We start from the raw sequence: 115,343 nt of genomic DNA, 5'->3' as shown, positions 1-115,343 counted from the left end.
AATGCCTTGATTATCGGTTTAATCTGGTCGGGATGGATGCTCCACATCCTGGTATAACCGCACTCCATAATGGCGCGCGTTGCGTCACCCGCGACAATAGCAGTGTCTTTGATTTCTGTGGTTACATTGTGTGACGCCACTTTTCCGAACCGGTGGCAGGCGGCGGCGATTTCCAGCTTCGCACGCATCACTAACGGATGGGTAAATTGTCCGGGAGAGCGCATCGCAGTTGAGGGAATCGCGCCGTAATGTGCCGAGACGAAATCCATGATGCCGAACGACAGGCAGGCAACTTGGGAAAGGGCGGCGATCTGATGCGCTTGCGCCAAAGCGTCGTGGGTTTCAATCAATACGTGAACCGGTACAGGCTCTGACCGGTAGCTGGCGAAATGCTGATTGATGCTATCGATCGCTTGCCTGACTTGCCCGGCATCGCTCACTTTGGGTAAAACCAGGTAAGCCAGTTTATCTGCCGCGATGGGAGCGATGAGTGCAATATCTTGTTCAAAATAAGGGCTGTCCACATCATGCACGCGCACGCCGATACGTTGAAATTGGTTTTGTTCTGACGCGATCAAAGCGGCGACTAGTCTGGCGTGTGCAGCTTCGTTGCCTGCCGCCGCGCCATCTTCACAATCGAATGTGATGTCAAATACCGGGCCGAGATCGTTTTGTAGGCTGATGGATTTATGCATCAATTTTTCAGATCCAGCATAGTGGTCGCATACCGGTAATAAAACCGGTTGTTGCTGATCCTGAAATAAGACTTGGGAAGGATGCATTGTCACGCTGTAAGAAAATAATTAGCTGGTTTGATGTAGTAGGTTCATCAAACCAGCTCCTGATGATTTAGCCAACCAGGTGTTTGACGCCGTCACGCTCTTCTTGCAATTCTTTGAGCGTTAGATTGATGCGTTCACGGGAGAATTCATCAATTTCCAAGCCTTGAACAATTTTGTATTCACCATTTTCAGTAGTCACAGGGAAGCCGAACATCGTGCCTTCCGGAATGCCGTAGGAACCGTCGGATGCGATGCCCATCGTGGTCCATTTGCCGTTGGTGCCGAGCACCCAGTCACGTACGTGGTCGATCGCTGCATTCGCTGCGGATGCAGCGGAAGACAGGCCGCGCGCTTCGATAATTGCCGCGCCGCGTTTGCCAACCGTTGGCAGGAATACGTCTTTGTTCCAGACTTGATCGTTGATCAGGTCTTTAACGGAGGCGCCGTCGGCTGTTGCGAAGCGATAGTCAGCGTACATGGTTGGCGAGTGGTTACCCCATACGCAGAGTTTTTCAATCGCTGCAACTGGCTTGCCGATTTTGGCCGCGACTTGCGACAGGGCGCGGTTGTGATCCAGACGCAGCATCGCTGTGAAGTTTTTCGCAGGCAGTCCCGGTGCGGATTTCATGGCGATATAAGCGTTGGTGTTAGCCGGATTGCCGACGACCAGTACTTTGACGTTGCGGGAGGCAACTGCATCCAGGGCTTTACCTTGTACCGTGAAGATCTGTGCATTGGCTTCCAGCAGGTCTTTGCGTTCCATGCCTGGGCCGCGTGGACGCGCGCCAACCAGCAAAGCGACATCGATATCTTTGAATGCTGTCATTGGATCGCTGTGCGCAGTCATGCCGGCCAGCAAGGGGAATGCGCAATCGTCGATTTCCATCATGACGCCTTTGAGCGCCTTTTGCGCTTTTTCGTCAGGAATTTCCAGCAATTGCAGAATCACCGGCTGGTCTTTGCCCAGCATGTCGCCATTGGCGATACGGAATAAAAGGGAATAGCCGATTTGGCCAGCAGCGCCTGTAACAGCAACGCGCATAGGGGATTTTGCCATGATGCATCTCCGAGGTGGTGTAAAAACAATGTTCAAATCCAGCTTTTGCAAGCCATCCATTTGATGGGCTTGCCAAGCAGGTCAACACATAATGATACCGTTGAAAACCCGGTGAGTCAGCCAAATTCAGGCAGATCTCTGTTTTTTTGAGTAGGGCTGAACTGGCCAGATCCACGCATTTGACGGTCATTGAGGTTTTGGACTTTACTTTGATTGCGTTAGAACTATAGTGCTTGTTAGTTGTCTTTCAGATGCTGTAATCTCGCCTTGCCTGGTTCCGATGTTGCAAAAATCTTTTCAGTCAGTCTGTAAAAATACTTGCAGCCGGTTTGCTTAAATCTCGATCTAGCTCTTTCGTACGGGAGTTTAGGTGGACTCGTGTCAGGTGTCAATGAATATCTTATGTCTTATATAAGACATATTAATTGCTAGTTTGTTCTGGACTTACCAAGCCTTTTTGTGGTGAAATCGCAGTCTATGAATTCTAACGTGCCAACCTCCAATACCCAGAATAGCAGCGCGACCTCCAGTGCGGCGGGGGGCGCTAATTCTGCGTCTGGCGCATCGCCTACTTTTAGTCCGCTTTATCAGCAAATCAAAGCGCTGATTACTCAAAGCCTGCAATCTGGCGAGTGGAAGCCCGGCGAATTAATTCCTAGCGAAATCGAACTGGCCAGCCGCTTTAAGGTGAGTCAGGGTACGGTCCGCAAGGCGATTGATGAGTTGTCTGCAGAAAATCTGGTGGTGCGCAGGCAAGGGAAGGGGACTTTTGTTGCGACTCACCATGAGGCGCGTGCCCAGTTTCGTTTTTTACGCCTAGTGCCGGACGAGGGTAAACCGCATTACCCAGAAAATAAAATCGTTGAAGTAAAGCGACTGCGTGCGCCTGCGGATGTGGCGAGAGCGCTCGATATTAAATCGGGCGATTCGGTCGTGTTTATACGCAGGGTGCAATATTTTTCCGGCATTCCGACTATTTTGGATGACTTGTGGCTGCCCGGAATTATTTTTAAGGGACTTACAGCTGAGCGCTTGAATGAATACAAAGGACCGATGTACGGCTTGTTTGAGACAGAATTCGGTACCCACATGATACGGGCCTCGGAAGAAATTCGCGCCGTTTGTGCGGACGAAGTCGTCGCCGAATTGCTGTTGGTGCAGGTTGGTGCGCCGTTATTGAAGGTGGAGCGCGTTTCTTACACTTATGGCGATAAGCCGGTTGAATTGCGTCGCGGCTTGTATCTGACTAGCCAGCATCATTATAAAAACGAGTTGAGTTAAATTAAATTGTTCGGGCGCGTGGTCATGTTGACACATTGCATGTCGCTATGTAGCGCCGGAAATCACAGTAAGATAGAACTATTTTGTAAACAGGCGTCTTTTTTGTTGGTGCGACGCACCAAAATAGGCGAAAATTACAAAGTTCATGTACAGACTAGTTAATGGGGAGATTATTTATGTCTGAAGTAGTAAAAGCCAAACCTCGTTTTGGGGTCATGCGGCTGATTGATGCGACCGGATATCGGCTGCCGCTTGCCGGTTTCGTGTCGATTCTGCACCGTGCCAGTGGCATGTTGATGTTCTTGCTGATGCCGTTCATTTTGTACTTGCTCGATCAGAGCCTGACATCAGAACTATCATTCGCCGTGCTGAAAAATTTCACTTCAGGCGTTTTTGTGAAACTCATCATTTTGGCGCTTTCCTGGGCTTATCTGCATCATTTTTGTGCGGGTATCCGTCATCTGTTTATGGATCTGCATATCGGCTTAAATAAAGATTCTGCCCGCAAATCGGCGGTAGGTGTCTTTGTCATTAGCTTGCCTTTGACCGCATTGGTTGCCCTGAAATTATTTGGAGTGTTTTAAATGGCAAACGACAATATTGGCCCCAACCGACTGGTAGTCGGTGCGCATTATGGTCTGCGCGACTGGCTGGCGCAGCGCGTTACAGCGATAGTGATGGCTGTATACACTGTTATTTTGTTGGTCTTGTTTTTGACGGGCAATGATTTTAGCTATGAAGCCTGGGCGGGAATCTTTGCTCGCCAATGGTTCAAGCTGGCGACTTTTACCGTATTTGTCGCTTTGTTTTATCACGCCTGGGTCGGTATGCGTGATATCTGGATGGATTATGTAACGCACAATGTCGCTCTGCGCCTTGTGTTTCAAGTTGCCACTATCCTGTGGCTAGTTGCTTGTGTCGGATATACGGCACAGATTTTGTGGAGAGTGTAACCGTGGCAGCAATTAAACCCGCAATTCCATCCCGTCGCTTCGATGCGGTGATCGTTGGCGCAGGTGGCTCCGGCATGCGTGCTTCTCTGCAATTGGCAGAAGCTGGCCTGAACGTCGCTGTTTTGTCTAAAGTTTTTCCAACGCGTTCGCACACAGTGGCAGCGCAAGGCGGTATCGGTGCATCGCTCGGCAATATGTCTGAGGATAACTGGTACTGGCATATGTTCGACACCGTCAAGGGTTCGGATTATCTCGGCGATCAGGATGCGATTGAATTCATGTGTCGCGAAGCACCGAAAGTAGTCTATGAATTAGAACATTTCGGTATGCCTTTCGACCGCAATGCCGACGGCACTATTTATCAGCGTCCATTCGGCGGTCATACTGCAAATTTCGGCGAAAAGCCGGTGCAGCGCGCTTGTGCGGCCGCCGACCGTACTGGTCACGCGCTTTTGCATACGCTGTATCAGCGCAATGTCCGCGCCCGTACTCATTTCTTTGTCGAATGGATGGCGATTGATCTGATCCGCGATGCTGACGGCGATGTATTGGGTGTAGTAGCGCTGGAAATGGAGACCGGCGAAGTCATGATGCTGGAAGCGAAGCAAACCATTTTCGCCACTGGCGGTGCTGGCCGTATCTGGGCTGCATCCACGAACGCTTTTATCAATACCGGTGACGGTATGGGTATGGCGGCACGAGCAGGTTTGCCACTCGAAGATATGGAATTCTGGCAATTTCACCCGACCGGTGTCGCCGGTGCGGGCGTCTTGATTACTGAGGGTGTGCGCGGTGAGGGCGGTATTCTGGTGAATAGCCAGGGCGAGCGCTTCATGGAACGTTATGCCCCGACACTGAAAGATCTGGCGCCGCGCGACTTCGTTTCCCGCTCCATGGATCAGGAAATCAAGGAAGGGCGCGGTTGCGGTCCAAATAAAGATCACGTGATGCTGGATCTGCGTCATATCGGTGCCGACACGATTCAAAAGCGTTTGCCGTCGATCCTGGAAATTGCGCACAAATTTGCCAACGTCGATGCGACCAAAGAGCCTATCCCGGTTGTGCCGACCATCCATTACCAGATGGGCGGTATCCCGACCAATATTTACGGTCAGGTAATTGCGCCGAAAAACGGTAGCAGCGAAATCGTCAACGGCTTATATGCAATCGGTGAGTGCGCTTGCGTTTCTGTGCATGGCGCAAACCGGCTCGGTACCAATTCATTGTTGGATCTGTTGGTATTCGGTCGCGCCGCAGGTAATCATATCGTTGCCAGCAACTTAAAAGCGCGCAGCAATAAAGACCTGCCGGCAGATGCCGCAGATCTGGCCTTGTCCCGTTTAACCAAGTTGGAAACCAGCACCGGTACTGAGCGCGTGCAGGATGTCGCTAATGCGATCCGTAAAACGATGCAATATCACTGCGGCGTATTCCGTACTGACGAATTGTTGCAAGAAGGCGTCAAAGAAATCATGGAATTGGATGAGCGTCGTAAGCATGTTTCGTTCAAAGACAAATCCAAAGTATTCAACACCGCCCGTGTCGAAGCCTTGGAGTTGGATAATTTGATCGAAACCGCAAAAGCGACTATTACATCAGCCGCTGCCCGTAAAGAATCGCGTGGCGCACACGCGCACCGCGATTACGAAAAACGGGATGACGACAATTGGATGAAACACACTTTGTGGTATTCCGAAGGCAATCGCCTCGACTACAAGCCCGTCAATACCAAGCCGCTGACTGTTGAAACCTTCAAGCCAAAAGCTCGTACATTCTAAAGAGATACCACTATGGCACGTACACTGAAATTTAAAATCTATCGCTACGATCCGGACAAGGATGCCAAGCCTTATATGCAGGACTTGACGGTAGAGCTGCAAGATACCGACAAGATGTTGCTGGATGCGCTGCAACGTATCAAAGCCGACGTCGATGATTCGCTGGCGTTGCGCCGTTCATGCCGTGAAGGCGTGTGCGGTTCCGATGCGATGAACATCAACGGCAAGAACGGCCTGGCCTGCACCACCAACCTCAACGAATTGAGCGAGCCTATCGTATTGCGTCCTTTGCCAGGTTTGCCAGTGATCCGCGACCTGATTGTGGACATGACGCAATTCTTCAAGCAATACAATTCGATCAAGCCGTACCTGATGAACGACTCGATTCCGCCTGAGAAAGAACGTCTGCAAACGCCGGCCGAACGCGAAGAGCTGGATGGTTTGTATGAATGTATCTTGTGCGCTTGTTGCTCAACCTCGTGCCCGTCGTTCTGGTGGAATCCGGATAAATTCGTCGGCCCGGCCGGTTTGTTGCAGGCTTACCGCTTCATCGCCGATTCACGCGATCAGGCGACCGGCGAGCGTCTGGACAATCTGGAAGATCCGTATCGTTTGTTCCGCTGCCATACGATCATGAATTGCGTCGATGTGTGTCCAAAAGGTCTGAATCCAACCCGAGCGATTGGCAAAATCAAAGAATTAATGGTGCGCCGCGCAGTATAAGGAAGAGTGCGGTCGGTTTCGCGTTGCTTAGAAATTGACCGCCCTTATTTCATGCAGTTTTTTGAGTGATGCAGATGGCTCATAAGAATTGCATGAAATATGCAAGTAAGTATTGAAAGTATTTATGTCTGAGTCAAAAGTTGATACCCACCAAAGTGATCCGGTCAAGCGAGCCAGGCTACGGTGGCGCGCCAGACGTGGATTGCTGGAAAACGATCTGATATTGACTCGTTTTCTGGATGCCCATGAAGCGTCATTGACCGATGATGAGGTCGACGCCTTCAGCCGCTTGATGGAGTTGTCTGACAATACTTTGATGGACCTGATTCTGGCGAAAAAACAACCAGAAGCCGAAGTTGACCTGCCACATGTGCACGCCTTATTGGCTCGCTTGCAAATAGCCTGAAACAGAAAACGATTTTTCTCTCGCGTTTTTTTGATTAACGACTCACCTCTACATTGAAGGAAGAGCCATGACTAACTCTGAAACAAAAGCAACACTCTCTTTTTCCGATGGTTCCGCATCGTTGGAAATGCCGATTTACAAAGGCTCAGTTGGTCCCGATGTAATTGACATCCGTAAGTTGTATGGCGCTACAGGCATGTTCACCTATGATCCTGGCTTCATGTCAACTGCCGCCTGTAACTCCTCGATTACCTATATCGACGGCGACAAAGGCGAATTGCTGTATCGCGGTTATCCAATCGAGCAATTGGCAGTAAACGGCGGCGATTTCCTGGAAACCTGCTACTTGCTTTTGAATGGCGAACTGCCAAATGCAGCGCAAAAAACCGAATTCGTTGACACTGTGACCAAGCACACCATGGTGCACGAGCAGATGCAATTCTTCTTCCGCGGTTTCCGTCGCGATGCGCACCCTATGTCGGTGTTGGTCGGCACTGTCGGTGCATTGGCATCGTTCTACCATGATTCACTCGACATCAACGACCCACACCATCGTGAAGTGTCGGCGATTCGCCTGATCGCTAAAATGCCAACGCTGGTCGCAATGGCGTATAAATATTCAATCGGTCAGCCGTTTGTATATCCGCGCAATGATTTGTCCTACAGCGCCAATTTCATGCACATGATGTTCTCGACGCCGTGCGAACCATACAAAGTCAATGAAGTGCTGGTTCGTGCCTTGGATCGCATCCTGATCTTGCATGCCGATCACGAGCAAAACGCATCGACATCGACGGTGCGTCTGGCTGGTTCTTCAGGTGCAAATCCGTTTGCCTGTATCGCCGCCGGTATCGCCTGCCTGTGGGGACCTGCCCATGGCGGTGCTAACGAAGCTGCCTTGAGCATGCTCGAAGAGATCGGTAACGTTGACAATATCCCCGAGTTCATCAAGCAAGTGAAAGACAAGAACTCCGGCGTTAAACTGATGGGCTTCGGTCATCGTGTGTATAAAAACTATGATCCGCGTGCCAAGCTGATGCGTGAAACTTGCTATGAAGTGTTGAATGAACTCGGTCTGCAAGACGATCCATTGTTCAAACTCGCAATGGCACTGGAAAAAATTGCGCTGGAAGATGAATACTTTGTTTCCCGTAAGTTGTATCCGAACGTTGACTTCTACTCGGGTATTGTGCAGCGTGCCTTAGGTATTCCAACTTCTTTGTTCACCGGTATTTTTGCGCTGGCACGTACCGTAGGTTGGATTGCTCAATGGAAGGAAATGATTTCTGATCCAGAACAAAAAATTGGTCGCCCGCGCCAATTGTTCGTGGGTTCGCCAAAACGCGATGTGCCGCCAATTGCAAAACGCGGCTAATTGCGAAAGGTATGAAAAAAGCGAGTCGTGAAGACTCGCTTTTTTTTCATGCAATAAATATGCTATGCTTCGCGTCGAATGTGCAATTTTAGATGTAGTTTTATTTTTAATTCAAAAGAGTTATGTTTTTATAAGTAAAAATGACGATTTTGATTTGGGAATAAAGTAGTTTGAAACCAGTCCTTCCCCACAACTTGATGTGCAATCCGCTAACCGGTCAGGCCGTGTCGCGGAAGGTTAGATTAACCCGCTAATCTCGCGAAACGCGAAGAAAGGTGAGCAAGATGATGCAACAATATAACGCCAACTCGTATTTGTTCGGCGGCAATGCGCCCTACGTAGAAGAACTTTACGAAGCGTACCTCAACAATCCCGGTTCCGTACCTGATAACTGGCGTGCGTATTTCGACGCGATGCAGCATGTGCCTGCAGTCGACGGCTCCAGTAAGCCCGACGTTGCCCATGCTCCGGTAATCGCCTCGTTCGCAGAGCGTGCCAAGCAAGGTCCGATTCGTACCGTCAGCGCGACTGCCGATGCCGAAATGGGTCGCAAGCGTGTCGCTGCTCAGCAATTGATCGCCGCTTATCGCTTTTTGGGTAGTCATTGGGCCAATCTTGACCCCCTGCAGCGCCAGGAACGTCCAAGCATTCCTGAGCTGGAACCAAGTTTTTACGGTTTTACCGATGCCGATATGGACATTCAGTTCAATATCAGCAATACCTATTTCGGACCGGAAACCGCATCCCTGCGTGACCTGCTGAATTCCTTGCGCGATACCTATTGCCGTTCTATCGGCGCAGAATTCATGTACATCAGTGACCCGACGGAAAAACGTTGGCTGCAACAAAAGCTCGAATCCATCCGCTCCACACCTGCATTTTCCGCTGAAAAGAAAAAACATATTCTGGATCGCCTGACCGCCGCTGAAGGTCTGGAGCGCTATCTGCATACCCGGTACGTAGGCCAGAAACGCTTCTCGCTGGAAGGTGGCGAAAGTTTTATCGCCTCGATGGATGAGACGATTCAACGCGCCGGTGAACGCGGTGTGGAAGAAATCGTGATCGGTATGGCGCATCGCGGCCGTCTGAACGTTCTCGTGAATACCCTGGGCAAAATGCCGCAGGATTTGTTTGCTGAATTCGAAGGTAAGCATGGCGATGATTTGCCCGCCGGCGACGTAAAGTACCACCAGGGTTTCTCTTCCGATATTTCTACGCCGGGCGGTCCAGTGCATTTATCCCTGGCATTCAACCCATCGCATCTGGAAATCGTCAATCCGGTGGTTGAAGGTTCGGTCAAGGCGCGCATGGAGCGTCGCGGCGACAAAGACGGTTCCCAGGTTCTGCCTATCCTGGTGCACGGCGATGCCGCGTTTGCAGGGCAGGGCGTGGTCATGGAAACACTGAACCTGGCGCAGACCCGCGGCTACGGCACCGGCGGTACCGTGCATATCGTGATTAACAACCAGATCGGTTTCACGACTTCCGATCCACGCGATTCACGCTCCACACTGTATTGCTCCGACGTTGTAAAAATGATCGAAGCACCGGTATTGCACGTGAATGCCGATGATCCGGAAGCCGTGGTATTGGCAACGCAAATCGCCTTGGATTACCGCATGGAATTCAAGAAGGACGTGGTGGTCGATATCATCTGCTACCGTAAATTGGGTCATAACGAGCAAGACACCCCAGCTTTGACACAACCGCTGATGTACAAAAAGATTGCGCAACATCCAGGCACCCGCAAGATGTACGCGGATAAACTGGCCGCGCAGGGCACGATTGCAGCCGATGGCGGCGATCAGATGGTGAAAGCCTTCCGTGATGCGATGGATGCAGGTAAGCACACGGTTGATCCCGTCATTTCCAACTTCAAAAACAAATATGCGGTTGACTGGATTCCATTCCTGAACCGTAAATGGACCGATGCAGCGGATACCGCAGTCCCGGCTTCAGAATTGAAGCGTCTGGCTGAACGTATCACCACAGTGCCAGAAGGCTTCAAGCCGCATAGCCTGGTTGAAAAAGTGCTGGGTGACCGTGCCGCCATGGGCCGCGGCGAGATGAACCTGGATTGGGGCATGGGCGAACATCTGGCCTATGCGTCTCTGGTCGCTTCCGGTTACGCAATTCGCCTGACGGGACAAGATGCCGGTCGCGGTACTTTCGTGCATCGTCACGCTGTATTGCATGATCAGAATCGTGAACGTTGGGACGCCGGCACTTACATTCCTCTGCAAAACATCTCGGACAAGCAGGCGCCATTTACCGTGATTGACTCCGTTTTGTCGGAAGAGGCGGTACTCGGTTTCGAATACGGTTACTCGACCGCAGAGCCGAATACATTGACCATCTGGGAAGCGCAGTTCGGCGATTTCGCCAATGGCGCGCAAGTCGTGATCGATCAGTTCATCAGCTCTGGCGAAGTGAAGTGGGGGCGTGCCTCCGGTCTGGTCATGATGTTGCCGCACGGTTACGAAGGTCAGGGGCCGGAGCATTCATCGGCACGTCCAGAGCGTTTCCTGCAATTGTGTGCCGACAATAATATGCAAGTGGTGCAGCCAACTACGGCAGCACAGATTTTCCACTTGCTGCGTCGCCAGATGATCCGCCAGTTCCGTAAGCCATTGGTGATCATGACGCCGAAATCCTTACTGCGGAATAAAGATGCCGGCTCGCCTTTGTCCGAGTTGGCCAAAGGCAGTTTCCATACGGTCATCGGTGAAGTCGATGAGAAAATCGATGCGAAAAAGGTCAAGCGCGTAATCGCCTGCTCCGGCAAGGTGTATTACGACCTGGTCAATGCTCGTAAAGAGCGCGGTCAGACTGATACGGCGATTATCCGTGTCGAACAGTTGTATCCGTTCCCACACAAGAGTTTCGCAGCAGAACTCAAAAAATTCCCGAATCTGGCGGAATTGGTTTGGGCGCAGGACGAGCCGCAAAATCAGGGACCTTGGTTCCAGATTCAGCACAATATTTTTGAAAGCCTGGATGAAGGTCAAAAACTGGCTTACGCCGGTCGTCCAGCCAGTGCATCGCCAGCAGTCGGTTACTACGACAAGCACTATGCACAACAAAAAGCGCTGCTGGATACGGCATTTTCCAAACTCAAGGGCTACGTCCTGACCAAATAACAATCAATAGTGAAACGTGATGCAGCAGAAGCTGCTGCACCCGATGACTATCCGAAACGGAGAAAAACATGGCAATTATCGAAGTAAAAGTACCGCAGTTATCTGAATCAGTTGCTGAAGCAACTTTGTTGACCTGGCATAAAAAAGTAGGCGAATCCGTTGCTCGCGATGAAAATCTGATCGACGTTGAAACCGACAAAGTCGTTCTCGAATTACCTTGCCCGGAGGCTGGCGTAATCAGCCAAATCCTCAAGGGTGACGGTAGCACCGTTGTCGCAGGTGAAGTGATTGCCATTCTGGATACCGACGGTTCAGCTAAAGTCAGCCCCTTACAAGTCGCTGCGGCACCCGTCGCTACCACTACGGTTGATCCTGTCGCTGCAGCCATCAATAATCTCGCAGCTAAATCCGCTGCAGGCGTTGCCATGCCAGCGGCAGCGAAGATTCTGGCGGAAAATAACCTGTCTGCCAGCGCCGTAGATGGCACAGGTAAAGATGGTCGTGTGACTAAGGGCGATGCCCTGGCAGCCGTAGCTAAGCCAGCCGCACCGGCAGTCGCACCTCTGGCAGCACCGGTCGCCAGCAAGCCAGCGTTACAACAAGTCGCAGCGCCGGTAATGAATCTCGGCGACCGCCCGGAAGAACGCGTGCCGATGAGCCGTTTGCGCGCACGTATTGCAGAACGTCTGGTGCAGTCGCAATCCACGAATGCCATCTTGACGACTTTTAATGAAGTCAATATGCAACCGGTGATCGACCTGCGCAACAAGTACAAGGACAAATTCGAAAAAGAACACGGCGTCAAGCTCGGCTTCATGTCTTTCTTCGTCAAAGCCGCTGTTGCCGCGCTGAAGAAATACCCGATCATCAATGCTTCCGTTGACGGCAACGACATCGTGTATCACGGTTATTTCGACATCGGTATTGCAGTTGGTTCGCCGCGCGGCCTGGTAGTGCCTATCCTGCGCAACGCCGACCAGATGTCGATCGCCGACATCGAGAAAAAAATTGGCGAATTCGGTGCTAAAGCCAAAGACGGTAAATTGACACTGGAAGACCTGACCGGCGGCACTTTCTCGATCTCCAATGGCGGCACCTTCGGCTCCATGCTGTCGACACCGATCATCAACCCGCCGCAATCAGCGATCCTCGGCGTACACGCGACCAAGGACCGTGCGGTAGTGGAAAATGGCCAGATCGTCATTCGTCCGATGAATTATCTGGCGATGTCCTACGATCACCGCATCATCGACGGCCGCGAAGCGGTATTGGGCCTGGTCGCGATGAAAGAAGCGCTGGAAGACCCGGCTCGCCTGTTATTGGATCTGTAATATGAACCTCGCCGACGAAATCAAACGTCTGCACGAATTGCATCAGTCAGGTGCCTTGACTGATGCTGAATTCGCGCAAGCTAAAGCCAAATTATTGGAAAGCCTGACTACGGCAAACGGCAGCAACCCGTCCGCTAGCGGTGCAGGTTCTTCCAGCAATACTTTGTTGACTGATACGGATAAAGCCTATATCCCCCTGAACCAGTTCCGACGCTCGAAATCGGATCAATGGCTGGGCGGTATTTGCGGCGGTTTAGGTAAGTTTACGGGTCTGGAGTCGTGGATCTGGCGTTTGGTATTCGTCTTGTTCTCTTTTTATTTTGGCTCCGGTCTGGTGGCCTATCTGCTGGCATGGATATTCGTGCCGGAAGAAGAGTAAATTTAAAGAGTAGCAACAGAACAAATTAGGAAATTATTCATGAGTAAACAATTTGATGTCGTCGTTATCGGCGGCGGTCCTGGCGGTTATATCGCGGCAATCCGTGCAGCGCAACTGGGCTTTTCCACTGCATGTATCGATGCCTGGACGAATGAAAAAGGCGGCCCGGCACCTGGCGGAACTTGCACCAATGTCGGTTGTATCCCGTCGAAAGCATTGCTGCAATCATCCGAACATTATGAGCATGCCGGTCATGCGTTTGCCGATCACGGTATCGAGGTCAAAGGCCTTGGGCTGGACGTGGCGAAAATGCTGGGTCGCAAAAATACCATCGTGAAACAAAACAATGACGGTATTTTGTTCCTGTTCAAAAAGAACAAGGTTACCTTCTTCCACGGTCTCGGTTCTTTCGTCAAAGCGGATGCGGCCGGCTACGAAATCAAGGTCGCTGGCAAAACAGAAGAAAGCATCACAGGCAAACACATCGTCATCGCCACCGGCTCGAATGCCCGTGCTTTACCCGGTGCTGCGTTTGATGAAACGACTATTTTGTCCAACGACGGTGCATTGAAGATCGCTGGCGTACCGAAAAAACTCGGCGTCATCGGTGCCGGTGTCATCGGCCTGGAAATGGGCAGCGTCTGGCGTCGTCTCGGTGCGGAAGTCACCGTACTCGAAGCGCTGCCAACTTTCCTCGGTGCAGTCGACGAGCAGATCGCGAAAGAAGCGCACAAGCTCTTCGTCAAACAAGGTTTGGCGATCCATCTTGGCGTGAAAATCGGTGAAATCGTCAACGGCGGCAAAGATGTAACCGTCAATTACGCCGATGACAAAGGCGTTGAACATCAAGCGGTGTTCGATAAATTGATCATCTCGATTGGACGCACACCTAACACCAACGGCTTGAATGCGGAAGGCGTAGGCCTGAAGCTCGATGAACGTGGCTTCATCGCAGTCGATGGCGATTGCAAAACCAATCTGCCAAACGTGTGGGCGGTCGGCGACGTGGTACGCGGCCCTATGCTGGCGCACAAGGCTGAAGAAGAAGGTGTTGCGGTCGCTGAACGTATCGCCGGGCAGCACGGTCACGTGAACTTCAACACGATCCCCTGGGTGATTTATACCTCTCCCGAAATCGCCTGGGTTGGCCGTACCGAGCAGCAATTGAAGGCGGATGGCGTCGCTTACAAGGCGGGCACTTTCCCATTCATGGCCAATGGCCGCGCCCGTGCGCTGGGCGATACTTCCGGTATGGTCAAGTTCCTGGCAGATGCGAAAACAGATGAAATTCTCGGTGTCCACATTGTCGGTCCTATGGCCTCTGAGTTGATTGCCGAAGCGGTGGTTGCGATGGAATTCCGTGCCTCTGCGGAAGATATCGCCCGTATTTGCCATGCGCATCCATCCTTGTCGGAAGCGACTAAAGAAGCGGCGTTGGCGGTGGATAAGCGTTCGTTGAATTTCTAAGTTTTTAATTCATATTCATTTTGCAGTTATTCTGCGATTCATGCGCCGCTGATAGGATTATCCTGTCAGCGGCGCGTTCATATTGGTGATGGCGACGGTAGAGAATGAATGTTTTAGAGTTTTATCAAGATGCACTGAATCGCCGCGGGTTTCAATCGGATGCTGCGCAACAGCGTGCCGTCGATCGTCTGCAGCAAGCCTATGACGAATGGGTGCAGTACAAATCCAAGCGCGCCAATAAACTGACCCGACTGATTACCCGCCCGGATGTGCCGCGGGGCGTGTATATGTGGGGTGGGGTGGGGCGGGGTAAATCGTTTTTGATGGACAGTTTCTATTCCGTGGTGCCGGTAGTGCGTAAGACCCGGCTGCATTTCCATGAATTCATGCGTGCCGTGCACCGTCAGCTCGATGAGCTCAAAGGGGTTGCCGATCCGCTCAATGAAGTCGCGCGCAGGATCGCCAAAAAGCATCGCCTGATCTGCTTCGATGAATTTCATGTATCTGACGTGGCAGATGCCATGCTCTTGTATAACTTGCTTAAAGCTTTGTTCGATAACGGGGTATCGTTCGTGATGACCTCGAATTATCAGCCTGAAACTTTGTATCCGGAAGGTTTGCATCGTGATCGTATGCTACCGACGATCGCTTTGATTAAAGAACGCCTGGATGTTTTGAATGTCGATTCAGGCAACGATTATCGTAAGCGTGTGCTGGAGCAGGTGCAGGCTTACCTGCAGCCGCTGAATGCGGCGACCGATCAGGCATTGCGTACGGCTTTTGCCAAAATCGCCGAGACCATCGACGAAGATGTGCGGGTGAATATCGAGGGGCGCGATATCAAAGCCCTACGCCGCGCCGGCAGTGCGGTCTGGTTCGATTTCAACACCCTGTGTGGCGGTCCGCGTTCGCAAAATGATTACCTGGAAATCGCCAGCCGTTTCCATACCGTCATCCTGTCATCGATTCCGCGGATGTCGGCTGCAATGTCCTCTGAGGCGCGCCGGTTTACCTGGCTGATCGATGTGTTTTACGATAACAAGGTGAAATTGATCATGTCTGCCGAAGTCGCTCCTGAAGAACTGTACACTCAAGGTACTTTGTCGAACGAATTCCACCGGACGGTATCGCGTATCATCGAGATGCAATCCAAAGAATATATGGATGCCGATCAGCGCCATATTACGGATGCGATTGTCTGATGCGATTGCGCAGGAGCATTATCCATTCATGAAGGTGTTAAGTATGCTGCTTAAGTTTTTTTTCAAACGTCTACGTCTATTAAATCAATTTTGTGCAATCGCTTTGACGGGCCTATTGAGTATTAGCGTGCAAGCGCAAACTACGGGTACTTCGCTTCAGGATTTATCCGGTGAGATTGCCAGACTCGACTCGCATTATGCGCCGGGCACCATACAAAGCGTGTTGCTGGCCGAGTCGGCGTTAGATGAGGTGCAGCCCTTGCAAAAACAATTGCAAAGCTGGTTCCTGCTTGCCGAGCATGCGTGTTACGACCGCTTTTTTGTCAATGCTTGCCTCGATAATGCCAAGCTGACGCGGCGTAAATACAAGCTGATTTTGCAAAGAGTGTCGCTTGAGGCGAAAGCATTTTTGCGTAAAGACCATATCGAACATCTGGATAATGAATTGAAGCGTAAAAATCACCCGTAATTTGGTAAAAATGGGGGGAGTATGGTCAATAGGACTTACGCAAAAACCAAAACCTCTCACCACAGAGACACGGAACAAAGGCAAGGGAGAAACTCGAACCATGGCCTTTGATAATCGAATGAACCCGCAAGCTGGGCGTGCCTGTTGGCACGAAATGTCTCTGAAAGCCGCATCCAGCCTGCGGATTCAATGTGGCTTGTTGTAGGCAGCTTGTCGTTTTACGGCAGTTCTATTTAAAAATAGTGCCGATTGCGCAGTGTATGTGGGGCGGTTTAAATATACTTTGCCTAAATATCTATATTGAGCGCAAGCGCTGCAATGCTTCCTGTAATGTCTTTTCCTGTTTCGCAAAGCAAAAACGAACGATCCCTGATTCTTTGCCGTGTTGATAAAACGCCGACACCGGAATCGCCGCCACCCCAACTTCGCTGGTCAGCCAGCGTGCAAAATGCAGTTCAGGCTGATCGGAAATCGCTGAATAATCAACGCACTGGAAATAAGTGCCTTGCGCCGGCAGGAGCTTGAAACGGGAACTTGCCAGTCCGTCGCGGAACAAGTCGCGCTTTTGCTGGTAAAACGCGGACAGCTCACTATAGGGTGTCGGATTCGCTAAAAAATGCGCCAGGCCGACTTGCATCGGTGTGTTCACGGTGAAGACATTGAACTGATGCACCTTGCGAAACTCGCGCATCAAGGCTGCCGAGGCGGCGACATAGCCGACCTTCCAGCCGGTCACATGATAGGTTTTGCCGAAACTCGAGATGATGAAGCTGCGTTCAGCGAGTTCTTCGTGCCGGCATAAAGACTCGTGCCGCACACCGTCAAACACCATGTGTTCATAAACTTCGTCTGAGGCAATCAGGATTTTAGTGTCGCGTACGATACTGGCTAATGCCTGAATATCCGTCTCGTTCATAACGGAGCCGGTCGGATTGTGCGGTGAGTTCAGCATGAGCAGACGGGTTTTGCCTGTGATGCTGGCCGCTACTTTATCCCAGGGAATTTTATAGCCCCCAGCTCCCAGTTCCATTGAAACCAAGACCGGCACACCGCCCGCCAGGCGGATAGACGGTACGTAGCTGTCATACGCTGGCTCAATCACGATGACCTCATCGCCTGGGTGCACGCAAGCCAGCAGGATCGTCAAAATGCCCTGGGTTGCGCCGGCGGTAACCGTGATTTCGCTCTCAGCATCATACGGACGGCCATAGATTGCCTTGATCTTGCGCGCGATCTCTGCACGCAACAGCGGTACACCTGCCATCGGCGGATATTGATTATGTCCACCCAGCATGGCCTTGCTGACGGCCTCGACCAGCGCAGGATCGCAATCAAAATCCGGGAAACCCTGACCGAGATTGACCGCATTTTTTTCTGTCGCCAGGGCCGACATGACAGAAAAAATCGTCGTGCCAACCTCCGGCAATTTAGACGCAGGAACCAATGCTGCTGAAGAAGCCGTAACGGATGAAATCATCAATAGTTATAAATAGTTATAAAAGGATGAATTAATGATGACTTATTTGGTACCAAACAAACGATCACCGGCATCGCCCAAACCAGGCACGATATAGCCATGATCGTTCAGACATTGATCGACCGAAGCCGTCACGATGGGCACGTCCGGATGTGCTGCCTGCATGACTTTGATGCCTTCCGGTGCCGCCAGCAAGCAGACGAGCTTGATGGTGGTTGCGCCACTTTTCTTGATGCGGTCGATTGCCGCCACTGCAGAGTTGCCAGTGGCCAGCATAGGATCGACCACGATCACCAGGCGATCAGCGATGTCTTCCGGTACCTTGAAATAATATTCGACTGGCTGCAGCGTGACTGGATCGCGGTACAGACCGATATGACCGACGCGTGCTGCCGGTAACAGATCCAGCATGCCGTCCAGAATGCCATTGCCAGCGCGCAAGACGGAAATAACGCAGAGTTTCTTACCGCTGATGGTCGGTGCTTCGATAGTTGCCATCGGTGTTTCGATGGTCACGCTTTCCAGCGGCAGGTCGCGTGTGACTTCATATGCCAGCATCTGGCTGATTTCACGCAACAAGCGACGGAAGTTGTCCGTCGTGGTGTCTTTGCTGCGCATCAGGGTGAGTTTGTGTTGCATCAGCGGGTGTCTGATTTCGGTCACGTAGTCTGACAAGATAATTCTCCGTAAATTGGGTGTTCAGTTGATGTTCAAAATGAACCAGCCGCTATTTTACGTCCCCGCGCCTCTTGTGTGAGTGAAGCAGGCAAGTCTTTTTCATATTTTTCTCCCTGATTCGATGAATTGCTAAAAATGGAATTAAGCCTGTTTTCCGGTTCTGCTCTTTCAATTGTTTGCAAATGTTTCAGTGATAATCCATGTTAAGAAGTTCCGGCGAGCCGCCGCACTCAACACAGTCGGCCACCAGGAGCGGTTACCAAATCAGGAGCAGGGTATGGATGCGAATCAAACATTGTTAAACAGATTATCCCTGGGCTTAGTGCCTATGGACGCTGGTCAACGGGATGATTTTCATACTTCTGACGAGGCGCTGGAATCGAACTCCCGCATCGACATCAAAGGCATCCGGGAAGCGATTGCCCGTGTAGAAGCTGAGGCCCGGGCAACAGTTGCTACCGAAACCCGGATACAGGCGGAAGCCCGCGCCCGTGCATTAGCCGAAGCCAGGGCCGAAGCGGAGGCCGAAGCTGCCAATCTTGCGCAACAAAAAGTCCAGTTAGAAGAAGATGCGATGGCGGGCAGTCATGCGCGCCTGATTGCCGAGCGCCAGGCTCGTGCCGCCAGCCAGGCCAGAATCGCCGCTGTCAGTCAGGAGACGCAGGATTTACAAGAGCGCGCCAGACTAGAAACCTTAGCGCGTGAACAGGCCGAAAAACGTTCCAAACTCGAATTGGAAGCCAAGCAAAGAGCCACCGAACAATTGCAAGCCGATACCGAGATCAATGCCAAAGCGAAAACTGCCGCAGAGAGACTCGCCAAAGAAACCCAAAATGCCCGCAACTGGGCTGCCGAACGCTTTGCCGCATCGCAATCCGCAAAAAACGAAGCTGAAGAGCGGGCCCGTGCCGATGCCCGTATCGCAGAGTTAGCCAGAGAACGGGAGCGCCGTGATAAAGACGCGCGTGAAACTACTGAGATGCTGGCAAAAGTCCGCAGCGAAGCGCTCAAAGTCAGCCAGGAGCGGGATCAGGCCGAGGCAATGGCATTGGAATTCGCGATTAATCGCGCCCCGGCCGAAGTCCGTGCGCGTGAAGACGCCTTGGCAAGGGTCGCGGTCGAGCAAGAGCATGAAGCGATCGCCCAGGCCCGTGCCGAATCGGATCGCCGTGCAGCCTCCGCGATACAGCTGCGTATGCAAGCTGAGCTGGAATTGCGCAATGCCTCCGCCAGGCGTGAGCAATCCGAGGTGGTTGCCGCGGCCACGGCGCAAGCACGCCGCGATGCAGAAGAGCGTATCCAGCGCGTGACTGAGCAGCGGATCCAGACCGAAAAAGAACTGCAGTCACAGGCGCTGATGCGTATCGAAGTCGAACAACAGGCCGATGCCGAAACCCGCGCCCGGCTTGAGGCAGAAGCTGAGGCCGCAGAGCAGGCTAAACAGCGCCGTATCGCAGAACAACATGCCGCCAAGGTCGCCCAGCAACGTGCACAAGAAGAGCAGCGCGTCATGATGCTGGTCAAAGAACGTAGCATGGTTGACCAGCAGGCCGAAGAGATCGCCAGAGAACAAGCTAATTCGGAGCAACAAGCCTTAAAAGCATCGACCTACAAAGCCGTTGTGCTGAAGAAAGCGAATATTGCCTCTGCGTTAAAGGCGCGCAATGCGATGGAATTGGCAAAAGCTGAAAAAATGCGCGCAGAAGCCGAAGAAAAAGCGGCGCAGGCTTTACAAGAAAAACTCATTCTCGAACAACAAAAAATTGACGAAGCCAATGCCCGCGCCAAGGCAGAGCAAGCCCATGCGGAAATCCTGCGCATGCAGAAAGAGGCGGAGCAAGTTGCCCGCATCGCACAAGAAACCAGTTGTCAGGCAGAGAAATTGACCTTGGAGAAAACCATGGAGCAAGTCGAATTGCAGCAACAACTGGCCGCGGCCCATCTACAAAAAGAACAAAAAGCGAATGAACTGCTGGCGGTGCAGCAACAACGCACGCAAGACGAAATAAAAGCGCTCGACGTAGTACAGGAGAAGCTGCTGGTCGAGCGCAAACGTGCAAATGCCGTACAAGAGGTATTGAAACTCACCCAAGAAAAGCTCGTGATGGAGCAAGTCGCGCAGATCGAAACCGAGTCACGCCTGCGTGCCGAACAAGAGGCCAAAGTAGTGGCGCAAGCCAAAGAACAATCCGAGCGCCAGCAACGCATGGCGCTCGAGGCGGTGGCGACTGCCGAGAAGCATGCGCTGGAACAAGCGCGCATGCAAACCGAAATGCAGCGCAAGGCGGCAAAAATAGCCTTGGTCAAAACCCGTCAAGTAGTTGAAATCACGCGTCTGGAGCAAGTGCGTTTTGAAGCAGAACGCGATGCTGCCCTGGCTGCGCAAGAAAAACTCGAAGCTGAAAAACAAGCCACGGAAGAAGCGCTCGCGCGTGCCCAGGCCGATCGCGAACACACCGCCTTGCTACAAGCGCGTCACCAACAAGAAGCCGAGGCACGCGAAGCACGCCAGGCACTGATTCAGGCTGAACAGGTGCGTCTGGAAAAAATTACTGAGCATGCCGCATTGCAAAAGCAAACGGCTGCCACCGCACAGTTAAAAGTCAGTGAATTATTGGAACTGCAAAAAACCTTGACGCAACGTGCAGAGTCCGAGCAAAAAGCACTCGATGCGATCCAACAAAAATTACAGGCAGAAAAACAATTATTAGCCGAGATCGATGCCAAGATTCAATTGGAACGCGAGCAGGAAGCGGCACACTTAGCCCGCCTGGAAATCGAAAAGCAAGCCAGACAATCGGCTGAAATTCAATCAAAAGCTGAGCAAGAGGCATTGGTGCAAGCGCAGGCTGCAGCGGCAGCAGAGCAGGAGGCAGCCTTGGCTGCCGAAGCACGCGCACTGACAGCGGCGCAATTGACACGTCTGGAAAAAGAAAAAACTCTGGCGCAACAAAGTGCCTTGGCTGCATTGCAGGATAAACTCGCTTTGGAAGAGAAAAAGGCGCTTGCACTTAAAGAGGAGAATCAATCGCAGCAAGAGCGACTGGCTGCCGAAAAACTGGCATCCGATGCGGCGATAGCCAGAGCCGAAACCGAAAAACAGGCAGCAATTCTTGCCCAGTCCCGTGCTGTAATTGAGCAACAAGCAAATGCCGCAGCAGAAGCGGATCTGCTGGCACAACAAGAGCTGCATCAGCAAGTCAAGACTTATGCAGACACCAAGCACAAGGCGCATCAAGTTACCGTTGAAAAAGCGCACAAGCTAGCCGACCTGGAATTGGCTGCCCGTCTGCGGCTGGAGGCTGAGGAAGCCTTGCTGGCGACAACCGCAGCGAAACTGGCTGCCGAGCAAAATACACTGCAAGAAACCAACGCCAGGTTAACCGCCGAACAAGCGCTAGCGCAATTCGCAGAGGCGCATCAACAGGCTGAAGCTGCGACGAAAAAAGCAGTTGAAGCCGCTTTGCGTAGCAGTGAATTGTTGTATCAGGAAATCGCCGCACAAGCCGATGCGCAAACGCTATTGGCTCAATTAGCAGAAAAAAATTTAGCGGAGCAACAAGCTCTGGCAGGTTTAATCGTCGAGCGTACCGATGCAGAAACCGCTTTGCAGGCATCGATACAAGAACGTCTTGATGTAGAAGCCCGCCTCCTGATTGCAGCTCAGACCCGCAAACAGGCCGAACAAGAACAGCAGGCTCTGGCTCAGGCTCGCTTGCAGGCAGAAGAGGAGTCCGCACTCAGTGTTGAGTCGTTTAATTTGCAGGAAAAACAATGGCTGACGGTCTCTGTCGAAGAATCCCTGGTCAAACGCCAGGCCGCAGCTGCGTTGCAAGAAAAAACACAATTGCTGCTGACATCTGCCGCGGCAGAACGTGAACGTCTCGACACAGAAAGCGAATTGTCGGCACAATTGCAAGCCAAGCTTGATGCAGAGACGACCGCGCAACAACAAGTGCAGGAGCGTTTATTCGCCGAGCAAGAACTTGCCCGGTTAGCTCAACAACGTGCTGAGCAAGAGACGATGGCAAATCACTACGCGCAAGAATTATTGAATGCTGAGCGCGCTTTGTTTGCTGCTTCAACTGAGCATGCCGAGGCGAAACAAACGGCTCTGGCCGCTACCGAAAATAAAGTGCGCGAAGCAACCGAGTTAGCCCATCTGGAAAATGAAAAAGCGGCGTCAGAATTACAACTCGTCAGTTTGCTTCAACAAAAACGTTTAGCCGAACAATTGGCAGCGGAAGAGGCTGCGCAACGCGTTCAGGCAGAGCATGACTATCTCGCTGTATGTCAACGTAAAGCGCAAGTCGAGCAAGATGCACGTGAGGCAGCGCAGGCCAAGTATCTGGCGGAACAAGAAGCGTTACTGCTAGCGCAACAATATGCGCAAACGCAGGCGCAACATGCAGCTTTAGCCCAGGCACATGCCGATGAATTATTGACTCTGCAGCATAATGAGTTGCAAGCCGCCGAATTAGCGCAAAAAAATCTCATCATGACGCAAGAGCAGAATCAATTGCAGGCCGATGCGATCAAAACCAATGCGCTTGCACTTGAAACGATCAATCAAAAAATGACGTTTGAAAAACAATTATTGAGCGAATCGGAACAGCGCGTCCAAATTGAACGAGAGCTTTGCCTGCAAAGCGAGCGTCGCCTGCAAGCAGAACAGGCCGCAATCATCGCCGCACAGGAAAAACTGGCGCTGGAAAACCAGCTCACTCAAGCAGCAGAACAAGTGATGCAGGCCCGTGCGTTAGTTGAACAGGAATTGAGTAAACAAGAGCAATTGCAAGCTGAGCTGCTCGCGGCTGAGCAAGAGCGCCTGCAAGCACAGCAAGCGATTAATCAGTCCCTGGAAAATCAAAAAGCGGTCGATGAAGAATTGCATCAACAAGCCTTGCAACGTATTGCTCAGGAACAAAGAACGCATGAGTTATTGCAAGAAAAATTGATGGCAGAGACGCAAGCGGCAGCAATAGCAGAAGCGGCTCAAACTGCGGCGGAAGAAGCATTGGAACTAGCGCAGCGCCAGTATGAAATATCCTTGATTCAAGTCCAGAACGATCAGATTGCGAAACAAAAAAAGGCCGAAGATTTGCGCTTGCAGTTAGAGCAGGAGCACCTGCAGGCAGCAACAGTTGCCAATGAGTTGATTAACCGCTTGTCTAAAAATCAGGAGCAAAGTGCAGTCTGGCGTCAACGTGCGCAAGAGATGCTGGCACAAGCACCGGTAGTAGTCGAATTGCCTGCCGATTTTAATCATGCTCCAGATGCTGGATTACCAGGATTTCGCCTGCGTACTTCCGTTCTGGCTGGCGTGTTAGCATTTGCCAGTGTGGCAACAGCCGCGGCCTGGGGAACGTTGAGCTTTCAGCAGACTTCGCATGCTGCGGTATTGCAAAATGCCGATGTATCTCGGCCTGTTGCAGCCGCATTGCCAGCACAGGCTGCCGCGCTTAAGTCTGATGCCAACTTACGCATGTCTTATGAATTGAATGCAGTGAGTGGTACGGCAAAAAAATAAGCCGAAGAAGTAACCTAGGGTTTCATCAAACACTCGGGCGTCTGTACCTTACCTCGGATAGCCTGCGCTTAATCCAGCGTAGTGGACAAGATGAATTTGACGACCCAGCGGTCTGAGATACTCGTCATCCCGCGTCCAACCCCGAGATTAATCTCGGATTTTCCAATTTTGGAATCCAAAACTATCAGGGCAAGCTCGTTACGGCGACTGCGCGGCAAAAAATGGGAGAGCGGGCCAGCGTCGACAAAATACTCCATGCTCACCGCATTTGATTTATCTACCTGGTATGACAGCTTGGCCGATGGTTCAAATTTGGCTTTTCTATCCTCGCCGCTCAATGCGGTGGTGACCGCCGGATTCATCGCAAAATGCCAATCGGAAATCCGATAACCGAGAATAGGTCGGAACTCTGCCTGCCAAGTCCGCTTGTCATCTTCCTGTGACGCGTAGCCCAGTTCGGTACGAGCTCCCCAATAAAAACCATCATCGTCATCATGAGGAGCTACATACTGCAGTTCCAGATTGATACCGTTTGAGTACCAATTTCCATTGAGTCGTGTTACTGGGGCCTGGGCACTGATTTCCCATTGCTCTGATAACCCATACGCCAGTTCTCCCAATCCTTGAAAGAGTCGTCCAGAATCAGGAGAAAAATTTGACGATGGTCGTGCCACACTCGATTGAATCTTGAGAGTTTTGCTGCCCGGTGTACTTATATCGTCCGTCAGTACCCGAAAATCATTAGGTGGCGCTGCCAGAGTTAATTCTGAAGATAGACTGAGTCCAACGGATAGAACAAGCATCACCCATGTACGTATGCCAATTCGGTAAAAATGTGAGGGCGGGAGCCGTTTCTGTCGTGTAGTCATCGACATAAGCCGTAGATCAGAATGATTTAAACTATCAGACCGCTGAGCTCTGACCAACACCTCTCTCCGTAAAGAGATCTTGTTGGAGGTAGACGGAATTGCGCAGAAATTTTTGAACATATATTTTTCATTTGACACGCGTTGCACTTCGGACATAAGGAATTTAAGACGAATCCCGGATGCTGCCACGTAAAGCTTGTTAAATCAATACTGACTTGCAACAGAAAGGCGAAGGCGCAAGAGGGATAGTCTCAGGAATAAAACGCGATATCGTCGTCGATACGCAAGGCTTATTGCATACGATTTACGGTGACGATGGCCGAGACGTCACTGATAAAACAGAGGTATTTGAGAGATTCACGTTGCACCAAACATCCTTATTGCAAGTCATATAGGTACTGGTCGATGAGGTAATGCCGGAGAGCCAGTTATCCAAGGCGTCCGCGACATATTGGCCGCTCCCGTAGAAATTGCTAAACCAGATGAGCTCCACACTTTAGTATTCATGCAGCAGTGCTAGCTCTTACAATCTTCTTTCGCCTGACTTTAAAAATCCCGGCGACGTTGGAAGAAACTCAACACTATCAACACTATCAACACGAGCCCCAGTTTGTTAGTTTGGTTTTCTTCGTATTGCTAAGAGAGTAAAAAAATTCTGAATAGATTCTCAGATAGAAGGAAGGGCGATGAGAACGACGAAACCACCATTCGCATGATTGGAAATGCGGAGCCGGCCGCCATGACGTTTAATGATTTTATCGACGATTGCCAATCCCAGGCCCGAGCCATTGGCCTGACTGCGTGAGGTATCCGCTCGGGTGAATGGACGTAGTAAGCGCGAGATGTCCTCGTTTTCTACCCCCACGCCATAGTCTCGCAAGTTGATATACAGGCCTTGTTTTTTCTCTTTATTTTTATAGGCACATTGCAGATCGATTTTGACTATATCCGTACCCGGGGTTTTGCCATAGCGTCGGGCATTTTCAATCAGATTATGAAATAGTCGTTTCAGTTCCACGGCATTGCCGGAGATGCGTACGTCAGCCGTAATGGACGAACGGATTTGTACGTCCGTCAGGCGAGACGATTCTTCCACCACTTGGATAAGTAATTCGGTCAGGTCAATGGTGTCGAGTGCGACGGTATTCAGGGGTTTCGCATAGTCCAGAAATTGACCAATAATATCGTCCATCTGACCCAGATCACTTTGCATGCCATGGCGCGACTCTTCCGACAGGTTTGCCATCTCGACTTCAAGCTGCATGCGGGCAAGCGGCGTCCGCAGATCGTGGGAAATGCCGGCCAGAATGATCGCGCGATCGGATTCAATACGTTCCAAATCCTCAACCATCTGGTTAAAGCTGTTGTTCGTTTCTTTAATTTCCTTTGGCCCTTTTTCCGGCAACGGCTTGGGTATTTTGCCTTTGGCCAGCATGCGTGCAGCATTGCTCAGGCGCGCAAGCGGATCGTTAATCAGTTTTGAAATGATTGCTGCGCCTATTAGCGTCAGGAATAAAGTAGTCGCAGCCCATCCTAACACTTGTATGCCCGTGGTTTGTTCAATCCGTTCTTGATCCAGTCGCAGCCAATATTGGTCTTCATCGATATCGAAGCTGATCCAGAATCCACTGACGTCATTCACGTTTTTGGCAAAACGGGTCGTTTTACCTAATTTACGCTGAATCGCAATGCGTAACTCTTCGAATGCCGGCGTAGGCTCCTGCTCTTCAACATTGTCCGTGTCCTCAAGCAAATACACGCGAATGCCATCATTGCTGGCAAGATCGAATAGCAATTCTCGACGTTTGTCCAACGCAGAGTGGGTCAGGGCGGCACGGGTGATGGTAACGATGGATACGACTTGGGCAGCGATTTGTTGCGTACGCGGAGCGCGTTCCACCATGCGAAAGCTGGCGAACCAGGCCACCATGCTACTCATTACCAGAATTGCCAGGAGGAAAAATGTGCGCCAAAACAGTCCGCTTCCTAACCAGTCAAAACTATTCAGATAAGTACGCATTGAGCGAGGGTGTAATTGAGGTGAGGAAGGTATGAAAAATACAATACGGAGATCTCAGATCCGAAGAACCTGCATAGAACGCGCCAGTTGCAGGCATATCCGGTTTAATTGGGTTTAGCGGGATTGTCCATCCGGGATGAACACGTATCCCAGACCCCAGACGGTTTGAATGTAAAGCGGATTCGATGGATCCGGTTCGATCAATTTGCGCAAGCGTGAAATCTGGACGTCAAGGCTGCGGTCGAATACTTCATATTCGCGACCACGGGCAAGTTCCATCAGTTTCTCGCGTGACAAAGGCTGTCTTGCATGTCGGGCGAATACTTTTAGTACAGAAAATTCACCTGTGGTCAGGCTAATATTTTCCTGGTTTTTTTTCAGTGTACGCGTCGCGAGATCCAGAACGAAATCGCCGAATTCAAATGTTTGAGGGCCTTCCGATGGCGCGCCTGGCAATTCATCCGGCACTTTGCGGCGTAGCACGGCATTGATGCGAGCGACCAATTCACGCGGGCTGAAGGGTTTTGGCAGGTAATCGTCTGCCCCCATTTCCAGGCCGATGATACGATCCACTTCTTCACCCTTGGCGGTCAGCATGATGATTGGCGTCTTATCACCGGCACCGCGTAAACGCCGGCAAATTGCCAAGCCATCCTCGCCAGGCAGCATTAAATCGAGCACCAGCAGGTCATAGCGTTCGCGTATCCATAGCTTATTCATTGCCTGGGCATTTTCAGCGCTGACGACATTGAAACCTTGCTCTGTTAAATAGCGGCGCAATAAATCCCGTAGTCGCACATCGTCATCAACGACTAAAATTTTTGCCTTGCTGCCACTGCTATTGAGGGAATCAGGAGAGGAATTGATATTATTCATGCTCGTATGTTACCGTCAGAAATGGAGTTGATTGGTAAATATTGTTAATGGATTACAAACTGTTACAGACTTTACTGATTTGCTGCGTCGTGTGGATATAACACCGCATAAACTCAAGTCAAGTAATTAATTAGCTGCTCATCGACAAATTTAGGCTTAGAATTTCGCTTGAATCATAACGTAGTAAATGATTTGTCTGGAAGAGACCTTCCGGTTTTTTGCCTTACTCATTTCGACTAACCAAATGAATATATCGTACTTACGCTGTTCTGTGCTTGTGTTGACGCTGATGTCGGCAGGCGTTGCATGCGCGGAACCTGGACGATTTGGTAATTTCTTTGGTTTTCCAAGGGGACAGAATAATGCGCATCAGGCAGAACGTAAAGAGCAAAAAATATTGCAACAAGAGCGGAAAGTGAACTCGCAGCCAGTCCGTGACGGGGGCGAACCAGAGGGCATCGATGCGAAAAAAAATCTTGAGCACGCTGCTGCGGATAAGTCGGAAACGACCCAGAAACGCAGTCGTATGACCTTAGATGAGCGCCGGGCTCTGCGGCGTCAGATTCAGGATGCGGGACATGATATTTATGTCCCTTCCAAGTAAATAGCTGTTCAGATTCGATAAAAAATTTTATCGACGATGCTGCTTCATGATTTTTTGCTGCTCTCTTTGCCAGTCACGTTCTTTTTCCGAATCCCTCTTGTCGTGCTGTTTCTTCCCTTTTGCTAAGCCAATCTGACACTTCACCCGTCCATTGGTGTAATGCATATTCAATGGAACCAGGGTATAGCCCGCGCGTTCCACCTTGCCAATTAGCTTGTTAATTTCTGCCGCATTCAAGAGCAACTTGCGTGTACGTACCGAATCCGGATGGATATGGGTTGAGGCGGTAGGCAGGGCGCCGATATGGGCGCCGAATAAGAAAATTTCACCGTTACGGACAATGACGTAGGCTTCTTTTAATTGAGCGCGGCCTGCGCGTATGGACTTAACTTCCCATCCTTGCAATACAATACCGGCTTCGAATTGTTCTTCGATGAAATAATCATGGAAGGCTTTTTTGTTATCAGCAATACTCATGCAATATAAAAATAAATGACATTCTCTTCTTCACAACAGCAGCGTAAATGCATTGCCGCTGATGTTGGAAATAGAAACAGGTCGGTTAAAATTTCGAATGTTTTTCTAGCAAACGGGTCTTATTGATGGCAGTCGTACACAAAACAGTTTTTATCGCCTATAGCGCAGCGCAAATGTTTGCCTTGGTTGAACGGGTAGAAGATTATCCACAATTTTTACCATGGTGCGGCGAGGTTGATGTAGCGCAGCGCACAGAACAAGACCTGACCGCAACATTATCCATCAATTATCACGGAATTAAGCAGAGATTTACGACAAAAAATACGAATGCTCCACCCCATCTGATGGAGATGAATCTGGTGGACGGCCCATTCAGACAGCTACTTGGTCGATGGAAGTTCACCGAATTGCGTGAAGATGCCTGCAAGATTGAATTTGATTTGAGCTATGAATTTTCCAGTAAATTGCTTGAACACTTGATTGGTCCCGTGTTCAGTAAAATTGCGAATAGCTTCGTCGATTCTTTTTGCGCGCACGCGGAAAAATTATATGGATGATTCCAACAAAATTAAAGTCCAGATATGTTTTGCCACACCGGACGTGGTAACCATGCTGGAGATACATATACCCACTGATATGAATTTGCTGGATGCCATTGAGCAAAGCCAGATTTGTTTAAAACATCGGGAAATCGATCTCAAAACCTGTAAATTCGGGATTTTTGGCAAACTCAAATCGCCGGATACCTTGTTGCGAGACGGCGATAGGGTCGAGATTTATCGGGCCCTCGTCGCCGACCCCATGGAGGCTCGTCGGCGTCGCGCCAGAAAACAAGGTAAATAGCGATCTAACAGCTTATTGACAGCCAGCCATGGTGCGTTTTGCATCAGCTAATTCTTGTGCTCTTTTGCCATCGTCCATGTAACTTCGCTCTCCATCCTTTCCCGTAGTTGCAATACGGACGCCGGATTCCAGCGCTTTTTGGTATGACTTGGCGCGTTCGCAGTTCTTGGCTTTATCCGCATTATTTTGCGCTTCCTCTGCGGCTTTTTTGTCTTTGGCCGCTTGCTCGGCGCGACGCTTCATGAAGTCCTCATTTTTGCTGGCGGTCGTCACAGGCTTTTCCAGTTTGTTCTGGTCGGCATTGCCTGGAGTCGATGCAGCGGGCTTATCTGCCGCTGGCAAGCTGGTTTCCGCAGTTTTATTAGGCGCTTTGATAATCCGGTTCTTGGGGACATTCAAAGGCGGCGGCATGTCGGAGAATTGTTTGTTCCCTTTGTCGTCCAGCCACACATACTGCGCATGTGCCGGAACCGATATGAGCAACGCCATGATTGCGCCCAGAAAAAATGATGTTTGATGTTTGGTCATACTTGGCTTTCAGAAAAAATCAGGAGTAATCTCGGTGATGATTTTCCAGAGTTTTACACGGTACGAGACGTCTCGGCAAGTTTTCTGTATAATTCGGTTTTGCGCCTATAGGAAATACTATGCGTTTACTCCAAAAAGCACTCACTTTTGATGACGTGCTGCTCGTTCCGGCATACTCGAACATCCTCCCAAAAGATACTTCTCTTGCGACCAATCTGACTCGCAAGATCAAGCTGAATATTCCTTTGGTCTCTGCTGCCATGGATACCGTGACTGAGGCCAGATTGGCTATTGCCATGGCTCAGGAAGGTGGTATCGGCATTATTCATAAAAACCTCACTGCGAAAGAGCAGGCGAGAGAAGTTGCCAAAGTGAAGCGTTTTGAGTCTGGCGTATTGCGTGATCCGATTACGATACCGCCGGATATGAAAATACGCGATGTGATTGCCTTATCGCAACAGCATGGTATCAGCGGCTTCCCGGTAGTCGAAGGTAAATCGGTGGTTGGAATTATTACCAATCGTGATTTGCGCTTTGAAGAGGAATTGGATGCAGAAGCGCGCGCCAAGATGACGCCACGCGAAAAACTAGTGTTCGTTAAAGAAGGTGCGGATCTGGCCGACGCCAAGCGCTTGATGAATAAGCATCGCCTTGAGCGCGTGCTGGTTGTTGACGATGCCTTTGAGTTGCGCGGATTAATCACAGTAAAAGATATTCAAAAATCAACAGAACATCCGTTTGCCTCAAAAGACGAACAAGGTAAATTGCGCGTGGGTGCCGCTGTGGGCGTTGGTGCCGATAATGACGAAAGAATTGATTTGCTGGCTAAAGCCGGCGTCGATGTCATCGTCGTCGATACGGCGCATGGTCATTCGAAAGGCGTACTGGATCGCGTTCGCTGGGTAAAAACCAAGTATCCTCACATCGAAGTCATTGGCGGAAATATCGCGACCGCCGCCGCCGCATTGGCGCTGGTTGAGCACGGTGCTGACGCAGTGAAAGTGGGGATCGGTCCCGGTTCTATTTGCACTACCCGTATCGTGGCTGGTGTTGGCGTGCCGCAAATTACGGCGATTGCTAACGTGGCAAATGCCTTAAAGGGCACAGGCGTTCCTTGCATCGCTGACGGCGGCGTGCGTTTCTCCGGTGACGTATCCAAGGCTTTAGCGGCTGGCGCATCGACAGTCATGATGGGCAGTATGTTTGCGGGTACCGAGGAAGCACCCGGCGAAGTTATCTTGTTCCAGGGGCGCAGCTACAAATCCTACCGTGGCATGGGAAGCCTGGGTGCGATGGCGGACGGCTCTGCCGATCGTTATTTCCAGGATGCGTCTAACAACGCAGATAAATTGGTGCCGGAGGGAATTGAGGGACGTGTTGCTTACAAAGGCAGCGTTTTGGCGATCTTGTATCAGTTAGTCGGTGGTGTCCGTTCTTCCATGGGTTATTGCGGTTGTGCGTCGATCGATGATCTGCACACCAAAGCCGAATTCGTGGAAATCACTTCGGCAGGCATGAAGGAGTCCCACGTACATGATGTTCAGATCACCAAGGAAGCACCTAATTATCGTGCTGACTAGTGAAAGTGCGTGATAGCGTGGTTCGGGGTATTTGTGCAGTCAACAGGAGTCCGGTATGGCAAGTCAGCTAGATCGTTCTAATCCTACGACCGCTATTCAATTGAGCTCAGGTACCGGCAATTTGTTTGCTGAGTCCAATGAATCAAGAATTGCCCGGTTTGAACGTCTTGCCATCAAATTATTCGGGGTGTCGAATTGCCTGATTCATTTAGGCGATTTATCAGCCAGATTTGATCCAAGTGAGCGTTCAATGGCGGCAATAGAGGCCATGTTCTGCGCTAGCCTGGTGTTAGCCAAGGATCTGTTTGTTGTCGAAGATACGACCAAGCATCATGAGATCACGACGCACCCTCTAGTGACAGGTGCGCCATATATCCGTTTTTATGTGGCTTATCCAATCGCCGATCAAACTGGTGAAGTGATCGGCAATATTTCACTGATCGATTATCAGGCACACGCATTCGACGATGAATCTCGATTGCTGCTGGCGGACATTGCGATATTGCTGGAACGTGAAATCGCCTCAGGTATTTTGTATCAGGCTCATCAGGAGCTGGTCAGGCAAAATCGCAATTTGAAACGCGAGTCGTTGATTGATCCGATCTTGGGCACCTGGAATAAGGCGGCAATTAGCCGTTCGCTCAAAATCGAAATGGAACGCTGCCATAAATCGGAAAAGCCTTTGGCGTTGATTTTTGCGACCTTGGATCAGATCGCGCAGATTCGCGATCAGCATGGCATTGCATTTAGCGATATGGCGATGATCAGGGTGGTGAGTCGTATCCGCTCATGCGTCAGACCGTTTGATGCCTTGGGTCGTTTTGGCAACGATATTTTCCTGATCGTACTACCCGGCGCTTCGACCTTAGTTGCCACCGCAGTAGCAGAGCGCATCCGCATAGGGGTGATGTCGCATCCCGACCAGATCGAGGATGAGCTCGTGCATCTGACAATGAGCGCAGGGATCGTGTCAACTGATATGTACCCGGACGCCGAACCGGAAATATTAATCAGCCTTGCTGAGAAAGCACTGCTGTCAGCGAAAAACGCTGGTAACAATCACGTCGCGCAAGCAAGTTTCGCCCAGCCCGACATTATTATTTGACTGAAAAATTCATTTCCCATGCATTCAAAAATTCTCATTCTTGATTTCGGTTCCCAAGTAACGCAACTGATCGCACGCCGTGTGCGTGACTCGGGCGTTTTTTCTGAAGTCCATCCTTATGATGTCAGTGACGAATTTATTCGTAACTACGGTGCGGCCGGAATTATTTTGTCAGGCGGTCCAAGCAGTGTAACGGAAGGCGATACGCCACGCGCTCCGATGGCGGTATTTGATGCAGGCGTGCCGGTGTTAGGTATCTGCTACGGCATGCAGACGATGGCAGAGCAGCTTGGCGGCAAGGTGGAAAACGGTCTTGTGCGCGAGTTCGGCTATGCTGAGGTGCGCGCCCGCAGCCACACGGCATTGCTGAAAGGCATCCATGATTTTGTCACGCCAGAAGGTCATGGCATGCTCAAGGTCTGGATGAGCCATGGTGATAAAGTAAATGAAATGCCGGCTGGTTTTAAATTGATGGCATCCACAGATAATTGCCCGATCGCGGCGATGGCAGATGAAGAGCGTCGTTTTTATGCCGTGCAATTTCATCCGGAAGTCACGCATACACTACAAGGCGAAGCGATTATTTCCCGCTTCGTGCATGAAATCTGCGGCTGTAAATCCGACTGGAATATGCCTGATTATATTTCCGAAGCAGTCGAATCTATCCGCCAGCAAGTCGGTACGGATGAAGTGATCCTGGGTCTCTCGGGTGGCGTTGACAGCAGTGTTGCGGCCGCCTTGATTCATCGCGCGATCGGCGATCAATTGACCTGTGTCTTCGTCGATCATGGCCTGCTGCGTCTTGATGAAGGCAAAATGGTCATGGAAATGTTTGCCAATAACCTCGGCGTCAAAGTCATTCATGTCGATGCGAGCGCCCAGTTCATGGGACATCTGGCTGGCGTGACTGACCCGGAAGCCAAGCGCAAAATTATCGGTCGTGAATTCGTCGAAGTGTTTCAGGTCGAATCGGCCAAGCTGAAAAATGCAAAATGGCTGGCGCAGGGTACGATTTATCCCGATGTGATTGAGAGTGCAGGCAAGGGTAAAAAGGGATCGCATACCATCAAGAGCCATCATAACGTCGGCGGATTGCCGGATACCTTAAACCTGAAGCTGTTAGAACCACTGCGTGAATTGTTTAAAGATGAAGTGCGCAAACTGGGTGTCGCACTTGGTTTGCCGCATAGCATGGTGTATCGCCATCCGTTCCCGGGTCCTGGCCTTGGCGTGCGCATCCTGGGTGAAGTGAAAAAAGAGTTTGCCGATTTACTACGCCGTGCCGATGCTATCTTCATCGAAGAACTTCGCAATACGCAAGTCGAAGGATTGTCGGGCGAAAAAGCGATGTCTTGGTACGATGCGACCAGTCAGGCGTTTGCTGTGTTCTTGCCGGTAAAGTCGGTTGGCGTGATGGGCGATGGCCGTACTTACGAATATGTAGTTGCTCTGCGCGCCGTACAAACACAAGATTTCATGACTGCCCACTGGGCACATCTGCCACATGAATTGTTAGGCAAGGTATCCAACCGCATTATCAATGAAGTGCGCGGCATCAACCGTGTGGTTTATGATATTTCCGGTAAGCCGCCAGCGACGATCGAGTGGGAATAAGACAGTAAAAGCGAGCGAGTAATTTTGTGACTTACAGCGTTAAAGAAATTTTCTACACCCTGCAGGGCGAAGGCAATCATGCTGGCCGCCCTGCGGTGTTTTGTCGTTTTGCCGGTTGCAATTTATGGACCGGCAAGGAAGAGGACAGGGCGACCGCAGTTTGCCAGTTTTGCGATACCGATTTTGTCGGTACCGACGGCGAGCGTGGCGGCAAGTTTAGACAAGCGGCAGAGTTAGCAGCCACCATCGATCGTTTGTGGCCGCAAGACTATGCCGCAAGCAAGTATGTGGTGTTTACCGGCGGCGAACCTTTGTTGCAATTGGATGCTGAATTGATTGCTGCCATGCATGCCGTCGATTTTGAAATCGCCATCGAAACCAATGGCACCTTACCGGTGCCGGATGGCATTGACTGGATTTGCGTCAGTCCCAAAATGGGCGCTGAACTGGTTGTCCGCAAAGGGAATGAACTGAAAGTCGTGATTCCGCAATTGGGACAAAATATGCAAGCCTACGCTGCCCTGGATTTCCAGCATTATTTTGTGCAAGCCATGGACGGTCCGCAGCAAGCAAAGAATCTGCAGATCGCCGTTGAATTTTGCAAGCAGCATCCGCATTGGAAGCTCAGTCTGCAAACCCATAAATTTCTACAAATACCGTAATTTTCGTTACCATCGTTTAGGTCTTACATGCTCACCATCACAAGAAAAATGGAATTCGATACCGGTCATCGTATTCCTGATCACAACAGTCAATGCCGTAATTTGCATGGGCATCGCTATACCTTGCTCATTACCCTGACTGGCGATGTGGTGGAAAAAGATGGCGAGTCCGATAACGGCATGATCATGGATTTCGGCGACATCAAGGCGCTGGCAAACCAGTATCTGGTCGATCTTTGGGATCACGCGTTTATCGTGTACGAAAAAGATGCCGCTGTAAGAAATTTTTTGGAAAGTATGCCGAACCACAAAACTGTCGTGATTGACCGCGTACCAACAGTCGAGAATCTGGCCAAGATTGCTTTTGATATGCTCAAAGATGTTTACCATGATCGTTATGGCCGTGCCTTATCTTTGACTAAGGTTACTTTATACGAAACGCCCAATTGCTGGGCTGAGATCGACGGCTAATTGCAGCGCTCAGCTGTAAGCGTCGTTCATCCAGATTTATTTCAATAATTATCCAATGAAGACAGATGCGGATTTCATGCAAATCGCTCTCCAGCAGGCACAGCTTGCCTGGGAGTTGGGTGAGGTGCCGGTTGGCGCTGTCCTGGTCAAAGACTCAGAGGTGATTGCCTGTGGTTACAATCATCCCATCGCTAAGCATGATCCGACGGCGCATGCAGAGATCATGGCACTCCGTGCCGGTGCTGAAATTTTAGGAAATTACCGGTTACCGGGCTGCGAGTTATATGTAACTCTGGAGCCTTGCGTGATGTGTGCGGGCGCGATGATGCACGCGCGCCTGTCCAGAGTCGTCTATGGTGCCAGTGACCCAAAAACCGGCGCGTGCGGATCAGTTTTGAATCTATTCGATCAAGATAAACTCAATCATCACACCGATGTCATCGGTGGCGTCATGTCCGAGGCCTGCAGTCGTTTGCTGAAAGATTTTTTTGTTAGCAGAAGAGCGGCGCAAAAAAATCCGCCTCGGTCGACATCTGATTGTCCAAATGCGGCTAAAGTCGTTTAGCATAGCCAATACCATTGTACTAATTCATTTCACTCAGGACTATGCATGAACACTGATTTGCCAAAGTCAGATTTATCGACACGTGAACCAGGTGTTGCCATCGTTGGTATCAGTGGCTGTGCCATTGACGATATGGCGGTAGAGCGCGGTGTGCAAAACTTGCGTAACTCGGGATTTCATGTTCGCAATTACTATCAGCCGGATCGCAAGTTCCAACGTTTTGGCGCAACGGATGCAGAGCGAGCGGCACAAATCCATGCTGCGGCTGATCAGCCCGATATCGACATCATCATGGCTTTACGCGGTAGCTATGGACTGTCGCGTTTGTTGCCGTATCTTGACTACAAAAAACTGGCGCGTAGTGGCAAGTATTTTGTCGGCTATAGTGATTTTACGGCCTTGCAAATGGCCTTGCTCGCGTTGGAAAATAAATCAAGTATCGCCGGCCCCATGCTTTGTGATGACTTCGCCAGGGAAGACCAGAGTGAGTTGACCTTGATGAGTTTTTTCGACTGTATCAATCATCGTCGGCACGCTATCTGTTTCGATTCTGCGGATGCCGACGATGCTCAGGCCAGCGGTGTTTTATGGGGTGGGAATCTCGCCGTTTTGACGCATCTGGTGGGCACATCGTATTTGCCGAAAATTGATGGCGGTATTTTATTTGTGGAAGACATCGCGGAACATCCATACAGGGTCGAGCGCATGATGTTGCAATTGCATTTCGCCGGCCTTCTGAAAAATCAGAAAGCGATTATTTTCGGTAATTTCTCTGCGTATAAATTAGCTCCTCACGACAATGGTTATAATTTTGATGAAATGATCCGGTATTTACGATCGATCATCCCGGTTCCTGTTATTACGGGGCTGCCATTTGGACACATCAAAGATAAAGTATCTCTAGTGGTCGGCAGTCAGGCGACATTGACTTCACAGCAGGGGAAGATAGAGTTATTGATGGACTATCAACTATAAAGTTTGTTATTGAATGTGTGTGGATACAAATAAAAAAGCCGTGAGTTCAGATGAACTGACGGCTTTTTTTGATTAATTGCAGTGATTAATCTGCTGCGTAGATATCGTTGTCTTTTGTTTCTTTGATGAACAAAGTGCCGATGACAAAGGTCACTAAGGCGATGATGATCGGATACCACAGGCCGTAGTAAATATCACCTTTAAACGCAACCAGGGCAAACGCAGTCGTTGGCAGCAAGCCGCCGAACCAGCCGTTACCAATGTGGTAAGGCAAAGACATCGACGTGTAGCGAATGCGGGTTGGGAACATCTCCACCAGCATCGCTGCAATCGGGCCATATACCATCGTTACATACAGAACCAGGATGGTCAGCAGTAGCAATACCATCGGCTTGTCGATTTGCGTTGGATCTGCTTTTGCTGGATAACCTGCCGCTTTAATCGCATCGGCAAATTCTTTAGCAAATGCTTTGTCTTTCGCCGCCGCTTCTTCCTTAGGCAAGCCAGTTGAGTTATACGATTGAATCAGCTTATCGCCAACTTTAACTGATGCTACTGTGCCAGCCGGAGCAATTTCATTCGAATAGTTGACCGATGCGGCCGCCAGTTTAGCCTTGACGATATCGCAAGAGGAAGTGAATTTCTTGGTGCCGGTTGGGTTGAACTGGAATTGGCAATCTGCCGGATCAGCAGTTACTACCACCGGGGCATTTTTCAATGCATTTTCCAACGCAGGATTTGCATAGTGGGTCAAGGCGTTGAAAATCGGGAAATAGGTCAGTGCGGCGATCAGGCAACCCGCCATGATGATGGGCTTACGACCGATCTTGTCGGACAGGGAGCCAAAGATCAGGAAAAATGGCGTACCAATCACCAATGATGCCGCGATCAGGATATTGGCTGTAGCGCCGTCTACTTTCAAGGTTTGTTGCAGGAAGAACAGGGCATAGAACTGGCCTGTGTACCAGACCACAGCCTGACCTGCTGTCAAACCGACCAAGGCGAGGATAACGATTTTCAGGTTTTTCCATTGACCGAAAGATTCAGTCAAAGGTGCTTTGGAAGTTTTGCCTTCGGCCTTCATTTTGGCAAACGCCGGAGATTCATTCATGGACAAACGGATCCATACTGAGATTGCCAGCAAGAATACCGATACCAGGAAAGGAACGCGCCAGCCCCAGGCCGCAAATTCTTCTTCGCCGATGGCAGTCCGTGTGCCCAGAATCACCATCAGGGACAAGAACAGACCCAGCGTCGCTGTTGTCTGGATCCATGAAGTAAATGCACCGCGTTTACCGTGGGGAGCGTGCTCTGCCACATAAGTAGCCGCGCCGCCGTACTCGCCACCGAGTGCCAGACCTTGCAAAATCCGCAGAGAAATCAGGATCACAGGCGCCGCAATACCTATCGACGCATAGTTTGGCAATAAGCCTACGCAGAAGGTAGAGCCGCCCATGATCAGGATCGTGACCAGGAATGTGTACTTACGTCCAATCATGTCGCCCAGGCGGCCGAATACCAGTGCGCCGAAAGGGCGCACAATGAAGCCAGCGGCAAAAGCCAATAGAGCAAAAATAAATGCCGTATTTGGATCGGTACCTGCGAAGAACTGTTTTGCAATGATGGCTGCGAGTGAGCCATACAGATAAAAGTCGTACCATTCAAATACAGTGCCTAGTGAAGAGGCGAAAATAACTTTACGCTCTTCAGAGGTCATACTGCCTGACGCTGCTTGTGCTGTCGCCATGCTTGTCTCCTATTATGTTTTAAAGTTGTAGGCAAACTTGAGTTCGAACTATCCAAACTTAGTTTTTGCGCAGATTGAGTGTGCAAGCTGAAACTTACGGCATGCTTTCTTGAAACTTACAGAAACTTACGTTCGTTCATTATTTGCCCGAAAACATCAAAAAAATTACTTTATTTTTTTGCGAACGGTCGTACTAAAAATATGCTATTCTGATATTCAGCTATTTCATAAGCCTAGCCAGCCATGTTTTTTATGCGGGTCAGCTTCGCTAGTTATTGTGTATTGCCAAGCTTGTTGTAACCGTCACTTCATTCAAAATTATTAAATTAAACCTGTTAGGAGACTCACATGTCTGATGCTGTCATCGTATCCACCGCACGTACTGGCCTTGCAAAATCCTGGAAGGGCGCTTTCAACATGACGCATGGCGCCACTCTGGGCGGCCATGTATTGAGCGCAGCGATAGCGCGCGCGAAGATTGATGCGGCAGAAGTAGAAGATGTGATCATGGGTTGTGCGACCCCGGAAGGCGCGACAGGCAGCAATATTGCGCGCCAGATCGCCTTACGCGGCGGTTGCCCGGTCACCACGGCCGGCATGACCGTCAATCGTTTTTGTTCTTCCGGTTTGCAGACGATTGCCCTGGCAGCGCAGCGTATCATTGCGGGCGAAGGCGACATCTATGCTGCTGGCGGCGTCGAGTCGATTTCTTGTGTGCAAAACGAAGCGAATACGCACATGATCGTCGATCCATGGCTGAAGCAACATAAGCCGGAAGTCTACTGGCCAATGTTGCAAACCGCAGAAACCGTTGCCAAGCGCTACAACATCGCGCGTGAGCGTCAGGACGAATATGGTGTGCAGAGCCAATTGCGTGCGGCAGCGGCTCAGGCGGCAGGCTTGTTTAATGCAGAAATCGTCCCGATGACTACCGTCATGGGTGTTGCCGATAAAGCGACCGGCATGCTGGTCAGCAAAGAGGTGACGATCTCCGCGGACGAAGGTATTCGTCCGGATACTACCTTGGAAGCCGTCTCTAAGATCCGCTCGGCAGTGCCAGGCGGCGTGATTTCTGCGGGTAATGCGAGTCAGTTTTCGGATGGCGCCTCCGTTGCGATCCTGATGAATAGCAAAGTGGCTGAAGCCAAGGGCTTGCAACCGCTCGGCATCTTCCGCGGCTTCGCCATCGCCGGGTGCGAGCCTGATGAAATGGGTATCGGCCCTGTTTACGCGATTCCGAAATTATTGAAAAAAGCAGGTCTCAAAGTCGAAGACATCGGCCTGTGGGAATTGAACGAAGCGTTTGCCGTGCAAGTATTGTATTGCGCAGACAAACTCGGCATTCCTATGGATAAGCTGAATGTCAACGGCGGTGCGATTGCGGTCGGACATCCTTATGGCGTCTCCGGTGCGCGCCTGACAGGTCATGCCCTGATCGAAGGTAAACGCCGCGGCGCAAAATTTGTGGTCGTCACGATGTGTATCGGCGGCGGTCAAGGCGCTGCCGGCTTGTTTGAAGTGGTGTAAACGACTTACGGCTGGATTCACTGCTGAATGTGAAATTGAGATAAAAATGAGCAAGACGGGAGTCACCTGTCTTGCTTTTTTTAACCGCATGGACGATCAATCGTCCTGCCAACGCCAGACATCTGACTCGCTATGCAATCAAAAATCATCCCTCGCCGTGACCTCGATTTTTTGCTGTATGAATGGCTGAATGTCGAGTCCCTGAATCAGCGCGAACGTTTCGCCGACCACACCCGCGAAACCTTCAACGCTGCGCTTGATACCTGCGAACAAATCGCCACCGAATTATTTGCGCCGCATAACAAAAAGAACGACCAGAATGAGCCGCATTTTGATGGCGAAGTCGTGCATATGATTCCTGAAGTTAAAACGGCACTGAATGCCTTTTGTGAAGCGGGCCTGATGGCTGCCGGTCAAGACTACGAGCTGGGCGGCATGCAGTTGCCATGCGTGGTCGAGAAGGCGGGCTTTGCCTATTTCAAAGGAGCGAATGTCGGCACCTCATCGTACCCATTCCTGACGATAGGTAATGCCAACACGCTGATGAAATGCGGCACGACTGAGCAAATCGAACTGTTCGCCAAACCGATGCTGGAAGGCCGCTTCTTCGGCACCATGTGTTTGTCCGAACCGCAAGCAGGTTCCAGTCTGTCCGACATCGTCACGCGCGCCGAGCCGCAGGCGGATGGCAGCTACCGTTTGACTGGCAACAAGATGTGGATCTCAGCCGGCGAGCATGAACTGTCTGAAAACATCGTGCACCTGGTGCTGGCAAAAGTGCCGGATCAAAACGGCAAGCTGATCCCCGGGGTCAAAGGTATTTCATTGTTCATCGTGCCGAAAAAACTCGTCAATCCTGATGGCTCGCTGGGTGAGCGCAATGACGTTGTGCTGGCTGGATTGAATCACAAAATGGGCTATCGCGGCACCACCAATTGCCTGTTGAATTTCGGTGAAGGCAAGTACAAGCCGCAAGGCAAAGCAGGTGCGATCGGCTATCTGGTCGGCACCTTGCACAAGGGCCTGGCGAATATGTTCCACATGATGAATGAGGCGCGTATCGGTGTCGGTCTTGGCGCAGTCATGCTGGGTTATACCGGTTATCTGCATTCGCTGGATTATGCGCGCAATCGTCCGCAAGGCCGCAATCCGCAAGCCAAAGATCCGGCTACGGCGCAGTTGCCGATTATCCAGCACACCGACGTCAAGCGTATGTTGCTGGCGCAAAAATCCTATGTCGAAGGCGGTCTGGCATTGAACTTGTATTGCGCCCGCCTGGTCGATGAAGAGCGCAGCGCACCTGCAGCGGAGGCAAGGGCGAATGCTTTATTGCTACTCGATATTCTCACGCCGATTGCCAAATCCTGGCCATCTCAATGGTGTCTGGAAGCGAATAACCTGGCGATCCAGATCCACGGCGGCTATGGCTATACGCGTGAATACAATGTCGAACAGTTCTATCGCGACAATCGCCTGAATCCGATTCACGAAGGTACGCATGGCATCCAGGGGCTGGATCTGCTGGGGCGTAAAGTCGTGATGCAGGATGGCGCTGCATTCAAGGCACTCGGTGCCGAGATACAAGCAACGATCAGCCGCGCCGCTGCTGATTCCGCCTTAACGGATTATGCACAGGCTTTGTCGCTGGCATTGCGCCGGATTGCCATGGTCACGCAGCAATTGTATGGCGCCGGTGATTTGAATAAAACATTGGCCAACGCCTCCTTGTACCTGGAAGCCTTTGGTCATACGGTCGTTGCCTGGATCTGGCTGGAACAAGCTTTATTGTCGGTCGGCAAAGAGCAACATCATGATGCGAATTTTTATGCAGGCAAACTGCAAGCCTGTAGATATTTCTTCCAATGGGAACTGCCGAAAGTCCATCAACAATTAGACCTGCTGGCGAGTCTGGATACCACGACGCTGGATATGCAGGACGACTGGTTCTGACATCGTATTGACCTTATACATAAAAATAATCGGAGACAACTATGACTACTACAGCACGCACCTCGCAACAATTATTCGACCTCAAAGGTAAAACTGCATTGATCACTGGCGGCTCGCGCGGTCTCGGTCTGCAAATGGCGGAAGCCCTGGGTGAGCAAGGCGCCAAAATCGTTTTATCCTCACGCAAACAATCGGATCTCGATGAAGCCGTCGCTCATCTGAAAACCCGCGGTATCGATGCCAGCGCCATCGCCGCAGACTTAGGTAAAGACGGCAGCGTCAAACCGCTGGTCGATGAGGCGCTGGCGCGTTTGGGCCATATCGACATCCTGATCAACAATGCGGGGGCGACCTGGGGTTCACCGGCGGAAGATCATCCGGTCGAAGCCTGGGATAAGGTCATGAACCTGAATATCCGCAGCATCTTTTTGCTTTCGCAAGAAGTCGGCAAACGCTCGATGATTCCGCGTAAGCACGGTCGTATCATCAACATCGCGTCTATCGCTGGCCTGTCCGGTAATGCCCCCGGAACCATGCAAACCATTGCCTACAATACCTCCAAAGCGGCAGTCATCAATTTCACCCGCACGCTGGCAGGTGAGTGGGGTGTACACGGCATTACGGTCAACGCGGTAGCGCCGGGTTTCTTCCCCTCCAAAATGACCAAGGGCATACTCGAACATCTGGGCGAAGAAAAACTCGCCAAAGAAGCGCCATTGCAACGCATCGGCGATGACGAGGATCTGAAAGGGGTTGCCCTGTTGTTCGCCTCCGATGCAGGCAAACACATCACTGGTCAGACTCTGGCAGTCGATGGCGGTGTCTCTGCTGTGTAATTAAGCATATCTGGTTGCATTAGCGCATTAGCTGAACGCATAGGCTAATGCCGGCAAAACCAGTTTCACTGATACACGCACTTCCATTGCAGCATAGACATAGACTGCGGGCATATATGAGCTTACCAATTGCACAGCCAAGTCCGGCACTCAATCCGTTTTTACACGATATGGGCGTCGAGTTTTTAGAGATGGAAAATGGCCGCGCCAAGATCGCTCTCGATTTAGTCGAGCGCCACATGAATAGCTGGCAAATCACGCACGGCGGAGTCATGATGACGATGCTGGACGTCGTGATGGCGATGGCAGGGCGCTCATTGAGCGAGGATTTGAAAGGGGTGGTCACGGTCGAGATGAAGACCACTTTTTTGCAGCCGGGAGGTGTGCCCGGCGGCCGTATCGAGGCGCGCGGATTTGCTTTTCATCGATCCACCACGATGTGCTTTTGCGACGGTGAAATCTGGAACGGCGATAAACTCATTGCCAAAGCCATGGGCACCTTCAAGTATTTGCGTCGCCTTAAATCGGGTGAAAATATGAAAAAACTGTACGGTAGTGACTAGGTTTCGTGAATAATTAATCGACTAAAAAGTGTAAGCAAGTCCTGATCAATCCACATAAATGGAAAAAGGAGACAGCATGCCGAAACAGAATCATCAGCGCCAGACGTTTTTTGCAGCACGACTCAAAATCGCTTTGTACATCATCTTGGGTGGACTTATGACTACCGCAATCAGTGCAGCTATTGCACAAACCGTTTTGCCCGACCCTGCAAGTACCGATCCAAAAACACTAGGCTGGATGCAAGGGTTTCCGCCAGCGCCTGACAAAGTCATTCAATCCGGCAACGGCAGCAATTACCAATTTCCGCGCACCCGCTGGTCGTTTTCTCATGGGCGTGAACTGGGTCCGACATCGAATGTCTGGCACGGTAGTTTGCCTGCCTCGGCTTTGCCGCAAGCACCAGCCGACCTGGATGGCATCCGCTTTATCGATGACAAAGGTGCCAACGCGAACTGGGCCGACATGTTGAATCGTACTTATACCGATAGCGTGCTAGTCATGCACAAAGGCAAGGTTGTGTATGAAAAATATTTCGGCATCAGCAAACCGCAATTGCCGCACATCGCTATGTCGGTCACCAAATCCTTTGTCGGCACACTGGCTGCGACGATGGCGGTAGAAGGGACGCTCGATCCCGCTGCCCAGGTGATCACATATCTGCCCGAACTTAAAGACACGGCGTATGGCGATGCGACAGTGCGTCAGGTGATGGATATGACCATCGGCGTCCAGTATTCAGAAAACTATGCGGATCCCAAAGCAGAAGTCTGGGACTATGCACGTTCGGGCGGCTTGCTGCCCGTTGCTCCGGCTTATGAGGGACCAAAGACGTTTTACGATTTTCTGGTGAAGTTAAAAAAAGAAGGCCATCATGACGAAGCCTTCGCTTATAAGACAGTCAATGCCGAAGTGCTGGCCTGGATCGTAAAGCGCGCAAGCGGTAAATCGCTGTCCGACTTATTGTCCGAACGCATCTGGCAAAAACTCGGTGTTGAAAATGACGCGTATTTTGCTGTTGATAGCATAGGCACTGAGCAGGGCGGCGGTGGCCTGAATCTCACCCTGCGCGACATGGCGCGCTTCGGCGAAATGATGCGCCTGGGGGGCAAATTCAACGGACAGCAAATCCTGCCGAAAGCGGCAATCGAGGATATTCGCAAGGGCGGCGATAAAGCCAAATTTGCCAAGGCCGGCTACGCCACAATCCCCGGTTACTCTTATCGGAACATGTGGTGGATAGCGCATAACAGCCATAATACATTTGAAGCGCGCGGCATCCATGGCCAGCGTATTTATATCGACCCGGTGGCTGAAATGGTCATCGTAAAATTTTCTTCCCATCCCATTGCCGCCAATGGCGCGAGTGACCCCATCACTTATCGCGCGTTTCAGGCATTGGCTAATCACTTGATGAAATGAGGTATTTATGAGTAACGTAACAACCGGTAATTTTCAGCGCATTGTCCTGGCTTCCCGTCCCAAGGGTGAAGTCAAAGTCGATAATTTTCGACTGGAAACAGTGCCAGTCCCTGAGCTCAAGGACTGCGAAGTCTTGGTGCGCAATCATTTCCTGTCGCTCGATCCCTATATGCGTATGCGCATGGAAGATGCCAAGAGCTATGCCGCGCCGCAAGCCATTGGCGAGACCATGATCGGTGGTACGGTCGGTGAAATTGTCGCGACTAAAAATCCTAAATTTGCGCTTGGCGATAAAGTCGTCGGCATGCTCGGCTGGGCGGAGATGGGGGTATCGGATGGCGTACTGTTGCGCAAAGTCGATACTACGCATATTCCCTTGTCCGCTTACCTCGGTTCGGTCGGCATGCCGGGTATGACGGCCTGGTACGGCCTGACCCAGATCATGCAAGCCAAAGAAGGCGAAACCATCGTGGTCTCCGCCGCCAGTGGCGCGGTCGGCAGCGTCGTCGGCCAACTCGCTAAATTGCGCGGCTGTCGCGCAGTCGGCATTGCAGGCGGCGCAGAAAAATGTGCCTACGTCGTCAATGAACTAGGCTTTGATGCCTGCATCGATTACAAGGCGGGCAATTTGCAGGCCGAGCTGGCGGCTGCCACGCCGAACGGCATCGATGCCGTATTTGAAAACGTCGGCGGCGAAATTTTTGATGCCTGCCTGGCACGCATGAACGCCTTCGGCCGCATCGCCTTGTGCGGCATGATTGCCGGTTATGACGGCGAGCCGTTGCCGATCAAAAACACGCGTGTCTTACTGACCATGCGTTTGACTATGCGCGGCTTCATTGTGTCCGAACATATGGACTTATGGCCGCAGGGACTTAAGGAGTTGGGTACTTTGGTGGCAACAGGTAAGCTGAAATTCCGTGAATCGGTTGCGCCAAATCTGGCGGCTGCACCGGAGGCTTTCCTCGGTTTGCTAAAGGGAAAAAACTTCGGTAAGCAATTGGTTAAATTAAATTAAGAGCTGAATAGAACCCCTCACCCGCAAGCGGGAGAGGGGGAGTAAAAATAAGGCGCTGCTAAGCTTACCAGGCACACTACTTTTTAATGGTTTTAATAATTATTAAACTTGATCTGAGTTCAACTTGAGCTTGTTCACAAAAGCTCTTTTCATCACACAATGTTTAATAGATCCAGGGACTAAGCATGTCAGAGATTATTTTTCATCATTACCCGGTTTCTCCATTTTCAGAAAAAATCCGCCTGATTTTTGGATTTAAAAACCTGGCATGGAAATCCGTCATGATCCCTGCGATCATGCCCAAGCCTGACGTCACCGCGTTGACGGGTGGCTATCGTCGCACACCTGTCATGCAAATCGGTGCCGATATTTATTGCGATACGGCTCTGATTGCCGACGTGCTGGAGCGCATCGCGCCGACGCCTGGCCTGTATCCGCCGGCGATCGCGGGACTGTCCAAAACATTGGCGCAGTGGGCCGATACGAGCTTATTCTGGACCGCGATTGCCTACACGTTTCAACCTGCTGCGATGACCGGCATCCTCGGGGATATCACGCCGGAGCAAATGAAAGCCTTCGGGGCGGACCGTGCTGCCATGCGGGCAGGGGCGCCGCGCATGTCCTTGCCGGAGGCCACCGGGCAATTACTCGAATATCTGCGCCGTATCGAGAATATGTTGAGTCATGGCTCGACGTTTTTGCTGGGTGCCGATGCCAGTATCGCGGATTTTTCTGTGTATCACGCCTTATGGTTTATCCGTCGCGTGCCTGCTGTGGCTGGGATTCTGGATGCGTATCCTTTGACTCTGGCATGGATGGATCAAGTCGCGGCGTTCGGCCATGGGCGGCCCGACAAGATGCGTAGTGATGAAGCGCTGGCAGTCGCCAATAGCGCAGCGCCAGCGCAAATCAACGCGTCATTCGTCGATACGCATGGCATTGCTTTGGGCGATACGGTCGCCGTGATGCCGACTGACTACGCCCTGGACCCGGTTATTGGCGAACTGGTCTGCGCGAATGAGCATGAGTTTGCGGTCAAGCGTACTGACGAACGTGCCGGAACGGTAGTCGTGCATTTTCCACGCATCGGGTTCCAGATGAAGCGTGTGGACTGAACAAGTTTGTCGATGAATGGATCAATGCAATTCAATCAATAAGCATTTAATACGCAATTAATAAGCAATCAAATAATGAGAGACCAGCATGAAAAATTTTCAAAATAAAGTCGCCGTGATTACCGGCGGCGGTAGCGGCTTTGGCCGGGAATTCGCCCTGATCGGTGCCAGGCTCGGTATGAAATTGGTACTGGCCGATGTACAGCAGGATGCGCTGGATAAAGTCAAAGCCGAAGTCGAGGCGCTCGGCGCGCAAGTCTTGATTCAACGTTGCGATGTGCGTCATGCCGCCGAAGTGCAGGCATTGGCCGACGCTACGATGGCGAAGTTCGGCGCAGTACATCTGGTGTTTAATAATGCCGGCGTCGGTTCGGGCGGCTTGATTTGGGAGAATTCCCAGGCTGACTGGGAATGGGTGTTAGGCGTCAATCTGTGGGGCGTGATTCATGGCGTGCGTATCTTCACGCCGCTGATGCTGGCATGCGCCAAAACCGATCCAGATTACGAAGGTCATATCGTGAATACGGCATCGATGGCGGGGCTGCTGAACGCGCCGACCATGGGCGTGTACAACGTCTCTAAACATGCGGTGGTCTCTTTGTCGGAAACCCTGTACCAAGACCTGAGTCTGGTCGAAGCGCCAATCGGCGCATCCGTGCTGTGTCCGTATTTCGTCCCGACCGGCATCAGCCAATCGCAACGCAATCGTCCTGACGATGTGCAGGCTTCCGCGCCGACAGCGAGCCAGCGCGCCTCGCAAGCGATGTCGGATAAAGCCGTATCCTCAGGCAAAGTCACCGCAGCAGAGGTGGCAGAAAAAACCTTTAAAGCGATCAGCGACGGACAGTTCTACATCTACTCGCATCCAACCGCTTTGGGCAATGTGCAAGAGCGCATGGAAGACATCGTCATGCAACGCAATCCCGGCGATCCTTACAAAGCCGCACCACATATCCGCGACATGCTGCGGTCTAAATTAAAAGCAGAATAGATCTATTACCACATTATATAAATCCATATACTCCTATCTAGTATTTTTTAAAACCACTAATGAATATGTGCGGTAATGGCATTATTTTTATTCATTTGTTGGGAGTATATGGCTCTGCGATCAATATCCGTTATTGGAAAAAATCTGTCCAGCGACATTGATTGCGCTACGAGTAAGTTGCACATAAGCGTCAACGATCATCTCCAACCGAAGCGGGGCCTCATGCATTCACTCATTCAATCGAATCAATTTGCCACGCTCGATAACGGTACGCGCCTGCATTATGCGAGTGCCGGCGATGCAGGTAAACCTTTGCTGTTGTTCGTTCACGGCTTCCCTGAGTTTTGGTATGAGTGGGCGGCGCAGTTAGAAGAATTCGGGCAGGATTATTTTGCCGTTGCACCCGACTTGCGCGGCTTTAATTTATCCGACATGCCGACCGATCTCGCTGCTTACAAGGCCAAACACATCGTCGACGATGTGCGGCTGCTGATCGGGCATTTAGGCTATGAGAAGGCGATTATCGTTGCGCATGACTGGGGTGGTGCGATCTGCTGGAACTTTGCAATTGCTTTGCCGCAGATGCTGGAAAAGCTCATTATCATCAATTCACCGCATCCGTATTTGTTCATGCAGGCACTGAGTAACGATGCCGCGCAAAAATCGGCGAGCGAATACATGAACTGGCTGCGTGCCGAAGGCTCGGAGAACGCGCTGGCCAAAGATAATTTCGCCCTGATTGAAGGCTTTTTCACCGGTATGGGGCAGCCACAGGCAAGCTGGTTCGATGAGGCGACGCGCGCCAGATACCACGAGTGCTGGTCACGCGGCTTGAGCGGTGGCGTCAATTATTATCGCGCCTCACCTTTACACCCGCCCACTGACAGCAATCAGGGACCGTTAAAACTGCAACTCAATCCTGCCGATTTTCACGTGAACGTACCGACCCGCGTGATCTGGGGCGAGAACGATAAAGCACTGCCTAAAACCTTGCTGGACGGCCTGGAGAGTTTCATCCCCGATCTGCAAGTGATGCGTATCCCCGAGGGCAGCCATTGGATCATTCACGAACAACCCGCCCGCATCAATCAACTGATACACGGCTTCCTGGATCATTGATATGGCCCGCCAGGATTTTGCCTTCTTCCATTCCCTGCGGGTACGCTGGGCCGAGGTCGATATGCAGGGCATCGTTTTTAACGGTCATTATCTGACTTACTTCGATGTTGCATTCACCGAATACTGGCGCGCTACCGGTCTGCCGAACGCCTTATTGCAAGCAGCTGAAGGCAAAGAATTATTTGCCCGCAAGGCGACTATCGAATACATGGCACCGGCGCGGTTTGACGATGTGCTGGAGATCGGCGTGCGTTGCGCTGCGATTGGCAACTCATCGATGCGGTTTGTGGTCGAGATTTTTATCGGCGATCAGCATCTGGTTTCGGGTGAATTGTTCTACGTTTATGCCGATACCAGCGTACGTAAAGGCGTTGCCGTTCCGATCCAATGGCGTGCGATAATTTCAGATCTCGAAACCCATAAGCCTGCGCTTTAACACCATCATGACAAGCACTACACAGACACACGGCAAAGCTGCCGATAAGATTACGCTGAAGGTCACACTGGGTTCCTGGGCCGAGCTACAAAAAGACGCCCAAGCGATACGCTACGACGTCTTTGTGATCGAGCAAAATATCCCCGCCGAGCTGGAGTGGGACGAAATGGATGCGCAATGCTTGCATGCCGTTGCCTACGATGCGACCGGAGCGGCGCTAGGCACAGGGCGCTTGCTGCCCGACGGTCATATCGGTCGTATGGCGGTGCGCAAATCGGCACGTGGTCTGGGCGTCGGTGCAGCGATTTTGCAAAGCTTGATGCAGCAGGCCCGTCAGCGCGGCGATCAGGCGGTCAAATTAAACGCCCAGATTTCGGCAGAACCGTTTTATAGCGCGAACGGCTATAGCCGCGATGGCGATGTGTTTGAAGAAGCGGGGATTCCGCATATCAGCATGACGCATCAGTTTTTTTGAGATCAACATGACGGTAAAGTGAATAACGGTAGACCTATTGAACATCCGCAGCAATAAAATGCGACGATTTCAATCATGCCAAGCCGCTCGCCAAATGGATCATGGACGACCCCATTCGCAGTACGCAGGTGAAATAATAGGGTGATTCCTTCTTAATTGATTGAATTGGTTCAGCGTTACAGTGCTGAATTGATGGGATGGTAGAACCGTTTTTTTAATATCCAGATGACCGTTGCCAAACCTACGACCGCAACCATATTAATGACAGCCGTGCCGTGCGTCAGATGGATAACAGCAGCCAGGCTGATGCCGGATCTAAAATTAAATCGCATATCATGTGAGTAATAGCTAACTATTTGTACGCCATAAAAAAGTAATCCGCCTATCAGCCCGACAAGGCGACCGCGCAGAGCAAGTAAGCCGGATAGCAGGCCAAGGATCGATGTATAAGGGGGAGCGATGGAGGCGTTTATTGATTGTTGAGTAATCATCATACTTGCAGATACGAACAAGCCTATACCACCGTCGATCAGCATAAACCAAGCGGAATAGAGTTCAGGCTTACTTATGTTGTTGCAATTGTTGGACATGTGAGATGGATAAATGAGTGACTGAAAAAAATAATTAACCTGTTCGAGAATCAACCTGCCTGAAAACCAATCTTCCCCGTCAACAACTGCCAATACATTACCCAGTCGCCCATGAACGAATACAGCGGTTGCTTAAACGACGCCGGTTTATTTTTCTCAAAACCGAAATGTCCGATCCAGGCAAAGCCATAACCGCAGATCGGTGCGGCTATCAGCCACATTCCAGCGCCTGTGATAAAAAATGACACCAGACAAACCAGAACCAGCGTCGAGCCGATAAAGTGTAATTGGCGGCAGGTCCGATTGCGGTGTTCAGTGAGATAGAAAGGATAAAACTCGGCGAAGCTGGTGTATTTTGCGCTCATCTCTGTCTCCGGTTTTTGATGATTGAGGTTGTTTGGCCGCCATTCGTTTCGATCAAACCACGGCGACTAAAATCCCGGCGATCAAGACAAACGTGCCTGCGATGCGTTCAGTGATCACGCTGTATTTTGGCTGGGTCGCCCAATGGCTGGCCTTGTTCGCCAGCATACCGTAGCCGAGCAAAATAAAAAACTCGGGGATCATCGAGCATGCCGCCAGTATGCTCATCTGCAAGACAATCGGCTGCTGCGGATCGATGAATTGCGGCAGGATCGCGACGAAGCCTAACATGGCTTTCGGGTTCGTCATCTGCAGCATCAATGCACTGATAAAAATCCTTCTGCCACTTTGCGGTTTATTGTCCAAGCTGCTCAGTGTAATCGGCGAAGGCTTGCCAAATATCGCGGACAGGCCGAGATAAACCAGATAGGCGGCGCCGAGATACTTGATTGCCATAAACAGCTTGGGCGACGCCAGAATGATAGAACCTATGCCTGTCGCCGAAATCACGAAAAATAGTGCATTGCCAGTCAGGATGCCGAGCGTGACAAACAGCGACACCCGCCAGCCGCGTGCGATGCCATAAGCGACCACCATCATGACGGCGGGACCGGGTGATAGAGACAGCGCCGCCTCGGTTGCGGTGAAGAGTAGCCAGTTTTCCATTTAATTGTTCACATCTATTATTTTTTTAAGCTTGTTTTTTTAAAGTTCGTTGCTATCAACGTGTCCAAAATTTCTTATTGAAACAGCTCACTATCAGGGTGTTTGCTGCCTCTATATCCGCACTTCCTTGAATACTCTCTTCCGCGGGTGGGAGGGAGTGCTGGTAATCACCAATCACTCGAAATACAAAATTTGATTTCGATCATTTTTAGAAATTAACTGACGCATTCTATTTGCCCAGTCCCTCACCCCAACCCTCTCCCGCTTGCAGGAGAGGGAGTTATCAGTTGCTTGCGGATCATCAGGATTTTGCGAAGTCAAACAGCGCTTGCAATACGGCATCGCCTTGCTCTGCCATCAGCGAATGGCCGCAATTGTCGATTAGCGTCGTCTTACTATGCACGATTGCCGTGCGTAAGGTGCCGGTCGCTTTGGGCGGGGTCATCATGTCGTTTTTGCCGAGTACAAACAGCACCGGGCAAGTGACTGCTTGTGCTGCCTGCTCGCCGTTGGCATAGGCATTGCACGCGGCAAAATCGGTGTAGAACACCTTGGCCGGATTGATTTTGGAGATCCTCTGCATCAGGCGCTGGCTGCCGCCCATGACATAAAATCCCGGGCCGGGACAGGACGGTTTGTGGGCGATCGAGCTGTGCGACCAGATGTTGACCATGTCGATCGCCGTTTGTTCTTCATCGCGTGCGGCATTGAGCAAAGTGTCCGAGACTTTCATCGGATACGCGGTGCCGACCAGTGCCAACTTGCTGACGCGGGCCGGAGCGCGGGCGCTGGTTTCGAGTGCGATCAGCGAACCCATGCTGTGACCGATCAGGCAGGCTTGCTGTACGCCTGCGGTATCCAGCAAGGCGATCAGCCAATCCGCCATGTGTTCGACGCTAGTCAGCGCATCGCCCTTGCTGCGGCCATGCCCAGGTAAATCGACTGCGAGTACGTTGAAGCCATGATGTGCAAAATAGCGGGTCTGCAATATCCAGACCGAGTGATCGTTTTGTGCGCCGTGAATAAAAACCGCGGTCGGCAAGGCCGGATTGAAAATTTTACCGCCGGTGTAGCAATACGCAGAGTGGCCGTTGACGTTGAATAGCATCTCAGGCTCCTTTCTGTGCAGCTTTGAGACCACGGGCCAGGTCGTCGATCAGGTCGTCCACATTTTCCAGGCCAATCGATAAACGCATGGTGCCTTCGGTAATGCCGGATGCGGCCAATTGTTCTGCCGGGACGCGGAAATGGGTGGTTGATGCCGGATGAATCACCAGCGATTTTGCATCGCCGACATTCGCCAGATGCGAGAACAGGTTCAAGGATTCGACAAAGCGCCGACCCGCAGCGCGATTGCCTTTGATGCTGAACGAGAACACCGCGCCGCAACCTTTTGGCAGCAGGGTTTTTGCCAGTTCATAATCGGGATGCGATGCCAGTTCGGGATATGAGACAGACTCGACCGCCGGATGGGCGACCAGGTACTCAACCACTTTGCGCGTATTCGCGACGTGCCTGTCCATGCGCAATCCCAGCGTTTCTATACCTTGCAAAATCGCGAAGGCATTATGCGGGCTCATTACTGCGCCGAAGTCGCGCAGACCTTCGCGTCGCGCCCGCAGCGAGAACGGCGCAATGGTCGATTCTTCCGAAAAAACCATGCCGTGAAAGCCGTCATACGGTTCGCACAATTCGCCGAAACGTCCGGTTTTTTCGTAGGCTGCTTGCCAGTCGAAAGTGCCGCCATCGACCAGCAAGCCGCCGATCGCGGTGCCGTGACCGCACAGGAATTTGGTCGCCGAATGGAATACCAGATCGGCACCATGATCGAACGGGCGTAACAGATACGGCGTCGTAAAAGTCGAATCCAGCATCAGCGGCAGATAATTCTCGTGGGCGATTTCCGCGACGGCCGGGATGTTCAGCACATCGAGTCCCGGATTGCCCAGCGTCTCGGCGAACAGCACTTTGGTATTCGGACGGATGGCGGCTTTCCAGGCATTCAGGTCGCGCGGATCGACAAAAGTCGTGTCGATGCCAAAGCGTTTCATCGTATAAGCCAGCAAATTGTGCGAACCGCCATACAGCGCGCGTGAAGCGACTACGTGCGAACCCGCGCCGGCAATGGTCGCCAGCCCCAGATGCATGGCCGCCTGGCCGCTGGCGACCGCGATGCCCGCGACACCGCCTTCGAGTGCGGCAATCCGCTCTTCCAGCACTGCATTGGTCGGGTTCGAGATGCGTGAATACACATGTCCGGCGCGCTCCATGTTGAACAAGGACGCAGCATGGTCAGAATCTTTAAAGACGAACGAGGATGTCAGATAAATCGGGGTGGCGCGTGCGCCGGTGGCAGGGTCGGGGGCAGCGCCCGCATGCAGGGACAGGGTGTCGAAACCGAGGTATTTGGGACCGCTCATAGTAATGTTATTCTCTTAATTTCAATAGGGTAATGCTACCATTCTTCAGGCTTGCAAATAAGGGGGCAGAGCGCAACGCGTTCAAATAGTTTGCCTGCTCAATGCGGTGATAACCTTAAGGAAAATTTGCCGTCTCGATTCGTGGTAATCCTGTGCCTGCGCTTTGTTTATGCTGCGTATCGAAATTTTCATGCGATTTAGTTCATCGCTTCGCTGGATTTTTTGCAAGGCTTGCGATACATTGAACACATAACATCAAATGTGCCATCAGGAAAGCAACAAAACTGAAAGCCGGGCCGAACAAGCGTGATCAGGCTGGCACCAGAAGAACTTAGGTAGTGATAAAGAGGAGCGCAATATGAAAGTCTCGGAAATTCTTCAAGTAAAAGGCAATATCCTATATACCATTACCCCTGATACCTCGATCATTGATGCCGTCGGCGTGATGGAGGAAAAAGATATCGGTTCTCTGGTGGTGATGGAGTACGGCGACCTGTCCGGCATCCTGACCTTCCGCGAAGTCATCCGCGCGATTCACAATAACAAAGGCTCGCTGGGCACGGGTACGGTACGCAAATACATGGACGATCATCCGCTGACAGTGACGCCAGAGACCGAGGTCAATGAAGTGCGCCGCATGATGCTGGAGAAGCATTCCCGCTATTTGCCGGTGATGGATGCCAAGACCTTGCTGGGTGTGATTTCCTTCTACGACGTCGCCAGAGCGGTGCTGGAAGCCCAGAGCTTCGAGAACAAGATGCTCAAAGCCTATATCCGCGACTGGCCTGTTGAAGAACAGGAAGAATAAAATGTCTGCGCCTATGGCCGTACCAGACTTGATCAAGAAAAAAAAGATCGGTAATCCGATCTGAGACCACGCCTGCAGGCTTATTTCTGCAGGCGTTTTTGTTTTGGGCCTTGGAAAATATGAAAAATGGCCGGACAAGCATGACCCGGGTAATCAAGCAGGCAATCGCACTCACCAATAACACCTGAAAAGGACTTACTTATGCAAATCGCCGTTGTTGGAGCAGGATTGGCAGGACTCACCGTTGCACGTCAATTGCAGTCGCAAGGTCATCACGTCACCGTGTATGAAAAGAGCCGGGGAGTCAGCGGCAGGATGAGCACCCGTGTTACTGAACTGGGTGGTTTTGATCATGGTGCGCAATACTTCACGGCAAATTCGGAGCGTTTCAAGAAAGAGGTCGCCGACTGGCGCAAACTCGGCTGGGTTGCGCCTTGGGACAGCAAGCTGGTCAGCCTCGATCACGGCATCAGCAAAGCCGCCGGCAGCACTGGCAAGCGCTTTGTCCCGGTGCCAGGCATGAGCTCGTTAGGTAAGCAACTGGCGCATGGCCTTGATGTCCGCACTGAACAGCAAGTCGTTGCGATGCAGCAATTTGGAAAGCAATGGCTGCTGTCGGTGAAATCCGATGAAGTTGCGGTCCCGGCATCGGCCGGCCCTTTCGACATTGTGGTGCTGGCGATTCCGCCTGAACAGGCAACGCCGCTATTGGAGGTGGCGCCAGCCATGGCCAAGCAGACTGCGAAGCAAAAACTCGCGCCGTGCTGGACCCTGATGCTGGGCTTTCAGATACCGTTGAACCTGGGTTATGACGGTGCCTGGGTCAATCATTCTCGTTTAGGCTGGATCGCACGCGATACCGCCAAGCCGTCGCATCGCGCCGGTGAACGGTGGATCTGTCATGCCACGCCCGAATGGAGTGTCGAGCATCTTGAGGACGATCCTGAACGCGTCAAAGAAAAACTCTCCAAAGCCTTTCACGAATCAACCGGCTCGCCAATCCAGCCGATCCATGCAGTAGCGCACCGCTGGCGCTATTCGCAAGCGACCAAACCTCAGGCAGAGGATTGTCTGTGGAATGCCAGGCAAGGTATCGGTATCTGCGGCGACTGGTTCGCCGTGGGATTGGAAGGCGGCGGCAGGGTCGAGAACGCGTTCCTAAGTGCCTTAGCTTTGGCCGGGCAAATCGTCAAAGCTGGAAAATAGGAAAATGGAGGAGTATGCTTAAAAAACATGCTTTTCCCGCATTATTTACGACGTAATTTAAAAATAGTGGGTGGAGTATGTTTGCTGCAAATTCGTCATTCCAGCGAAGGCTGGAATGCAGTGGCGTACTGACAAGTACGCTGGCCCCCCCCCGGCCTTTGCACACTGCTGTGCGAAACAAATTCCCTGAAAAAATGCCCGATGAAAAACCCTCTCCCGCTCACGGGAGAGACTAGGGATGAGGGCGATTCAAGTAGTCGTAATGTCTGCCAGCGCTAATTTAGGCATTCAGACATATGAAGGAACACAGCGTTATTGACTGACGCGCTCACCGGTTTGCAAACGCCACAAAGACGCATAGCCGCCATTCAGTCTCAGCAACTGTTCGTGCGTGCCGCTTTCGATGATTTGCCCCGATTCCAGCAGATAGATGCAGTCCGCTTGCCTGACAGTCGACAGGCGATGCGCAATCACGATCGTGGTGCGGTTGCGGCTGACGACATCAAGGCTGCGCTGGATTGCGGCTTCGGTTTCATTATCCACGGCGCTGGTCGCTTCATCGAGAATCAGGATGGGAGGATTCTTTAAAATAGCGCGTGCCAGCGCCAAGCGCTGACGCTGACCGCCTGAGAGCTTTTGTCCGCGTTCGCCGATGCGCGTTGCAAAACCCAGAGGCAATTTTTGGATGAATTCAGTCGCTTCCGCCGCTTGCGCCGCATCGGCAACCGCCTGTTCGGAAATGCCGTTCAGGCCGTAGGCAATATTCTCTGCAATCGTGCCATCGGTTAAAAAACTGTCTTGCGCAACGTAACCAATTGCGCGGCGCAGGTCTTGCAAATTGATGTCATTGACTGCTTGCCCGTCGAGGCTGATGCGACCTGATTGCGCTTCATAAAAACGTAATAGGAGCTTGACCAGAGTCGATTTGCCGGAACCGGTGGAGCCGACGAAGGCCACGGTTTTTCCGGCGGGTATCGTCAAATTAATAGCGTGTAATGTCGCCGCATCGCCATAGGAAAAACCGACGCTGTCAAAACGCAATTCGCCCTTGACTTGCTGCGGTGACAGATGCGTGCCTTCATAGGTGATCTTGATCGGCGTATTCAATAAATTCATCGCCCTGTCAATCGCGGACATCGAGCGTTGATACATGTCGGCCACTTCCGCTAAGCCAGTCAGTGGCCACAACAAACGTTGGGTCAGGAACACCAATACCGAATAGGCACCCACCGCAAGTTCGCCATGCAGGGTCAGCCAGCCGCCATACACCAGGGTCGCAGTAAAACCGGCCAGAATCGCCATGCGTATCACCGGCGTAATGGCCGAGCTGATCGCAATCGCCCGCCCGTTGGCGCCGCGATACGCATCGCTGGCTTGCGCGATGTGGTCGCGCTCAAAATTCTCGGTGGCGAAGGCCTTGATCGTGGCCAGGCCGAGCAGGTTATTATTCAGCCGGGCGCTGACATCGCCGGCGGCTTCGCGTACTTCGGCGTAGCGCGGTGCGAGACGCTTCTGGAACCAGAAGGCACCGATCAGGATAGCCGGTACCGGCAGCAGGGAGATAATTGCCAGGGACGGTTGCAAGGCAAAGAATACTGCGCTGACCATGATGGATGAACACACGACCTGGATGATCTGATTGGCGCCGCCGTTTAAGAAGCGCTCCATCTGGTTGATATCTTCATTCAGGATCGACATCAGGTTGCCGGTCCGTTGATTTTCAAAATACGCCATTTCGAGTTTTTGCACATGGCTGTAGGTATCAAGGCGTAAATCGTGCTGCAGGTTTTGCGCCAGCTTGCGCCATTTCAGCGACAGCAGATACTCAAACCAGGATTCGCCGAACCAGATAAGCACATTCAATACGCCGAGCAACAGCAACTGATGCCAGGTGTCGCTAATGCCAAAGCCGCCCAGGACTTTTTTCGCCAGAAAACTTTTATCGCCATTGACCACGATATCGACGGCAACGCCGATCAATACTTCCGGCAAGACGTCAAAAAACTTATTCAGAATGGAGTACAGCGTCGCCAGTCGAAAATCGCGACGATAAGATTGCGCGTAGTTCAGGAGTTTTTTTAGCGGATGGACAGGGGGCATGTGATCTCGTGCGATGTGGAGTGATATAGAGGTCGATTGATGGCAAATAAAAAGGGACTGTAAATTTTACAGTCCCGATGAGATTTATTTTGAGCGCGATTGCAAATTAATCTTCACGGCGCAAATGCGGAAACAAAATCACATCGCGGATGTTCGGCGAGTCGGTGATCAGCATCATCAGACGATCAATGCCGATGCCGCAACCGCCGGTCGGTGGCAGGCCGTACTCCAGTGCGCGGATGTAATCGGCATCGTAATACATGGCCTCTTCATCGCCGGCATCCTTGGCCGCAACCTGTGCCTGGAAGCGTGCTGCCTGATCTTCTGCGTCGTTCAGCTCGGAGAAGCCGTTGGCGATTTCGCGGCCGGTCATGAACAATTCAAAGCGCTCCGTGATGCCAGGTACGGTATCCGATGCGCGTGCCAGCGGCGAGACTTCGACCGGGTAATCGATGATATAAGTCGGTTCCCACAATTGCGCTTCTGCAGTTTCTTCGAACAACGACAACTGCAGCGCACCCAGACCTGAAATCACGTGCGGTTTTACACCGAATTTCTTCAATTCTGCCTTGAGAAATTCAACGTCATGCAATTGCTCATGTGTGTAATGCGGCGCGTATTTATTGATGGCACCGACGATCGTCAAGCGCTGGAAAGGCTTGCTTAAATCCAGTTCGCGACCCTGGTAGGTCAGGACCGCTGTACCGTGCGCATCTTCTGCGGCTTTGCGGATGACTTGCTCGGTAAAATCCATCAGCCATTTGTAATCAACATAGGCGGCATAGAATTCCATCATCGTGAATTCCGGATTATGGCGCGGTGATACGCCTTCATTACGGAAGTTTCGATTGACTTCGAACACACGATCAAAACCGCCCACGACCAGACGTTTCAGATACAGTTCCGGCGCGATCCGCAGATACATCTGCATGTCCAGCGCGTTGTGATGCGTGATGAAGGGTTTGGCCGCTGCGCCGCCGGGAATCACGTGCAGCATCGGTGTCTCGACTTCCATGAATTCATTGCTGTTCATGAAGTTGCGGATCGAGGTCATCGCCGCGGTACGCGCCTTGAAGGTGCGACGCGTATCTTCGCTCATGATCAGGTCGACATAACGCTGACGGTATTTGGTTTCCTGATTCGCCAGGCCGTGGAATTTATCCGGCAAAGGACGCAGGGATTTGGTCAGCAAACGCAGCGTGGTGACCTTGACGGTCAGCTCATCGGTTTTTGTCTTGAACAAGACGCCTTCGATACCGAGGATGTCGCCCAGATCGTAATGACGGAAGGCTTCCATCTCGGCTTCGCCTGTTTTGTCGGTCGTGATATACAGTTGAATGCGGCCATCGGCCTTGATGCCGGAAGCGTCTTGCAGTGTGGCGAAAGCGGCTTTTTTACCGGCTTCACGTTTCAGCATCATGCGGCCAGCGACGCTGACGGTGATGTTCAATTCTTCGAGTTCTTCACGGGTAGTCGCGCCGTATTGCGCTTGCAATGCCGCTGCCTTATGCTGCGGGCGGAAGTCATTCGGAAAAGCGATGCCCTGTGCGCGAATCGCATCGAGCTTGGCGCGACGCTCGGTGATGATGGAGTTTTCATCTACCACGGGTTCTGCTGGCGCTGCGTTATTTATTTGATCTGACATGAAATTTCTCTCGATGTATTAATTACTTCGGACAATAAGTTCGATTCTTTTGATTCGTTGTTTGCGTAGCCCGGAATTTAAACGCCTTGCTTCAATGAGGCAGCAATAAAATCATCCAGATCGCCATCCAGCACGGCCTTGGTATTGCCCATTTCAAAATTGGTACGCAGATCTTTAATGCGCGATTGATCCAGCACGTACGAGCGAATCTGATGACCCCAGCCGACGTCGGTCTTGGTGTCTTCCAGGTTTTGTTTTTCGCTCATGCGTTTGCGCAATTCGAGTTCAAACAATTTCGCTTTCAGCATTTCCCAGGCTTCGGCGCGGTTGCGATGCTGACTGCGATCGTTCTGACACTGGACCACGATGCCCGATGGGCCATGCGTTAAACGGACTGCGGAATCGGTCTTGTTAATATGCTGACCACCGGCGCCGGAGGCACGATAGGTATCGACGCGGACATCGGCCGGATTGATGTCGATCTCAAAGGATTCATCCACTTCCGGATAGACAAATAAGCTGGAGAACGAGGTATGGCGGCCATTCGCAGAATCAAACGGCGATTTGCGCACCAGCCGGTGCACCCCGGTTTCGGTACGCAGGAAGCCATACGCGTATTCGCCTTCGACCTTGAGTGTCGCGGTTTTGATGCCAGCCACTTCGCCATCGGATTGTTCCAGGATTTCTACCTTGAAGCCTTTGCGTTCGCAATAGCGCAGATACTGACGCAGCAACATGGAGGCCCAGTCTTGCGCTTCCGTACCGCCGGCACCGGCCTGGATGTCGATAAAGCAATTATTGGGATCCATAGGATTGTTGAACATCCGGCGGAACTCCATGCCTTCGACCAGGCCTTTTAAGGTCTGCGCATCGACTTCAATTGCTTCCAGCGTGCTTTCATCGTCCTCTTCACGCGCCATCGCAAAAATTTCATTGGCATCTTTGAGGTCGGTGTCGATCTTGGTCAAGGTGTGGACGATGGCTTCCAGAGATTTTTTCTCTTTGCCTAATTCTTGCGCGCGCTTTGGCTCTTCCCAGACTTTAGGATCTTCGAGCTCCGCGTTGACTTGCTCTAGTTTCTCTGACTTGACATCGAAGTCAAAGATACCTCCGAAGTTCGGCTTCGCGCGTCGTCAGATCGGCAAGCAGGGCGGACAGGCTATTGAGGCGTTCGGCTTCCATATTTCTCTTCTATCGTATTTAAATCAAACCTTAGATTATACCCGAGGCCCGGATAGTTCTGGATTTGGATTTGTAGAAGAAAACAGGACGTTTTCAGGAGAAATGAAGCTGTATTTGGTACGAAAACACAGCTTTTTACAGAGTTTTGCGCAAATCTACCAGACCGACGTGATTTCCGTAGGCTTGCTCTTGCGATGACTTTTAAACCAGGTTGCCAAGTGCTCTTTAAAACAAGCCGGGCAAATGTGGTATTGCGTTTGCCGGGATTCTCCGCCGCTGGGCAGGGATTCTTCTTCATACAATTGCACCGTCGTCGTGATTTTTTCACTTTCCTTGGCACTCCAATTTTCATCCCAGCGCGACTCTGCACCGCAAATATCGCAGGTCAGCTTGTCAAAAACCTCTTCTGTATGTTCGAGTATCAAAACCGTTTTCATATGTTTCATACATGTCTCCGTGTGATAGGCGCTTTGGGGCGCAAATGGGGGTCGCAACTCTAATGATGCATAGAGGGTCTGTTGGCATTCAGATAGGAAAAATATTGATTCTGTAAACGGGAATAGTTGAAACAGTATAGGGATAAGATTTTATTGACGGTCCGGCTATCAAAGTTTATGGTTATTAACTATTCTAGTGTAGTTTCTTCGCCGTAAAAGCAGATTATTTTTTCTTTCTCCTTTAGCTTTTTTATAAAATATCTCATTGCGCCTTGGGGGATTGATTAAGTATGTCGGCCAAAACCATGAAAGCATTTTTTACAGCGGTCTCATGGGCCGCTTGTGGATTTGTTTTGTCTAGCGCGCACGCAGAAATTTATACCTGTAAAGATGCCACAGGGCGCACCTTGACTTCCGATAACCCAATCCCGGAATGTGCGAATCGTGCAATGTATGTACGAAAATCGGTGACGCAAAGCGCGCGAGAATTGCCTCGCCCATTGACACCCGAAGAACGTCGTAAGGCCGATGCCGAGGAAGAAAAACAAAAAAAAGAGGCGCAGCTTGAAGATCAGCGGAAAAAAGATGAGTTATATCTTTTGTCGAACTTTAAGAACGAAAGCGATATTGAGGTAGCACGTCAAAGATCGATAGCTAATTTGAAAGAAAAAATTCGTGCGAATAACGAGCAGCTCAAGGATATCGCCCTGATTCAGGCCGAACTGCGAAGCGAGCAGCAACATGGTGCGAAGAAATCGGTGGAAGAGAATATGAACTTGCAGCGACGCGCCAATCAATTGGCATCGGCCATTTTAAGCGCCCGGGCGAGCAACGATAAATACGAGGCTGAGCAGGTTCATATCAATACGCAGTACGACGATATTTTAAAGCGGTATCGAGAAGTCGTTCAAAAGCGTAAAAAATAAAGCTGCCTTTTGATGTGAGGCAGCTTGCTTCTGACCGGCTTACTTGCGCCCGGCTTTGTTATTCGCCGGTTTGGCTTTGGCCGAACGGAATGCCAGTGCCGGACGGGCGGTATCAATCGGCGCGACGGCGGCTTTACCCGGTGTGTTGCGACCGACCGCATTTTTGCCAAAGGTATTCATTTTCGGCGCTGCCACCCGGCGACCGTTGCTGATGCCCTTGTCGATAAGGGGCACGACCGGTGCGCGGGGAGGAATCAAATGCCGTTCGCTGCTGCCGATCAGGTCGCCACGTCCCATGCGCAGCAAACCTTCCTTGACGATTTCCCAATTCTCCGGTGCCTGATAACGCAGCAGAGCCTTGTGGAATTTACGGATTTTCCCTGAGCGGGCGGTTTCTACTACTTCCGAATTTTCATCGACTTTTTTCAGAGGGTTTTTGCGGGTGTGGTACATGGTAGTCGCCAATGCCATCGGCGTCGGCATGAAGGTCTGTACCTGATCCAGTTTGAAGTCGTTTTTCTTCAGCCACAACGCCAGGTTCACCATGTCTTCATCGGTGGTGCCCGGATGGGCGGCGATGAAATAAGGAATCAGGTATTGTTCTTTGCCCGCTTCCTTCGAGTATTTCTGGAACATCGCCTTGAATTCGTCGTAGGCGCCGATACCCGGTTTCATCATCTTCGACAAGGTATTGGCTTCGGTATGTTCCGGCGCGATTTTCAGCAAGCCGCCGACGTGATGAGTGACCAGTTCTTTCACATATTCCGGCGAGCGCACTGCCAGGTCGTACCGCAAGCCTGAACTGATCAACACTTTCTTGATGCCGGGAACGGCGCGCGCCTTGCGGTACAGGGAAATCAATTTGCTATGGTCGGTGCCGAGATTGCTGCAGATGCCGGGGTAGACGCAGGACAGGCGGCGGCAGGATTCCTCGATTTTTTTATCTTTGCAGGCGAGCCGGTACATATTCGCGGTCGGGCCGCCCATATCGGAAATAGTGCCGGTGAAGCCCTTGGTCTTGTCGCGGATTTCTTCAATCTCGCGCAGGATCGAAGGCTCCGAGCGGCTTTGGATAATCCGTCCTTCATGCTCGGTAATCGAGCAGAAGGTGCAGCCGCCGAAGCAACCGCGCATGATATTGATCGAGAAGCGGATCATTTCCCAGGCCGGGATACGCGCCTTGCCATAGCTGGGATGCGGTGCGCGCGCATAAGCACGGTCAAACACGCCATCCATCTCATCCATTGCCAGCGGCAGTGGCGGCGGGTTCAGCCAGACATCGCGCTCACCGTGAGCTTGTATCAGCGATTTGGCATTGCCGGGATTGGCTTCCAGATGGAACACACGCGATGCATGGGCATACATCACCGGATCTTCCGATACCGATTCATACGAAGGCAAACGAATCGCGGTCTTGTGCAATTTTTCCAGCAACATGGCTTGCCGTTCTTCGCGACTCATGATGCGTATCGCCTGTGCCTGCACCACATCCTTGGGCGCTGACTGCTCGGCAGTTTTGTCGGCGATCTTGCTTTCGCAGGACGAGGCGTTTTCCGGCGCCATGTAATACGGATCCGGATGCGGCTCGACTTTGCCCGGGGTGTCTACCCGGGTCGAGTTGATTTCTGTCCAGTCGCCGGAAGGCAGCCAGCCGCGCGGCACCATGAAAGCGGTACCGCGCAGGTCGCGGATGTCCTTGATGGATTCGCCTGCCGCAAGGCGGTGGGTCAAATCGACCAGGGCGCGTTCAGCATTGCCAAACAAAAGAATGTCCGCTTTGGAATCCGGCAGCACCGAGCGCTTGACTTTGTCCGACCAGTAATCGTAATGCGCAATCCGGCGCAAACTCGCCTCGATACTGCCGATCACCACATTTACGCCGGGGAAGGCTTCGCGCACTCGCTGCGAATACACGACGACGGCACGATCAGGTCGCTTGCTGGAATCGCCGTCAGGCGTGTACGCATCTTCCGAGCGGATCTTGCGATCGGCGGTGTAGCGATTCACCATCGAATCCATGTTGCCGGCAGTGATGCCGAAATACAGATTCGGTTTGCCTAGCGCGCGGAAATCATCGGCAGAATGCCAGTCCGGCTGGCTGATAATGCCGACGCGAAAACCTTGCTGCTCCAATAAACGTCCCACCAGCGCCATGCCGAAGCTGGGATGGTCGATATACGCATCGCCAGTGACTAAAATCACATCGCAACTGTCCCAGCCCAGCGTCTCCATTTCGGCACGTGACATCGGTAAAAAAGGCGCAGCCTTGGCGCCGCCGACATCGGGGCGGTAACGGGGAAAGGAGAAGAGGTTTTTTGGCGCGGTTTTCATGGTCGCGATTGTACCTGAAAATACCACTTTCATGTGCTAACTTATTGATATTACGGAATATTTTAAGTTGACTCAGTGGAGGACTTGGTTTGTTTGTATTTTCCATTGATAGCTTTGGAAAAACTTATCAGGACTTAAGCAAAAACCAACACCAAAACTTCTCACCACGGAGACGCAGACAAAAGGCGAGAGAGGATTGACTCCATGGTATTTTGATATTCAAATGAACCCGCAAACTGGGTGCGCCTGCTGGCGCGAAATGCCTCTGAAAGCCTTATCCAGCCTGCGGTTTGGATGTGCATGGTGCTAAGCAGCTTGCCGTTTTGCGTAAGTCCTACTTATTCAATATGCTCGACCAATAGCTGTACGCGCGTGACGCCGTTGTAGGTATTGGCATCGAGCCTGAACGCGACGTTGATGCGTTCAGGCAAGTTGTCGGTGTGACCAAACCAGATGGCATCGTAACGTTTGCCGTTTTTTTCGAGTTCCATTTTCAGGTGGCGCTCTTTGAGGATGCGTTGTGATATCAATTTAAATTCATCGCAAAAAATCGGCGGTGCAAAGCCCTGGCCCCACACTTGCGCGTCCAGCAGGTCAATGAAATCGGTACTGAAATAGGCGTCCTCCAGCGGCCCATCGGTTTCGACGATGCGCTCGAGTTGATCGGCCTGCAACCAGCTTTGGGCAACTGTCTCAAAGGCGGCTTGAAATGCCTGAAAATTTTCTGCCCGCAACGTCAATCCTGCCGCCATCGCGTGACCGCCAAATTTCATGATCAGATTCGGTGCATGCTTGGAGACCAGATCGAGTGCATCGCGCATATGAAAACCGGGGATAGACCTGCCCGAGCCTTTGATGATGCCGTCATCGCCCGGCGCAAAGGTAATCGTCGGTCGATAAAATTTATCTTTGAGCCGCGAGGCGACGATGCCGATCACGCCCTGATGCCAGCTGGCATCAAATACCGTAATCGTATTGCTGGCAGCAGGTTGAAAATCGTCGAGATGCAGCAAGGCGACATCCTGCATTTCACGTTCTATGTCCTTGCGGTCGGCATTAATGCTATTGAGCTCTTGCGCAATTTGCCAGGCGCGCCCTTCGTCGTCGGTGATCAGGCATTCGATCCCCAGCGACATATCGGACAGGCGCCCGGCCGCATTGATCCTTGGGCCCAGGGCAAATCCAAGATCGAACGGACTGGCCTGTTGCGGCTCGCGTCCGGCAACCCGGAACAGCGCGGCAATGCCTGCATGCATACGGCCTGCGCGCATGCGCTTGATCCCTTGCGCCACCAGAATACGATTATTCGCATCCAGTTTGACCACGTCGGCGACGGTACCTAATGCAACCAAATCTAACAAGGCGTCGAGTTTGGGTTGATTCTGCTGATCAAACACGCCGCGCTGGCGCAATTCTGCGCGGAGTGCCAGCAGGGTGTAAAACATCACGCCGACACCGGCCAGGTTCTTGCTCGGGAATCCGCAACCGGGTTGGTTCGGATTGACGATGACCGCGGCGTCCGGCAAGCTGTCTGCGGGCAGGTGATGATCGGTAACCACGACCGCCATACCCAGCGCATTAGCGGCGGCAACGCCGTCGATACTCGCGATGCCGTTATCGACCGTGACGATGATGTCCGGCGATTTTTCCTGGCGGGTCAGTGCCACGATTTCCGGCGTTAATCCATAACCGTGGATTTGCCTGTCCGGCACGATGTAATCGACTTGCGCCCCCATCATGCGCAGACCGCGCAGTCCGACCGCGCAGGCGGTTGCGCCGTCGCAATCGTAGTCGGCCACGATACACATTTTTTTGCCTGCGGCAATCGCATCGGCCAGGTACGCCGCGGCTTGCTGTACATGCAGCAGATGGTTGGGCGTAATCAGTTGCGGCAGTTCGCTGCGTAATTCGGCTGCGTCCTTGACGCCGCGTGCCGCATACAGCCGTGCCAGCACAGGATGAATGCCGCTCTGGCGCAGCATTTCAGAATCACGGAATGAATAGGGACGGGTGCTGATGCGTGTCATGCGGTCTTTGCTGAGGAATGAGTCGAAAGTGCAAACAAATTGTGCAGCGAATTTTTACGCCAGAATTTTTTTAGCGACCAGGGCGTCAGCGAAAACCGGCATAACAAGCGGGCATCGCTGACGGTCAATGTCAATTGATCGAGCTGTCTATTGCGCAAAGCTTCCAGGGCAGGCGTGAACCAGTCTTGCTCCAGCACCTGCATGTGCGTCAGCCATTCCGCCCAGTCATTATTCAGGGCGGGTTCAAGCAAACGGTCGAGCAGGATGGCCTGCTCTGGAACCGTCGCCAGATCTTTGAAAGTAGGGGGTGCGACAGCAATCGGCGGCAATGTCATTGCCTGTGTGCTGCCGCCTGACAGCCAGATCGAGTTGACGGGTTTCAAACCCTGACTTTCTCTTTGCTGATTGATGGCATGGCTATGCCATTGCATTTGGATTTCATTCTGCAATTTGCGCCAGGCGCGTTCCTGCGATCCCTTGGGCATCCAGATATCGATATTGTGGCCGCACGCGGCGTCCGGCGTGGCGGTGCGCATGTCATGCCAGTCGTCGGCGCGTAAAAACCAATGCTGCGCATCGCCATAAACCAATTTTTTGCCCAATTCAGCACAGATCAGTTCCGCATCCGCAAACAGACTGCGCGATTCAACCTCGGATAATCCCAGGCGACGCTGATCGGTCAATACCAGGTGATCGCGTGCAATATGAATATGCACCGGATGCAGGCTGAACCAGACACCCTGATCCGCTGTCAGACCCAGGGTATGCATTTGGTTATGGGTATCTTGCGGGCTGCTATTCCGGCTGTTTATTGCAACATCTGGCAAATTCAAAAGGTTACCCGCAGCATCTGAGCGGCTTCCCACGGCAAAATGCCCTGCGAGCACCGTTTCATGCGGTAGTTGTCGGGAGAAGTCATCAAATACCTGTGTTTTGCTAAGCGTCGCCTTACCTATCAGGGCGCTATAACTGGGTACCTTCAGTTCGCGCAGCAGATCCTTGGCTAAGGGCGCAGGCGGAATCGCGAAGGGTAAAATAATTTCTAAATGGCTCATGGCATCATTGTATGGCAAGATGCACGCTGTTCTGAATCTCCGTTTGCATTTGTCGGGATTGGATCCCGTTTTTCTCAATTTGTCTGACCAAATAAAAATTAACTAGTGAAAAATACTCCTTTTGAATGGCTGGTCGGTTTGCGCTATACCCGCGCCGGGCGACGCAGTGGACGCAATAGTTTTATTTCTTTTATTTCGATGATCTCGATGGCGGGGATTGCACTCGGCGTCGCGGCCTTGATCGTGGTGCTGTCGGTGATGAATGGATTTCAAAAAGAAGTCCGCGATCGCATGTTGTCGGTGCTGGCGCACATCGAGGTCTACGATGCGACCGGCGCCTTGCCGGACTGGCAGGCTACCGCACAGGAAGTAGTGCAAAACAAGGCGATTAAAGGCAGCGCCCCCTACGTCGACGCGCAGGCCATGATTATTCGCGACGATGTCATGCGCGGCGTGATTTTGCGCGGTATTTTGCCGGAAGAAGAACCCAAGGTGTCCGAGGTCGCGACAAAAATCAAGGTTGGCAGATTGGCGGATCTAAAACCGGGTGCATTCGGCATCGTGCTCGGCGCAGAACTGGCGCGCGCCCTGCATGCCGGTTTGGGCGACAAAGTCAGCCTGGCCGCGCCGGAAGGGCAATTGACCCCGGCTGGTATGGTGCCGCGCCTGAAAGCTTTTACCGTCGTCGGTATTTTTGAGGCCGGGCATTTTGAATACGACTCTGGCATGGCGTTTATCCAGATGAACGATGCGGAGAAATTTTTCAGGTTGTCTGCGCCATCCGGTTTGCGCCTGCGCATCACCGATATGCTGAAAGCGCCGCAAGTCGCCCTGGAGTTGTCCCGCACCCTGAGCGGCAATCTTTTGATACGCGACTGGTCGCAGCAGAATCGCAATTACTTTGCCGCAGTTAAAACTGAAAAAACCATGATGTTCATCATCCTGACCCTGATCATCGCCGTGGCGGCGTTCAATCTGGTATCCACGCTGGTGATGACGGTCACCGACAAGCAGGCCGACATCGCAATTTTACGAACCTTAGGTGCTTCGCCCTGGTCGATCATGAAAATTTTCATGATACAAGGCGCACTGGTTGGCTTGCTCGGTACTGCGATTGGCGTCGGCTCCGGCATTCTTGTTGCGCACAATATCGATATCATCGTGCCCTTTATTGAACAGGTCCTGGGCATACAATTTTTATCCAAAGAAGTGTATGTGATCAGCACCTTGCCGTCGGATCTGCAATGGTCCGATGTCTGGACGATTGGCGGTGTGGCGGTTGTGCTGGCCTTTGTTGCAACGATTTATCCTAGCTGGCGCGGTGCCCGCGTAAAACCGGCGGAGGCATTGCGTTATGAGTGATCTGAATTCTCCGATGATCTTGTCCTGCAGCGATTTGAGTAAAACTTTTACCCAGGGTAGCTATTCGGTCAAAGTGCTGGGTAACGTGAATTTCAGCGTGAATAAAGCGGAAAGGGTGGCGATTGTCGGCGCATCCGGTTCCGGCAAATCGACGCTGCTGCATTTGTTAGGCGGGCTGGATACGCCGACCACCGGGGATGTCACTTTATTGGGACAGAACTTTGCGAGCATGAGTGAGAAAACGCGCGGCGATGTGCGTAACGCGTCACTGGGTTTTGTCTATCAGTTCCATCATCTGTTGCCGGAATTCTCCGCCCTGGAAAACGTGGCGATGCCTTTGCTGATCCGCCGCATGAGCCGCAGTGATGCCCATGCGGCAGCCAAAGCGATACTTGCGCGGGTAGGGCTGGAACACCGCGTGACGCATGTGCCCGGCGAATTGTCTGGCGGTGAAAGACAGCGCGTGGCTTTAGCCCGGGCGCTGGTGACTCAGCCGGCCTGCGTGCTGGCTGACGAGCCAACCGGCAATCTGGATCGCGCTACCGCCCAACAGATTTTTGCGCTGATGCTGGAGTTGTCGCGGACCCTAGGCACCGCTTTTGTGATCGTGACGCATGACGCCGAACTGGCGCAACGCTGCGACCGCATTTTGCGTTTATCCGAGCAGGGTTTGCAGGCGGCGTAATTGCTTTATTTTTGATTGCATCATTTGTTCTGTCCAATGAGAATGCCTGTTCATTTCGTTGAAAAAAACAATCAGTCACCGCTGTCGGCCATGACTGCGGCGAGCTTATCGCCGGCTGTGATGCATGAATCGGCAAAAATCCTGATGCTGTTCGCTTTGATGGCAAGTGCCGCGTCTTCCTTCGCCAGCTCAGAACTGGTACTGCAACTCGAAACTTCCTTAACCAGTGATAGCAATCCGTTGCGGTTTTACGAAGGCAGTGCGGCGCTTGCGCAAAATGGCAATACCGATACTGCCGATAAAGTGCGCGGCATAGACCTGCGGGCAGGCGCCGTTATTCCGGTGCTGTCTGATCGCACGCGCTTAATTTTGACCGGCACTCTGGGTAAGCACAGCTACCGGCATTATGACAATCTCGATCATCAGAGCAAAGCCGGAGATGCGATGTTCGACTATGCAATCGGTGACATCGTCAGCGGCCGCATCAATGCCGGTAAAGAAGATCGCTTATTCCAATACATTAACGGCTCCCTGACAGACAAGGACATGTCGCATTACAGCCAGCAAGCTGCCGAACTCACGTTGAAGATCACTGATGAATTAGCGATACCCGTAAAAACTGAGCGCTCATCCTTGCGCTATGACCTTGGTGTGAATCAGTTGTATAACTTCCACCAGCAAGCACAACAAGCCAGCATTCGCTATTACTCGCCGACCGGCTCCAATATTGAAGCGGGCTTGCGCCTATCTGAAACAGATTATCCAAATCGCAATCAGCAACAATTTGCGGATTTGGATAAACATTATCGTGAGACTGAAAGTTTTCTGGAGGCTGAGTGGAAATATAGCGTCAAAACTGTCGCCAGTACCCATTTGGGGCTGATCCGCCGTCGTTACGAGAGCCTGCATGAGTTGGACACAAATTTGTTCTCGACCTTGATCCGCGCAACTTATTTTTACTCTCCCAAGCTGCGTCTGGATATGCAATTATGGAACCGGCCATTCAGCATTGTCGATCCATCGATTCTGTATGTGATCGCAAAAGCGGCCCGGCTGGACGCTCAATGGAAAATATCCGACAAGACGCAATTTAATTTTTCCGGCCTGTTGCAGGACAGCGATCAAAAGCTGGTGCCCAGGCTGGCCGAGTTTCAAAATCAACTATCGCGCAAAGAGCGGGAGATCAGGCTCGGTTTTGGTATGAGTTACGAGATCGACCGCGGATTGAAATTAAGCATCGATAGCGTGGCTGAAAAACTGACGCGAGACGGTAATTTACCTGGCTTGCGACAAGCCATTATCAAGGTCGGCCTGGAATATACCTACGAAAATTTACCTGGCAGCGCTGCCAAAATGGGTTTGAAGCGGTATCAGCATTCGCTGAGCAATTCCGATGCATTGCGTTAATGCACACTATGACGACAGGTGAGTTATGACATTGCTGAAAAAAATCAGTCGCCGGCTGGCCAGCCACCTGGGCTGTGCCTGGCTGCCGCTGAAGCAAGGGCAGGGCGTGGTCAGCTTCACGTTTGACGATGTGCCTGCCAGCGCCTGTATCTTGGGTAAACAACTGCTGGAAGAATTTGACGCGCGCGGCACTTTTTTTGTCTGCGGCGACCTGACCGACGGACAAGAACAAGGACATCCATGCCATAGCGTCGAGGCCTTGCAGCATTTGGTTGAAGATGGACATGAAGTCGGCTGCCATACATTTTCGCATACCAATTGTGCAACCCATAGCGTCAAAGAACTGAAACGCGACTGGGAAAAAAATCAGGATTTTTTTACTAAAAATACTATCGCGAATAAGGGTTTCGCTTTTCCATTCGGCGCTTACGATCTCGGCAGTAAATTGGCAGCGTCTCAGCGGTTTGCCTACAACCGCATTACCGGCGGCGGCACACAGACGGGCCGGGCTGATTTAGCCGCTTTGCGCGCGCAGTCCTTATATGCGAACAAAACCAGTCTGGACAAAATAAAAAAATTGATCGATAAAACCGCGCAGCAAGGCGGCTGGCTGATTTTTTATTCGCACGAAGTGGACGAGACTCCGGGGCCTTGGGGCACAACACCTGCGCAATTGCGCTACGCTTTGGCGCAGGCAAAAATCTCCGGATGTCAGATTCTTTCCGTGCGGGATGCGATCCTTTTCTTTCAGCGATAAGTGACGAAGTGGGAACGAAATAGGACTGACCCAAAAACCAAAACCTCTCACCACCGAGACACGGCGGTACAGAGGAAAGACAAGAGTAAACAGCTCCATGCCATGGTGATATTAAAGGGAACTTCTAAAAACCCTTTAATCGAGATGCCGCGCTAGGCACAAAACGCAGCAATATGTCGGTATTGCGAGGCTTTGTAACGACGCGATGCGCTCGAGTATGGGGTTTTTAGAAGTTCCCTAAAACGAACCCGCAAGCTGGTTGCACCTGCTGGCACGAAATGCCTCTGAAAGCCGCATCCAGCCTGCGGGTTCAATATGAGCTGAGGTAAGTCGTTTTCCGTTTTGCGTAAGTCTTACGAAAGAAAGGACGGGTAATGCCGGCATTATTCAGTATCAGATTTTCTATGTGTATGACCTGCGTCTAAATTACAATTGATGCAATGGAGAGCGATGCCGTCAAGTCGCTGTCCAATACTCAACTTACCTGGATGATTCCCGCCCATGAGCCAACAAAGTCAGTTCTCCCTGTTAAAGCAACGTCGTTTTGCGCCTTTCTTCTGGACGCAATTTCTCGGAGCGTTTAATGACAACGTTTTTAAAACGGCATTGCTGACCATTCTCACTTACGATGCGCTGCAGTGGACTGATCTGGATGTCGGTTTGTTGAATAACCTGATACCTGGCCTCTTCATTTTGCCGTTTGTATTGTTCTCTGCGACGTCCGGACAATTAGCGGATAAATTCGAGAAAGGCATGGTCGCCCGCAAAGTCAAATTGCTCGAAATCGCCATCATGGTGGTCGCCGCAACCGGCTGGATGACACATAATTTGTGGCTGTTAATTGCCGCAGTTGCCGGTATGGGCATACATTCGACTTTATTCGGTCCTGTGAAATACGCGTATTTGCCGCAACATCTCAGGACCGATGAACTGATCGGCGGTAACGGCGTGATCGAAATGGGTACCTTCGTCGGCATCCTCTTGGGAGAAATTTTAGGTGCGATGCTGGTGGTGCATAAACCCTGGGGCATAGAATTGGTTGCCGGCGGCACGATCGTGATTGCGATCATAGGCTGGCTCACCAGCTTGCGTATTCCGCATTCACCGGCGCCAGAACCCGAGTTAACCATCAACTGGAATCCTGCCACTGAAACAGTCCGCAATATCAGCTTCAGCAAGCAGAATCGTCCGGTATTTTTATCTTTGCTCGGCAATTCCTGGTTCTGGTTTTACGGTGCGATTGTACTGGCGCAGTTCCCGTTGTATGCAAAAAATTACCTGCATGGCGATCACAGCGTGTTCGTGCTTTTGCTCACGATTTTCTCTTTTGGCATAGGCGCCGGTTCCTTATTATGCGAGCGGCTGTCCGGCCATAAGGTTGAAATCGGTCTGGTGCCTTTCGGCGCGATTGGTTTGTCGGTATTCGGTTTCGACCTGTACTTATCCAGCGTCGCTTATACCCACGCGCTGGAAGCGGCAGCAGGCGCGGCGCAAACTCTGGATGCGGCTGGCTTCTTTCATCAGACCGGTAGTCATCGGGTTTTGTTCGATATCGTGATGATCGGTATTTTCGGCGGCCTGTATATCGTGCCCTTGTTTGCCCTGATACAGACCCGCTGCGATCCTAAGCATTTATCACGCACGATTGCCGGGATGAACATCATGAATGCCTTGTTCATGGTGGTTGCATCACTGGCGGCGATGCTGATGCTGAAGCAGGGTTTTACCATTCCCGAGATTTTCATGGCGACAGCGATTTTGAATGCGATCGTGGCCATTTATATTTTCAGCCTGGTGCCGGAATTCCTGATGCGTTTTATCGCGTGGTTGCTGATCCACACGATTCATCGCGTCAAGGGCGTAAATACGGATCGCATCCCTGCCGAAGGTGCGGCTATCCTGGTATGCAATCATGTCAGCTACATGGATGCGATTGTGATCATGGGTTCCAGTCCGCGGCCGATCCGCTTTGTGATGGATCACCGTATTTTTAAAATTCCATTTTTATCCTGGGTATTCAAGACGGCAAAAGCGATCCCGATTGCGCCTGCCAAAGAAGATCCGTGGACCATGGAAAAAGCCTATATCGATATCGCCCAAGCCTTGCATGAAGGTGAGCTGGTCTGCATCTTCCCCGAAGGCAAGCTGACAACGACGGGCGACATGAATGAATTTAAGGGCGGCATTATGAAGATGCTGGAACGTTCGCCCGTGCCGGTATTCCCTATGGCCTTGCGCGGTTTATGGGGCAGCTTTTTGACCCGGGGCAAAGGCAATCCGTTTGAACGTTCTTTCCGTCGCGGCCCTTTTTCTAAACTTGAACTGGCGGTGGGCGAGTCCTTGACCGCCGCGCAGGTATCGCCAATTATCTTGCAGGAGAAAGTGCTGGCCTTGCGCGGCGACTGGAGATAAGTACGATCAGCTTGCGCCGCCTGATCGTTTTAGGGGGGCAGCTTCGATAAATTTGAAGCTGTATTTTCATCAAATATCAAAAAAATACCGCTCATCGACTGCTTAAAATAATTGTCTGAATTATTTTGAGCAACGAGTGAACGGTATGAATACGATTTATATCGTGTCGATCAGATAGCTATAACAGCACAACCTAGTGCGCACCGCCAGCGTCTATGGGGGCGGTAGATTTTTTCGGTTTGGTAACCCAGACCAATCCGATCAGTCCCAGGAACATAAACGACGATATCCAGAAAATGTCGGTCGCTGCCATGGTGCTGGCCTGAATGGAAATCGTGCGGTCGATTACCGCCCATGCGGCTGGTTCTGGCAAGCCTTGTCGCATCAGGGATTGTACGCTTTGCACGAAGGCTGGATAAGCACTGCCTGTACTTTCGGTGAGTTGCGCGTGATGCAGACTGCTGCGGCTATCCCATAAGGTGGTTGTGATTGAGGCGCCCATGCCGCCGCACATGATGCGGACAAAGTTCGATAATCCCGATGCCGCCGGCAGTTTTTCCATCGGCTGTCCAGACAGGATAATCGACGATAATGGAATGAAGAACATCGACATCGCCGCGCCCTGGATCAGGGTAGGGATCAGCAAAGTCATGGTGTCTACATCGGTCGTGAATTGCGCACGCATATAAAAAACCACGGCAAACAAAATAAACGCCACAGTGGCGACTTTGCGGGTATCTACTTTGGGTAAGATTTTGCCGATCACCGGTGACAGCAAGATCGCAAATACGCCAACGGGCGCCATGACTTTGCCCGCTTCAGTTGCGGTGTAGCTTAATTGCGTCTGTAACCACAAAGGCATGATCACCAGGCTACCGAAGAACAAGCCATAACCGATCGAAATCGCGATGACGCCACCGGTGAAATTACGCCCCTTGAACAGAGACAAATCAACCACCGGATGATCGTGGCCGAGTTCCCAGATAATGAAGTAAATCAGTCCGACCAAGGCAATGACGCTGAGCAGGATAATTTCACCGGAATTGAACCAATCGAGTTCCTTCCCTTTATCCAGCGTCAATTGCAAAGCGCCGACCCAGATCACCAGCAACGCGAGGCCGACGGTGTCTATCGGTAAACGCTTAATTTGCGATTCACGTTTTCGATAAATCGACCAGGTCGCCCATGCTGTGAATAAACCTACCGGAATATTGATGTAAAAAATCCACGGCCATGAATAATTGTCGGAAATCCACCCTCCCAGCAGCGGCCCCATAATCGGCGCAACCAGGGTCGTCATTCCCCACAGCGCCAAGGCCATCCCGCTTTTTGAGGGGGGATAACTGCCCAGCAGCAAAGACTGGGAAAGCGGAATCATGGGACCTGCGACCGCGCCTTGCAAAACCCGCGCTGCAATCAGCATCTCGATATTCGGTGCCATGCCGCATAGTATCGACGACAGCACAAATAACAGGATCGACGACATGAACAAACGCACTTGTCCAAAATGATTCGTCAACCATCCTGTCAGCGGTACTGAAATCGCATTCGCTACCGCAAACGACGTAATGACCCAGGTGCCTTGCTGAGGCGAAACGCCCATGTTGCCGGAAATTGCAGGAATCGAGACGTTCGCAATCGATGAGTCGAGCACGTTCATAAACACTGCCAGGGACAGTGCCAGGGTTCCCATCGCTAGCTGGGCACCCTTTAACGGCGATAGGGAGGCTGCGCCTGCCGCTGGCTTAGTTGGCGCGTTCATTACGGATTCTTGGCGATATTATTGCTAATGATTTGGGCGATGCGCTGATCGGCTTCTTTACCGGCTTGCTCAAATACGTCGGTCTTGAAGGCGGCAGTGTTTCTTACAGGAGCCGCCGCAGTCAGTGCATTGCCTTGCTGTTGCGAGATATCGACTTTTACCTGCATCGACAGGCCGATACGCAGCGGATGCGCTGCCAGTTCTTTTTCATCGAGTGCGATACGGACGGGGACGCGCTGGACTACCTTGATCCAGTTGCCGCTGGCATTTTGCGATGGCAATAAAGCGAAAGCAGAACCGGTGCCGGCAGACATGCCGGCAACTTTGCCGTGATATTCAACGCCAGAGCCATATAAATCGGAGTGCAAAGTCACATCCTGGCCAATGCGCATATGCGCCAATTGAACTTCTTTAAAATTTGCATCGACCCATAATGCGTTCAGCGGCACGATAGATAATAAAGGCGTTCCGGCGGCAACCCGCTGGCCTACTTGTACCGAACGTTTGGCGATGTAGCCCGACATCGGCGCCGGCAAGCTGGTACGCGCGAAAGCCAGGTAAGTTTCACGTACCCGAGCCGCCGCCCGCTGGACATTCGGATGCTGTTCCACGCTGGTACGATCGGTCAGCACCTTGTTGGAAGCAAGTTGCTCGCGTGCTGCCAGCAATGCAGATTCTGCGCTTTGCAAGGCAGAACGGGCGTGCTCAACTTCTTCTGTTGATACCGCGCCAGTGCTGATCAATTGTTGACGGCGCGCCAGATCGGCTTTGGCCCGCTCTACTTCGGTGCTACGCGCACTGACATTTGCCTGTAAGGGGGCATTGTTGGCGAACAGGACGCGGACTTCGCGTACGCTTTGCGCCAGTTGCGCCTCGGCTTGCTCTAAAGCGACCTTGGCATCGGCTCTGTCGAGTTCAATGAGGGGCTTGCCAACTTGCACCATTTCGGTATCGTCAGCATGAATCGCCAATACCGTTCCGGCGACTTGCGGCGTCACCTGGACCACATTGCCTGCGGCATACGCATCTTCTGTATGCTCAAAATGACTGCCGACAGTAAACCACCAGATCGCATAAGCAATACCGGCAATCACAAAAATGGCGGTGGCAATGATCAATAAGCCGCGACGCTTGGTGTTGCTTTCGACAGGCGCTGGTACGGTTGTTGCGTTGGAATTTTTATTTGTATCGGGCGCGTTCATTATGCGGCCTCCGCGTTAATTGGTAATTGAGGATGACTATGCGTTGAATTATTTGCCTGGGGATGTTGCTGCGGCATCTGCAGCGCGGCGGGTAAGTCGTACCCGCCACCCAAGGCTTTGATCAGGTTGATTTGCAGATCGGTGCGGCGAATTTGAATGTCCAGCAAGAGCTTTTGCTGCATCAAGCGAATATTTTCTGCTGCGAGTACCGGCAGCATATTGGCAGTGCCTGCACGCTGTCGTTGCTGCGCCAGATCGATCGTCCTGACTGCAGCCGCTTCAGCAATGCGCTGATTTTTATCTTGTGCTTCGATGGTTTTGAGCGATTGCACCTGATCCGCCACTTCACGCATGGCATCGGTCAGGCTTTGATTGTAGGTAGCCACTGCCGCATCATAGGACGCGACCTTGCCTTTGAGCTGGGCCCGCAAACGACCGCCTTCAAAAATCGGCAGGCGAATAGCAGGACCCGCGCCGATGATCGTGCTGCCGCTCTGGAACAGATTGGGCAGGCCAAGACTGGAGACGCCGGCAAAACCGATCAAATTAATATTCGGATAAAACTGGGTTTTTGCCACATCGACTTCACCTTGGATGGCTTCTACACGCCAGCGCGCTGCCACGATGTCGGCTTTGCGGCCCAATAAGGCCAGCGGCAATTGCTCTGGCAATGAAGTATTAACAAGCGCATTTAGCACAGGTTTCGCAATCAGCAAACCATGCTCAGGCGATTGACCTGATAGCGCGGCTAATTGATTGCGGGTTAATACAATCGCTTCTTGCCACTGATTGATATCTGCTTGCAGCGTCGAACTTTGAATCAGGCTTTGTTGTATATCGGTGCTGGTGTCGAGGCCAGCCTTGACTCTTTGTCTGGTGAGTTCGTCGAGTTTGTTGCGGACGGCCAATTGCCGCGTACTCAACTCTAGTTGTTCGTATTGGCGCGCCAATTGCACCCAGGCGTGGGCGATCGCGGTGCTCAGCATCAACTTCGCACTTTGCTGCTCGGCCAGGGCAACTTTTTCCTGAGAGAGCGCAGAGCGCATCTCGGCAGAATGTTTGCCCCAAAAATCGAGTTCATAAGCAAAATTCAGGGCAATTTGATTATTGCTCTTAGTCGATCCTGCCAGGGGAGGCGGGATCATGCCGTGCTCGGTAAAGCGCTGATATGTGCTGTCCAGACTTGCATTGACGCTGACTTTGTCGTTTGCACCCGTAGCTTCGATGATTGCTTTGGCACTGGCGATCCGGGCCGCAGCGACCTGCAGTCCGGGATTATCTGTGATTGCGGTCTCAATCAGGCTCTGCAAATCTTTGCCGCCTATTTGTTGCGCCCAATTAGCATCTTGCCAGTAGACAGCCGGAGAATTCGTTGCCGGGGTTGACGAAGGAAGTGAGCGCAACTGGGCATTGCTTTGTATGCCAGTAAAATTGGCACAGCCTGGCAGCGTTAGCATCAGGCTGCTTGCCATGGCTAATTGCAGCCAGCTTTGCCGTTTGAGAGTGAGTTTCATAAAATCTTGTCGAAAAAGAAAAATAATATATGTCCTGGCAATGATTATTCAGGTGAAGCTGTTTGTTCAAATAAGGAGCGGTTGGCTAACAGTTTTTTTAATAAGCTTCTTAAAAAACCGATTTCTTCGGGACTAAATCCGGTGAAGGCGATGTCAAGGTTACGGTGGTAGATGGGGGGTAGCGATTCTGCCAAGGTCCGGCCTTGTTCCGTCAGTATTAATTTGAATAAACGCTTGTCAGTGACATCCGGCGTGCGCGCTAAAAAACCTTTTACTACCAGTCGGTCCAGCATGCGTTTCATAGCGCCGGCGTCAATAAACAAGTCGCGCGCCAGTTCGGCCGCGGTACTGCATCGCCCAATCGCCAGCATCATGATGACGCTGGCCTGAGCGTGCGTGATGCCCAAGTCAACCAGTGAGTCATCCACCGCTTTGGAAAGCATGGTTTTAGTTCGGGACAAAAGATAGCCGACGCTCTCTTCAACCTGATAACTAGAAAAGGAAAATGCCTTGGATTGCTGTTCCATAATCGTAAAAATTTAGTTGCCTAGGCAATATAATATATTAAATTAAAAAACTTTGCTGAAGGCCTGTAAAACGCGCTTTTCTCAATTTTCTCCGATCTTGAAATCGGGAGGTACAAAGAAAAACGGCACCCTGAGGTGCCGTTGGGAGTAAGTCCGGGGAGTTCACATCATAAGATTTCGCTGGCGTGATCTGCCAGGCGAGAGCGTTCGCCGCGTGCCAAGGTGACATGGCCGCTATGTGCCCAACCCTTGAATCGATCGACTACATAGGTCAATCCGCTGGAACCTTCGGTCAGATAAGGCGTATCGATCTGCGCAATATTTCCTAAACAGATGATCTTGGTACCCGGACCAGCACGGGTTACCAGGGTTTTGACTTGTTTCGGCGTCAGATTCTGCGCTTCGTCGATAATCAAAAACTTATTCACAAAGGTGCGGCCGCGCATGAAGTTCAGCGACTTGATCTTGATTTTGGAACGGATTAAATCTTGCGTCGCTGCACGCCCCCAATCACCGGCATCGTTATCCGATTTATTCAAAACCTCCAGGTTATCGTCAAAGGCACCCATCCACGGCGACATTTTTTCTTCTTCCGTACCAGGCAAGAAGCCAATATCTTCGCCGACCGGAACGGTGACGCGAGTGACGATAATCTCGTTATAGGTCTTGGTTTCCAATACCTGCGCCAGTCCAGCAGCCAGTGCCAACAGGGTTTTACCGGTACCGGCTTGTCCCAGCAATGTGACGAAATCGCACTCTGGATCCATCAGCAGGTTCAGGGCAAAATTCTGCTCACGATTGCGCGAAGTCACACCCCAGACGCTATGCTTGGCATGACCGTAGTCGCGCAAAGTTTGCAGTACTGCGGTTTTGCCGTTGATCTGGCGAACATGACCGTAGAACGAGGCTTCGCCGTTTTTTGGTTCCAGATAGACGAATTGATTCACCAGCAGGCTGGGAATAATCGGCCCCGTGATGCGGTAAAACGTCGTGCTCAGACCATTACGATTTTCCTGCCAGGTTTCTATGCCTTTGCCATGCTTATTCCAGAAATCATCCGGCAGTTGCACGATGCCGGTATAGAGCAGGTCGGAATCTTCGAGTACGTGATCGTTGAAATAATCTTCCGCAGGCAAACCTAAGGCGCGGGCCTTAATGCGCATATTGATATCTTTCGATACCAGTACGACGGGACGGTCGGGAGATTCCGCCTCCAGCGCGCGGACCACCGCCAGGATCTGATTATCGGCTTTACCTTGCGGCAAGCCTTGCGGTAAGTCTGCGCTTTGCAATTTGGTCTGGAAATACAGATGACCTTTCGCATCTTTATTTCCCAGTTTCGCTAAAGGAATACCTTTTTCTATTTCATGATGATCGATGTCGCCTACCAGCGCATCCAGTGAGCGCGATACCTGGCGCGCATTGCGGGCAACTTCCGACATGCCCTTTTTATGATCGTCGAGTTCTTCCAGCGTGATCATGGGCAGATAAACATCGTGCTCCTCAAAGCGGAACAAGGATGTCGGATCGTGCATCAGCACGTTCGTATCGAGGACGAATAACTTGATGACGCCAGATTTGTCTGCAGCACGACTTGTGCCCGATTTAATGCGATTCTCGTGTTTGGCAGCAGTCGGTTTTGCCGTCGATTTTGTCATTGCAGGCGTAGTAATTTTCGCTACTGGCGCAAGTTTGGCGACTGGGGGGGCGTTTGTGACGCTTGTTACATGAGCATGTTTCGAAGGGGGGATTGCTTCGACCATTCTCGTTGGGACGGCTTTAACTTCAGATCTGGCAGATTTTAAGGTTTTCGATTTATCTGCTTTGGGATAATCCTTTGGGGATAGCAGAGCCGCAGGTTTGGTCGGCATTTTCGGCAGGGGCATTAGGACCTCTTCTAAAAGTGTGAGAGCTTAAAAGTCAAAAAGCCGCTCGGAAGGATGCCGGATTAATCCGGGATACTTCCAATTGCGGCTTTTTTCGAAGAAAATTTTAGATTTCAATTACTGGTGTGCGCTCACAAATTCCAACACTTCATCAACATGTCCAGCTACTTTGACTCCACGCCATTCTTTCACTAATTTACCGCTGCCGTCAATCACAAAAGTACTGCGTTCGATGCCACGATGTTGTTTGCCGTACATATTTTTCATCTTCATCACATCAAACAAATTGCATACGGTCTCGTCAGGGTCGGAAATGAGCTCGAACGGCAATCCTAATTTGGCTTTGAATCCCTCGTGCGAACGCAGGCTATCGCGGCTCACGCCAAATACGACGGCGTTATTTTTTTCAAATGCAGCATGGGCATCGCGAAAAGCCAGGCTCTCGGTTGTGCAGCCAGGAGTGTTGTCTTTAGGATAAAAATAGATGACAAGGGTTTTTCCAGCGTATTGACTGAGCTGGAAACTTAGTTCGCTGGTCATGGCAGCAGAAAAATCTGGAACCTGGCAATGCAGTGCGGATGGGCTATCGGCCACGGTAGTCTCCTGGATAGATGGATGGAGAAGCAGTCAAGCTGTCCGCCATCCATCCGGGTCAGCTACAGCTTAAGCGGCTAACGCAAACAATTCACCAGATCTACCGGGCAACTCAACCCAATTGATCGCATGAATCGGTAACTCCTCGTTTTTGATGGTGGCATAAAAATCCGCCATCGAAACACAATCGTAACCTTGCTCGCGCCAACCTTTCAGCAATTCCTCGAAGATGGGGGCGAGTTTCTGTCCTTCAAGTTCTGCATGCAAGGTAAACACATGATCTCTCGGTGCCGCCGTCAATTTGAGAATAGTAGCGGCAATATTTGACTCATTGATGACGCTGCCTTCGATGTCGCGACCCAGCATTTCATCTAGGGTTGGCAGCGTAGTAGGCATTTGTATGCAAGTCAGGGGCTTTCCATGGACTTGCAGGCGATACGGACCTGCTACGGGATTGGTTAAACTGCCGTTGTCATTCAGCAAGGCCCGCCCGTCGGAGGCATAAGACATGCCGAACTGATCGAGTTGTTGAAAAGCATGCGCATTCATTTGCCAACCCGCTGCGCCATGGGTCTTAGGCGCAACGCCAAATATTTCCTGGAAGCGTGCATAGGCTTGCTGCATCTGGTGTTGGGTCCAGCTTGCGTCACGTTGACGCACATTATCTTGCCAGACGACGTGATCCCAGGTGTGGATGCCGCATTCAAAGCCAGCCTCTTGCACCGCACGCATTTGTTTGGCGCAATCTTTACCGATATCCGGGGCAGGTAAAAAAACACCATACATCAGAGTCTTCAACCCGTAATGTTCAACCACCGAGGTGCGTGATACCTTTTGGAAAAAACCGGGGCGAAAAGCGCGTCGTAAGGCCCAGCCGGTATGGTCTTTGCCTAATGAAAACAGGAAGGTGGCACCAGCCTGATGCTGCTTGAGCAGGCGTACCAGATTGGGTACGCCTTCCCTGGTGCCGCGAAAGGTATCGACATCAATTTTTAAGACGATGCTTGGCATTGGGCGCTGCTTAGTCCATCAGCGCGCGAGCTTCGGCGACCTGGCTGCGGTAAGCGTCGAAAATATTACGCATGGTGTCTTTCATATCCGTGGTCGGCGCCCAGCCCAGTTCTTCGCAGGTATTGGTGATTTTTGGCACACGGTTCTGTACGTCCTGATAGCCTGCGCCATAGTACGCGCCGGAGGTTGTTTCTGTCAGTTGTACGTTTTTCGCGGTGTCTGCATATTCCGGGTACTCAGCCGCCAGCGTTAGCATCATGTGTGCGAGTTCGCGGATAGAGTAGTTGTTAACTGGATTGCCGATGTTATAAATCTTGCCGCTGGCAACGCCGTTCTTGTTGTCGATAATACGCATCAAAGCATCGATACCGTCATCGATATAAGTGAACGCACGTTTTTGCGCACCGCCATCGACCAGGGAAATGTTCTCGCCACGCACGATATGACCAAAGAATTGCGTCACGACGCGTGAGCTGCCTTCTTTTGGTGTGTGGATATTGTCGAGGCCGGCGCCGATCCAGTTAAACGGACGGAATAATGTGAAGTTCAAGCCTTCCATGCCGTAACCCCAGATCACGCGATCCATCAATTGCTTGGCGCAGGAATAAATCCAGCGCGGCTTGTTGATCGGGCCGCAGATCAGTTCGGATTGCTCGGGATCGAATTCGTCGTCGTGGCACATGCCGTAAACTTCGGAAGTTGACGGGAACACCAGGTGCTTGCCGTATTTGGCAGCGGAACGGACGATAGGCAGGTTGGCTTCAAAGTCGAGTTCAAACACGCGCAAAGGCTGTTTAACATAAGTGGACGGCGTCGCGATCGCGACAAGGGGCAAGATCACATCGCATTTCTTTACATGGTATTCAACCCATTCTTTATTGATGGTGATGTCACCCTCAAAGAAATGCATGCGCGGGTGATTGATCATGTCGCCCAGACGCTCGGTTTGCATATCCATGCCATAGACTTCCCAGTCTGTCGTTTCCAGGATGCGTTTGGACAGGTGGTGACCGATAAAGCCGTTGACGCCGAGAATGAGGACTTTTTTCATGATAATTTCTTTGTGATTTTTTAAAATTAATTGGTGGCCGGGTTCGTTGGACACATCAGATCGCTCAGCTTAAGTCAACTTGATCAAGCTAAGTAGACTGAATGCAGAGGATGCATCAATGCGACTTGAGTGCTGCATCCAGTGCTGCAGCCGTCACGACTTCGCCATTCAATAACAACTCAGTAATAGTAAGCGCACGGCCATCGCCGCAAACGCCAAGGATAGCATTATCCACTACACATAAGCCTGTCGGCAAATCTGCGGTGATTTTTGCTGTTGATGCGGCCAATAATCGTGCTTTTCCGATAACATAAATCTTGCCATGCAGTTCGGTGAAGGCACCTGGATACGGCGGTGCTACCGCACGATGCAGGTTATACACTTGTTGTGCGCTTTGCTGCCAGTCGATACGGCCGTCTTCCGGCTTGCGCCCGCCAAAATAGCTGCCTTTGGCTATCTCATTGATGAGTTTCGGTGCAGTCCCGGCGATCAGGCCGGGCAGGGATGACCATAGAGTCTGTTCTGAGGCTACGGTTAATTTGCCAAACACCTCAAAAGCCGTGTCGTCCGGCAAAATCGGCACCATAGTCTGCGCAATGATCGCGCCGGCATCCGGCTTGAGTGCCATTTCATGCAAGGTGGCACCGGTTTCGGTTTCGCCATGGAGTACCGCCCAATTCACCGGGACGCGACCGCGATATTTCGGCAGCAGCGAGCCATGCAGGTTATATGCGCCACGTTTTGCCAGGGCCAATAATTCGACCGGCAACATATTCCGGTAATAAAAACTGAAAATGAAATCCGGTGCAACCGCGGCTACTTGCGCATGCAATTCTGGCGACTTTGGATCGCTTGGGGTGATCGTTGGTATGCCGTGTTCCTTGCATAAAGCCGCCACTGATTCAAACCAGATGGTCTCGGCGGGATTGTCTTCATGCGTGACGACCAGCGCGATCGCTATGCCGCGCGCCAGCAAGGTTTTAATGCAGCGGACGCCGACGCTGTGATAAGCGAAGACGACCGCTGTGGTATGGGATGGAAGCATCTTAGTTGGTTTCTGCGGCGTCGGTACTGGTTTGCTCGAGGATTGCCTGCACCACATAGCGTGGACGTCCCCGGACCTGTTGATAAATGCGACCTACATATTCGCCCAGCAAACCGATGCCGAACAAGATCACGCCCATCATGAAGAAGGCGATCGCAAATAAAGTGAACAGGCCTTCCGCCTCTGCGCCTAATACAAAGCGACGTATCAGCAATAAAAACACGAGCAAACCGGAAGCCACGGACAACACCATGCCCAGCATAGAGAATAGCTGCAAAGGCATGATGGAAAAACCGGTCATCAGATCGAAATTCAAGCGGATCAGGCTGTATAGGGAATACTTGGATTCGCCCGCCGCACGTTCCTCATGCTCAACGGTGATCTCGGTCGGCTTGCGGGCAAAAGTGTAGGCGAGTGCCGGTACAAAGGTGTTGACTTCATTGCACTGATTAATCAGATCAATCACATTGCGGCCGTAGGCGCGCAGCATATTGCCCTGGTCGGTAATTTTGATGCGGGTGATTTTTTCGCGGATCTGGTTCATCGCTTTGGAGGCATAAGTGCGCCAGACAGAGTCCTGGCGCTTGCGGCGTATCGAACCGACGTAGTCGAAGCCTTCGCGCATCTTGTCGACCAGCGCGCCAATTTCTTCCGGTGGATTTTGCAGATCTGCATCCAGAGTCACGACGATATTCCCATGCGTTGCCTGGAAACCCGCCAGAATCGCCATGTGCTGACCGTAATTGCCATTGAACAGCACCACGCGCGTCACATCGGGACGCAGGCGGAATTGATCGGCGAGCATCGCAGCGGTGTTGTCGCGGCTACCGTCATTGACGAACACAATCTCATAGCTGACGCCGCGCGCTGCCAATGCATCCAGGGCGGGATACAGACGCGCATATAACTGAGCCAGGCCGGACTCTTCGTTATAAACGGGAATGACGACGGAAAGTTCTGGTTTCATCAAACGTGGCTCAAAATTAGGAAAGGCGAGATTTTACCGCAGTCACGACTCTTTCGACATCGGCTTCGGTCATGCTTGGGAATAAGGGCAGCGTCACGATCTGTTTGCCGACCCGTTCTGCAATCGGGAACATGCCATCGGTAAAGCCGCGAGCACGATAATAGCTGAACAAATGGATTGCGCGGTAGTGATAACCGAGACCGATGCCAGCCTCCATCATCTGCTGCATGAATTCGCTGCGCTTAATCCGTTCCGGTAAAACGATGTGGAACATATGCCAGTTGCTGTTCTCAAAATCGGCGATGGGCAATTCAGCGCCGCTCCGTGCTTCAAAGTCTTGACCAAAGGCCGCGAAATAGTGCTGGGCCAGCGCCTTGCGTTTAGCATTAAATTCCGTCAGATGCTTCATCTGGCCCAAGCCAATCGCAGCGGCGATGTCGGTCATATTGTATTTGCCACCGAGCACGTCCACATCAATGCCATCGAGACCGCTGCGGGTCACGCCTTGCAGGCGATATTTTTCCGCCAGACGGGCTTCTTCGGCGTTATTCAACACCAGGCAACCGCCTTCGCCGGTCATGATGTTTTTATTCACCTGAAAGCTGAATGAGGCAAAGTCGCCAAAGGCGCCGATGCGCTGGCCTTTCCAGGTCGAGCCGATGGCTTGTGCTGCATCTTCGACTACGCGCAGATTGTGTTTCCTGGCGATTGCATACAGCTTATCCATATCGCAAGGCAGGCCGCACATGTGGACCGGGATAATGGCCTTGGTGCGTGGCGTGATGGCCGCTTCGACCTTGTCCAGATCGATATTGTGGCTGCGGGCCTCGATATCGACAAATACCGGCGTGGCGCCGACTTCGATAATCACATTCGCAGTGGCGACCCAGGAATTCGGTGTGGTAATCACTTCGTCGCCGGCACCGATGCCGGCGATGCGCAAGGCGATTTCCATGGTGCAAGTGCCTGAGTTATAGGTGCGTACCGGACGACCGCCAAAATAGTCCGACAATTGCGCTTCCAGCGCCTGCACATTAGGGCCGCTAGTCAGCCAGCCGGAACGCAAGACATTGCCAACCGCGGCAATCGTCTCTTCATCGATAGTCGGTTTGGTGAAAGGTAGAAAGGGCAGGGCGGTAGTCATGACGAATTCCTTTTGATAATTATCTATACTGATCTGGGGTATTTTTTAAGATCGCTATAAAACATGCGGGTTAAGGTCTATTTCTACCTATACTCCCCATAAAACCTAAATGATTGCGGTCAACTTTTGACCAGCAGGGCGACCCCGATGATGATCACCAGGATTGCCAGCATGCGTTGCAGGGACATCACTTCGCCGAGGAAATACCAGGCTCCCAATGCATTCACGACATAGCCAATCGACAGCAGCGGATACGCAATCGTTACATCGACACGCGACAAGCCGATAATCCAGACGATCACCGACATCACATAACATGTCAGCCCGCCGATGATCGGCAACTGGGTCGCCAGTTGCAGCGCGATTGAAAACCAATTTTCTGCCGTCAGGTGGATCGCGCCCACTGCCCTGGTGCCTTGCTTGAGCAGCAGTTGCGCAAACGCATTCAGGAAAATGCCGGTCAGGATAAAACCAAAAGTACCTATATTCATCTTATTTTGCCGCTGGATTTGTGGTTGAAGTTGGTTGAGTAAGGAGGTTGGACACAATGACGCGCCTTGGATCTTGGCCGATCACGCGCATTGGCACTTGCTCCTGGACGAATTTTTCATAAATGTCGGTACGGATAATGGCTACTGCCGCTTTGCCGCTGACACTGTAGTCGCGCCACTTGGCAACGAAATCTGCGCGCTTGGGTATCCAGAGTTCGGGTTGCTGTTGCAGGCCGAACTCCATTTCATCCGGATGCTCCACCAGTATCAGCGTGCGCTGCAAATAGAAGGGCAGCGCCTGTTCGTAGCGACCGACCGCATAAATTGGCGTGGTCGGCGTTAATTCAGCCTGGATCGCCGCGACATGCTGCAAGCCGGCGCTATAACGCCCCAAGGGCTCGTGTCCGAGAAACAATGCTTGCCATGCGATAAAACTGGCCACGGCCAGAGTAAGGACGGCGGCATCCTTATTGCGCCCGACTAAGTAGGTCGCCAAGGCACCGCCTGCCAGGGCAATCGCGGCGGCGGCATAAGCCCAGGGTTCATAGGCTTGATAAAGTGGAATTTCATAAGCCAATGTCGTCAGGCCGCCCACTTTCCCGGCAAAAATCAATCCGGCCAAGCCGAGCAAGCCAAATAAAACCGTTGTCACCCGCAACGACATCAGCGATGCGCGCTCCAATTGAGCGGCAATCAGCAAGGCCAGGGCAGGAAAAATAGGCAAAATATACGAGGGTAATTTTGAGCCTGACATACTGAAAAATACGAAGATGAAGACGGACCAGATCAGCAACATCTTTTTTGGCTGAAAACTCTTCGACGTCGCTTGCTCTCGCAGGCCCGACCAAAGACCCTGCAGCAGCAGACCAAGCCAGGGCAGGATTCCTAAAATGAGGATGGGGAAAAAGTAATACCAGGCACCTTCACGATGATGTACTTTGCTGGTGAAGCGCTGAAAATTTTCGTGAATAAAAAAGAAGTAAGGATGCTCAGGATTCTTTTGCCAGACCAAAATAAACCAGGGCGCGGTAATCACGAAAAATACCAGCAGGCCTTTACCCAGGTGCAGACGGCTCCATAAGGCCCAGTCGCGCGTCGCCAAGGTGTAAATGACCAATGCCGCACCTGGCAGGACCAGGCCAATCGGCCCTTTTGACATACTCGCCAATGCCATGCCGACCCAGCATAGCAACATACCGTAGCGCTGTTCAGCAGCACTGGCGTCGGGTCTTTGCGCCAGCAGCAAACCGCATAAGCTTAAAGTCATCATGCCGGACAAGCCCATATCCAGCGTATTGATATGTCCCAGGCCGAACCACAAAAAACTGGACCCCAAAATCAGCGCAGCACTGATGCCGATCCGGCGATTGAATACTTTGAATCCCGCATAAGCGGTGACCGCGATACCCAGCAGGCCGCACAGGCCGGTCCACAATCGTGCCTGCCATTCGCCGAGGCCAAATAACTCAAAACTGATCGCATTCATCCAGTTTTGCAGCGGCGGTTTTTCAAAATACTTGATGCCATTCAGGCGCAGCGTAATCCAGTCGCCGGTCGCGACCATTTCGCGCGCCATCTCGGCGTAACGCCCCTCATCGGTTGGCACTAAAGTACGCGCACCGAGCATATACAGCCAGGCCAGCAAAAAAACCAGCGCGATCAGCCATAGTGTCGTCGGCGAATCGTAAGGAGAACGGTGTTGTTTCATGCAGCTTCCATGATCAGGGCCAGGGCGACTTTACGCCCCTCAGCCATCAAAATATTGTAGGTGCGGCAGGCCGCCTGATTGTCCATGCATTCAACGCCGATGCGTTTCGCTGCCAGGGCGGCAGTCAATTTAGGGTGCACGAATCGTTGTTTCAGACCCGTGCCTAAAATAACCACGTCCGGCACCGTCGCTTCGATCTGCGCAAAGTCTGCCGCGCTCAAGCCGTCAAAACTGGTCGCCGACCATTGCTCGGGTTTGGTCTCAGGCAAAACAATCAGACTATGCTTATAGGTAATCGCATTGATTTCGACACTGTCCCGATCGTAGGCAGTGATGGTTTGATATTGCTGGGTGGCAGTGGAGTGCAGCTTCATCTGGGGTGCTCGATTAATTGGGTAACTGATGAGTGCGGCATTGTAACTTTTTTACTTGTCCTAGTCACAATCCCGGTTCGATTCATCGTGTGTTTTAATCCGCAACAAAACCACCCAGGGCAATATTGCCGTAGTTGAAACCTTGCAATTCATTAGAATTTACGCAAAACGGCAAGCCGCTTAGTTCCATGTCATTGAAGCCGCAGGCTGGATGCGGCTTTCCGAGGCATTTCGTGCCAACAGGCGCACCCTGCTTGCGGATTCGTTTTGATATTCACATGCAATTGAAGCAGTTCCGCTTGCTTTTCTCCGTGTCTCGGTGGTGAGTGTGTTGGCTTTTGCGTAAGTCCTATTCATTTGGAAATTAATATATTTCTGGGGGCATACCGGCAAAGTCTATTTTTATCAACACCAACTAAACGATGGCAAAATCAAGGCGAATGCCATGCAGGAACGAATAAAATTAGATTATTCGACGAAACGCATTGATAAAAATGTGTGTATTAGGCAGAATGGAACGTTCGGCAGTGCAGCATTTCCCTGTACTGCAGCCCCAATATTAGCAAGGATTGCCGCAGTGCGACCCATACAAAAATCACAAAAATTAGCCGACGTCTGTTACGACATCCGTGGTCCTGTCATGGAAAAAGCCAAACAGATGGAAGAAGAAGGTCACAAGATCATCAAGCTGAACATCGGCAACCTGGCGGTGTTCAATTTCGATCCGCCTGACGAGATCGTGCAGGATATGATCTTGAACATGCACAATGCCGCCGCCTATACCGACTCCAAGGGCATGTTCGCGCCGCGCAAATCCATCATGCATTACACCCAGGAAAAGCATATCCGTGGCGTGACGATAGAGGATATCTACATCGGCAACGGCGCCTCCGAGCTGATCGTGATGGGGATGAACGCCTTGCTCAACGGCGGCGATGAAGTACTGGTGCCGGCACCCGATTATCCTTTGTGGACGGCGGCAGTCAGCCTGTCCGGCGGCAAACCGGTGCATTATGTCTGCGACGAGAGTGCCGACTGGATGCCGGACATTGACGACATCAAGCGCAAGATCACGCCGAATACCAAGGCCATCGTGGTGATCAATCCGAATAATCCTACCGGCGCCTTATACCCGGTCGAGATTTTGCAGCAGATCGTCGACGTCGCCCGCCAGCACCAGCTAGTGGTATTCGCGGATGAAATCTACGATAAGACTTTATATGACGAGGCAACGCATACCTCGATCGCTTCTTTAGCGGATGATGTCTTGTTTTTGACCTTGAACGGTCTCTCGAAAAACTATCGTTCCTGCGGCTATCGCGCTGGCTGGATGATAGTCTCAGGCGAAAAACGTCACGCCAAGGATTATATTGAAGGTTTGAATATGCTGGCCTCGATGCGCCTGTGTGCCAATGCCCCGGGCCAGTTTGCGATCCAGACTGCATTGGGCGGTTACCAGAGTATCAATGACCTGGTCGGCCCGGGCGGACGCTTGCTGAAGCAACGTGATCTGGCGCATAAATTATTGACCGATATACCGGGCGTGACTTGCGTCAAGCCCAAAGCAGCACTGTATATGTTTCCGAAGCTGGATCCTTTGATGTACCCGATCAAGGACGACCAGGAATTTATTCATGAGCTGCTGACCGAGCAGCGCGTGTTGTTGGTGCAGGGAACGGGATTTAACTGGATCAATCCCGATCACTTCCGTGTGGTATTCCTGCCCAATACGGATGATTTGACTGAAGCATTCGGACGTATTTCGCATTTCCTTGAAGGGTATCGAAAACGTCACGGCACCAATTAGTTCCAGTTCGCAGAAAAAACGATAACAGCGTTGCTTAGCTTTACTGTGCTGAAGCGCTGCCGGCGGCGCGCCTTGTTCTCCTTTCTTCTGCGAACTAGAATAAACCCAATTTTTACTAGTTAACATATTATGAAACCCATCAAAGTAGGTCTGTTAGGCATAGGCACCGTCGGCTCCGGCACATTTAATGTTTTGAAGCGTAATCAGGAAGAAATTACGCGTCGCGCTGGCCGCTCGATTGAGATTGCCATGGTGGCCGATCTGAACGTTGAGCGGGCGCGTGAGTTAACTCATGGCGAAGTCGAGGTTGTGAATGACGCCAACCTGGTCGTGACCAATCCAGAGATCGATATCGTCATTGAACTCATCGGCGGTTATGGCATTGCCAAGGATTTGGTCTTGAAGGCGATCGCCAACGGCAAGCATGTCGTGACAGCCAACAAGGCTTTGCTGGCAACGCACGGCAATGAAATTTTTGCTGCGGCGCAAGCCAAGGGCGTGATGGTGGCGTTTGAGGCCGCAGTTGCCGGCGGCATTCCTATCATCAAGGCCTTGCGTGAGGGCTTGACAGCGAATCGCATACAGTGGATCGCCGGCATCATCAATGGCACCACGAATTTCATCTTGTCAGAAATGCGTGACAAGGGCCTGGATTTCGACACGGTGCTGAAAGAGGCTCAGGCGCTGGGCTATGCCGAAGCCGATCCGACTTTCGATATCGAAGGTGTCGATGCGGCACACAAGGCGACCATCATGGCATCGATTGCCTTTGGTATTCCTATGCAATTCGATAAAGCGCATGTCGAAGGCATCACCAAACTCGAAGCAACCGATATCCGCTATGCCGAACAGCTCGGTTATCGCATCAAATTGCTCGGCATTACCAAACGCACCGAACAAGGCATAGAGCTGCGCGTACATCCGACCCTGATCCCGGAAAAGCGCCTGATCGCGAATGTCGAAGGCGCGATGAATGCGGTGCTGGTGCAGGGCGATGCGGTCGGTGCGACGCTGTATTACGGCAAAGGTGCCGGTGCGGAGCCGACCGCGTCTGCCGTGATCGCGGATCTGGTCGATATCACGCGCCTGGCAACCGCAGATCCGGAGCATCGCGTGCCGCATCTGGCGTTCCAGCCGAATGCGATGAGCAACTTGCCTATCCTGCCTATGTCGGAAATCGTCACCAGCTACTACCTGCGCATGCATGTCGCGGATCAGGCCGGGGTATTGGCCGATGTGACTAAAATCCTGGCGGACTTCTCCATCTCTATCGATGCGATGTTGCAAAAAGAACCGGGTGAAGGCGAACAGAAAACCGACATCATCATCCTGACTCACCAGACTCAGGAAAAAAACATCTTGTCGGCGATTGCAAAAATCGAAGGCTTATCGACGGTATTTGGTGCGGTGACTAAATTGCGCCTGGAAGAACTGAGCTAAGCGGCAAGCGTCATCATCCAATGCGTATGCTGACTTGCTCAGTGCAGAAAAACAGCGTGAACCTTTTTCAATGGTCACGCTGTTTTTGTATCTAAGTTAATATTCAGCACATCCAAAAATGCAACTCGCTCGTACAACATAGTGAGACATTGACTATCCGCATTGAGCGCCATGAACCCGACAATTTGCCCAATAAAATCTACACGGAAAACTGACAAATGACACGTCCAGCCGCGCAGTACAAATACTACGATTTCGTCATGGCGGCTTTTGTGACGGTATTGCTTTGCTCTAACCTGATCGGTGCGGCCAAAGCCGCTGAAGTGACTTTGCCCATCTTGGGCACAGTGACCTTCGGTGCGGGCGTATTGTTTTTCCCGATCTCGTATATTTTTGGCGATGTATTGACTGAGGTGTATGGCTACGGACGAGATAGGCGAGTGATCTGGGCGGGCTTCGGCGCCTTGATTTTCGCCGCGGTCATGTCGGCGGTTGTATTGGCCTTGAAGCCTGCCGCCGATCCGTTTAACCGGGACTATCAAACGCATCTGGATGCGGTATTTGGCAATACGCCACGTATTGTATTGGGGTCGATGATTGCATTCTGGTGCGGCAGTTTTGTAAACAGCTATGTCATGGCAAAAATGAAGCTGGCGATGGCCGGGCGTCAGCTATGGATGCGGACTATCGGATCGACGATTTGCGGCGAATTTGTCGATTCCAGTTTGTTTTACGTGATTGCATTTTACGGTATCTGGTCGAATCAACAATTGGTCTCGGTCATCATTGCGCAATACATCCTGAAGACCGGCTGGGAAGTCGTCATGACGCCATTCACCTACAAAGTCGTCGCGTTCTTAAAGCGTAAAGAGAACGAGGATTATTACGATAAAGATACCGACTTTAATCCCTTTAAACTCAAAGCCTAGTTCAAAAAGCCATGACATTGAGATCGTGCCTGCCATCAGTCAACCAACCTGAATGGACTACATGAGATGACGCGATTGTCCTTGCCGGCTTTGCTGAATTACGGTCTTTTTGGCCTGCCGCTGGCGTTGCTCGCCTTGCCGATTTACGTCTACGTGCCGCAATTTTATTCAGAGCGTTTTGGACTATCTCTGACCTTGATCGGCACGGCGCTGTTGCTGGCACGTTTGCTTGATGCATTTATTGATCCTGCCATCGGCTGGTGGATCGATCAGAACCATCATCGCCGATCTCATGCGCGTTATATCAGTCTTGCCTTACCTCCCTTGATTTTCGGTTTTCTCGCTTTATTCCATCCCCTGCCTATCGCTGATTTTGCACCGTTCTATTGGTTTATGAGCGCATTGATGGTGGTGTACGCGGGTTTTAGTCTGGCGACGATCGCCCATCAAAGCTGGGGCGCAGCATTAACCCAGGCGCCGTTAGAGAGAACCCGGTTAACGGCGGTGCGTGAAGCCTGTGGCCTGCTAGGCGTGATCTCGGCAGCGGCACTATCGCAATTGACGAGTATTGCCTGGTTGTCGACCAGTTTCGTGGTCAGTCTGTTGTTGGCGGGCAGCCTGCTCTTTAGGTACGCGCCCCGACCTGCATCACGCACGGCACTGACGCCCGAAGCCGCCGGTGTGAATAATCCTCATACAAGTACATTTGTATCCGGTGCATCAGGTCTTGGCAGAGTTTTATCTTCATTAAAATTGCCGTTCCGGAATCGCCATTTCCGCAGTTTGTTCACCGTATTTGTGGTGAATGGAATTGCTGCGTCGATTCCGGCAACCTTGTTTTTATTTTTTGCCAAAGATCGCTTGCAACTGGGGCATTTATCCGGAATTTTTTTGATCTTGTATTTTGTGGCGGCAGCCTTATCCATGCCCTTGTGGGTGACGGTGGCGGGCAAACTGGGCGAGGCGAGAGCATGGCTGATCGGCATGCTGTTGTCGATTGCGGCGTTTATGTGGGTATTTGGCCTGGACGCTGGCGCCGGCGTGTCGTTTGGCGTGATCTGTGTTTTGTCAGGATGCGCGCTGGGAGCGGATCTGGCTTTGCCGCCAGCCTTATTGGCGGCAGTGATACGCCAGGGCGGCCACAGCGGCCAAAGAGAGGGCGCCTATTTTGGCACGTGGAATTGGGCCACCAAGATGAATCTGGCTTTGGCTGCAGGTGTTTCTTTACCTTTGCTGGATTATCTGGGTTACACGCCGGGCGGCTCAGATAGTCAGGGCATACTGGCGTTGGGAATTGCCTACGCAATTTTTCCTTGTCTGTTGAAATTGCTTGCAGCGATCTTGTTATGGCGCGCGCCTTTACGCGATATCTAAGCCATTTTTTTGAACGGCAAGGCAGCAGGATGCCAGTGGTGATTCAGGCCCGGCTAGCGCAATACTTTTTCATGGAATTCAGCCGGATGATGACTATGAATCCTGACCAGGCTCGATACGCGGGTGCCGTAGTCCGGCGATTCTATGCAGGCCGCCGACAGCAAGCGCTCCATCTCAAAACTCACACCGGTATCTGGCAGACGGCAATCCGGGGCCGGTGTGGTATTCGATAACATTTCAAAATAGGCTTCTTCCGGCGCCCGCTGACACAGCAGACTGGCAAACTCGGCCTTGGTCTTGACGACTTTCGGCCAGGGGGTATCAAGCGCTGCGTTGGAAATCCCGTAGATGCCCGGTGGTAGTGCCTGGCCATTACGCGGATCATCCTGCTTGCGATTGGAAAACCAGATCAGATCATGGTCATCGCCGACCAATAAATTAAAGCCATTGTAGTCATCGACTTTGTCTTTGATGCTGGCAATATACTCTTGCGCGCTGAGGCTGCCGGTCAGGTAGTCAGCCACCAGTTTGCCGCGCGATGGCGCATCGGTTTTTTTCTCAGATGGCGCACGGACATTGGTGATCGCCGCGAATTTTTTCGCGGCGGCGTTTTGATCATCCTGGCTGGCGACCCCCATCCAGGTGCCACCTGACTGCAAATCGCGGCCGCCAAAGACATGCGGCGAGTTTTCCCACCAGATCGCGGGCGCAGCAGGACGGTCATAAAATTCATCGCGATTGCTGGCGACCACCAGCGGCGTATGTGGAAGCAACTTCCAGGCAAAGACGATCAAACACATGGGATCACCTCCATAAAAAACTCAGGGTGACGCTCACCGTGAATCAATGGCAGCAAGCGCGTCTGTTGTACCGCCAGCGCCAGGTTTGCAATGAAATTCTCGGGAACATGGCGATAAATTTCCATCCAGGTATGCATGCCGTCGTTGATCTCGGGCCGCCTTTGCAAGCCTGAAGTTACGCCAGTCTGCGCATGCAGTGCCGCTTGCATGCCGCGCACTTGTCCTAACAGCTGATCCTGAAATTCCGTCGGCACTTTGTAATAAATATAACAGTCCATTCTTGTCTTCCTTCATCAGCCCGGCAGCGCACTGCTTATTTTCCAGACTTACCCAAAAACAAAAAATAAACACGAGATACAGACTGCATAGGGCAAGAGGAATTTTCCTTGCGTTATTTGCGTCTCTGCGGCAAGTGCGTTTTTATTTTTCGTCCATCCTGTTTTTATGGTTTTATGGGGAGTATAGGTAATTATTGGCGCTAGCCGCGCTTTCTATCTGCGCAATAGCTTATAAATTACATATACTAGGGTTGAGTATATCCTTTGCCGCAATCAGGCTGTCACGTCTATCACTGGGTAAGGTAAAGCCAGAAACACCAAAACCGGTCCAGCGGCTGAGGCCAGATGAATGGTGCCAGCCTCTTGATCAGCGACTTTTATTTCGACCAGACACAGGCATTGCCCTGCCTCGACCAGCTCGGCGTTCACGATCATGCCGCAAGGCTGGCCGGCCTCTTCAGCGGTAAATACTTCGGTACCGGGCGCAATCGGCTGATCGCCTTGGTGAGCGATGCGCGCCAGCGCCATGCGACGTTTTAACTTGCCCAGATATTGGCTGCGGGCGACGATTTCCTGCCCCGGATAACAGCCTTTTTTGAAATTCACGCCGCCGATCAATTCAAAATTCACCATCTGCGGTACGAACTGGTCCTGGGTTTTGTCGACGATTTGCGGAATCCCCGCCTGAATTTCGGTCAAGCGCCAGGCGCTTGCATCGACTGCGCTCAGTTCTTTACTGAGTATCGGCCAGATATCCTGCGCTATGGCGTTCGTTGTGATCCATTGGTAGCGGGCGCTGGTGCTGGCGTCGCTGACGCGGATCAGGCTGCCAAATTGGTTGTCAATTTTGGCGTAGGTCTGCTGCGGCAATGCCGGGAACCAGCGCGATAACACGCCCGCAGCCGCAGCGCCGCCGATACCCAGGACGACCTGATCCAGGCTGATATCCAGTAATTTTGCTTTGGCTCGCAAGATGAACATTTGCAAGCGTTTATGGATTGCCGCCTTAATCGAGTGATGCAGTTGCAGCACGATGCCTTCACCGGTTTTCCAGTACAGGATGCTGGCAATCATGCGGCCTTTGGGCGAACAGTAACAGGCGAGTCTGGCCTGATCGGACTCTAAATGCTCGACATCATTGGTGAGTTGATTATGCAAAAAAGTCGGCGCATCCTCACCCGTCGCCAGCAACAGGGCCTGGTCCGTGAGTGCGGCGACAAAACCGCTTTGCAAGGCCGCGCTTTGCCAGACCGGTGCGCTGCTCTGATGGCCATGTTGCGCTAAAAAATCCTGCCAGCTCGTCATTGTTTCTGTGTTCATGAAGTCTCGGTTTAAAATACGGGTCACATTTTCGATTATAGTGCGCTCCGGCAAAATGCGTTTGCCACCTACATCTCATCTTCAGCATGGCATTGATAAAAAAAATTTTCTTACTGGCGTTCCTTCTTGGCGGTCTGGCGACTGGCGGCATGCTCTACTGGACCAGCCAGCCGATTCATAATGGACCGGAAGCGATTGATTTCAGCATTAAAAGCGGCAGCAGCGTGCGCAGTGCGGGCAAACAGATGCAAGAAGCGGGCGTGCCGCTTAACCCCTTGCTATTCGAACTGCTGGCGCGCGTCACCGGCAAGGCGAATAAACTCAAGGCCGGTTCCTACGACATAGAGCCGGGTAAAACGCCGGCGGATTTGCTGGATAAAATCGTCAACGGCGATTTTTCCTTCGTGTCGCTGTCGATTATCGAAGGCTGGACTTTCCAGCAGATGCGTAAAGTGATTGACAGTCATCCGTCGATTCAGCATACAACTGCCGGTCTTTCCGATACCGAATTGATGCGTAAGATCGATGCCGATTTTGCGCAGCCAGAAGGGGTATTTTTCCCGGATACCTATTTATTCGCCAAGGGCAGCAGTGATCTGGAAATTTACCGGCAGGCGCATTCCTCCATGTTGAAAAAATTAAGTGAAGCCTGGACCAACAGGAATCATCTTCTGCCATACAAGACGGCGTATGAAGCGCTGACGATGGCATCGATCATCGAGAAAGAGACCGGGCAAAAAGCGGAACGCACCTTGATTGCGGCTGTCTTCATCAATCGCTTGCGCATAGGCATGTTATTGCAGACCGATCCCACGGTGATTTATGGTATGGGCGAGCAATACAAAGGTAAAATCAGAAAACACGATTTGTTAACCGACACGCCTTATAACACTTATACCCGCACCGGTTTGCCACCGACACCGATCGCCTTGCCCGGCATTGCCTCATTGACGGCCGCATTCAATCCGGCGCAAAGCGATGCCTTATATTTTGTGGCAAAAGGAGATGGCACCAGCCATTTTTCTGACAACCTGACTGAGCATAATCGTGCAGTGAACAAGTACCAGCGCTGAAGCTAGCAATCTGCACGATGAGATGACCCGAATTACATGACGAATTTAGTAGAGCCGGTGGCATGACAAACAATATCAAAAAGGGCAAATTCCTTACCTTCGAAGGGATAGACGGCGCGGGCAAATCGACGCATATCGCCTATGTGGCAGAATTACTCAGACAACATGGCAAGCAAGTGATCTCATCGCGCGAACCCGGCGGAACGGCACTGGGTGAAAAACTACGCGAATTGCTGTTGCAAGAAAAAATGCATCTGGAAACGGAGGCGCTGTTGATGTTTGCGGTTCGCAGAGAACATATTGCCCAAGTCATCGAACCCGCATTGGAGCGCGGCGACTGGGTTATTTCCGACCGTTTCTCTGATGCGAGTTTCGCCTATCAAGGCGGCGGACGTAAATTGGCGCTGGACAAACTGAACGCGCTGGAACAATGGGTACATCCGGATCTGCAACCGGATATGACCTTGTTGTTCGATGTGCCGCTTGAGGTGGCACGCGCCCGCCTGGATGCGACCCGCGAGCTGGATAAGTTCGAGCAAGAGAAAACCGATTTTTTTGCCGGAACACGTGCCGAGTATTTGCGCCGTGCGGCGGAGTTCCCTGAACGTTTCCGGATTATCGATTCAACGCGACCGATTCCAGAAATCAGGGCACATCTCGATACCTTGATTGCCCAACTATGTGCGGATGCTGATCCCTTATGACGCATCCTCTTTTTAACTGGCAGACAGACGCATGGCAGCAACTGAATTTGCTGCGCCAGCGCATGCCGCATGCGGTACTTCTGTATGGCCCCGAGGGTATAGGAAAGACCGTGTTCGCCGAGCATCTGGCGCAATCCTTATTATGTGAATCGCCAGCACCGGACGGTCATGCCTGCGGCCAGTGCGCATCGTGCGGCTGGTTTGGTCAATACAGTCACCCCGACTATCGCCGTGTCCGTCCCGAGTTGCTCGATGAAGAGGACAGTGTTGGCGGCGAAGCAGATGCGCCTGAAACGGAAAAAAAAACCAAGGCAAGCAAAGCGCCTTCTAAAGAAATCGTGATCAATCAGATCCGTGCTTTGTCGGATTTCATGAATATCTCTACGCATCGCCAGGGGCGGCGCGTGATCGTGCTGTATCCGGCAGAGGCCTTGAATATTCCGGCCGCCAATGCCTTGCTCAAATCATTGGAAGAACCGAATCCGAATACCGTCTTTATTTTGGTGTCGAACAGTCTGGATAAATTGCTGCCGACGATTTTGTCGCGCTGCCATAAATTCGCGATGGGCATGCCGGACACCCAGCAAGGCCTGGCCTGGCTGAAGACGCAACAGCTCGCCGATGCCGAAACCTGGCTGGCTCAGCAGGGCGGGGCGCCGCTATCGGCTTTGCAGATGGCGCAGTCGGAAGATCGTGCAGAATTCGATGATTTTTTACGACAGTTGTGCAAACCCGGGGTCGAGTCAAGTTTGAAAATCGCCGAAAAAATGCAAAAATTAAGCGTACCCAATACGGTTGCGTGGCTGCAGCGTTGGTTGTACGACATTTTTTCTTATAAACAAACGGGCAGAATCCGGTATCATCCACGCTATCAGAAAGAGTTGGCGGCACTGGCAACACGGGTAGATACGCCGGCTTTATTGCAGGTCATTAAAAACACGAATGAGCGGCAAGCGATCGCCAGTCATCCGTTGTCGGCCAAACTTTTTATCGAAGATATGCTGCTGGATTACTCTTCACTATTTCACTGAAAGCTTGTTTATGGCCGACTTACCAGCCGATCCTAGTGTCCCGTTGATCATGCCTACGCCGGCACGTCCTTCTGTTTTATCGCTGGCGATTAAAGAAAAAGCGGCCTTGTATTCTGCCTATATGCCATTCTTGAAAAACGGCGGAATTTTTGTGCCGACCAATAAAACCTATAGACTCGGTGAAGAAATTTACTTGATTCTGACCTTGCTGGATGACCCGAACAAATACCCGATCGCCGGTAAAGTCGCGTGGATCACGCCAGCCGGTGCCGGGAATAATAAGTCCCAGGGGATAGGCGTGCATTTTCCTGATGATGAAAGCGGCACCCGCATTAAATTGCGCGTCGAAGAATTGCTGGGAGCGGCGATACGTTCATCCAGGGCGACTCATACGCTGTAATTTGCTATAACTTGCTGCAACTTATTAACCATTTTTACCTCGCCACGGTATTTCGTAGACATCTTTTCTGTTTTCTCATCGGCTAATTTCCCATGACCGGATTCATCCCATCGCATCGCATCGCCACGTTGAGCGACTTACCTGCCATCGTGGCGATCTACAACTCGACGGTTGCATCCCGTCAAGTGACCGCAGATACAGAACCCGTATCGGTCGAATCGCGCCACGCCTGGTTTCATGAGCATACGCCGGACCGCCGGCCATTGTGGGTGATTGAGCAAGACGGTCAGATTCTCGGCTGGCTGTCTTTTTCCAATTTTTACGGACGTCCCGCCTACTCCGGCACGGCAGAGTTATCGATCTACTTGCATGAAGAGGCACGCGGTAAAGGCTTGGGACGTTACCTGCTGACCGAAGCAATCGCGTTTGCGCCGCAGATTAAATTGCATACTTTGCTGGGCTTTATTTTCGGCCACAACACCCCCAGCATGAATTTATTCGCAAGCTTCAATTTTGAAATCTGGGCGAATATGCCCAAAGTCGCGACCCTGGACGGCATTGAGCGCGATCTAATTATCATGGGTAAGCGCGTCGCCTGATGTCCTTCAAAAATGCGGAATACGCATACAGATGAACCGATTTAGCGTCTATTAAGCCTGTCCAGGCCTAAAAAGAGTAAAATCCGGCATCTCACTTACATGGCTTGCTTTCTTTTAACAGAGGCAAGCCATCGATTTTTATAGGAATTACATCATGCTGAGCTATCGCCATGGCTTCCACGCCGGCAATCACGCAGACGTTCTCAAGCATTTCGTCACCATCCAGTTACTGAATTATTTGGGCCAGAAAGAGACTGCCTACACTTACATCGATACCCACGCCGGTGCCGGACTGTATGCACTCGATGGCGGTTATGCAACCAAGAACGCAGAATTTGAAACCGGCATCGGCCCGCTCTGGGAACGTAAAGATTTGCCGGCATCGCTCGCCGAATATGTTGATCTGGTCAAGGAACTCAACCCCAGCGGCAAAATGCGGTATTACCCCGGCTCTCCGTATTGCGCCGATAAAATCCTGCGGGAGCAGGACCGCCTGCGCTTATTTGAGCTGCATCCCAGTGAAATTAAAATCCTCGCAGAAAATTTCCGTAAACTCGATGCGCATGCCGCAGCACAAGGACATCGCCCGACAACGCGCGGCAAACGCGTCATCCTCACGGCTGGCGACGGCTTCGAGGGATTGAAAGCCTTATTGCCGCCGCCATCGCGCCGCGGCCTGGTGTTGATCGATCCGCCTTACGAGGTCAAAGACGATTATCGCCGCGTCAAAGACACGGTAGAGGATGGTTTGAAACGTTTTCCGACCGGTATGTTTGCGGTCTGGTATCCGGTATTGAATCGCCCCGACTCAAAACAATTGCCAGAGCGCCTGAAACGCCTGCAAGCCAATGGCTGGCTGAACGTGACTTTGTCGATCAGCGGCCCGTCGCCCGATGGATTCGGCCTGCACAGCAGCGGCATGTTTATTATTAATCCACCATGGACTCTGGAAGCGACCTTGCGTGAAGTCATGCCGTATTTAGTCAAGGTATTGGGACGCGACGCCGGTGCCAGTTTTAGCATTGATTCAGGTGAAACGCAGACGATAGGGCGCGCACGCAAGAAATGAGCAGGTACTGGAACTGAATTAAGGCCAGGATGAAAGCAAAATGCCGGAACAGAAATGTTGCCGGCAATTTTTTTGTCTTCAAAAATGTCCAAAAAAAACCAAGAAATGTCTCAAATTGTGGAATTATTTTTCGTCTATGTTGCACTGCACTTTGTTTTTTTAAGTCGAATCGAGGATTTCCTCTAATTGAATTATTCCGGAATAGATTTTCTTTATAAAAACATGCTGCCATGCAGCATAAATAAGGATTGACGAATTAGTACGGTCGTACAAAAATCGTTAAAAGAAAATTTAATTCGGCAAAAAGCAGATAAAAACGATGTAATTGCTGAGCTAGCTCAAATAGCAACATCATTCAGGAGAATAAATGTCGGAATATCAACAAAGCCCGGTTATGGGGCAGATGATGAGCAAACCGTTGCTCATCTCCAGCATTATCGAACATGCGGACCGGTATTTTGGCGGCAATGAAATTGTGTCGCGACGTGTTGAAGGCGATATTCATCGCTATAACTATCGTGAATGCCATCGGCGCGCTAAAAAACTAGCGAACGCCTTCAAAAAAATGGGCGTCAAAATCGGCGACAGGGTCGCTACTCTGGCGTGGAACGGCTACCGTCATATGGAAACCTATTACGCGGTGTCAGGCTCCGGCGCTGTCTTGCACACGATCAATCCTCGCCTGCATCCCGAGCAAATTGCTTACATCGTGAATCATGCAGAAGACCAATATCTGCTGTTCGATATCACTTTCCTGCCCATCATCAAAGCCATCGCCAGTCATTGCCCTACGATCAAGGGCTTTGTCATGATGTGTGACAGCACGCATCTGCCTACCGATGGATCGGTGCCGAATTTGCTTTGTTATGAAGATTTGATCGACGCCAATTCCGACGAATTTGTCTGGCCGGAATTCGATGAAAATTCTGCCTCCAGCCTGTGCTATACCTCAGGCACTACCGGGCATCCCAAGGGCGCGCTGTACTCCCATCGTTCGACGATTTTGCATTCCTATGCGTCAGCTATGCCAGACGGCTTAAACGTATCGGCGCGCGATTCCGTATTGCCGGTCGTGCCTATGTTTCACGTCAATGCCTGGGGTCTGCCTTATTCAGCCCCTCTGACCGGCGCTAAATTGGTATTTCCCGGTCCTGCGCTGGACGGCAAATCTTTGTATGAATTATTCGAGCAAGAGAAAGTGACTTTCTCCGCAGGCGTGCCAACGGTATGGTTGGGTTTGCTGACCTATGTTGCGCAAAATAACCTGAAATTCTCTACCTTCAAGCGCACCGTCATCGGAGGTTCGGCCTGTCCGCCTGCCATGATGAAAACCTTGCGCCATACCTATGGCGTCGAGGTAGTGCATGCCTGGGGCATGACCGAAATGTCGCCATTGGGAACCACCGGCACCTTGCAAGCCAGACACATGGCGTTGCCGGAAGAAGCCCAGCAAGCGATACTCGAAAAACAAGGTCATGCCATTTATGGCGTGGATATGAAAATTGTCGACGATGCCGGTAAAGAGTTGCCTTGGGATGGCAAAACTTATGGTAACTTGCTCGTCAAGGGTCCGTGGATCATCAGCAGTTATTTCAAGAACGAAGGCGGTGACGTTCTCGAAAATGGCTGGTTCCCGACGGGCGACGTGGCGACCATTGATGCCGATGGCTATATGCAAATCACCGATCGCAGCAAAGACGTGATCAAGTCCGGCGGAGAGTGGATAGGCACCATCGATCTGGAGAATGTGGCGGTATCCCATCCCGCCGTATTGCAGGCAGCATGTATCGGCGTATTTCATCCAAAATGGGATGAGCGGCCATTATTGTTAGTCGTAAAAAAACCGGGGGCCGAGATAGAAAAAGAAGAATTGCTTCAGTTTTATGACGGAAAAATAGCAAAATGGTGGACGCCGGATGACGTCGTCTTCATCGATGCGTTGCCCTTGGGAGCAACGGGGAAAATTTTGAAAAACAAACTAAGGGATCAATTTAAAGACTACAAATTGCCAACTGCCTGATTGTGATCAAAAAATGAAATGGGACAGATTAAATCGTCCTGTTTCAACATGAGAGAACGTAAAAAAAGTAAAAAAGTAATTTCCATAAACATCCACAAAAAAATACTGGAGTGAGACAAATGAAATTTCAATTACGTACACCTGTTTTAGCAATTTCCCTGGCACTGTCGGCACCGCTGGCGATGGCTGACACCATCAAGATCGCCTACATCGATCCGCTCTCCGGCCCATTCGCTCCGGTCGGTCAAAATATCCTGAATTCATATCAGTACATCGCCGAGAAGGCGAATGCCGAAGGCTGGGCAGGTCCTCATAAATTTGAAGTGGTCGGTTTCGATAACAAAGGGAGTCCGCAAGAATCCCTGAGCGTGCTGAAAACCGTGATCGACAAGGGTTTCCGCTATATCACCCAAGGCAATGGCTCCGGCGTCGGCTTGGCTTTGCTCGATGCCGTCAATAAGCATAACGAGCGCAATCCCGGTAAAGAGATCATCTATCTGAACCACGCTGCCGTTGATCCTGATATGACCAATAGCAAATGCAGCTTCTGGCATTTCCGTTTTGATTCCAACTCGGATATGAAGATGGAATCCCTGACCACCTACATGGCGCAAGACAAGAACATCAAGAAGGTCTACATCATTGGCCAGAATTACTCTTTCGGTCATCAGGTAACCCGCGCAGCCAAAGAGTACCTGGCACGCAAGCGTCCAGACATCCAGATCGTGGGCGATGATTTGCATCCGATTGGGCAAGTCAAGGATTTCTCACCTTACATCGCCAAGATTAAAGCGTCCGGTGCGGATACCGTCATTACCGGCAACTGGGGTGCCGATCTGGCGCTGTTGATTAAGTCGGCCAAAGATGCCGACTTGAAAGCCAACTTCTACACTTATTATGCAGCGACCACGGGCGTTCCTACTGCGATGGGCGCCGCCGGTGTGGACCATGTCAAATACGTCGGTTACTGGAATGCGAACAACGAAACTTTTGCAGGTAAAGATATCGTTGAAGGCTTCAAGGCCAAGTACAAGGACGATTACTATTCCATGGCGACTTATTCTGTGTTGGCCTATTTGGGCAAGGCCGTGAAAGATGCCAAGTCGATTGAACCGGCAGCAGTCGCAATTGCCCTGGAAAATTCCAAAGTAAAAAGCCTGAACGGCGACACCGTCATGCGTAAGTTGGATCACCAGATTCAACAACCTTTGTACATCGCAACCTGGGTGAAAACCAATGGCAAGGATGTCAAGTTTGATCAGGAAAATACCGGTTTGGGCTGGAAGACCAATCAGAAGATCGATGCTTTCGTTGCGACTCAGCCGTCTTCTTGTCAGATGAAACGTCCAGGTTAATCCGCACTGCCCAAGAGAGTCGCATTCCGATGCACTCTCTTTTTTTTCATAAAAATAGTACGATCGTTCACGATTTTAAAAAAGGATCTTTGCTGTGGAATTCACACTGATCACCTTGCTGAACGGCGTCAGCTACGGATTGTTGTTGTTCATGCTTTCCTCCGGTTTGACGCTGATTTTCAGTATGATGGGCGTGCTTAATTTTGCCCATGCCAGCTTTTACATGTTAGGTGCCTATTTTGCTTATGGCATCAGTATTAAATTAGGTTTCTGGCCAGCGCTTTTTCTGGCGCCGCTGCTTGTCGGCTTTCTCGGCGCCATGGTAGAGCGCTACGGCCTGCGCTCAGTCCACAAATACGGGCACATCCCTGAGCTGCTGTTTACTTTCGGCTTGTCTTACGTGATCGTGGAACTGGTGCAATTGATCTGGGGACGCTCCACCGTGCCTTATCCGATTCCTGCCGAACTTGATGGGCCGCTGTTCACTTTGTACACCACGACTTTCCCTATGTATCGCGGCTTTATGATGTTTGTCGCCTTGCTGATGCTGATCGCGATTTATTTGTTGCTGACCAGAACCCGGATCGGCCTGGTTATTCAGGCCGCCTTGACTCACCCTGACACGGTAGAAGCCCTGGGGCACAATGTGCCTCGCGTATTCATGCTGGTGTTTGGCGGCGGTTGTGCTTTGGCCGGTCTGGCAGGCGTGGTCGGTGGCAACGCCTTCGTTACAGAACCAGGCATGGCAGGGACACTCGGCAGCATCATCTTCGTGGTGGTGGTGGTGGGCGGCATGGGTTCTTTGGCCGGCGCATTCATCGCCTCCATCCTGATTGGCGTATTGCAGACATTTGCAGTCGCGCTCGATTACTCATTGGTCAGCGTGTTTGCAAAATTGGGGACGCAGATTTCTGCCAGCGCGCCTGGCTATTCGATGCTCAGTCTGACTATCGCACAGATCGCACCGATCATGCCTTACCTGTTACTGGTGCTTATCCTTATTTTCCGGCCAAAAGGTTTGCTGGGTACTCGCGAAGGATAAAAAATGACGAAAACATTGACTTATAAACCGTTGAATCTGGCGCGCTGGATCATCTGGCTCAGCTTTGCGCTGATCTTAATTATCGCACCGCTGATTTTTAAAACAGGCGGATCACTTTCCCTGCTGTCGCAAATCGGTACCTTGATGATCTTCGGCCTGTCTTTCAATATGTTGCTGGGGCAGGGCGGCATGCTGTCGTTCGGCCATGCTGTATATTCAGGTTTGGGGGCGTTCTTTGCGATTCACACCATGAACCTGGTGACGAATGGTTCGATTAATTTTCCTATTACGCTGATTCCACTGATCGGCGGCATTGCCGGCATGTTTTTCGGTATTTTGTTCGGCTATGTCACGACCAAAAAATCCGGCACCACATTCTCCATGATTACCCTGGGGATAGTCGAACTGGTATTTGCCAGTTCACTGATGTTTCCGAGTTTTTTTGGTGGAGAAGGCGGTATTTCTACCAATCGCGTGATTGGTAAAGCATTTTTAGGGATTACTTATGGTCCGCAAATCCAGGTGTATTACCTGATTGCCGCATGGCTGTTCATCAGCACGATCGGTATGTATGCATTCACGCAAACCCCGCTCGGTCGTTTGGCCAATGCGGTCAGGGACAATCCAGAGCGTGTTGAGTTCGTTGGCTATAACACGCAATGGGTACGTTATCTGACTTTGATTTTGTCGGCGTTTTTTGCCGGGATTGCCGGCGGTTTGTCGGCCATCAATTTTGAAATCGTCAGTGCCGAAAACGTCAGCGCCATTCGCTCCGGCGCGGTGTTGTTATTCACCTTCATCGGCGGTATCGGCTTCTTCTTTGGTCCGATGATAGGCGCGGTCATTGGGGTGGTGCTGACCGTGATGTTGTCCGATTTCACCAAGGCCTGGCAACTTTATCTGGGTATCTTCTTCATTATCATTGTGATGTACGCACCGGGCGGCATCGCCAGCATTTTGATGTTGAATCTGCGGGTTGCTCAATACGGATTATTCAAGCGCGTATGGCCATCCATGTGGAAACTGATTGTCGCGACCGTAGTCGCCGTGTTCGGATCCGTGCTCGCAATTGAAATGCTATATCAAAGAACCTTGGAAGCATCGCAAAATTCAACCATCAATTTATTCGGTGTCATGGTCGATACCGCACAACCTGGCGCATGGCTGGCAGCGGCTACATTGATTGCCATCGGCATCGTAGGCTTCGCCATGACCAAATCGACTTTCAAACAAAAATGGGGCGAGGTCAGCGCCGAAATTGAAGCGCAAATGCGGAGGGTGCAATCATGACTGTGACTTCATTGTTCTCCCTTGAACTGCAAGACGTCAGGAAGAGTTTCGGTAAATCCGAAATCATCCGGGGTGCGAATTTGCAAGTGCCTAAGGGGGAACGTTTTGCAATCATCGGGCCGAACGGCGCAGGCAAATCTACCTTGTTCAATCTGATCTCCGGACGTTTCCCCATCAGTTCTGGCGATATTTTATTGAATGGCGAAAGCATTACCGCCTTACGCCCGTTTGAGATTAACCGTCGTGGTTTGTCGCGCAGCTTTCAGATCACGAATATCTTCCATCGCTTGTCGGTCTACGAAAACCTGCGCTGCGCCGTCTTGTGGTCGCTCGGTTATAAATATTCATTCTGGCACCGGCTCAATGGACTGAAAGATGCGCATGAACGCGCCGAAACCGTGTTGGAGCAAATCGGTTTAAAACGTCGGCGCGATATCACCGCCGGTCTGCTGACCTATGCGGAACAGCGCGCACTGGAAATCGGCATCACGATTGCCGGCGGTGCCGATGTGATCTTGCTGGATGAACCGACCGCAGGGATGAGCCGTTCTGAATCCGATGCCGCGGTCGAGCTGATCCGCAAAGTCACCGTCGGCAAAACCTTATTGATGGTGGAACATGATATGAGTGTGGTGTTCGGTCTGGCAGATAAAATTGCCGTCGTTGTGTATGGCGAAATCATTGCCTGCGACACGCCAGTGAATATCCGCAACAACCAGAAAGTCAAAGACGCTTATCTGGGCGGTCATGCACCGGTGGAGGCCGCAGCATGAGTACATTATTGGAAATCAAAGACCTGAATGCGTTCTACGGCAAAAGCCATGTTCTGCATGGCGTTGACCTGGTCGTCAACCAGGGCGAAATCGTCAGCTTGCTGGGGCGCAACGGCGTTGGGCGATCCACCACGGTCAAGGCGGCGATGGGGCAAGTCAATTCAACCGGTTCCGTCAAGTTCAAGGGGGAGGAGATGATCGGCCTGAAAGCTTTTCAGATTGCCCACAAGGGCCTGGGTTATGTGCCGGAGAATCGCGATATTTTCCCGACTTTAACGGTGGAGCAGAATCTGATCCTGGGCGAAAAATCGGGCAAAAAATCGCGCTGGTCGCTAAACGATATGTACCAGATGTTTCCGCGCCTGAAGGAGCGTCAGCATACCGCGGCAGGCGTGTTGTCGGGCGGCGAGCAACAAATGCTGACCCTATGTCGCACGCTGATGGGTGATCCCGATCTGATCATGATCGACGAGCCGACCGAAGGTCTGGCACCAAAGATCGTGGAACTGGTGGCCGAGTATTTGAAGGAACTCAAGAATCGCGGCATCTCCGTACTGCTGGTCGAGCAAAAACTCGCGATCGCACTGGAAATTTCGCAAAGGGTCTATGTCATGGGGCACGGCAGCATCGTGTTTGAGGGCAGCCCGGCGGATCTGCGCGCCAATGAAGCAATCCGGAAAGAGTGGCTGGAAGTTTAGTACGCATATCAATATACTGCCTACCTGTATATTTTAATGTTCGGCATAAAACATGCGGATCAGGCATATTTCCTATAAGAATAATGGGGAGTATGCCTTTTTAAAGAAAATAAAAAATTTTCACTTAAAATAATACGACCGTACTTTTTTGCGGTATAGTAGAGACGGCATAAAAACTCGCAGACAACATTCTGGTCAGCAGGCGGCGATCAAATTGCCTATAGTGAATAGGCTGCAAACCAGTCGCTTGCATAATCAAAAACGTATTTCAACCCTTAGGAAGAGACATGAGCGCGGAATATCAAGTCAACGGCAATGTCGCCGTCATTACCCTCAACAATCCCCCTGTTAACGGTTTGGGCCACTCGACTCGCAGTGCGATTGTCGACGGTATGAAGCAGGCCCTGAATGACGATGCGGTTAAATCCATCATCATCACCGGTGCCGGCAAAGCGTTCTCCGGCGGTGCGGATATCAAAGAATTCAATTCGCCAAAAGCATCGGCAGAGCCATCGCTGCACACCGTCATCAATATCGTTGAAGGCTCGACTAAACCCGTAATTGCCGCGATTCACAGCGTTTGCATGGGCGGCGGCCTGGAGCTGGCATTGGGATGTAACTACCGCGTGGTAACGGCAGGCGCGCAGATCGCGCTGCCAGAAGTCAAGCTCGGCATCTTGCCTGGCGCTGGCGGCACACAACGCCTGCCGCGCGTACTGGGTTTGGAAATGGCCTTGAACATGATCGTGTCGGGCACCGCCATTCCATCCGAAAAACTCGCGAAGACGGCCTTGTTTAACCAACTGATCGAAGGCGACCTGATGCAAGGCGCGCTCGCTTTTGCCGCCAAAGTCGCTGATGTACGTCCGTTGCCCCGCGTACGCGACATCAAGATCGACTATCCGAATTACGAAGCCTTCCTGCAGTTCTCACGCAACACCGTGCGCGCGATGTCGGGCCCTTTCCCGGCACCCTTGAAATGCGTCGAAGCGGTCGCGGCTGCCGTCACCAAGAAGTTCGATGACGGCATCACTGTAGAGCGCGACCTATTCCTCGAATTAGTGCAAACCACCGAATCCAAAGCGCTGCGTCACGCCTTCTTCGGCGAACGCGCTGCCAGCAAGCTGCCTGACGTACCGGAAGACACGCCGACCCGTCCGATCAAATCGGCCGCAGTGATCGGTGCAGGCACCATGGGGGGCGGTATTGCGATGAATTTTGCGAATGCCGGCATTCCAGTGCAGATCCTCGAAATGAAACAAGAAGCCTTGGATAAAGGCCTGGCGACGATTCGCAAGAACTACGAAAACACCATGAAAAAAGGCAAGTTATCGCCTGAAAAATTCGAACAACGCGTAGGCCTGATCACCGGCACCTTGTCGTATGAGGCAATCGGCCAGGCCGATATCGTCATCGAAGCGGTATTTGAAGACATGGGCGTAAAAGAACAGGTTTTTAAAAAGCTCGATGAAGTCATGAAGCCAGGGGCAATCCTCGCCTCCAACACATCGACTCTGGACGTCGATAAGATTGCCAGCTTCACTAAACGTCCGGAAGACGTGGTCGGTACGCATTTTTTCAGCCCTGCGAATGTCATGAAGTTGCTGGAAATCGTGCGCGGCAAAAAAACGGCCAAAGATGTGCTGGCGACGACACTGGCGCTGTCTAAAAAAATCAAAAAAACTGGCGTGGTTTCCGGTGTGTGCGACGGTTTCATCGGCAACCGCATGATCGAGCAATACAGCCGTCAGGCCGGTTTCCTGATCGAAGAAGGCTGCACTCCAGAGCAAGTGGACAAAGCGGTGGAAAAAATGGGCTTTGCAATGGGGCCGTTCCGTATGGGCGATCTGGCGGGTAATGATATCGGCTGGTACATCCGCAAGCGTCGTTATGTGGAGAAGCCACAGATTACCTATTCCAAAACAGCCGATTTGCTCTGCGAAATGGGCCGCTTCGGTCAAAAAACGGGCGCAGGCTGGTACGACTATAAAGCCGGTGATCGTAAAGCCTATCCCTCTGAAGTCGTGAATGACATGATCGTCAAGCATTCTGCGGACCTGGGCATCGAACGCCGCAAGATCACGGATCAGGAGATCATTGAACGCCTGATCTACGCTCTGGTGAATGAAGCGGCCTATATTCTGGAAGAAGGCATCGCAACCCGCGCGTCTGACATCGATATGGTCTATCTGACCGGCTACGGCTTCCCATTGCATCGCGGCGGTCCTATGTTCTACGCTGATACGGTTGGTTTGCCGAATTTGGTGATGGCGATGGAACGTTATGCCAAAGGCCGCCATGGTGATGCCTGGAAACCGGCGCCATTACTGGTAAAGCTGGCGGCGGCAGGTAAAAGCTTCAACGGTTAAGTCCTCGTCGGAGTTGGCGGCAATTTAACAATTGAATTGCATAGGCTTAAGAAAATGCGCGGCTCGATAGCTGCGCATTTTGTTTTTGGTCTGGCTGAATTGGAGGGGGCAGCAGTGACGATGTTATAATGTAAGGTTAGTTATAACTCTTATTGCAAAAGGTTTTTCCGTGCTCTCTACCGCAAATATTACGATGCAGTTTGGCCCCAAGCCGCTGTTCGAAAACATCTCCGTCAAATTTGGTGATGGCAATCGCTATGGCTTGATCGGCGCCAATGGCTGTGGCAAGTCCACTTTCATGAAAATTCTGGGCGGCGATCTCGACCCGTCTTCCGGCACAGTGATGCTGGATCAGAACGAGCGTCTGGGTAAATTGCGTCAGGATCAATTTGCGTTTGAAGATATGCGGGTGCTGGATGTCGTCATGATGGGGCATACCGAGATGTGGGCGGCGATGGCGGAACGCGATGCAATCTACGCCAATCCGGAAGCGACCGACGACGATTACATGAAAGCCGCCGATCTGGAAGCCAAGTTTGCAGAATATGACGGCTATACGGCGGAACCCAGGGCCGGGGAATTGCTGTTGGGTGCAGGCATTCCCACCGATCAGCATCAGGGCCTGATGAGCGCAGTAGCGCCAGGCTGGAAATTGCGCGTATTGCTGGCGCAAGCCTTGTTCTCCAATCCAGACATCTTATTGCTCGATGAACCGACCAATAACCTGGATATCAATACGATACGCTGGCTGGAAGACACGCTCAACGAGCGTAATTCGACCATGATCATTATTTCCCATGATCGCCATTTCCTGAACCAGGTCTGCACCCACATGGCCGACATGGATTACGGTACATTGAAGGTCTATCCGGGCAATTACGACGACTACATGCTGGCATCGTCGCAAGCACGGGCGCAGCAGATGGCGAACAATGCCAAGGCGAAGGAGAAGGTCGCCGAATTACAGGATTTCGTCCGCCGTTTTTCTGCAAACAAATCCAAAGCGCGCCAGGCGACATCCCGCGCCAAGCAAATTGACAAGATCAAGATTGAAGAATTTAAGCCTTCCAGCCGCCAAAATCCGTTTGTACGTTTCGACGGCGAGAAGAAGTTGCACCGCCTGGCCGTGGAGGTTCAGGGCCTGAGCAAAGCCTACGACCGTACGCTGTTTAAGAATGTCGACCTGATGATAGAAGCGGGCGAAAGAATTGCCATTATCGGTGCCAACGGCATCGGTAAGACGACGCTGTTGCGCTGCATAGGCGGCGATGATATCGCCGGTTTGCATGCCGATCGCGGTCTGGTGAAATGGGCGGAAAATGCGAATGTCGGCTATATGCCGCAAGATCCTACGGAAGAATTTGCTTCAGATAAAAACTTAACCGACTGGATCGGTCAATGGACGCAGGAGGGAGACGACGATCAGGCCGTACGCTCGATTTTAGGTCGTTTGCTATTCGGCGGCGATGACGTCAAGAAATCCGTTAAAGTGTTGTCGGGCGGTGAAAAAGGCCGCATGATGTATGGCAAGCTGATGTTAGGTCGTCACAATGTGTTGCTGATGGATGAACCGACCAATCACATGGATATGGAGTCGATCGAGTCACTGAATATCGCATTGGAAAAATATGCCGGCACCTTGATTTTCGTATCGCATGACCGTGAATTTGTATCGTCTCTGGCCACCCGCGTCTTAGAAATTAAAGAGAACGAGATCATTGATTTCCGTGGTTCATACGAAGAGTATTTGACTAGTCAGGGTATTGAATAAATTCATTCGAAATTTATTCATACTTCATCCCTATGAAAAAGCCAGGAATTTCCTGGCTTTTTGTTTTTTGCTGCAAACCTCATTCATCGTCCGGAATGATTTTATCCACAAACGCTGCATCACCCATAAATAGCAACTGGTCCAGGCGATCGCGCAGGCTACGGGCCATCTCTTTGCCTTTGGCTTTTAAGATCGCTTCAATATAGGTATTTCTCAAGGCACGGAAGTCATCAATCGTCGCAGCGCGCTCCACTTTGAGTTGCAGGGTAAAACCCCTCAAGCCGAGAGTGCTTTTAATCGTTTCATTGAAAAATATGTGTAAGGCTTGAATGCGCTTGGATTCATCCAATAAGTCGGCAGGATTGATCGGGGTATCGATATCCGACACCGATATAGACGATGCTTCTGGGATTTCTACCTCAACCGGCGGCTCTGAAAATAAATGCGCTGTAATGAATTCTTGATCCAATAATTCCTGGAGACTTTGCTGATTCAAGCCTAATGCACTGACTTTTTTTAATAACTCTTCCTCGGTTTGCTTGCCATCAATCATGACAAGCAGACTTCTCAAGCGGGATGCCAGCTGATACTTACGCGTCGCTATTTCTTCGCGGCCCTTGTCAGTTTTATCGTAAATAGTAGTGCGCATAATGGATTCTATTTTGTCTCTAGTGCAGTACTGATGAGTATCAGCGGCGCTTGTAATTGCCAACAGGATACATCAATTAACAGTGACTTTCTATGTTGACAAATAAGTATGCCAGACAGCGTCGAATTGGTTTTTACCGTTTTACAAACCTGATAGGTTTCTCAAGCATCTTACCAATGTCATTGCCAGATTGTTTTTTCTTGGTATCGACTGGCGATTCACAAGAGCCGCAAGACGAACAGCCGCTCGCACATCCGCCAGCGGGTGTGCCGATGACGGCAGCCAGCTTGGGCGAATAAGCCGAAATCCAGATCGCCAGACCTTGCTTAATAGCCGAGGGCATCCATTTGAAAATAAGATAAATGGCAGCGCAAGCACACATCGAAATCGTGATCAAGGTTTGCATATCAAGCTCCGAGAAATAAGCGCGCCACGTTGTAGGTCACAAAAGAAGCCAAATACGCCAGGCCGAATAGATAGCCC

General features: G+C 51.5%; 103 protein-coding genes (2 of these 103 only partly in view). 62 read left to right on the top strand and 41 right to left on the bottom strand.

The genetic code is table 11. From position 1 onward, the window contains the following. Both LPB67_RS06720 and LPB67_RS06715 read right to left on the bottom strand, forming a co-directional pair. On the bottom strand, positions 1–782 hold the 5' portion of the coding sequence (locus LPB67_RS06720; RefSeq protein ID WP_262836344.1) for an HpcH/HpaI aldolase/citrate lyase family protein. Its footprint begins 190 nt before the window's first position; only the first 782 of its 972 coding nucleotides appear in the window; it begins with the start codon at positions 780–782; its stop codon lies off the left edge, out of view. 67 nt (positions 783–849) lie between these two features. Further along, positions 850–1,839, bottom strand: a complete 990-nt coding sequence (locus LPB67_RS06715) for a malate dehydrogenase (protein WP_262836342.1) — start codon at positions 1,837–1,839, stop codon at positions 850–852. Between the two features lie 477 nt (positions 1,840–2,316). On the opposite strand from LPB67_RS06715, the gene LPB67_RS06710 reads away from it, so the two are divergent. From LPB67_RS06710 to LPB67_RS06650, 13 genes are all read left to right on the top strand, one after another. Then, positions 2,317–3,120, top strand: coding sequence for a GntR family transcriptional regulator (locus LPB67_RS06710; protein WP_262836341.1), 804 nt, complete (start codon positions 2,317–2,319; stop codon positions 3,118–3,120). 176 nt (positions 3,121–3,296) lie between these two features. Continuing rightward, a complete protein-coding gene (gene sdhC, locus LPB67_RS06705; protein WP_262836339.1) occupies positions 3,297–3,704 on the top strand; it encodes a succinate dehydrogenase, cytochrome b556 subunit in 408 nt (135 codons plus the stop codon). Then, complete coding sequence (sdhD, locus tag LPB67_RS06700) at positions 3,705–4,073, top strand: succinate dehydrogenase, hydrophobic membrane anchor protein (RefSeq protein ID WP_262836338.1); 369 nt, start codon at positions 3,705–3,707, stop codon at positions 4,071–4,073. 2 nt (positions 4,074–4,075) lie between these two features. Next, the gene (gene sdhA / locus LPB67_RS06695; RefSeq protein ID WP_262836337.1) at positions 4,076–5,851 is read left to right on the top strand and encodes a succinate dehydrogenase flavoprotein subunit; all 1,776 of its coding nucleotides are present in this window, start codon (positions 4,076–4,078) and stop codon (positions 5,849–5,851) included. Positions 5,852–5,863: 12 nt separating this feature from the next. Next, positions 5,864–6,574: a succinate dehydrogenase iron-sulfur subunit gene (locus LPB67_RS06690; protein WP_262836336.1), complete on the top strand. Its 711-nt coding sequence runs from the start codon at positions 5,864–5,866 to the stop codon at positions 6,572–6,574. Between the two features lie 124 nt (positions 6,575–6,698). Beyond that, entirely contained in the window at positions 6,699–6,980 is a 282-nt protein-coding gene (locus LPB67_RS06685) for a succinate dehydrogenase assembly factor 2 (protein WP_262836335.1), read from the top strand. A 67-nt stretch (positions 6,981–7,047) separates the two neighbouring features. Beyond that, positions 7,048–8,355 (top strand): citrate synthase, encoded by a 1,308-nt coding sequence (gltA, locus tag LPB67_RS06680; RefSeq protein ID WP_262836334.1) that lies wholly within the window; start codon positions 7,048–7,050, stop codon positions 8,353–8,355. Between the two features lie 284 nt (positions 8,356–8,639). Then, complete coding sequence (locus LPB67_RS06675) at positions 8,640–11,495, top strand: 2-oxoglutarate dehydrogenase E1 component (protein ID WP_262836332.1); 2,856 nt, start codon at positions 8,640–8,642, stop codon at positions 11,493–11,495. Between the two features lie 68 nt (positions 11,496–11,563). Next, positions 11,564–12,826, top strand: a complete 1,263-nt coding sequence (gene odhB, locus LPB67_RS06670; protein ID WP_262836331.1) for a 2-oxoglutarate dehydrogenase complex dihydrolipoyllysine-residue succinyltransferase — start codon at positions 11,564–11,566, stop codon at positions 12,824–12,826. Position 12,827: 1 nt separating this feature from the next. Then, on the top strand, positions 12,828–13,205 hold the full coding sequence (locus LPB67_RS06665; protein WP_262836330.1) for a PspC domain-containing protein: 378 nt from the start codon (positions 12,828–12,830) through the stop codon (positions 13,203–13,205). Between the two features lie 39 nt (positions 13,206–13,244). Then, complete coding sequence (gene lpdA / locus LPB67_RS06660; RefSeq protein ID WP_262836328.1) at positions 13,245–14,672, top strand: dihydrolipoyl dehydrogenase; 1,428 nt, start codon at positions 13,245–13,247, stop codon at positions 14,670–14,672. Positions 14,673–14,776: 104 nt separating this feature from the next. Next, positions 14,777–15,874, top strand: a complete 1,098-nt coding sequence (zapE, locus tag LPB67_RS06655; RefSeq protein WP_262836326.1) for a cell division protein ZapE — start codon at positions 14,777–14,779, stop codon at positions 15,872–15,874. Positions 15,875–16,001: 127 nt separating this feature from the next. Then, complete coding sequence (locus LPB67_RS06650; RefSeq protein ID WP_262836324.1) at positions 16,002–16,343, top strand: hypothetical protein; 342 nt, start codon at positions 16,002–16,004, stop codon at positions 16,341–16,343. A 295-nt stretch (positions 16,344–16,638) separates the two neighbouring features. Here the strand turns inward: LPB67_RS06650 and LPB67_RS06645 are convergent, their stop codons facing one another. Further along, a complete protein-coding gene (locus tag LPB67_RS06645) occupies positions 16,639–17,820 on the bottom strand; it encodes a pyridoxal phosphate-dependent aminotransferase (protein ID WP_262836323.1) in 1,182 nt (393 codons plus the stop codon). Positions 17,821–17,862: 42 nt separating this feature from the next. Continuing rightward, entirely contained in the window at positions 17,863–18,495 is a 633-nt protein-coding gene (gene upp / locus LPB67_RS06640; RefSeq protein WP_262836322.1) for a uracil phosphoribosyltransferase, read from the bottom strand. A gap of 280 nt (positions 18,496–18,775) precedes the next feature. Between upp and LPB67_RS06635 the strand changes: the two genes are divergently transcribed. Further along, positions 18,776–24,028, top strand: a complete 5,253-nt coding sequence (locus tag LPB67_RS06635; protein WP_262836320.1) for a hypothetical protein — start codon at positions 18,776–18,778, stop codon at positions 24,026–24,028. Between the two features lie 68 nt (positions 24,029–24,096). On the opposite strand, the gene LPB67_RS06630 is transcribed toward LPB67_RS06635, so the two are convergent. The 3 genes from LPB67_RS06630 to ompR form a co-directional block, all read right to left on the bottom strand. Next, positions 24,097–24,831, bottom strand: coding sequence for a hypothetical protein (locus LPB67_RS06630; RefSeq protein ID WP_262836319.1), 735 nt, complete (start codon positions 24,829–24,831; stop codon positions 24,097–24,099). A 733-nt stretch (positions 24,832–25,564) separates the two neighbouring features. Beyond that, positions 25,565–26,917: an ATP-binding protein gene (locus LPB67_RS06625; protein ID WP_262836318.1), complete on the bottom strand. Its 1,353-nt coding sequence runs from the start codon at positions 26,915–26,917 to the stop codon at positions 25,565–25,567. A gap of 114 nt (positions 26,918–27,031) precedes the next feature. Next, the gene (gene ompR, locus LPB67_RS06620; protein WP_262836317.1) at positions 27,032–27,793 is read right to left on the bottom strand and encodes a two-component system response regulator OmpR; all 762 of its coding nucleotides are present in this window, start codon (positions 27,791–27,793) and stop codon (positions 27,032–27,034) included. A gap of 187 nt (positions 27,794–27,980) precedes the next feature. Here ompR and LPB67_RS06615 point away from each other — a divergent pair, with 187 nt between their 5' ends. Beyond that, on the top strand, positions 27,981–28,397 hold the full coding sequence (locus LPB67_RS06615; protein ID WP_262836316.1) for a hypothetical protein: 417 nt from the start codon (positions 27,981–27,983) through the stop codon (positions 28,395–28,397). Between the two features lie 27 nt (positions 28,398–28,424). On the opposite strand, the gene smpB is transcribed toward LPB67_RS06615, so the two are convergent. Beyond that, positions 28,425–28,874 carry an SsrA-binding protein SmpB gene (smpB, locus tag LPB67_RS06610; protein WP_262836315.1) on the bottom strand — a complete coding sequence of 150 codons (450 nt, stop codon included), beginning with the start codon at positions 28,872–28,874 and terminating at the stop codon, positions 28,425–28,427. Between the two features lie 125 nt (positions 28,875–28,999). Between smpB and LPB67_RS06605 the strand changes: the two genes are divergently transcribed. Both LPB67_RS06605 and LPB67_RS06600 read left to right on the top strand, forming a co-directional pair. Next, entirely contained in the window at positions 29,000–29,431 is a 432-nt protein-coding gene (locus LPB67_RS06605) for a type II toxin-antitoxin system RatA family toxin (protein ID WP_262836313.1), read from the top strand. Next, positions 29,424–29,717: an RnfH family protein gene (locus LPB67_RS06600; protein ID WP_262836311.1), complete on the top strand. Its 294-nt coding sequence runs from the start codon at positions 29,424–29,426 to the stop codon at positions 29,715–29,717. Before LPB67_RS06605 ends, LPB67_RS06600 begins: the two co-directional genes overlap by 8 nt. Positions 29,718–29,729: 12 nt before the next feature. Here the strand turns inward: LPB67_RS06600 and LPB67_RS06595 are convergent, their stop codons facing one another. Further along, entirely contained in the window at positions 29,730–30,206 is a 477-nt protein-coding gene (locus LPB67_RS06595; RefSeq protein WP_262836310.1) for a DUF4124 domain-containing protein, read from the bottom strand. Between the two features lie 158 nt (positions 30,207–30,364). Here LPB67_RS06595 and guaB point away from each other — a divergent pair, with 158 nt between their 5' ends. From guaB to LPB67_RS06560, 7 genes are all read left to right on the top strand, one after another. After that, positions 30,365–31,825 carry an IMP dehydrogenase gene (gene guaB, locus LPB67_RS06590; protein WP_262836309.1) on the top strand — a complete coding sequence of 487 codons (1,461 nt, stop codon included), beginning with the start codon at positions 30,365–30,367 and terminating at the stop codon, positions 31,823–31,825. Positions 31,826–31,880: 55 nt separating this feature from the next. Then, positions 31,881–32,930 (top strand): diguanylate cyclase domain-containing protein, encoded by a 1,050-nt coding sequence (locus tag LPB67_RS06585; RefSeq protein ID WP_262836308.1) that lies wholly within the window; start codon positions 31,881–31,883, stop codon positions 32,928–32,930. Positions 32,931–32,948: 18 nt separating this feature from the next. After that, positions 32,949–34,544: a glutamine-hydrolyzing GMP synthase gene (gene guaA / locus LPB67_RS06580; protein WP_262836307.1), complete on the top strand. Its 1,596-nt coding sequence runs from the start codon at positions 32,949–32,951 to the stop codon at positions 34,542–34,544. Between the two features lie 26 nt (positions 34,545–34,570). After that, positions 34,571–35,206, top strand: a complete 636-nt coding sequence (gene queE, locus LPB67_RS06575) for a 7-carboxy-7-deazaguanine synthase (protein WP_262836305.1) — start codon at positions 34,571–34,573, stop codon at positions 35,204–35,206. A gap of 27 nt (positions 35,207–35,233) precedes the next feature. Next, a complete protein-coding gene (queD, locus tag LPB67_RS06570; RefSeq protein WP_262836303.1) occupies positions 35,234–35,677 on the top strand; it encodes a 6-carboxytetrahydropterin synthase QueD in 444 nt (147 codons plus the stop codon). Between the two features lie 76 nt (positions 35,678–35,753). Next, a complete protein-coding gene (gene tadA, locus LPB67_RS06565; protein ID WP_262836302.1) occupies positions 35,754–36,242 on the top strand; it encodes a tRNA adenosine(34) deaminase TadA in 489 nt (162 codons plus the stop codon). Positions 36,243–36,287: 45 nt separating this feature from the next. Beyond that, the gene (locus tag LPB67_RS06560) at positions 36,288–37,217 is read left to right on the top strand and encodes an LD-carboxypeptidase (RefSeq protein ID WP_262836301.1); all 930 of its coding nucleotides are present in this window, start codon (positions 36,288–36,290) and stop codon (positions 37,215–37,217) included. 85 nt (positions 37,218–37,302) lie between these two features. On the opposite strand, the gene LPB67_RS06555 is transcribed toward LPB67_RS06560, so the two are convergent. Continuing rightward, the gene (locus tag LPB67_RS06555; protein ID WP_262836299.1) at positions 37,303–38,964 is read right to left on the bottom strand and encodes an MFS transporter; all 1,662 of its coding nucleotides are present in this window, start codon (positions 38,962–38,964) and stop codon (positions 37,303–37,305) included. A 348-nt stretch (positions 38,965–39,312) separates the two neighbouring features. Between LPB67_RS06555 and LPB67_RS06550 the strand changes: the two genes are divergently transcribed. The 11 genes from LPB67_RS06550 (at position 39,313) to LPB67_RS06500 (ending at position 50,414) form a co-directional block, all read left to right on the top strand. Further along, positions 39,313–40,491 carry an acetyl-CoA C-acyltransferase gene (locus LPB67_RS06550; protein ID WP_262836298.1) on the top strand — a complete coding sequence of 393 codons (1,179 nt, stop codon included), beginning with the start codon at positions 39,313–39,315 and terminating at the stop codon, positions 40,489–40,491. A 132-nt stretch (positions 40,492–40,623) separates the two neighbouring features. Further along, positions 40,624–42,441, top strand: coding sequence for an acyl-CoA dehydrogenase (locus LPB67_RS06545; protein ID WP_262836296.1), 1,818 nt, complete (start codon positions 40,624–40,626; stop codon positions 42,439–42,441). A gap of 41 nt (positions 42,442–42,482) precedes the next feature. Then, positions 42,483–43,277, top strand: coding sequence for an SDR family oxidoreductase (locus LPB67_RS06540; protein ID WP_262836295.1), 795 nt, complete (start codon positions 42,483–42,485; stop codon positions 43,275–43,277). Between the two features lie 116 nt (positions 43,278–43,393). Further along, positions 43,394–43,840 carry a PaaI family thioesterase gene (locus tag LPB67_RS06535; RefSeq protein ID WP_262836294.1) on the top strand — a complete coding sequence of 149 codons (447 nt, stop codon included), beginning with the start codon at positions 43,394–43,396 and terminating at the stop codon, positions 43,838–43,840. 157 nt (positions 43,841–43,997) lie between these two features. Next, positions 43,998–45,260, top strand: a complete 1,263-nt coding sequence (locus LPB67_RS06530; protein ID WP_262836830.1) for a serine hydrolase domain-containing protein — start codon at positions 43,998–44,000, stop codon at positions 45,258–45,260. Positions 45,261–45,267: 7 nt separating this feature from the next. After that, entirely contained in the window at positions 45,268–46,278 is a 1,011-nt protein-coding gene (locus LPB67_RS06525) for an NADP-dependent oxidoreductase (protein ID WP_262836292.1), read from the top strand. A gap of 185 nt (positions 46,279–46,463) precedes the next feature. Next, complete coding sequence (locus tag LPB67_RS06520; protein ID WP_262836291.1) at positions 46,464–47,393, top strand: glutathione S-transferase family protein; 930 nt, start codon at positions 46,464–46,466, stop codon at positions 47,391–47,393. Between the two features lie 88 nt (positions 47,394–47,481). Beyond that, a complete protein-coding gene (locus LPB67_RS06515) occupies positions 47,482–48,384 on the top strand; it encodes an SDR family oxidoreductase (RefSeq protein ID WP_262836289.1) in 903 nt (300 codons plus the stop codon). 222 nt (positions 48,385–48,606) lie between these two features. After that, the gene (locus LPB67_RS06510; protein WP_262836287.1) at positions 48,607–49,503 is read left to right on the top strand and encodes an alpha/beta fold hydrolase; all 897 of its coding nucleotides are present in this window, start codon (positions 48,607–48,609) and stop codon (positions 49,501–49,503) included. Position 49,504: 1 nt separating this feature from the next. Beyond that, the gene (locus LPB67_RS06505; protein WP_262836285.1) at positions 49,505–49,939 is read left to right on the top strand and encodes an acyl-CoA thioesterase; all 435 of its coding nucleotides are present in this window, start codon (positions 49,505–49,507) and stop codon (positions 49,937–49,939) included. A gap of 7 nt (positions 49,940–49,946) precedes the next feature. Then, positions 49,947–50,414 (top strand): GNAT family N-acetyltransferase, encoded by a 468-nt coding sequence (locus tag LPB67_RS06500; RefSeq protein WP_262836284.1) that lies wholly within the window; start codon positions 49,947–49,949, stop codon positions 50,412–50,414. 176 nt (positions 50,415–50,590) lie between these two features. On the opposite strand, the gene LPB67_RS06495 is transcribed toward LPB67_RS06500, so the two are convergent. From LPB67_RS06495 to LPB67_RS06475, 5 genes are all read right to left on the bottom strand, one after another. Then, positions 50,591–51,004: a hypothetical protein gene (locus tag LPB67_RS06495; RefSeq protein ID WP_262836282.1), complete on the bottom strand. Its 414-nt coding sequence runs from the start codon at positions 51,002–51,004 to the stop codon at positions 50,591–50,593. 50 nt (positions 51,005–51,054) lie between these two features. Further along, positions 51,055–51,369, bottom strand: a complete 315-nt coding sequence (locus LPB67_RS06490) for a DUF962 domain-containing protein (protein ID WP_262836280.1) — start codon at positions 51,367–51,369, stop codon at positions 51,055–51,057. A gap of 52 nt (positions 51,370–51,421) precedes the next feature. After that, positions 51,422–52,033 carry a LysE family translocator gene (locus LPB67_RS06485; RefSeq protein ID WP_262836278.1) on the bottom strand — a complete coding sequence of 204 codons (612 nt, stop codon included), beginning with the start codon at positions 52,031–52,033 and terminating at the stop codon, positions 51,422–51,424. Between the two features lie 301 nt (positions 52,034–52,334). Next, positions 52,335–53,141, bottom strand: a complete 807-nt coding sequence (locus LPB67_RS06480; protein WP_262836277.1) for an alpha/beta fold hydrolase — start codon at positions 53,139–53,141, stop codon at positions 52,335–52,337. Between the two features lies 1 nt (position 53,142). Beyond that, a complete protein-coding gene (locus LPB67_RS06475) occupies positions 53,143–54,453 on the bottom strand; it encodes an O-acetylhomoserine aminocarboxypropyltransferase (RefSeq protein WP_262836276.1) in 1,311 nt (436 codons plus the stop codon). Between the two features lie 358 nt (positions 54,454–54,811). Between LPB67_RS06475 and LPB67_RS06470 the strand changes: the two genes are divergently transcribed. Continuing rightward, complete coding sequence (locus LPB67_RS06470; RefSeq protein WP_262836275.1) at positions 54,812–55,261, top strand: CBS domain-containing protein; 450 nt, start codon at positions 54,812–54,814, stop codon at positions 55,259–55,261. A 201-nt stretch (positions 55,262–55,462) separates the two neighbouring features. Next, positions 55,463–56,467 (top strand): NAD(P)/FAD-dependent oxidoreductase, encoded by a 1,005-nt coding sequence (locus LPB67_RS06465; protein ID WP_262836273.1) that lies wholly within the window; start codon positions 55,463–55,465, stop codon positions 56,465–56,467. A gap of 312 nt (positions 56,468–56,779) precedes the next feature. On the opposite strand, the gene LPB67_RS06460 is transcribed toward LPB67_RS06465, so the two are convergent. The 4 genes from LPB67_RS06460 to LPB67_RS06445 all read right to left on the bottom strand — a co-directional run bounded on the left by LPB67_RS06460 (position 56,780) and on the right by LPB67_RS06445 (position 61,840). Next, positions 56,780–58,567 carry an ABC transporter ATP-binding protein gene (locus LPB67_RS06460; RefSeq protein ID WP_262836272.1) on the bottom strand — a complete coding sequence of 596 codons (1,788 nt, stop codon included), beginning with the start codon at positions 58,565–58,567 and terminating at the stop codon, positions 56,780–56,782. Positions 58,568–58,673: 106 nt separating this feature from the next. Next, positions 58,674–60,212: a lysine--tRNA ligase gene (gene lysS, locus LPB67_RS06455; RefSeq protein WP_262836270.1), complete on the bottom strand. Its 1,539-nt coding sequence runs from the start codon at positions 60,210–60,212 to the stop codon at positions 58,674–58,676. Positions 60,213–60,289: 77 nt separating this feature from the next. Continuing rightward, positions 60,290–61,394, bottom strand: a protein-coding gene (gene prfB, locus LPB67_RS06450; RefSeq protein ID WP_262836269.1) for a peptide chain release factor 2 whose coding sequence is annotated in 2 segments (ribosomal slippage) — positions 60,290–61,312 and positions 61,314–61,394 — 1,104 coding nt in all. Because the reading frame shifts where the segments join, the coding sequence is not laid out codon by codon here. 155 nt (positions 61,395–61,549) lie between these two features. Beyond that, on the bottom strand, positions 61,550–61,840 hold the full coding sequence (locus LPB67_RS06445; protein ID WP_262836267.1) for a hypothetical protein: 291 nt from the start codon (positions 61,838–61,840) through the stop codon (positions 61,550–61,552). Positions 61,841–62,136: 296 nt separating this feature from the next. Here LPB67_RS06445 and LPB67_RS06440 point away from each other — a divergent pair, with 296 nt between their 5' ends. Then, complete coding sequence (locus LPB67_RS06440; protein ID WP_262836265.1) at positions 62,137–62,757, top strand: DUF4124 domain-containing protein; 621 nt, start codon at positions 62,137–62,139, stop codon at positions 62,755–62,757. A gap of 39 nt (positions 62,758–62,796) precedes the next feature. Here LPB67_RS06440 and LPB67_RS06435 read toward each other — a convergent pair whose 3' ends face one another. The 3 genes from LPB67_RS06435 to LPB67_RS06425 form a co-directional block, all read right to left on the bottom strand. Beyond that, positions 62,797–65,004 carry a YgiQ family radical SAM protein gene (locus tag LPB67_RS06435; RefSeq protein ID WP_262836829.1) on the bottom strand — a complete coding sequence of 736 codons (2,208 nt, stop codon included), beginning with the start codon at positions 65,002–65,004 and terminating at the stop codon, positions 62,797–62,799. Positions 65,005–65,426: 422 nt separating this feature from the next. Beyond that, on the bottom strand, positions 65,427–67,115 hold the full coding sequence (gene recJ, locus LPB67_RS06430; protein WP_262836263.1) for a single-stranded-DNA-specific exonuclease RecJ: 1,689 nt from the start codon (positions 67,113–67,115) through the stop codon (positions 65,427–65,429). Further along, positions 67,112–68,170, bottom strand: a complete 1,059-nt coding sequence (locus LPB67_RS06425; RefSeq protein ID WP_262836261.1) for a hypothetical protein — start codon at positions 68,168–68,170, stop codon at positions 67,112–67,114. The genes recJ and LPB67_RS06425 overlap by 4 nt, the downstream gene beginning before the upstream one ends. 105 nt (positions 68,171–68,275) lie before the next feature. On the opposite strand from LPB67_RS06425, the gene LPB67_RS06420 reads away from it, so the two are divergent. The 5 genes from LPB67_RS06420 to LPB67_RS06400 all read left to right on the top strand — a co-directional run bounded on the left by LPB67_RS06420 (position 68,276) and on the right by LPB67_RS06400 (position 74,793). Continuing rightward, positions 68,276–69,532, top strand: coding sequence for a lipoprotein-releasing ABC transporter permease subunit (locus LPB67_RS06420; RefSeq protein WP_262836258.1), 1,257 nt, complete (start codon positions 68,276–68,278; stop codon positions 69,530–69,532). Further along, on the top strand, positions 69,525–70,217 hold the full coding sequence (gene lolD / locus LPB67_RS06415; RefSeq protein ID WP_262836255.1) for a lipoprotein-releasing ABC transporter ATP-binding protein LolD: 693 nt from the start codon (positions 69,525–69,527) through the stop codon (positions 70,215–70,217). Before LPB67_RS06420 ends, lolD begins: the two co-directional genes overlap by 8 nt. A 36-nt stretch (positions 70,218–70,253) precedes the next feature. Further along, the gene (locus LPB67_RS06410) at positions 70,254–71,624 is read left to right on the top strand and encodes a hypothetical protein (protein ID WP_262836254.1); all 1,371 of its coding nucleotides are present in this window, start codon (positions 70,254–70,256) and stop codon (positions 71,622–71,624) included. Positions 71,625–71,649: 25 nt separating this feature from the next. Continuing rightward, a complete protein-coding gene (locus LPB67_RS06405; RefSeq protein WP_262836253.1) occupies positions 71,650–72,381 on the top strand; it encodes a polysaccharide deacetylase family protein in 732 nt (243 codons plus the stop codon). Between the two features lie 501 nt (positions 72,382–72,882). Then, entirely contained in the window at positions 72,883–74,793 is a 1,911-nt protein-coding gene (locus LPB67_RS06400) for an MFS transporter (protein ID WP_262836252.1), read from the top strand. Positions 74,794–74,986: 193 nt separating this feature from the next. On the opposite strand, the gene LPB67_RS06395 is transcribed toward LPB67_RS06400, so the two are convergent. The 14 genes from LPB67_RS06395 to LPB67_RS06330 form a co-directional block, all read right to left on the bottom strand. Next, positions 74,987–76,555, bottom strand: a complete 1,569-nt coding sequence (locus tag LPB67_RS06395) for a DHA2 family efflux MFS transporter permease subunit (protein ID WP_262836251.1) — start codon at positions 76,553–76,555, stop codon at positions 74,987–74,989. Further along, entirely contained in the window at positions 76,555–77,757 is a 1,203-nt protein-coding gene (locus LPB67_RS06390) for an HlyD family efflux transporter periplasmic adaptor subunit (RefSeq protein ID WP_262836250.1), read from the bottom strand. Before LPB67_RS06390 ends, LPB67_RS06395 begins: the two co-directional genes overlap by 1 nt. Next, positions 77,757–79,271, bottom strand: a complete 1,515-nt coding sequence (locus LPB67_RS06385) for an efflux transporter outer membrane subunit (RefSeq protein ID WP_262836249.1) — start codon at positions 79,269–79,271, stop codon at positions 77,757–77,759. The genes LPB67_RS06390 and LPB67_RS06385 overlap by 1 nt, the downstream gene beginning before the upstream one ends. 44 nt (positions 79,272–79,315) lie before the next feature. Beyond that, positions 79,316–79,798: a MarR family winged helix-turn-helix transcriptional regulator gene (locus LPB67_RS06380; protein WP_262836248.1), complete on the bottom strand. Its 483-nt coding sequence runs from the start codon at positions 79,796–79,798 to the stop codon at positions 79,316–79,318. A gap of 167 nt (positions 79,799–79,965) precedes the next feature. Further along, positions 79,966–81,684 (bottom strand): PhoH family protein, encoded by a 1,719-nt coding sequence (locus LPB67_RS06375; RefSeq protein WP_262836247.1) that lies wholly within the window; start codon positions 81,682–81,684, stop codon positions 79,966–79,968. A 117-nt stretch (positions 81,685–81,801) separates the two neighbouring features. Continuing rightward, a complete protein-coding gene (locus LPB67_RS06370) occupies positions 81,802–82,278 on the bottom strand; it encodes a peroxiredoxin (protein ID WP_262836245.1) in 477 nt (158 codons plus the stop codon). 69 nt (positions 82,279–82,347) lie between these two features. Continuing rightward, the gene (locus LPB67_RS06365; protein ID WP_262836243.1) at positions 82,348–83,289 is read right to left on the bottom strand and encodes a polysaccharide deacetylase family protein; all 942 of its coding nucleotides are present in this window, start codon (positions 83,287–83,289) and stop codon (positions 82,348–82,350) included. Positions 83,290–83,299: 10 nt separating this feature from the next. Further along, entirely contained in the window at positions 83,300–84,340 is a 1,041-nt protein-coding gene (locus tag LPB67_RS06360) for a bifunctional UDP-4-keto-pentose/UDP-xylose synthase (RefSeq protein WP_262836241.1), read from the bottom strand. A 115-nt stretch (positions 84,341–84,455) separates the two neighbouring features. Beyond that, the gene (locus LPB67_RS06355; RefSeq protein ID WP_262836239.1) at positions 84,456–85,385 is read right to left on the bottom strand and encodes a formyltransferase; all 930 of its coding nucleotides are present in this window, start codon (positions 85,383–85,385) and stop codon (positions 84,456–84,458) included. Position 85,386: 1 nt separating this feature from the next. Beyond that, on the bottom strand, positions 85,387–86,352 hold the full coding sequence (locus LPB67_RS06350; RefSeq protein ID WP_262836238.1) for a glycosyltransferase: 966 nt from the start codon (positions 86,350–86,352) through the stop codon (positions 85,387–85,389). 16 nt (positions 86,353–86,368) lie between these two features. Continuing rightward, positions 86,369–87,496: a DegT/DnrJ/EryC1/StrS family aminotransferase gene (locus tag LPB67_RS06345; protein WP_262836237.1), complete on the bottom strand. Its 1,128-nt coding sequence runs from the start codon at positions 87,494–87,496 to the stop codon at positions 86,369–86,371. Between the two features lie 119 nt (positions 87,497–87,615). Then, the gene (locus tag LPB67_RS06340; protein WP_262836235.1) at positions 87,616–87,987 is read right to left on the bottom strand and encodes a 4-amino-4-deoxy-L-arabinose transferase; all 372 of its coding nucleotides are present in this window, start codon (positions 87,985–87,987) and stop codon (positions 87,616–87,618) included. Between the two features lies 1 nt (position 87,988). Beyond that, entirely contained in the window at positions 87,989–89,695 is a 1,707-nt protein-coding gene (locus LPB67_RS06335; RefSeq protein ID WP_262836233.1) for a glycosyltransferase family 39 protein, read from the bottom strand. Continuing rightward, complete coding sequence (locus tag LPB67_RS06330; protein ID WP_262836231.1) at positions 89,692–90,069, bottom strand: Mth938-like domain-containing protein; 378 nt, start codon at positions 90,067–90,069, stop codon at positions 89,692–89,694. The genes LPB67_RS06335 and LPB67_RS06330 overlap by 4 nt, the downstream gene beginning before the upstream one ends. A 577-nt stretch (positions 90,070–90,646) precedes the next feature. Here LPB67_RS06330 and LPB67_RS06325 point away from each other — a divergent pair. The 4 genes from LPB67_RS06325 (at position 90,647) to LPB67_RS06310 (ending at position 95,619) form a co-directional block, all read left to right on the top strand. Then, positions 90,647–91,876 carry a pyridoxal phosphate-dependent aminotransferase gene (locus LPB67_RS06325; RefSeq protein WP_262836229.1) on the top strand — a complete coding sequence of 410 codons (1,230 nt, stop codon included), beginning with the start codon at positions 90,647–90,649 and terminating at the stop codon, positions 91,874–91,876. A 129-nt stretch (positions 91,877–92,005) separates the two neighbouring features. After that, positions 92,006–93,316 (top strand): homoserine dehydrogenase, encoded by a 1,311-nt coding sequence (locus LPB67_RS06320; RefSeq protein WP_262836228.1) that lies wholly within the window; start codon positions 92,006–92,008, stop codon positions 93,314–93,316. A gap of 218 nt (positions 93,317–93,534) precedes the next feature. Next, on the top strand, positions 93,535–94,245 hold the full coding sequence (locus LPB67_RS06315; protein WP_262836227.1) for a queuosine precursor transporter: 711 nt from the start codon (positions 93,535–93,537) through the stop codon (positions 94,243–94,245). A 66-nt stretch (positions 94,246–94,311) separates the two neighbouring features. Further along, positions 94,312–95,619, top strand: coding sequence for an MFS transporter (locus tag LPB67_RS06310; RefSeq protein ID WP_262836226.1), 1,308 nt, complete (start codon positions 94,312–94,314; stop codon positions 95,617–95,619). Positions 95,620–95,672: 53 nt separating this feature from the next. Here LPB67_RS06310 and LPB67_RS06305 read toward each other — a convergent pair whose 3' ends face one another. The 3 genes from LPB67_RS06305 to LPB67_RS06295 all read right to left on the bottom strand — a co-directional run bounded on the left by LPB67_RS06305 (position 95,673) and on the right by LPB67_RS06295 (position 98,017). Then, on the bottom strand, positions 95,673–96,419 hold the full coding sequence (locus LPB67_RS06305; RefSeq protein WP_262836225.1) for an NRDE family protein: 747 nt from the start codon (positions 96,417–96,419) through the stop codon (positions 95,673–95,675). Further along, positions 96,410–96,697: a DUF4936 family protein gene (locus LPB67_RS06300; RefSeq protein ID WP_262836224.1), complete on the bottom strand. Its 288-nt coding sequence runs from the start codon at positions 96,695–96,697 to the stop codon at positions 96,410–96,412. The genes LPB67_RS06305 and LPB67_RS06300 overlap by 10 nt, the downstream gene beginning before the upstream one ends. A 273-nt stretch (positions 96,698–96,970) precedes the next feature. Then, positions 96,971–98,017 carry a YgfZ/GcvT domain-containing protein gene (locus LPB67_RS06295; RefSeq protein ID WP_262836223.1) on the bottom strand — a complete coding sequence of 349 codons (1,047 nt, stop codon included), beginning with the start codon at positions 98,015–98,017 and terminating at the stop codon, positions 96,971–96,973. Between the two features lie 86 nt (positions 98,018–98,103). Between LPB67_RS06295 and mltG the strand changes: the two genes are divergently transcribed. From mltG to LPB67_RS06225, 14 genes are all read left to right on the top strand, one after another. Continuing rightward, the gene (gene mltG / locus LPB67_RS06290; RefSeq protein WP_410482711.1) at positions 98,104–99,090 is read left to right on the top strand and encodes an endolytic transglycosylase MltG; all 987 of its coding nucleotides are present in this window, start codon (positions 98,104–98,106) and stop codon (positions 99,088–99,090) included. Between the two features lie 74 nt (positions 99,091–99,164). Beyond that, entirely contained in the window at positions 99,165–99,794 is a 630-nt protein-coding gene (gene tmk / locus LPB67_RS06285; RefSeq protein WP_262836827.1) for a dTMP kinase, read from the top strand. Continuing rightward, positions 99,791–100,825: a DNA polymerase III subunit delta' gene (locus LPB67_RS06280; protein WP_262836222.1), complete on the top strand. Its 1,035-nt coding sequence runs from the start codon at positions 99,791–99,793 to the stop codon at positions 100,823–100,825. The genes tmk and LPB67_RS06280 overlap by 4 nt, the downstream gene beginning before the upstream one ends. A 10-nt stretch (positions 100,826–100,835) precedes the next feature. Next, complete coding sequence (locus tag LPB67_RS06275) at positions 100,836–101,225, top strand: PilZ domain-containing protein (RefSeq protein ID WP_262836221.1); 390 nt, start codon at positions 100,836–100,838, stop codon at positions 101,223–101,225. A 92-nt stretch (positions 101,226–101,317) separates the two neighbouring features. After that, positions 101,318–101,824: a GNAT family N-acetyltransferase gene (locus LPB67_RS06270; RefSeq protein ID WP_262836220.1), complete on the top strand. Its 507-nt coding sequence runs from the start codon at positions 101,318–101,320 to the stop codon at positions 101,822–101,824. 154 nt (positions 101,825–101,978) lie between these two features. Next, positions 101,979–102,893 (top strand): 23S rRNA (adenine(2030)-N(6))-methyltransferase RlmJ, encoded by a 915-nt coding sequence (locus LPB67_RS06265; protein WP_262836219.1) that lies wholly within the window; start codon positions 101,979–101,981, stop codon positions 102,891–102,893. 367 nt (positions 102,894–103,260) lie between these two features. Further along, complete coding sequence (locus LPB67_RS06260; protein ID WP_262836218.1) at positions 103,261–104,913, top strand: 3-(methylthio)propionyl-CoA ligase; 1,653 nt, start codon at positions 103,261–103,263, stop codon at positions 104,911–104,913. Between the two features lie 119 nt (positions 104,914–105,032). Then, positions 105,033–106,268 carry a branched-chain amino acid ABC transporter substrate-binding protein gene (locus tag LPB67_RS06255; protein WP_262836217.1) on the top strand — a complete coding sequence of 412 codons (1,236 nt, stop codon included), beginning with the start codon at positions 105,033–105,035 and terminating at the stop codon, positions 106,266–106,268. A 94-nt stretch (positions 106,269–106,362) separates the two neighbouring features. Continuing rightward, positions 106,363–107,310, top strand: a complete 948-nt coding sequence (locus LPB67_RS06250; protein WP_262836216.1) for a branched-chain amino acid ABC transporter permease — start codon at positions 106,363–106,365, stop codon at positions 107,308–107,310. 3 nt (positions 107,311–107,313) lie between these two features. Further along, complete coding sequence (locus tag LPB67_RS06245) at positions 107,314–108,600, top strand: branched-chain amino acid ABC transporter permease (RefSeq protein WP_262836215.1); 1,287 nt, start codon at positions 107,314–107,316, stop codon at positions 108,598–108,600. Further along, positions 108,597–109,373, top strand: coding sequence for an ABC transporter ATP-binding protein (locus tag LPB67_RS06240; RefSeq protein WP_262836214.1), 777 nt, complete (start codon positions 108,597–108,599; stop codon positions 109,371–109,373). The genes LPB67_RS06245 and LPB67_RS06240 overlap by 4 nt, the downstream gene beginning before the upstream one ends. After that, a complete protein-coding gene (locus LPB67_RS06235) occupies positions 109,370–110,071 on the top strand; it encodes an ABC transporter ATP-binding protein (RefSeq protein WP_262836213.1) in 702 nt (233 codons plus the stop codon). Before LPB67_RS06240 ends, LPB67_RS06235 begins: the two co-directional genes overlap by 4 nt. 287 nt (positions 110,072–110,358) lie before the next feature. Continuing rightward, positions 110,359–112,440, top strand: coding sequence for a 3-hydroxyacyl-CoA dehydrogenase NAD-binding domain-containing protein (locus LPB67_RS06230; RefSeq protein ID WP_262836212.1), 2,082 nt, complete (start codon positions 110,359–110,361; stop codon positions 112,438–112,440). A 169-nt stretch (positions 112,441–112,609) separates the two neighbouring features. Next, on the top strand, positions 112,610–114,211 hold the full coding sequence (locus LPB67_RS06225; protein WP_262836210.1) for an ABC-F family ATPase: 1,602 nt from the start codon (positions 112,610–112,612) through the stop codon (positions 114,209–114,211). 79 nt (positions 114,212–114,290) lie between these two features. Here LPB67_RS06225 and LPB67_RS06220 read toward each other — a convergent pair whose 3' ends face one another. Further along, positions 114,291–114,860, bottom strand: coding sequence for a hypothetical protein (locus tag LPB67_RS06220; RefSeq protein ID WP_262836209.1), 570 nt, complete (start codon positions 114,858–114,860; stop codon positions 114,291–114,293). Between the two features lie 176 nt (positions 114,861–115,036). Between LPB67_RS06220 and LPB67_RS06215 the strand changes: the two genes are divergently transcribed. Next, entirely contained in the window at positions 115,037–115,159 is a 123-nt protein-coding gene (locus LPB67_RS06215) for a hypothetical protein (protein ID WP_262836208.1), read from the top strand. A 108-nt stretch (positions 115,160–115,267) separates the two neighbouring features. On the opposite strand, the gene feoB is transcribed toward LPB67_RS06215, so the two are convergent. After that, a protein-coding gene (feoB, locus tag LPB67_RS06210) for a ferrous iron transporter B (RefSeq protein WP_262836207.1) crosses the window boundary here: on the bottom strand, positions 115,268–115,343 show its 3' portion. The gene runs 1,811 nt beyond the window's last position; the window shows 76 of its 1,887 coding nt (coding positions 1,812–1,887); its start codon lies off the right edge, out of view; the stop codon is at positions 115,268–115,270.

It is taken from the genome of Undibacterium sp. Jales W-56, from assembly GCF_025548535.1.
Classification (GTDB): domain Bacteria; phylum Pseudomonadota; class Gammaproteobacteria; order Burkholderiales; family Burkholderiaceae_D; genus Undibacterium.
Note: the sequence above shows the minus strand (reverse complement) of the source record. Positions and strands in the feature narration are given on the sequence as shown.

Bases quoted from the DNA above. Each gene is read 5' to 3' on its own strand.
- LPB67_RS06715 (WP_262836342.1), bottom strand. From the start codon at position 1,839: ATGGCAAAATCCCCTATGCGCGTTGCTGTTACAGGCGCTGCTGGCCAA.
- LPB67_RS06710 (WP_262836341.1), top strand. From the start codon at position 2,317: ATGAATTCTAACGTGCCAACCTCCAATACCCAGAATAGCAGCGCGACC.
- sdhC (WP_262836339.1), top strand. From the start codon at position 3,297: ATGTCTGAAGTAGTAAAAGCCAAACCTCGTTTTGGGGTCATGCGGCTG.
- sdhD (WP_262836338.1), top strand. From the start codon at position 3,705: ATGGCAAACGACAATATTGGCCCCAACCGACTGGTAGTCGGTGCGCAT.
- LPB67_RS06690 (WP_262836336.1), top strand. From the start codon at position 5,864: ATGGCACGTACACTGAAATTTAAAATCTATCGCTACGATCCGGACAAG.
- LPB67_RS06685 (WP_262836335.1), top strand. From the start codon at position 6,699: ATGTCTGAGTCAAAAGTTGATACCCACCAAAGTGATCCGGTCAAGCGA.
- gltA (WP_262836334.1), top strand. From the start codon at position 7,048: ATGACTAACTCTGAAACAAAAGCAACACTCTCTTTTTCCGATGGTTCC.
- LPB67_RS06675 (WP_262836332.1), top strand. From the start codon at position 8,640: ATGATGCAACAATATAACGCCAACTCGTATTTGTTCGGCGGCAATGCG.
- odhB (WP_262836331.1), top strand. From the start codon at position 11,564: ATGGCAATTATCGAAGTAAAAGTACCGCAGTTATCTGAATCAGTTGCT.
- LPB67_RS06665 (WP_262836330.1), top strand. From the start codon at position 12,828: ATGAACCTCGCCGACGAAATCAAACGTCTGCACGAATTGCATCAGTCA.
- lpdA (WP_262836328.1), top strand. From the start codon at position 13,245: ATGAGTAAACAATTTGATGTCGTCGTTATCGGCGGCGGTCCTGGCGGT.
- zapE (WP_262836326.1), top strand. From the start codon at position 14,777: ATGAATGTTTTAGAGTTTTATCAAGATGCACTGAATCGCCGCGGGTTT.
- LPB67_RS06645 (WP_262836323.1), bottom strand. From the start codon at position 17,820: ATGATTTCATCCGTTACGGCTTCTTCAGCAGCATTGGTTCCTGCGTCT.
- LPB67_RS06635 (WP_262836320.1), top strand. From the start codon at position 18,776: ATGGATGCGAATCAAACATTGTTAAACAGATTATCCCTGGGCTTAGTG.
- LPB67_RS06630 (WP_262836319.1), bottom strand. From the start codon at position 24,831: ATGCTTGTTCTATCCGTTGGACTCAGTCTATCTTCAGAATTAACTCTG.
- LPB67_RS06625 (WP_262836318.1), bottom strand. From the start codon at position 26,917: ATGCGTACTTATCTGAATAGTTTTGACTGGTTAGGAAGCGGACTGTTT.
- ompR (WP_262836317.1), bottom strand. From the start codon at position 27,793: ATGAATAATATCAATTCCTCTCCTGATTCCCTCAATAGCAGTGGCAGC.
- LPB67_RS06615 (WP_262836316.1), top strand. From the start codon at position 27,981: ATGATTTGTCTGGAAGAGACCTTCCGGTTTTTTGCCTTACTCATTTCG.
- smpB (WP_262836315.1), bottom strand. From the start codon at position 28,874: ATGAGTATTGCTGATAACAAAAAAGCCTTCCATGATTATTTCATCGAA.
- LPB67_RS06605 (WP_262836313.1), top strand. From the start codon at position 29,000: ATGGCAGTCGTACACAAAACAGTTTTTATCGCCTATAGCGCAGCGCAA.
- LPB67_RS06600 (WP_262836311.1), top strand. From the start codon at position 29,424: ATGGATGATTCCAACAAAATTAAAGTCCAGATATGTTTTGCCACACCG.
- LPB67_RS06595 (WP_262836310.1), bottom strand. From the start codon at position 30,206: ATGGCGTTGCTCATATCGGTTCCGGCACATGCGCAGTATGTGTGGCTG.
- guaB (WP_262836309.1), top strand. From the start codon at position 30,365: ATGCGTTTACTCCAAAAAGCACTCACTTTTGATGACGTGCTGCTCGTT.
- LPB67_RS06585 (WP_262836308.1), top strand. From the start codon at position 31,881: ATGGCAAGTCAGCTAGATCGTTCTAATCCTACGACCGCTATTCAATTG.
- guaA (WP_262836307.1), top strand. From the start codon at position 32,949: ATGCATTCAAAAATTCTCATTCTTGATTTCGGTTCCCAAGTAACGCAA.
- queD (WP_262836303.1), top strand. From the start codon at position 35,234: ATGCTCACCATCACAAGAAAAATGGAATTCGATACCGGTCATCGTATT.
- tadA (WP_262836302.1), top strand. From the start codon at position 35,754: ATGCAAATCGCTCTCCAGCAGGCACAGCTTGCCTGGGAGTTGGGTGAG.
- LPB67_RS06560 (WP_262836301.1), top strand. From the start codon at position 36,288: ATGAACACTGATTTGCCAAAGTCAGATTTATCGACACGTGAACCAGGT.
- LPB67_RS06555 (WP_262836299.1), bottom strand. From the start codon at position 38,964: ATGGCGACAGCACAAGCAGCGTCAGGCAGTATGACCTCTGAAGAGCGT.
- LPB67_RS06550 (WP_262836298.1), top strand. From the start codon at position 39,313: ATGTCTGATGCTGTCATCGTATCCACCGCACGTACTGGCCTTGCAAAA.
- LPB67_RS06545 (WP_262836296.1), top strand. From the start codon at position 40,624: ATGCAATCAAAAATCATCCCTCGCCGTGACCTCGATTTTTTGCTGTAT.
- LPB67_RS06540 (WP_262836295.1), top strand. From the start codon at position 42,483: ATGACTACTACAGCACGCACCTCGCAACAATTATTCGACCTCAAAGGT.
- LPB67_RS06535 (WP_262836294.1), top strand. From the start codon at position 43,394: ATGAGCTTACCAATTGCACAGCCAAGTCCGGCACTCAATCCGTTTTTA.
- LPB67_RS06530 (WP_262836830.1), top strand. From the start codon at position 43,998: ATGACTACCGCAATCAGTGCAGCTATTGCACAAACCGTTTTGCCCGAC.
- LPB67_RS06525 (WP_262836292.1), top strand. From the start codon at position 45,268: ATGAGTAACGTAACAACCGGTAATTTTCAGCGCATTGTCCTGGCTTCC.
- LPB67_RS06520 (WP_262836291.1), top strand. From the start codon at position 46,464: ATGTCAGAGATTATTTTTCATCATTACCCGGTTTCTCCATTTTCAGAA.
- LPB67_RS06515 (WP_262836289.1), top strand. From the start codon at position 47,482: ATGAAAAATTTTCAAAATAAAGTCGCCGTGATTACCGGCGGCGGTAGC.
- LPB67_RS06510 (WP_262836287.1), top strand. From the start codon at position 48,607: ATGCATTCACTCATTCAATCGAATCAATTTGCCACGCTCGATAACGGT.
- LPB67_RS06505 (WP_262836285.1), top strand. From the start codon at position 49,505: ATGGCCCGCCAGGATTTTGCCTTCTTCCATTCCCTGCGGGTACGCTGG.
- LPB67_RS06500 (WP_262836284.1), top strand. From the start codon at position 49,947: ATGACAAGCACTACACAGACACACGGCAAAGCTGCCGATAAGATTACG.
- LPB67_RS06495 (WP_262836282.1), bottom strand. From the start codon at position 51,004: ATGTCCAACAATTGCAACAACATAAGTAAGCCTGAACTCTATTCCGCT.
- LPB67_RS06490 (WP_262836280.1), bottom strand. From the start codon at position 51,369: ATGAGCGCAAAATACACCAGCTTCGCCGAGTTTTATCCTTTCTATCTC.
- LPB67_RS06485 (WP_262836278.1), bottom strand. From the start codon at position 52,033: ATGGAAAACTGGCTACTCTTCACCGCAACCGAGGCGGCGCTGTCTCTA.
- LPB67_RS06480 (WP_262836277.1), bottom strand. From the start codon at position 53,141: ATGCTATTCAACGTCAACGGCCACTCTGCGTATTGCTACACCGGCGGT.
- LPB67_RS06475 (WP_262836276.1), bottom strand. From the start codon at position 54,453: ATGAGCGGTCCCAAATACCTCGGTTTCGACACCCTGTCCCTGCATGCG.
- LPB67_RS06470 (WP_262836275.1), top strand. From the start codon at position 54,812: ATGAAAGTCTCGGAAATTCTTCAAGTAAAAGGCAATATCCTATATACC.
- LPB67_RS06465 (WP_262836273.1), top strand. From the start codon at position 55,463: ATGCAAATCGCCGTTGTTGGAGCAGGATTGGCAGGACTCACCGTTGCA.
- LPB67_RS06460 (WP_262836272.1), bottom strand. From the start codon at position 58,567: ATGCCCCCTGTCCATCCGCTAAAAAAACTCCTGAACTACGCGCAATCT.
- lysS (WP_262836270.1), bottom strand. From the start codon at position 60,212: ATGTCAGATCAAATAAATAACGCAGCGCCAGCAGAACCCGTGGTAGAT.
- LPB67_RS06445 (WP_262836267.1), bottom strand. From the start codon at position 61,840: ATGAAACATATGAAAACGGTTTTGATACTCGAACATACAGAAGAGGTT.
- LPB67_RS06440 (WP_262836265.1), top strand. From the start codon at position 62,137: ATGAAAGCATTTTTTACAGCGGTCTCATGGGCCGCTTGTGGATTTGTT.
- LPB67_RS06435 (WP_262836829.1), bottom strand. From the start codon at position 65,004: ATGTCACGTGCCGAAATGGAGACGCTGGGCTGGGACAGTTGCGATGTG.
- recJ (WP_262836263.1), bottom strand. From the start codon at position 67,115: ATGACACGCATCAGCACCCGTCCCTATTCATTCCGTGATTCTGAAATG.
- LPB67_RS06425 (WP_262836261.1), bottom strand. From the start codon at position 68,170: ATGAGCCATTTAGAAATTATTTTACCCTTCGCGATTCCGCCTGCGCCC.
- lolD (WP_262836255.1), top strand. From the start codon at position 69,525: ATGAGTGATCTGAATTCTCCGATGATCTTGTCCTGCAGCGATTTGAGT.
- LPB67_RS06410 (WP_262836254.1), top strand. From the start codon at position 70,254: ATGAGAATGCCTGTTCATTTCGTTGAAAAAAACAATCAGTCACCGCTG.
- LPB67_RS06405 (WP_262836253.1), top strand. From the start codon at position 71,650: ATGACATTGCTGAAAAAAATCAGTCGCCGGCTGGCCAGCCACCTGGGC.
- LPB67_RS06400 (WP_262836252.1), top strand. From the start codon at position 72,883: ATGAGCCAACAAAGTCAGTTCTCCCTGTTAAAGCAACGTCGTTTTGCG.
- LPB67_RS06395 (WP_262836251.1), bottom strand. From the start codon at position 76,555: ATGAACGCGCCAACTAAGCCAGCGGCAGGCGCAGCCTCCCTATCGCCG.
- LPB67_RS06390 (WP_262836250.1), bottom strand. From the start codon at position 77,757: ATGAACGCGCCCGATACAAATAAAAATTCCAACGCAACAACCGTACCA.
- LPB67_RS06385 (WP_262836249.1), bottom strand. From the start codon at position 79,271: ATGAAACTCACTCTCAAACGGCAAAGCTGGCTGCAATTAGCCATGGCA.
- LPB67_RS06380 (WP_262836248.1), bottom strand. From the start codon at position 79,798: ATGGAACAGCAATCCAAGGCATTTTCCTTTTCTAGTTATCAGGTTGAA.
- LPB67_RS06375 (WP_262836247.1), bottom strand. From the start codon at position 81,684: ATGCCCCTGCCGAAAATGCCGACCAAACCTGCGGCTCTGCTATCCCCA.
- LPB67_RS06365 (WP_262836243.1), bottom strand. From the start codon at position 83,289: ATGCCAAGCATCGTCTTAAAAATTGATGTCGATACCTTTCGCGGCACC.
- LPB67_RS06360 (WP_262836241.1), bottom strand. From the start codon at position 84,340: ATGAAAAAAGTCCTCATTCTCGGCGTCAACGGCTTTATCGGTCACCAC.
- LPB67_RS06355 (WP_262836239.1), bottom strand. From the start codon at position 85,385: ATGCTTCCATCCCATACCACAGCGGTCGTCTTCGCTTATCACAGCGTC.
- LPB67_RS06350 (WP_262836238.1), bottom strand. From the start codon at position 86,352: ATGAAACCAGAACTTTCCGTCGTCATTCCCGTTTATAACGAAGAGTCC.
- LPB67_RS06345 (WP_262836237.1), bottom strand. From the start codon at position 87,496: ATGACTACCGCCCTGCCCTTTCTACCTTTCACCAAACCGACTATCGAT.
- LPB67_RS06340 (WP_262836235.1), bottom strand. From the start codon at position 87,987: ATGAATATAGGTACTTTTGGTTTTATCCTGACCGGCATTTTCCTGAAT.
- LPB67_RS06335 (WP_262836233.1), bottom strand. From the start codon at position 89,695: ATGAAACAACACCGTTCTCCTTACGATTCGCCGACGACACTATGGCTG.
- LPB67_RS06330 (WP_262836231.1), bottom strand. From the start codon at position 90,069: ATGAAGCTGCACTCCACTGCCACCCAGCAATATCAAACCATCACTGCC.
- LPB67_RS06320 (WP_262836228.1), top strand. From the start codon at position 92,006: ATGAAACCCATCAAAGTAGGTCTGTTAGGCATAGGCACCGTCGGCTCC.
- LPB67_RS06315 (WP_262836227.1), top strand. From the start codon at position 93,535: ATGACACGTCCAGCCGCGCAGTACAAATACTACGATTTCGTCATGGCG.
- LPB67_RS06310 (WP_262836226.1), top strand. From the start codon at position 94,312: ATGACGCGATTGTCCTTGCCGGCTTTGCTGAATTACGGTCTTTTTGGC.
- LPB67_RS06305 (WP_262836225.1), bottom strand. From the start codon at position 96,419: ATGTGTTTGATCGTCTTTGCCTGGAAGTTGCTTCCACATACGCCGCTG.
- LPB67_RS06300 (WP_262836224.1), bottom strand. From the start codon at position 96,697: ATGGACTGTTATATTTATTACAAAGTGCCGACGGAATTTCAGGATCAG.
- LPB67_RS06295 (WP_262836223.1), bottom strand. From the start codon at position 98,017: ATGAACACAGAAACAATGACGAGCTGGCAGGATTTTTTAGCGCAACAT.
- mltG (WP_410482711.1), top strand. From the start codon at position 98,104: ATGGCATTGATAAAAAAAATTTTCTTACTGGCGTTCCTTCTTGGCGGT.
- LPB67_RS06280 (WP_262836222.1), top strand. From the start codon at position 99,791: ATGACGCATCCTCTTTTTAACTGGCAGACAGACGCATGGCAGCAACTG.
- LPB67_RS06275 (WP_262836221.1), top strand. From the start codon at position 100,836: ATGGCCGACTTACCAGCCGATCCTAGTGTCCCGTTGATCATGCCTACG.
- LPB67_RS06270 (WP_262836220.1), top strand. From the start codon at position 101,318: ATGACCGGATTCATCCCATCGCATCGCATCGCCACGTTGAGCGACTTA.
- LPB67_RS06265 (WP_262836219.1), top strand. From the start codon at position 101,979: ATGCTGAGCTATCGCCATGGCTTCCACGCCGGCAATCACGCAGACGTT.
- LPB67_RS06260 (WP_262836218.1), top strand. From the start codon at position 103,261: ATGTCGGAATATCAACAAAGCCCGGTTATGGGGCAGATGATGAGCAAA.
- LPB67_RS06255 (WP_262836217.1), top strand. From the start codon at position 105,033: ATGAAATTTCAATTACGTACACCTGTTTTAGCAATTTCCCTGGCACTG.
- LPB67_RS06245 (WP_262836215.1), top strand. From the start codon at position 107,314: ATGACGAAAACATTGACTTATAAACCGTTGAATCTGGCGCGCTGGATC.
- LPB67_RS06240 (WP_262836214.1), top strand. From the start codon at position 108,597: ATGACTGTGACTTCATTGTTCTCCCTTGAACTGCAAGACGTCAGGAAG.
- LPB67_RS06235 (WP_262836213.1), top strand. From the start codon at position 109,370: ATGAGTACATTATTGGAAATCAAAGACCTGAATGCGTTCTACGGCAAA.
- LPB67_RS06230 (WP_262836212.1), top strand. From the start codon at position 110,359: ATGAGCGCGGAATATCAAGTCAACGGCAATGTCGCCGTCATTACCCTC.
- LPB67_RS06220 (WP_262836209.1), bottom strand. From the start codon at position 114,860: ATGCGCACTACTATTTACGATAAAACTGACAAGGGCCGCGAAGAAATA.
- LPB67_RS06215 (WP_262836208.1), top strand. From the start codon at position 115,037: ATGTCATTGCCAGATTGTTTTTTCTTGGTATCGACTGGCGATTCACAA.